The organism is Streptomyces dioscori, assembly GCF_003024195.1.
GTDB lineage: Bacteria > Actinomycetota > Actinomycetes > Streptomycetales > Streptomycetaceae > Streptomyces > Streptomyces dioscori.
The window spans coordinates 401769-514225 of sequence record NZ_KZ679039.1 but is presented as its reverse complement, the minus strand read 5'-3'; the positions used below and the strand labels follow the sequence as shown (position 1 = coordinate 514225).

At 69.7% G+C, this 112457-nt stretch carries 107 protein-coding genes, 1 tRNA gene and 3 pseudogenes (2 of these 111 cut by a window edge); 53 read left to right on the top strand and 58 right to left on the bottom strand.

The window, feature by feature from the left end; all coding sequences use genetic code 11:
* Positions 1 to 59, bottom strand: the start of a protein-coding gene (locus tag C6Y14_RS06960) for a VOC family protein (RefSeq protein WP_107015608.1). The gene continues 325 nt to the left of window position 1, outside the view; the window shows 59 of its 384 coding nt (coding positions 1-59); the start codon lies at positions 57 to 59; the stop codon falls past the left edge of the window.
* Positions 60 to 63: 4 nt separating this feature from the next.
* Positions 64 to 882, bottom strand: a complete 819-nt coding sequence (locus tag C6Y14_RS06955) for a trans-aconitate 2-methyltransferase (protein WP_107015607.1) — start codon at positions 880 to 882, stop codon at positions 64 to 66.
* Positions 883 to 1001: 119 nt separating this feature from the next.
* On the opposite strand from C6Y14_RS06955, the gene C6Y14_RS06950 reads away from it, so the two are divergent.
* Positions 1002 to 1499: a MarR family winged helix-turn-helix transcriptional regulator gene (locus C6Y14_RS06950; protein WP_107015606.1), complete on the top strand. Its 498-nt coding sequence runs from the start codon at positions 1002 to 1004 to the stop codon at positions 1497 to 1499.
* Here the strand turns inward: C6Y14_RS06950 and C6Y14_RS06945 are convergent.
* Complete coding sequence (locus tag C6Y14_RS06945; RefSeq protein ID WP_107015605.1) at positions 1458 to 2225, bottom strand: LuxR C-terminal-related transcriptional regulator; 768 nt, start codon at positions 2223 to 2225, stop codon at positions 1458 to 1460. The genes C6Y14_RS06950 and C6Y14_RS06945 overlap by 42 nt on opposite strands.
* 258 nt (positions 2226 to 2483) lie before the next feature.
* On the opposite strand from C6Y14_RS06945, the gene C6Y14_RS06940 reads away from it, so the two are divergent.
* Entirely contained in the window at positions 2484 to 2942 is a 459-nt protein-coding gene (locus C6Y14_RS06940) for a GNAT family N-acetyltransferase (protein ID WP_107015838.1), read from the top strand.
* A gap of 192 nt (positions 2943 to 3134) precedes the next feature.
* Here the strand turns inward: C6Y14_RS06940 and galK are convergent, their stop codons facing one another.
* Genes galK through galT form a run of 3 tightly spaced genes read right to left on the bottom strand, consistent with a single transcriptional unit; the run spans position 3135 to position 6357 of the window.
* A complete protein-coding gene (gene galK, locus C6Y14_RS06935) occupies positions 3135 to 4298 on the bottom strand; it encodes a galactokinase (protein WP_107015604.1) in 1164 nt (387 codons plus the stop codon).
* Positions 4298 to 5299: a UDP-glucose 4-epimerase GalE gene (gene galE, locus C6Y14_RS06930; protein ID WP_107015603.1), complete on the bottom strand. Its 1002-nt coding sequence runs from the start codon at positions 5297 to 5299 to the stop codon at positions 4298 to 4300. Before galE ends, galK begins: the two co-directional genes overlap by 1 nt.
* The gene (galT, locus tag C6Y14_RS06925; RefSeq protein ID WP_107015602.1) at positions 5296 to 6357 is read right to left on the bottom strand and encodes a galactose-1-phosphate uridylyltransferase; all 1062 of its coding nucleotides are present in this window, start codon (positions 6355 to 6357) and stop codon (positions 5296 to 5298) included. Before galT ends, galE begins: the two co-directional genes overlap by 4 nt.
* Positions 6358 to 6484: 127 nt before the next feature.
* Here galT and C6Y14_RS06920 point away from each other — a divergent pair.
* Positions 6485 to 8164: pseudogene (locus C6Y14_RS06920) on the top strand (sodium:solute symporter family protein).
* A 20-nt stretch (positions 8165 to 8184) separates the two neighbouring features.
* Entirely contained in the window at positions 8185 to 8502 is a 318-nt protein-coding gene (locus C6Y14_RS06915) for a hypothetical protein (RefSeq protein ID WP_107015601.1), read from the top strand.
* Between the two features lie 169 nt (positions 8503 to 8671).
* On the opposite strand, the gene C6Y14_RS06910 is transcribed toward C6Y14_RS06915, so the two are convergent.
* The 10 genes from C6Y14_RS06910 to rsmI all read right to left on the bottom strand — a co-directional run bounded on the left by C6Y14_RS06910 (position 8672) and on the right by rsmI (position 22795).
* Complete coding sequence (locus tag C6Y14_RS06910; protein ID WP_107015600.1) at positions 8672 to 9376, bottom strand: helix-turn-helix transcriptional regulator; 705 nt, start codon at positions 9374 to 9376, stop codon at positions 8672 to 8674.
* Positions 9377 to 9825: 449 nt separating this feature from the next.
* Positions 9826 to 11652 carry an outer membrane protein assembly factor BamB family protein gene (locus C6Y14_RS06905; RefSeq protein WP_107015599.1) on the bottom strand — a complete coding sequence of 609 codons (1827 nt, stop codon included), beginning with the start codon at positions 11650 to 11652 and terminating at the stop codon, positions 9826 to 9828.
* 196 nt (positions 11653 to 11848) lie between these two features.
* Positions 11849 to 13729, bottom strand: a complete 1881-nt coding sequence (locus tag C6Y14_RS06895; RefSeq protein WP_107015598.1) for an outer membrane protein assembly factor BamB family protein — start codon at positions 13727 to 13729, stop codon at positions 11849 to 11851.
* 212 nt (positions 13730 to 13941) lie between these two features.
* Positions 13942 to 15750: an ABC-F family ATP-binding cassette domain-containing protein gene (locus C6Y14_RS06890; RefSeq protein ID WP_107015597.1), complete on the bottom strand. Its 1809-nt coding sequence runs from the start codon at positions 15748 to 15750 to the stop codon at positions 13942 to 13944.
* Between the two features lie 255 nt (positions 15751 to 16005).
* Entirely contained in the window at positions 16006 to 16905 is a 900-nt protein-coding gene (locus C6Y14_RS06885; protein ID WP_107015837.1) for a 4-(cytidine 5'-diphospho)-2-C-methyl-D-erythritol kinase, read from the bottom strand.
* A gap of 14 nt (positions 16906 to 16919) precedes the next feature.
* A complete protein-coding gene (gene rsmA, locus C6Y14_RS06880; protein ID WP_107015596.1) occupies positions 16920 to 17780 on the bottom strand; it encodes a 16S rRNA (adenine(1518)-N(6)/adenine(1519)-N(6))-dimethyltransferase RsmA in 861 nt (286 codons plus the stop codon).
* Between the two features lie 525 nt (positions 17781 to 18305).
* Positions 18306 to 19799, bottom strand: a complete 1494-nt coding sequence (locus tag C6Y14_RS06875) for a resuscitation-promoting factor (RefSeq protein WP_107015595.1) — start codon at positions 19797 to 19799, stop codon at positions 18306 to 18308.
* A gap of 179 nt (positions 19800 to 19978) precedes the next feature.
* Positions 19979 to 20848, bottom strand: coding sequence for a TatD family hydrolase (locus C6Y14_RS06870; protein WP_107015594.1), 870 nt, complete (start codon positions 20846 to 20848; stop codon positions 19979 to 19981).
* A gap of 125 nt (positions 20849 to 20973) precedes the next feature.
* Positions 20974 to 21489, bottom strand: coding sequence for a hypothetical protein (locus tag C6Y14_RS06865; RefSeq protein WP_225890935.1), 516 nt, complete (start codon positions 21487 to 21489; stop codon positions 20974 to 20976).
* A gap of 430 nt (positions 21490 to 21919) precedes the next feature.
* Positions 21920 to 22795, bottom strand: a complete 876-nt coding sequence (gene rsmI / locus C6Y14_RS06860) for a 16S rRNA (cytidine(1402)-2'-O)-methyltransferase (protein ID WP_107015593.1) — start codon at positions 22793 to 22795, stop codon at positions 21920 to 21922.
* A 62-nt stretch (positions 22796 to 22857) separates the two neighbouring features.
* Here rsmI and C6Y14_RS06855 point away from each other — a divergent pair, with 62 nt between their 5' ends.
* The 5 genes from C6Y14_RS06855 to C6Y14_RS06840 all read left to right on the top strand — a co-directional run bounded on the left by C6Y14_RS06855 (position 22858) and on the right by C6Y14_RS06840 (position 30248).
* Positions 22858 to 24600, top strand: a complete 1743-nt coding sequence (locus C6Y14_RS06855) for a dolichyl-phosphate-mannose--protein mannosyltransferase (protein ID WP_107015592.1) — start codon at positions 22858 to 22860, stop codon at positions 24598 to 24600.
* 362 nt (positions 24601 to 24962) lie between these two features.
* On the top strand, positions 24963 to 25790 hold the full coding sequence (locus C6Y14_RS43970) for a hypothetical protein (RefSeq protein WP_159074187.1): 828 nt from the start codon (positions 24963 to 24965) through the stop codon (positions 25788 to 25790).
* A gap of 330 nt (positions 25791 to 26120) precedes the next feature.
* Positions 26121 to 26558, top strand: a complete 438-nt coding sequence (locus C6Y14_RS06850) for a nuclear transport factor 2 family protein (RefSeq protein ID WP_107015591.1) — start codon at positions 26121 to 26123, stop codon at positions 26556 to 26558.
* Positions 26559 to 26743: 185 nt separating this feature from the next.
* On the top strand, positions 26744 to 28375 hold the full coding sequence (locus C6Y14_RS06845) for a penicillin-binding transpeptidase domain-containing protein (protein ID WP_107015590.1): 1632 nt from the start codon (positions 26744 to 26746) through the stop codon (positions 28373 to 28375).
* A gap of 151 nt (positions 28376 to 28526) precedes the next feature.
* A complete protein-coding gene (locus C6Y14_RS06840; protein ID WP_107015589.1) occupies positions 28527 to 30248 on the top strand; it encodes a penicillin-binding transpeptidase domain-containing protein in 1722 nt (573 codons plus the stop codon).
* A gap of 112 nt (positions 30249 to 30360) precedes the next feature.
* Here C6Y14_RS06840 and C6Y14_RS06835 read toward each other — a convergent pair whose 3' ends face one another.
* A complete protein-coding gene (locus C6Y14_RS06835) occupies positions 30361 to 30705 on the bottom strand; it encodes an SsgA family sporulation/cell division regulator (RefSeq protein WP_107015588.1) in 345 nt (114 codons plus the stop codon).
* A gap of 105 nt (positions 30706 to 30810) precedes the next feature.
* Between C6Y14_RS06835 and C6Y14_RS06830 the strand changes: the two are divergent.
* The 4 genes and pseudogenes from C6Y14_RS06830 to C6Y14_RS06815 all read left to right on the top strand — a co-directional run bounded on the left by C6Y14_RS06830 (position 30811) and on the right by C6Y14_RS06815 (position 34700).
* Positions 30811 to 31951: pseudogene (locus C6Y14_RS06830) on the top strand (energy-coupling factor ABC transporter permease).
* 1 nt (position 31952) lies between these two features.
* Positions 31953 to 32714: a cobalt ECF transporter T component CbiQ gene (gene cbiQ / locus C6Y14_RS06825; RefSeq protein ID WP_107015586.1), complete on the top strand. Its 762-nt coding sequence runs from the start codon at positions 31953 to 31955 to the stop codon at positions 32712 to 32714.
* Entirely contained in the window at positions 32702 to 33499 is a 798-nt protein-coding gene (locus C6Y14_RS06820; RefSeq protein WP_107015585.1) for an energy-coupling factor ABC transporter ATP-binding protein, read from the top strand. Before cbiQ ends, C6Y14_RS06820 begins: the two co-directional genes overlap by 13 nt.
* Before the next feature lie 34 nt (positions 33500 to 33533).
* Positions 33534 to 34700: a serine hydrolase domain-containing protein gene (locus tag C6Y14_RS06815; protein WP_107015584.1), complete on the top strand. Its 1167-nt coding sequence runs from the start codon at positions 33534 to 33536 to the stop codon at positions 34698 to 34700.
* Here C6Y14_RS06815 and C6Y14_RS45815 read toward each other — a convergent pair.
* The 3 genes from C6Y14_RS45815 to C6Y14_RS06800 are packed head-to-tail and all read right to left on the bottom strand — an operon-like array spanning position 34610 to position 35961.
* On the bottom strand, positions 34610 to 34885 hold the full coding sequence (locus C6Y14_RS45815) for a DUF397 domain-containing protein (RefSeq protein WP_107015583.1): 276 nt from the start codon (positions 34883 to 34885) through the stop codon (positions 34610 to 34612). The genes C6Y14_RS06815 and C6Y14_RS45815 overlap by 91 nt on opposite strands.
* A 5-nt stretch (positions 34886 to 34890) precedes the next feature.
* Entirely contained in the window at positions 34891 to 35103 is a 213-nt protein-coding gene (locus C6Y14_RS06805; protein WP_107015582.1) for a DUF397 domain-containing protein, read from the bottom strand.
* A gap of 6 nt (positions 35104 to 35109) precedes the next feature.
* A complete protein-coding gene (locus C6Y14_RS06800) occupies positions 35110 to 35961 on the bottom strand; it encodes a helix-turn-helix domain-containing protein (protein ID WP_107015581.1) in 852 nt (283 codons plus the stop codon).
* 238 nt (positions 35962 to 36199) lie between these two features.
* Between C6Y14_RS06800 and C6Y14_RS06795 the strand changes: the two genes are divergently transcribed.
* A complete protein-coding gene (locus tag C6Y14_RS06795) occupies positions 36200 to 36640 on the top strand; it encodes an ATP-binding protein (protein ID WP_107015580.1) in 441 nt (146 codons plus the stop codon).
* Between the two features lie 192 nt (positions 36641 to 36832).
* Here the strand turns inward: C6Y14_RS06795 and C6Y14_RS06790 are convergent, their stop codons facing one another.
* Together C6Y14_RS06790 and C6Y14_RS06785 are read right to left on the bottom strand one after the other, a co-directional pair.
* On the bottom strand, positions 36833 to 37831 hold the full coding sequence (locus tag C6Y14_RS06790) for a helix-turn-helix domain-containing protein (protein ID WP_107015579.1): 999 nt from the start codon (positions 37829 to 37831) through the stop codon (positions 36833 to 36835).
* Positions 37832 to 37946: 115 nt separating this feature from the next.
* Positions 37947 to 38069 (bottom strand): annotated as a pseudogene (locus C6Y14_RS06785) (EamA family transporter); the annotation flags it as partial.
* 26 nt (positions 38070 to 38095) lie between these two features.
* Here C6Y14_RS06785 and C6Y14_RS06780 point away from each other — a divergent pair.
* A complete protein-coding gene (locus tag C6Y14_RS06780) occupies positions 38096 to 39547 on the top strand; it encodes a recombinase family protein (protein WP_107015578.1) in 1452 nt (483 codons plus the stop codon).
* Between the two features lie 73 nt (positions 39548 to 39620).
* Positions 39621 to 40163 carry a hypothetical protein gene (locus C6Y14_RS06775; protein WP_159074186.1) on the top strand — a complete coding sequence of 181 codons (543 nt, stop codon included), beginning with the start codon at positions 39621 to 39623 and terminating at the stop codon, positions 40161 to 40163.
* 159 nt (positions 40164 to 40322) lie between these two features.
* On the opposite strand, the gene C6Y14_RS44855 is transcribed toward C6Y14_RS06775, so the two are convergent.
* The 4 genes from C6Y14_RS44855 to C6Y14_RS06755 all read right to left on the bottom strand — a co-directional run bounded on the left by C6Y14_RS44855 (position 40323) and on the right by C6Y14_RS06755 (position 43813).
* A complete protein-coding gene (locus tag C6Y14_RS44855) occupies positions 40323 to 41675 on the bottom strand; it encodes a replication initiator (RefSeq protein WP_107015576.1) in 1353 nt (450 codons plus the stop codon).
* Positions 41676 to 41973: 298 nt separating this feature from the next.
* A complete protein-coding gene (locus tag C6Y14_RS06765) occupies positions 41974 to 42171 on the bottom strand; it encodes a hypothetical protein (RefSeq protein ID WP_107015575.1) in 198 nt (65 codons plus the stop codon).
* A complete protein-coding gene (locus C6Y14_RS06760; protein ID WP_107015574.1) occupies positions 42168 to 43472 on the bottom strand; it encodes an FtsK/SpoIIIE domain-containing protein in 1305 nt (434 codons plus the stop codon). Before C6Y14_RS06760 ends, C6Y14_RS06765 begins: the two co-directional genes overlap by 4 nt.
* Positions 43472 to 43813 (bottom strand): SCO3933 family regulatory protein, encoded by a 342-nt coding sequence (locus C6Y14_RS06755; RefSeq protein ID WP_107015573.1) that lies wholly within the window; start codon positions 43811 to 43813, stop codon positions 43472 to 43474. Before C6Y14_RS06755 ends, C6Y14_RS06760 begins: the two co-directional genes overlap by 1 nt.
* A 163-nt stretch (positions 43814 to 43976) precedes the next feature.
* Here C6Y14_RS06755 and C6Y14_RS06750 point away from each other — a divergent pair, with 163 nt between their 5' ends.
* Positions 43977 to 44756, top strand: a complete 780-nt coding sequence (locus C6Y14_RS06750; RefSeq protein ID WP_107015572.1) for a GntR family transcriptional regulator — start codon at positions 43977 to 43979, stop codon at positions 44754 to 44756.
* Positions 44757 to 45163: 407 nt separating this feature from the next.
* Here the strand turns inward: C6Y14_RS06750 and C6Y14_RS06745 are convergent, their stop codons facing one another.
* Both C6Y14_RS06745 and C6Y14_RS06740 read right to left on the bottom strand, forming a co-directional pair.
* A complete protein-coding gene (locus C6Y14_RS06745) occupies positions 45164 to 45460 on the bottom strand; it encodes a hypothetical protein (protein ID WP_107015835.1) in 297 nt (98 codons plus the stop codon).
* Positions 45461 to 45780: 320 nt separating this feature from the next.
* A complete protein-coding gene (locus C6Y14_RS06740) occupies positions 45781 to 46344 on the bottom strand; it encodes an ATP-binding protein (RefSeq protein WP_107015571.1) in 564 nt (187 codons plus the stop codon).
* Positions 46345 to 46556: 212 nt separating this feature from the next.
* Between C6Y14_RS06740 and C6Y14_RS06735 the strand changes: the two genes are divergently transcribed.
* On the top strand, positions 46557 to 47930 hold the full coding sequence (locus tag C6Y14_RS06735) for a sporulation protein (RefSeq protein ID WP_107015570.1): 1374 nt from the start codon (positions 46557 to 46559) through the stop codon (positions 47928 to 47930).
* Between the two features lie 3 nt (positions 47931 to 47933).
* Here C6Y14_RS06735 and C6Y14_RS06730 read toward each other — a convergent pair whose 3' ends face one another.
* Both C6Y14_RS06730 and C6Y14_RS06725 read right to left on the bottom strand, forming a co-directional pair.
* Positions 47934 to 48848, bottom strand: coding sequence for a phosphotransferase enzyme family protein (locus tag C6Y14_RS06730; RefSeq protein ID WP_107015569.1), 915 nt, complete (start codon positions 48846 to 48848; stop codon positions 47934 to 47936).
* 192 nt (positions 48849 to 49040) lie between these two features.
* Positions 49041 to 50459, bottom strand: a complete 1419-nt coding sequence (locus C6Y14_RS06725) for a TIR domain-containing protein (protein ID WP_107015568.1) — start codon at positions 50457 to 50459, stop codon at positions 49041 to 49043.
* A 128-nt stretch (positions 50460 to 50587) separates the two neighbouring features.
* Between C6Y14_RS06725 and C6Y14_RS06720 the strand changes: the two genes are divergently transcribed.
* Positions 50588 to 50908 carry a ribonuclease domain-containing protein gene (locus C6Y14_RS06720; RefSeq protein WP_107015567.1) on the top strand — a complete coding sequence of 107 codons (321 nt, stop codon included), beginning with the start codon at positions 50588 to 50590 and terminating at the stop codon, positions 50906 to 50908.
* A 78-nt stretch (positions 50909 to 50986) separates the two neighbouring features.
* On the opposite strand, the gene C6Y14_RS06715 is transcribed toward C6Y14_RS06720, so the two are convergent.
* The 4 genes from C6Y14_RS06715 to C6Y14_RS06700 all read right to left on the bottom strand — a co-directional run bounded on the left by C6Y14_RS06715 (position 50987) and on the right by C6Y14_RS06700 (position 55598).
* Positions 50987 to 51766 (bottom strand): EamA family transporter, encoded by a 780-nt coding sequence (locus C6Y14_RS06715; RefSeq protein WP_107015566.1) that lies wholly within the window; start codon positions 51764 to 51766, stop codon positions 50987 to 50989.
* Positions 51763 to 52269 (bottom strand): YbaK/EbsC family protein, encoded by a 507-nt coding sequence (locus C6Y14_RS06710; RefSeq protein WP_107015834.1) that lies wholly within the window; start codon positions 52267 to 52269, stop codon positions 51763 to 51765. Before C6Y14_RS06710 ends, C6Y14_RS06715 begins: the two co-directional genes overlap by 4 nt.
* Positions 52270 to 52487: 218 nt before the next feature.
* Complete coding sequence (locus tag C6Y14_RS06705; RefSeq protein ID WP_107015565.1) at positions 52488 to 54779, bottom strand: MMPL family transporter; 2292 nt, start codon at positions 54777 to 54779, stop codon at positions 52488 to 52490.
* A gap of 228 nt (positions 54780 to 55007) precedes the next feature.
* Positions 55008 to 55598, bottom strand: coding sequence for a TetR/AcrR family transcriptional regulator (locus C6Y14_RS06700; protein WP_107015564.1), 591 nt, complete (start codon positions 55596 to 55598; stop codon positions 55008 to 55010).
* Positions 55599 to 55982: 384 nt separating this feature from the next.
* Here C6Y14_RS06700 and C6Y14_RS06690 point away from each other — a divergent pair, with 384 nt between their 5' ends.
* A complete protein-coding gene (locus tag C6Y14_RS06690; RefSeq protein ID WP_107015833.1) occupies positions 55983 to 59378 on the top strand; it encodes a S41 family peptidase in 3396 nt (1131 codons plus the stop codon).
* A gap of 330 nt (positions 59379 to 59708) precedes the next feature.
* Here the strand turns inward: C6Y14_RS06690 and C6Y14_RS06685 are convergent, their stop codons facing one another.
* From C6Y14_RS06685 to C6Y14_RS06670, 4 genes are all read right to left on the bottom strand, one after another.
* On the bottom strand, positions 59709 to 59921 hold the full coding sequence (locus C6Y14_RS06685; protein ID WP_107015563.1) for a hypothetical protein: 213 nt from the start codon (positions 59919 to 59921) through the stop codon (positions 59709 to 59711).
* Positions 59922 to 60001: 80 nt separating this feature from the next.
* Entirely contained in the window at positions 60002 to 60892 is an 891-nt protein-coding gene (locus C6Y14_RS06680; RefSeq protein ID WP_107015562.1) for an SDR family oxidoreductase, read from the bottom strand.
* Positions 60889 to 61815 (bottom strand): alpha/beta fold hydrolase, encoded by a 927-nt coding sequence (locus C6Y14_RS06675; protein WP_107015561.1) that lies wholly within the window; start codon positions 61813 to 61815, stop codon positions 60889 to 60891. Before C6Y14_RS06675 ends, C6Y14_RS06680 begins: the two co-directional genes overlap by 4 nt.
* A complete protein-coding gene (locus C6Y14_RS06670; protein WP_107015560.1) occupies positions 61812 to 63392 on the bottom strand; it encodes a flavin-containing monooxygenase in 1581 nt (526 codons plus the stop codon). The genes C6Y14_RS06675 and C6Y14_RS06670 overlap by 4 nt, the downstream gene beginning before the upstream one ends.
* A gap of 178 nt (positions 63393 to 63570) precedes the next feature.
* Here C6Y14_RS06670 and C6Y14_RS06665 point away from each other — a divergent pair, with 178 nt between their 5' ends.
* Positions 63571 to 64194 (top strand): MerR family transcriptional regulator, encoded by a 624-nt coding sequence (locus tag C6Y14_RS06665; protein WP_107015832.1) that lies wholly within the window; start codon positions 63571 to 63573, stop codon positions 64192 to 64194.
* A 43-nt stretch (positions 64195 to 64237) separates the two neighbouring features.
* Here C6Y14_RS06665 and C6Y14_RS06660 read toward each other — a convergent pair whose 3' ends face one another.
* Entirely contained in the window at positions 64238 to 65083 is an 846-nt protein-coding gene (locus C6Y14_RS06660; protein ID WP_107015559.1) for an exodeoxyribonuclease III, read from the bottom strand.
* A 58-nt stretch (positions 65084 to 65141) separates the two neighbouring features.
* On the opposite strand from C6Y14_RS06660, the gene C6Y14_RS06655 reads away from it, so the two are divergent.
* From C6Y14_RS06655 to C6Y14_RS06635, 6 genes are all read left to right on the top strand, one after another.
* Positions 65142 to 65618, top strand: a complete 477-nt coding sequence (locus C6Y14_RS06655; protein ID WP_107015558.1) for a GNAT family N-acetyltransferase — start codon at positions 65142 to 65144, stop codon at positions 65616 to 65618.
* A gap of 8 nt (positions 65619 to 65626) precedes the next feature.
* On the top strand, positions 65627 to 65935 hold the full coding sequence (locus tag C6Y14_RS06650) for a hypothetical protein (protein WP_199854650.1): 309 nt from the start codon (positions 65627 to 65629) through the stop codon (positions 65933 to 65935).
* A gap of 382 nt (positions 65936 to 66317) precedes the next feature.
* A complete protein-coding gene (locus C6Y14_RS06645; protein WP_159074185.1) occupies positions 66318 to 66833 on the top strand; it encodes a DUF4760 domain-containing protein in 516 nt (171 codons plus the stop codon).
* Between the two features lie 212 nt (positions 66834 to 67045).
* On the top strand, positions 67046 to 67498 hold the full coding sequence (locus tag C6Y14_RS43965; protein ID WP_159074184.1) for a hypothetical protein: 453 nt from the start codon (positions 67046 to 67048) through the stop codon (positions 67496 to 67498).
* 737 nt (positions 67499 to 68235) lie between these two features.
* Entirely contained in the window at positions 68236 to 69156 is a 921-nt protein-coding gene (locus C6Y14_RS06640; protein WP_107015556.1) for a nuclease-related domain-containing protein, read from the top strand.
* Between the two features lie 84 nt (positions 69157 to 69240).
* Entirely contained in the window at positions 69241 to 69789 is a 549-nt protein-coding gene (locus tag C6Y14_RS06635) for an HDIG domain-containing metalloprotein (protein WP_107015555.1), read from the top strand.
* Here C6Y14_RS06635 and C6Y14_RS06630 read toward each other — a convergent pair whose 3' ends face one another.
* Complete coding sequence (locus tag C6Y14_RS06630; RefSeq protein WP_107015554.1) at positions 69790 to 70260, bottom strand: NUDIX hydrolase; 471 nt, start codon at positions 70258 to 70260, stop codon at positions 69790 to 69792. It abuts the gene before it with no gap.
* 41 nt (positions 70261 to 70301) lie between these two features.
* Positions 70302 to 71033 (bottom strand): XRE family transcriptional regulator, encoded by a 732-nt coding sequence (locus C6Y14_RS06625; protein WP_107015553.1) that lies wholly within the window; start codon positions 71031 to 71033, stop codon positions 70302 to 70304.
* Positions 71034 to 71194: 161 nt separating this feature from the next.
* Between C6Y14_RS06625 and C6Y14_RS06620 the strand changes: the two genes are divergently transcribed.
* The 12 genes from C6Y14_RS06620 (at position 71195) to C6Y14_RS06575 (ending at position 78353) form a co-directional block, all read left to right on the top strand.
* Entirely contained in the window at positions 71195 to 71551 is a 357-nt protein-coding gene (locus tag C6Y14_RS06620) for an SCO3933 family regulatory protein (protein WP_107015552.1), read from the top strand.
* 2 nt (positions 71552 to 71553) lie between these two features.
* A complete protein-coding gene (locus C6Y14_RS06615; protein WP_107015551.1) occupies positions 71554 to 72879 on the top strand; it encodes an FtsK/SpoIIIE domain-containing protein in 1326 nt (441 codons plus the stop codon).
* An 84-nt stretch (positions 72880 to 72963) separates the two neighbouring features.
* Positions 72964 to 73137, top strand: coding sequence for a hypothetical protein (locus C6Y14_RS44470; RefSeq protein WP_199854649.1), 174 nt, complete (start codon positions 72964 to 72966; stop codon positions 73135 to 73137).
* A gap of 76 nt (positions 73138 to 73213) precedes the next feature.
* Positions 73214 to 73882, top strand: a complete 669-nt coding sequence (locus C6Y14_RS06610) for a DUF2637 domain-containing protein (protein ID WP_107015550.1) — start codon at positions 73214 to 73216, stop codon at positions 73880 to 73882.
* Positions 73883 to 73900: 18 nt separating this feature from the next.
* Positions 73901 to 74092, top strand: a complete 192-nt coding sequence (locus C6Y14_RS06605) for a mobile element transfer protein (protein ID WP_107015549.1) — start codon at positions 73901 to 73903, stop codon at positions 74090 to 74092.
* A gap of 14 nt (positions 74093 to 74106) precedes the next feature.
* On the top strand, positions 74107 to 74262 hold the full coding sequence (locus C6Y14_RS44465; RefSeq protein ID WP_199854648.1) for a hypothetical protein: 156 nt from the start codon (positions 74107 to 74109) through the stop codon (positions 74260 to 74262).
* A 24-nt stretch (positions 74263 to 74286) separates the two neighbouring features.
* Positions 74287 to 74592, top strand: coding sequence for a hypothetical protein (locus C6Y14_RS06600; protein ID WP_199854647.1), 306 nt, complete (start codon positions 74287 to 74289; stop codon positions 74590 to 74592).
* Between the two features lie 93 nt (positions 74593 to 74685).
* Positions 74686 to 74880 (top strand): hypothetical protein, encoded by a 195-nt coding sequence (locus C6Y14_RS06595; protein ID WP_107015548.1) that lies wholly within the window; start codon positions 74686 to 74688, stop codon positions 74878 to 74880.
* Positions 74881 to 74885: 5 nt separating this feature from the next.
* On the top strand, positions 74886 to 75536 hold the full coding sequence (locus tag C6Y14_RS06590; RefSeq protein WP_107015547.1) for a DNA cytosine methyltransferase: 651 nt from the start codon (positions 74886 to 74888) through the stop codon (positions 75534 to 75536).
* A complete protein-coding gene (gene repSA / locus C6Y14_RS06585; RefSeq protein ID WP_107015546.1) occupies positions 75533 to 76924 on the top strand; it encodes a replication initiator protein RepSA in 1392 nt (463 codons plus the stop codon). Before C6Y14_RS06590 ends, repSA begins: the two co-directional genes overlap by 4 nt.
* Positions 76921 to 77133, top strand: coding sequence for a helix-turn-helix domain-containing protein (locus C6Y14_RS06580; protein ID WP_107015545.1), 213 nt, complete (start codon positions 76921 to 76923; stop codon positions 77131 to 77133). Before repSA ends, C6Y14_RS06580 begins: the two co-directional genes overlap by 4 nt.
* On the top strand, positions 77121 to 78353 hold the full coding sequence (locus C6Y14_RS06575) for a site-specific integrase (RefSeq protein ID WP_199854646.1): 1233 nt from the start codon (positions 77121 to 77123) through the stop codon (positions 78351 to 78353). Before C6Y14_RS06580 ends, C6Y14_RS06575 begins: the two co-directional genes overlap by 13 nt.
* A 73-nt stretch (positions 78354 to 78426) precedes the next feature.
* Here the strand turns inward: C6Y14_RS06575 and C6Y14_RS06570 are convergent.
* From C6Y14_RS06570 to galU, 7 genes are all read right to left on the bottom strand, one after another.
* Positions 78427 to 78500, bottom strand: a tRNA-Ala gene (locus C6Y14_RS06570).
* A 120-nt stretch (positions 78501 to 78620) separates the two neighbouring features.
* Positions 78621 to 80093, bottom strand: coding sequence for a divisome protein SepX/GlpR (gene sepX / locus C6Y14_RS06565; protein WP_107015544.1), 1473 nt, complete (start codon positions 80091 to 80093; stop codon positions 78621 to 78623).
* A gap of 177 nt (positions 80094 to 80270) precedes the next feature.
* Positions 80271 to 80900 (bottom strand): GNAT family N-acetyltransferase, encoded by a 630-nt coding sequence (locus C6Y14_RS06560; protein WP_225890934.1) that lies wholly within the window; start codon positions 80898 to 80900, stop codon positions 80271 to 80273.
* 26 nt (positions 80901 to 80926) lie between these two features.
* Entirely contained in the window at positions 80927 to 81487 is a 561-nt protein-coding gene (locus C6Y14_RS06555; protein ID WP_107015542.1) for a MogA/MoaB family molybdenum cofactor biosynthesis protein, read from the bottom strand.
* Complete coding sequence (moaC, locus tag C6Y14_RS06550) at positions 81484 to 81963, bottom strand: cyclic pyranopterin monophosphate synthase MoaC (protein WP_107015541.1); 480 nt, start codon at positions 81961 to 81963, stop codon at positions 81484 to 81486. Before moaC ends, C6Y14_RS06555 begins: the two co-directional genes overlap by 4 nt.
* Before the next feature lie 73 nt (positions 81964 to 82036).
* A complete protein-coding gene (glp, locus tag C6Y14_RS06545) occupies positions 82037 to 83359 on the bottom strand; it encodes a molybdotransferase-like divisome protein Glp (RefSeq protein WP_107015540.1) in 1323 nt (440 codons plus the stop codon).
* Between the two features lie 4 nt (positions 83360 to 83363).
* Positions 83364 to 84266, bottom strand: a complete 903-nt coding sequence (galU, locus tag C6Y14_RS06540; protein ID WP_107015829.1) for a UTP--glucose-1-phosphate uridylyltransferase GalU — start codon at positions 84264 to 84266, stop codon at positions 83364 to 83366.
* 94 nt (positions 84267 to 84360) lie between these two features.
* Here galU and C6Y14_RS06535 point away from each other — a divergent pair, with 94 nt between their 5' ends.
* Positions 84361 to 84975, top strand: a complete 615-nt coding sequence (locus C6Y14_RS06535; RefSeq protein ID WP_107015539.1) for a 5-formyltetrahydrofolate cyclo-ligase — start codon at positions 84361 to 84363, stop codon at positions 84973 to 84975.
* 86 nt (positions 84976 to 85061) lie between these two features.
* On the opposite strand, the gene C6Y14_RS06530 is transcribed toward C6Y14_RS06535, so the two are convergent.
* Positions 85062 to 87878 (bottom strand): penicillin acylase family protein, encoded by a 2817-nt coding sequence (locus C6Y14_RS06530; protein WP_107015538.1) that lies wholly within the window; start codon positions 87876 to 87878, stop codon positions 85062 to 85064.
* A 231-nt stretch (positions 87879 to 88109) separates the two neighbouring features.
* On the opposite strand from C6Y14_RS06530, the gene C6Y14_RS06525 reads away from it, so the two are divergent.
* The 6 genes from C6Y14_RS06525 to mscL all read left to right on the top strand — a co-directional run bounded on the left by C6Y14_RS06525 (position 88110) and on the right by mscL (position 94223).
* Positions 88110 to 89636, top strand: a complete 1527-nt coding sequence (locus tag C6Y14_RS06525) for a potassium/proton antiporter (protein ID WP_107015537.1) — start codon at positions 88110 to 88112, stop codon at positions 89634 to 89636.
* Between the two features lie 454 nt (positions 89637 to 90090).
* Positions 90091 to 91350 (top strand): MFS transporter, encoded by a 1260-nt coding sequence (locus C6Y14_RS06515; RefSeq protein WP_225890962.1) that lies wholly within the window; start codon positions 90091 to 90093, stop codon positions 91348 to 91350.
* A gap of 69 nt (positions 91351 to 91419) precedes the next feature.
* The gene (locus C6Y14_RS06510; RefSeq protein ID WP_107015535.1) at positions 91420 to 91767 is read left to right on the top strand and encodes an FmdB family zinc ribbon protein; all 348 of its coding nucleotides are present in this window, start codon (positions 91420 to 91422) and stop codon (positions 91765 to 91767) included.
* Between the two features lie 107 nt (positions 91768 to 91874).
* Positions 91875 to 92717 (top strand): S-methyl-5'-thioadenosine phosphorylase, encoded by an 843-nt coding sequence (locus tag C6Y14_RS06505; RefSeq protein WP_107015534.1) that lies wholly within the window; start codon positions 91875 to 91877, stop codon positions 92715 to 92717.
* 342 nt (positions 92718 to 93059) lie between these two features.
* Positions 93060 to 93599, top strand: coding sequence for a hypothetical protein (locus C6Y14_RS06500; RefSeq protein ID WP_404828721.1), 540 nt, complete (start codon positions 93060 to 93062; stop codon positions 93597 to 93599).
* A gap of 135 nt (positions 93600 to 93734) precedes the next feature.
* Entirely contained in the window at positions 93735 to 94223 is a 489-nt protein-coding gene (mscL, locus tag C6Y14_RS06495) for a large conductance mechanosensitive channel protein MscL (protein ID WP_107015532.1), read from the top strand.
* Positions 94224 to 94290: 67 nt separating this feature from the next.
* On the opposite strand, the gene C6Y14_RS06490 is transcribed toward mscL, so the two are convergent.
* Positions 94291 to 94473, bottom strand: coding sequence for a hypothetical protein (locus tag C6Y14_RS06490; RefSeq protein WP_107015531.1), 183 nt, complete (start codon positions 94471 to 94473; stop codon positions 94291 to 94293).
* An 86-nt stretch (positions 94474 to 94559) separates the two neighbouring features.
* Here C6Y14_RS06490 and C6Y14_RS06485 point away from each other — a divergent pair, with 86 nt between their 5' ends.
* From C6Y14_RS06485 to C6Y14_RS06475, 3 genes are all read left to right on the top strand, one after another.
* Positions 94560 to 95588, top strand: coding sequence for a P1 family peptidase (locus tag C6Y14_RS06485; RefSeq protein ID WP_107015530.1), 1029 nt, complete (start codon positions 94560 to 94562; stop codon positions 95586 to 95588).
* A gap of 211 nt (positions 95589 to 95799) precedes the next feature.
* Entirely contained in the window at positions 95800 to 97005 is a 1206-nt protein-coding gene (locus C6Y14_RS06480) for a L,D-transpeptidase (protein WP_107015529.1), read from the top strand.
* A 157-nt stretch (positions 97006 to 97162) separates the two neighbouring features.
* Complete coding sequence (locus tag C6Y14_RS06475; RefSeq protein ID WP_107015528.1) at positions 97163 to 97909, top strand: DUF6227 family protein; 747 nt, start codon at positions 97163 to 97165, stop codon at positions 97907 to 97909.
* 144 nt (positions 97910 to 98053) lie between these two features.
* Here the strand turns inward: C6Y14_RS06475 and C6Y14_RS06470 are convergent, their stop codons facing one another.
* From C6Y14_RS06470 to C6Y14_RS06455, 4 genes are all read right to left on the bottom strand, one after another.
* Positions 98054 to 100162, bottom strand: a complete 2109-nt coding sequence (locus C6Y14_RS06470; RefSeq protein WP_107015527.1) for a PTS fructose transporter subunit IIABC — start codon at positions 100160 to 100162, stop codon at positions 98054 to 98056.
* Between the two features lie 175 nt (positions 100163 to 100337).
* On the bottom strand, positions 100338 to 101285 hold the full coding sequence (gene pfkB, locus C6Y14_RS06465; protein ID WP_107015526.1) for a 1-phosphofructokinase: 948 nt from the start codon (positions 101283 to 101285) through the stop codon (positions 100338 to 100340).
* A 12-nt stretch (positions 101286 to 101297) separates the two neighbouring features.
* Positions 101298 to 102059, bottom strand: a complete 762-nt coding sequence (locus tag C6Y14_RS06460; protein ID WP_107015525.1) for a DeoR/GlpR family DNA-binding transcription regulator — start codon at positions 102057 to 102059, stop codon at positions 101298 to 101300.
* Between the two features lie 125 nt (positions 102060 to 102184).
* Entirely contained in the window at positions 102185 to 103759 is a 1575-nt protein-coding gene (locus C6Y14_RS06455) for an MFS transporter (protein WP_107015524.1), read from the bottom strand.
* 240 nt (positions 103760 to 103999) lie between these two features.
* Between C6Y14_RS06455 and C6Y14_RS06450 the strand changes: the two genes are divergently transcribed.
* Positions 104000 to 104965 (top strand): helix-turn-helix transcriptional regulator, encoded by a 966-nt coding sequence (locus C6Y14_RS06450; protein ID WP_107015523.1) that lies wholly within the window; start codon positions 104000 to 104002, stop codon positions 104963 to 104965.
* A 630-nt stretch (positions 104966 to 105595) separates the two neighbouring features.
* Here C6Y14_RS06450 and C6Y14_RS06445 read toward each other — a convergent pair.
* The gene (locus C6Y14_RS06445) at positions 105596 to 106594 is read right to left on the bottom strand and encodes a sigma-70 family RNA polymerase sigma factor (protein WP_107015522.1); all 999 of its coding nucleotides are present in this window, start codon (positions 106592 to 106594) and stop codon (positions 105596 to 105598) included.
* 181 nt (positions 106595 to 106775) lie between these two features.
* Here C6Y14_RS06445 and C6Y14_RS06440 point away from each other — a divergent pair, with 181 nt between their 5' ends.
* Positions 106776 to 107294 carry a GNAT family N-acetyltransferase gene (locus tag C6Y14_RS06440; RefSeq protein WP_107015521.1) on the top strand — a complete coding sequence of 173 codons (519 nt, stop codon included), beginning with the start codon at positions 106776 to 106778 and terminating at the stop codon, positions 107292 to 107294.
* 37 nt (positions 107295 to 107331) lie between these two features.
* Here the strand turns inward: C6Y14_RS06440 and C6Y14_RS06435 are convergent, their stop codons facing one another.
* Positions 107332 to 108132 (bottom strand): dioxygenase family protein, encoded by an 801-nt coding sequence (locus C6Y14_RS06435; protein ID WP_199854645.1) that lies wholly within the window; start codon positions 108130 to 108132, stop codon positions 107332 to 107334.
* 128 nt (positions 108133 to 108260) lie between these two features.
* On the opposite strand from C6Y14_RS06435, the gene C6Y14_RS06430 reads away from it, so the two are divergent.
* Positions 108261 to 108764 (top strand): MarR family winged helix-turn-helix transcriptional regulator, encoded by a 504-nt coding sequence (locus C6Y14_RS06430; RefSeq protein ID WP_107015520.1) that lies wholly within the window; start codon positions 108261 to 108263, stop codon positions 108762 to 108764.
* Positions 108765 to 109392: 628 nt separating this feature from the next.
* On the opposite strand, the gene C6Y14_RS06425 is transcribed toward C6Y14_RS06430, so the two are convergent.
* On the bottom strand, positions 109393 to 110931 hold the full coding sequence (locus C6Y14_RS06425; RefSeq protein WP_107015519.1) for an MFS transporter: 1539 nt from the start codon (positions 110929 to 110931) through the stop codon (positions 109393 to 109395).
* A 301-nt stretch (positions 110932 to 111232) separates the two neighbouring features.
* Positions 111233 to 111877, bottom strand: a complete 645-nt coding sequence (locus tag C6Y14_RS06420) for a TetR/AcrR family transcriptional regulator (RefSeq protein WP_107015518.1) — start codon at positions 111875 to 111877, stop codon at positions 111233 to 111235.
* Positions 111878 to 112189: 312 nt separating this feature from the next.
* Between C6Y14_RS06420 and C6Y14_RS06415 the strand changes: the two genes are divergently transcribed.
* Positions 112190 to 112457, top strand: partial view of a M6 family metalloprotease domain-containing protein gene (locus C6Y14_RS06415; protein WP_107015517.1) — the 5' end (the start) only. It continues 1022 nt past the right edge of the window; only the first 268 of its 1290 coding nucleotides appear in the window; the start codon lies at positions 112190 to 112192; its stop codon lies off the right edge, out of view.

Genomic DNA, 112457 nt, shown 5'->3' with positions numbered 1-112457 from the left:
AAGGCCAGCTCGGACCCCGGCGGCGCGGCGAGCTGGACGTGGTCCACGGCCGTCAGCATCGGCTCAGCTGCCCTTCCGCGCCACCACGAACAGCCGCCGGAACGGCAGGACCGTGCCGTACGGGGCCGTCGGGTAGGCCGTGCGCAACAGGTCCCGGTACTCGGCGGTGAAGGCGTCCCGGGCTTCCGGGTCGTCGGCGAGAGCCGTGAGCGCCGGCCTCATCCCCGTCCCCTTGGACCAGTCGAGGACGGCGTCCTCCCCCTCCAGGATCTGCAGGTACGTCGTCTCCCAGACATCCGCCCCGCACCCCAGCCGCGCCAGCCGGTCCAGGTAGACGAGCGGGTCGTGCACCGAGTCCGCGCGCCGGAGGACTCCGCCCAGCCGCCCCTTCCACCGCGGGGAGGAGGCGAGTTCACGCATCAGCGCGTGCAGCGGCGCATCGATATTGTTGGGCACCTGGAAAGCGAAGGTCCCGCCGGCGGCCACCGCGTCGAGCCAGGTCCCGAACGCCTCCAGATGCCCCGGCACCCACTGCAGCGCGGCGTTCGAGACGATCAGGTCGTACGTCTCCGTGGGCGCCCACTCCGTGAGGTCCGCGTGGGCGAAGTCCAGGCCGCCACCACCGCCGGTCGGCCCCGCGTGCCCCGCGGCCCGGGCCAGCATCTCCGGGGAGTTGTCGTAACCGGTGACGTACGCGCCCGGCCACCGCTCGCAGAGCTGGACCGTGACGTTGCCGGGCCCGCAGCCCAGGTCGGCGATGCGGGCCGGGTCGCCGGGCAGGCCGGGAACGCGGCCGAGGAGCTCGGCGAAGGGGCGGGCGCGGTGCTCCGCGTGGCGCAGGTACTGCCCCGGATCCCAGGTGGGAGTGGTGGTGGCGGACATCGGAAGCCTCCAAAGGAGTCAGGACGAGCCGACCTCCACCCTCACACCCCAACTCTCTCGCCGTCAAGATACTTCACATCAAGAGACTTCACATCGACACAACCACTACACTGATCGCCATGGAGGACGAGGTCGATCGGCTGGTCGCAGCATGGCGCCGGGAGCGCCCCGACCTCGACGTGGAACCACTCGAAGTGCTCAGCCGCGTGAGCAGGCTCGCGCGGCATCTGGACCGCGCCCGGCGCATCGCGTTCGCCGAGCACGCCCTGGAACCCTGGGAGTTCGACGTGCTGACCTCACTGAGGCGCGCGGGAGCCCCGTACCAGCTCTCCCCCGGACAGCTGCTCACCCAGACCCTCGTCACCTCGGGCACGATGACGAACCGTATCGACCGGCTCGCGAAGAAGAGCCTGGTCGAGCGACTCCCCGACCCCAGCGACCGCCGGGGCGTGCTCGTGCGGCTCACCGAGGAGGGCCGCGACCGCGCCGACCAGGCACTCGCCGGACTCCTCGACCAGGAGCGCGCGATCCTCGCGGAGCTCAGCCGGGCCCAGCGCGGTGAACTGGCCGGGCTGCTACGCCAGTTGACCGCCCCGTTCGACAACATCCCCGGCTAGGTCCACCGGGCCGACCCCGGCCCGGCGGGCGAGCGCCACGGCCGCGAGGGTCGAGTGGACGCCCAGCTTCCCCAGCACGTTCTGCATATGCGTGCGGACCGTGTGCGGGGAGAGGAACAGCCGCTCGGCGACGGCCTTGCGCCCCAGCCCCGCCACCATGCACCGCAGCACCTCGCGCTCGCGCGGAGTCAGCGACTCCACCAGGCGCTCGCTCTCGGTGCGGTGCTTGCGGGCGGCGGTCAGCTCACGCAGCACACCCGTGAGCAGCGCCGGCGGCAGATGCGTCTCGTCCCGCAGCACCCCGCGGATGACGGTCAGCAGCCGGGACAGCGAGCAGTCCTTGGCCACCCAGCCCGAGGCGCCCGCCTGCAGGGCGAGAGCCGCACGCCGCGGATCGTCCTTCTCGGCGAGTACGACGGTACGGACACCGGGCTGGCCCGAACGGACGCCCGCCACCAGCGAGATGCCGTCGACCAGGCCTTCCTCGTTGTTGTCGTGCACGGGCACGGCCGGGCGGACACCCGGCACGTTGCCGCCGAGGTCGGCGTCCACGAGCAGCACGTCGAACCTGCGGCCTTCCGCGACCGCCCGCTCCAGGCAGCGCAGCGCGGCCGGGCCACTGCCCGCCGCGGAGACGTCGACATCGGGCTCGGCGGCCAGGGCGGCGGCGAGCGACTCGGCGAAAATACGGTGGTCGTCGACGACCAGAACACGGATGCGAACCACAGAAACCCCCACTGGTCGGGGGACGGACCGGCGCAGGTACGGCGCCCGAGGTGTTCCCGAGCCTCCTGTCGGCTCAGGAAACGGGGTGCCGCAGTCGCACGGCCGCCGCCGTGCTGGAACTGCTACCCCCACTTCGGGCGTCGTACCCGACTGTCTCGCCCCCTGATCGGCACCGGCCCCCACCGGTGCTGCTCATCAGAGTAAGGCCGTGCGGCAGGAGCGGAAGGTGATTTGCAGAACTGATTGGCCGACGCGTTTATGGTGAGCCGTATGTTTCGTATTGAGACAGAAGTCGACAAAGAGCGTAGCCAATTCCTGCGGTCTCGGCTGCGGGAGGCCAATACGGCGGCGTCTCCGGTGCTGCGTTCGCTGAGCGGAACCCCTGGTGAACGGGAAGTTCCGCTCCATGTGTGGGCGTTGGAGCCGGGGGGCTCGGTCGTGGGCGGGCTGGTCGGGCACACCTGGGCGACGTGGCTGCATGTCGCCTATCTCTGGGTCGACGGGCGCCATCGGGGGGCCGGACTCGGGGCGCATCTTCTGTCCCGCGCGGAACGTCTGGCCGTCTCGTCGCGGGGGTGCCGTGCCTCCCGGCTGGAGACGTGGGACTTCCAGGCGCCGGACTTCTACCGGAAGCAGGGGTACGAGGTGGTGTGCGCGATCCCCGACTACCCGCCGGGGATCACGGAGTACACCCTGACGAAGCGCCTGCTGCCCTGACCGGACCTTTTCTCGCCCCCGCCGCCCCTACCCGTCCCGTCACTGTGTCCTCAAACGCCGGACGGGCTGAAAGAAGTCCGCCGGTCCGGGGCTGTCTCAGCCCGTCCGGCGTTTGAGGACAACGGGGGCGAGGGGGCGCAGCCCCCATGCAGTGACGGGACGGGTAGGGGCGGCGGGGGCGAAACAAGCCCGTCAGCCCACCCGGCGCGCCCCTTCCGACGGCACCGCCGGGAAGACCCTCGGCGCCGTGTACCCCGCCGCCGCGAACGCCTCCTCCACCGCCTTCGTGACCGTGTCCGCGTCCGCCGCCTCGACCAGCACGACCGCCGAGCCGCCGAAGCCGCCGCCCGTCATACGCGCCCCCAGCGCCCCGGCCTGGTTCGCCGTCGCGACGGCGAGGTCCAGTTCCGGGCAGGAGATGCGGAGGTCGTCGCGGAGAGAGGCGTGACCGGCCGTCAGGACCGGGCCGATGCCCCGGATGTCACCCGCGTCGAGGAGCGCGATGACCTCCTCCACCCGGTGGTCGTCCGAGACGACGTGACGCACGTACCGCCGCAGCCGCTCGTCCGAGAGCCGGGCGAGCGCCGCGTCGAGGTCCTCGTACGCGAGGTCCCGCAGGAAGGGGACACCCAGCTGCCGGGCGCCCTCCTCGCAGCCCTCCCGCCGCTCCGCGTACGCCCCGTCGCCCAGCGCGTGCTTGACGCGGCTGTCGACGACGAGGAGTTGGAGGCCCTGGGCCGGGAGGTCGAAGGGGACCTGCCGGATCGACAGGTCGCGGCAGTCGAGGTGGAGGGCGTTGCCCTCCGTGCAGCAGGCGGACGCCGTCTGGTCCATGATCCCGCAGGGCACGCCCACGAAGTCGTTCTCGGCGCGCTGGGCGACGCGGGCCAGCTCGGGCCCGGTGAGGCCGAGTTCGTACAGGTCGTTCAGGGCCAGGGCGGTGACCACCTCAAGCGCCGCCGAGGAGGACAGGCCGGCGCCCGTCGGGACCGTCGAGGCGAGGTGGATGTCGGCGCCGGTGACGGCGTGCCCGGCTTCGCGCAGGACCCACACGACCCCCGCGGGGTAGGCAGCCCAGCTGGTGTTCGTCAGCGGGGCCAGCGCGTCGACGTGCAGTTCGACGACCGGGCCCTCGATGTCGGCCGAGTGCAGCCGCAGCACTCCGTCGTCGCGGCGCGAGACCGCGGCCACCGCGGTGTGCGGCAGCGCGAGGGGCATGACGAAGCCCTCGTTGAAGTCGGTGTACTCGCCGATCAGGTTGACCCGGCCGGGCGCCGCCCAGATCCCCTCGGGAGGTGTCCCGTACAGCTTCTCGAAGCCGCCGCGGACCTGCTGAACCGCTTCCTGCGTCCCCACTAGTGCCCCTCCGCCTTCGCGATGTCCTGCGCGTCGCTGCGCTGTGCGATGTTCTGGGCGAACTCCCACGCGTCCGCGACGATTCCCGCGAGATCCGCGCGGGACGGGTTCCAGCCGAGCCGGTCGCGGGCCGTGGCGGCGGACGCGACGAGGACCGCCGGGTCGCCGGCCCGGCGCGGGGCCGCGACCTCGGGGATCGGGTGTCCGGTCACCTTGCGGACGGTCTCGATCACCTCGCGGACCGAGAAGCCGTTGCCGTTGCCGAGGTTGCAGATCAGGTGCTCACCGGGCTGCGCGGCGGCGACCGCCAGCAGGTGCGCCTCCGCGAGGTCGGCGACGTGGATGTAGTCGCGGACGCAGGTGCCGTCGGGCGTCGGGTAGTCGTCGCCGTAGACGGAGATGGCCTCGCGGCGGCCCTGTGCGACCTGGAGGACGAGCGGGATGAGGTGCGACTCGGGGTCGTGCCGCTCACCGCTGCTGCCGTACGCGCCCGCCACGTTGAAGTAGCGCAGCGAGACGGCGGCCAGCCCGTGCGCGGCGGCCTCTCCCGTGATCATGTGGTCGACGGCCAGCTTCGAGGCGCCGTAGGGGTTGGTGGGGAGCGTCGGCGCGGACTCGGTGATCGGGGTGGTCTCCGGCTCGCCGTACGTCGCCGCCGTGGAGGAGAAGACCAGCGTGCGCACACCCGCCTCGCGCATCGCGCCCAGCAGGGCCATCGTGCCGCCGACGTTGTTGTCCCAGTACTTCTCGGGCTTCACGACCGACTCGCCGACCTGCGAGAACGCGGCGAAGTGCAGCACGGCGTCGTACGAGGGATCCAGCCACTTGGCTGCGTCGCGGATGTCGCCCTCGACGAAGGCGGCTCCGGCCGGGACGCCCGCGCGGAAACCGGTGGAGAGGTTGTCGAGGACGGTCACCTCGTGGCCCGCCTCCAGCAGGTGCTGCGCGACCACACTTCCCACATAGCCCGCACCGCCGGTGACCAGGTACTTCCCACTCATGAACTCGCTACCTCTCGCAGTCGCTGGGCCGCGGTCTCCGGCGGCACGTCGTTGATGAACACGTTCATGCCGGACTCGGAACCCGCGAGGAACTTCAGCTTGCCGGAAGTGCGGCGGATGGTGAAAAGCTCAAGGTGGAGCGCGAAGTCCTCACGCACCACACCGTCGAACTCCTCCAGCGTGCCGAACGGCGCCTGGTGCCAGGCCGAGATGTACGGCGTCGGAGGCTCACCTTCGCCGAAGATCCGGTCGAAGCGCCTCAACAGTTCCAGATAGACCTTGGGGAACTCTGTGCGCGCGTCCTCGTCCAGGCCCAGCAGATCGGGCACGCGGCGGCGCGGATACAGGTGCACCTCGTAGGGCCAGTGCGCCGAGAACGGCACGAAGGCCACCCAGTGCTCGGTCTCCAGGACGACCCGCTCGTCGGCGAGCTCCCGCTCCAGCACGGCGTCGAAGAGGTTCTCCCCGCCCGTCGCCTCCTTGTGCGCCGCCAGCGAGCGGAGCATCAGGGCCGTGCGAGGGGTCGTGAAGGGGTAGGCGTAGATCTGCCCGTGCGGGTGGCCGAGCGTGACGCCGATCTCGGCGCCGCGGTTCTCGAAGCAGAACACCTGCTCCACGGCGGGCAGATGGGACAGCTCCGCCGTGCGGTCGGTCCACGCCTCCAGGACGAGGGCCGCCTGCTCCTCGGTCAGATCGGCGAAGGACGCGTCGTGGTTCGAGGTGAAGCAGACGACCTCGCACCGCCCGGAGTCCCCGGCCAGCGACGGGAAGCGGTTCTCGAACACCGCGACGTCGTACGACGAGTCCGGGATCTCGCTCAGCCGGTCGCCCTCGGACGGGCACAGCGGGCACTCGTCGGCCGGCGGGTGGTAGATGCGGCCCTGGCGGTGCGAAGCGATGGCCACCGCGTCACCGAGCAGCGGGTCGCGCCGTACCTCCGAAGTGGTGACCGTCCGGTCGAGCGGGCGCCGGTCCACCGCGTCGCGCACGGTGTCGTCGCGCGAGTCGTAGTAGATGAGCTCACGACCGTCGGCCAGCCGGGTCGAGGTCTTCTTCACGCCGGACTCCCCATCCCTAACCCGATCAAACCAATAAACAGAATCAAACACATCAAACCACAAACCCCCACGCAAGTCAGCACCACAACCGAACAAAGAACACCAAGCTGAAGTGAGAGCAAGCAGGATGCAGACCCCCACATACCTGGCCGCGGAGCTGCGGCTCCCGACCAACTGGCTCGACTACACGATCCTGGCGATCTACTTCGTCGTCGTGCTCGGCATCGGCTTCGCCGCCCGCCGCTCGGTGAGGACCAGCCTCGACTTCTTCCTCTCCGGGCGCTCACTGCCCGCCTGGGTGACCGGACTGGCCTTCGTCGCGGCCAACCTCGGCGCGACCGAGATCCTCGGCATGGCCGCCAACAGCGCCCAGTACGGCGTCTACACCGTGCACTGGTACTGGATCGGCGCCATCCCCGCCATGGTCTTCCTGGGCCTGGTGATGATGCCCTTCTACTAAGGCTCCAAGGTCAGGTCCGTCCCCGAGTTCCTGCTGCTGCGCTTCGACAAGGGCGCGCACCTGCTCAGCTCCGTGCTGTTCGCCTTCGCCGCGGTCCTCATCGCGGGCGTGAACCTCTACGCGCTCGCCATCGTCGTCGAGGCGCTGCTCGGCTGGCCGGAGTGGGTGTCGATCGTCGTCGCGGGCGCCTTCGTGCTCGCGTACATCACCCTCGGCGGTCTGTCGTCGGCGATCTACAACGAGGTGCTGCAGTTCTTCGTCATCCTCGCCGCGCTCATCCCGCTCACGGTGCTCGGCCTGAAGAAGGTCGGCGGCTGGGACGGTCTGACCGACTCCCTGACCGCGAGCCACGGCAGCGACTTCACCACCGCGTGGGGCGGCACCGGCATCGGCAGCGACAACCCGCTCGGCGCGAACTGGCTGACCATCGTGCTCGGCCTCGGCTTCGTGCTGTCCTTCGGCTACTGGACGACCAACTTCGCCGAGGTGCAGCGCGCCCTGTCCGCGAAGAACCTCTCCGCGGCCCAGCGCACCCCGCTCATCGCCGCGTTCCCGAAGATCTTCATCGTGTTCCTGGTGATGATCCCGGGGCTCGTCGCGGCCGTGCTCGTACCGAAGATCGGGACGTCCGGCTCGGACCTCCAGTACAACGACGCGATCCCGTACCTGATGGAGGACCTGCTCCCCAACGGCGTCCTCGGCATCGCGGTGACGGGTCTGCTGGCGGCGTTCATGGCGGGCATGGCGGCCAACATCTCGTCCTTCAACACCGTCTTCACCAACGACATCTGGGGCAAGTACGTGAAGCGGGACGAGGAGGACGCGTACTACGTGCGCTTCGGCCGGCTCATCACGGCGGTCGGTGTGCTGGCGTCGATCGGCACGGCGTTCCTCGCCTCGTCCTTCTCCAACATCATGAGCTACCTCCAGACGCTGTTCTCCTTCTTCAACGTGCCGATGTTCGTCGTCTTCATCGTCGGCATGTTCTGGAAGCGGGCGTCCATGAAGTCCGGCTTCTGGGGGCTGCTCGCGGGCACCACGGCCGCGATGGTCAACTACTTCGTCCTCTACAAGCAGGACATCATCGGCATCCCCTCCGACCAGGGCGCCAACTTCGTCTCCGCGATCGCCGGGTTCGTGGCCGGCGCGGTCGTCATGTTCGCGGTCTCCCTCTTCACCGCGCCGAAGCCGGCGGAGGAACTGCGGGGGCTGGTGTACGGGACCAGCTCCCCCGGCATGGAGGAACCGGCCGGCACGGGCGACGACGCCTGGTACCGCAGCCCCGCCCTGCTCGGCTGGGGTGCCATCGTCCTGGCCGCCGCCTGCTACATCCCGTTCTCGTTCTGACCACTGGAGGATCGACAGCCATGAGCGAGCACTCCGAGCGTGACCTCCAGCGCGAGGTCACCGAACTGCAGGGCAAGTCGGCCACCGCGGCCCGGCTCTTCGACATCCGCCGCATCATCGGCGGCCTCTTCGTGGTCTACGGGGTCATCGTGACGATCGCCGGGATCACCGCGTCCGACTCCGACATCGACAAGGCGGAGGGCGTCAACATCAACCTGTGGACGGGTCTGGGCATGCTGGCCCTCGGCCTGTTCTTCCTGGCCTGGCTGTGGTTGCGGCCGACGGTCGTGGCGGTGCCGGACGAGTCCTCTGCGGAGGAGCAGCCCCCGAGGGTGTGACGGGCGACGGGCCCGAGCCACCCCCCTCCGGGGGTTCGTTCTCCGCGGGCCGGTGGGGGCTGGTCGCGCAGTTCCCCGCGCCCCTAAGAAGCGCTCGCTGGCTGCGGGCCGGTGGGGGCTGGGCGCGCCGTTCCCCGCGCCCCTTGCGGGGCCCGGCCCCGCCTGGCCCTCAGAGTTCCGGGGTCTGGCCCGCCGGTGTGTGTTGTGTCAGTGGGCCCGCGCGGTCCAGCAGGCCCGTGCGGGCCGCCAGGGCGGCGGCCTCCAGGCGGGAGCCCACGCCGAGCTTCATCAGGACCCGCTGGACGTGTGTGCGGGCGGTGCTGGGCGCTATGCCCATACCGGCCGCGATGAGCCGGGTGTCCTCGCCGTCGGCGACCCGTACCAGCACCTCCACCTCGCGGGGCGTCAGCATCTGGAGCAGCCGCTGACCCTCGTCATCGGGCTGCGCGGCCGGGTTGAGCAGTTCGCTGAAGGCGCCCTGGAGGAGCTGCGGCGCCACCGCGGCCTCCCCCGCGCGTGCCTTCATGATGGCGCGCTCGACACCCTCTATGCGCTCGTCGTGCCGCACGTAACCGGAGGCGCCGGCGGCGAACGCGGCAGCGATGCCGCGCGGGTTGGGCACCGGTCCGAGGACCAGCACCGCGACCTGCGGCCGCTCCCGTTTGATCTTCACCACCGGGTCGAAGATGCCCGGTTCGGCAGGCGTGGCCGTGCCGATCAGGCACACCTCGGGCGCCCTGGTGATCACCAGCTCCGCCGCTCCCGCGGCGGGTGCGGCCGCGGCCAGCACGCGGTGCCCGCGCAGTTTCAAGGCCGAGGCGAGTGCCTCGGCGAGCAGTCGGTGGTCGTCGACCACCATGAGCCGCACTCCCATCGAGCCCAACCCCCCAGTCCCCCCAGGATCCCTACTGGTACCCCATGGATAGGAGCCCCCCGGCTCTCCATCCCCCGGAAGCTACACGCTTGTTCGACGTTGCGCTCCCCCCAGTGGAGAGAAGTGCCCCGTAATGTCAAGATTCATCTCATTCGTGGAACGGCACGCGGGAGACAACCTCCCCGCACCGGCACACGGGTATACACCCGGAAGTTTCCTTTGATCATGGGTCTCCGTCGAGTACGGAGGGGCAACTTGCCACACTCCGCAGCGAACAAGCCTGACCCGGACCACTCTTTGACCGCCCTGTATCGCCCTTGGACCATTTCCCGGCCGTCCCGCTGCCTTTCCTTTCCGACGGCACAGCTCCGACGGCACAGCGCGACGCCCCCGCCGCCCGGGAAGCGGGCGACAGGGGCGTTGCACGGGCCGCGGGAGCGCCGCGTGGGCTACTCGGCGCCGAACCCGATCGCCGTGTAGTCCTTCTCGTCCTTGCTGTACGGCGCGCTGACCAGGTCCTCGGCCATGAAGAGCCGACCGGCCGTGTACAGCATCTCCGACGACTTGGGCACCATCCCGCTGATCGCGCTGCGGACCTGGTCGGTGGCCGGGGTCTCCAGGAGCTTGGTCTCCTTGAAGGACGTGCCGTCGATGGAGACGACCTGGGAACCCTTGTCGTAGGGGCCGTTCTTGTACGCGATGATGTCGGTGCCGTCCATCCGGACCGGCCAGATCTCGTAGCCGTCGCCGGCGTCGGCCCGGTCACTCGTGGACTTGCCGGTGGCCAGCGAGAAGGACACGATCTCGTTGACCCTGCTGTACTTCTCGTCGCCCTCGTGCTGCTTGGTCGGCACGTACAGCTTGTCGTTGCCGACCGCGATCGCCTTGCAGTTGTGGACCTTGTTCACACCGCAGTCGTGCTCGTACTTGCCGTCCTCCAGCGTGATCTTCGTACGCAGCTTGCCGCTGTCGTCCAGCGAGAAGATGTCGGTCGCGCCGGACGCGGTGATCTCGCCGGAGTCCACGCCGAAGACGACCGGCTTGGTGGAGATGACCTTGGCGTTGTCGATGCCCGAGGGGAGCTTGTAGCTCCACTTGACGGTGCCCGTCTTCGGGTCGAGCTTCTGGACCTCGTACTTCTCGTTGCCGTAGTCGCCGCACTTGCGGACCGCGACCAGCTGCTCGCCGCCCGCGTAGCCGACGTCCTCGCACGTGCCGACCTTCGGCTGCCACAGGACTTTGCCGTCGGCGATGTCGAAGGCGGCGCCGCCGTCGAGGCCGGAGCCCACGGCGACCGTGGTGCCGGAGATGCTGGCCTCCTTGAACTTGGCCTTCTCACCGCCGCCCGGGGCCACGGACTTCGTCCACAGGGCCTTGCCGGTGTTCACGTCGAAGGCCGTCACCTCGGTGCACGAGGGGTACGGGTCGGCCTTGGTGCGCTTGGCGTCCTCCGCGACCACCACGGCGACACCGTCCTTGGTCACCTCGGGCGACCCGGCGCAGGTCAGGCCCGTCAGCGGCAGGGTCCAGGTCTCCTTGCCGGTGTCCGGGTCGTGGCCGACGACCTTGCGCACGCCCGCCTTGGCGTACACCTTGTCCGTCAGCCAGGAACCCTCGACGCTCCAGACCTCCTTCTTGGGGACCTCGGGCGCGGGCAGCTGGAAGAGGACCTTCGCACCGGTGCTGGACGGCACCTTCTCCGAGCCGCCGCCACCGCCCGTGCCGCCGCCACCGTCGTTGTCGCCGCCCTTGCCCTCGGTGCCGCCGGGGCCCGCGGAGGTGTCCTTGTCGTCCTTGCCGGACGAGCTCGCGTACCAGACACCGGCGCCGACGATCAGTCCGATCGCCACCACGGCCGCGACGATGATCGCCGCCTGGGCGCCGAACTTCTTGCCGCCCTTGGGGGCCTGCGGCTGCATCGGCATGGTGTGGGGCTGCGGATAGCCGTACTGGGGCTGCTGCCCCGGGTAGCCGTACCCCTGCGGCGGCTGCTGGCCCGGATAACCGTAACCGGGCACGGTCGGCGGCTGCGCGGGCCCCTGCGGGTAGCCGTACGGCTGCTGCGGCGGGCCCTGCGGCGCGGCGGCCGGGGGCGGCGTCTGCCCAGGCGCCTGGGGCGGCGGCGCCTGCGGGTACCCGTAGCCCGGCTGGGGCTGCTGCGGGGGCCCGGCGGGCGGCGTGGGCGGACCGAACCCGCCCGGGGGCGGGTCCTGCGGGGCGCCGAAACCGCCACCCTGGGGCGGCTGGTTCGGCGGCGGGGGCGGCGGCTGGCTCATGACGTGACCTCGGATACGAAGGGGACGGACGGGACGGAGGGGACCCGGAAGGCATGGAAAACGCGGGAGACGCGCGTGACGCCGGAGACGCGGGTGGGGCCGGAGACGCGGGTGGGGCCGGTGCGCCCGCTGCGGGCGCTGCGGGCGGGAAGAGCGCCGGAAACGGCGGGAGCGGCGGGAGCGGAGGCCGGCCCGGTCACTTGCCGTAGGCCAGCATCAGCTTCTCCTTCGACTCGTCGTTGCCGGTCAGCCGGGTGGTGGAGAGGTAGAAGCGCCCGTCCACCCAGTCGACGGCCTTCGAGAAGAAACCGTTCTCCACGTCCGCCGCGCCCTGCGGGTTCTGCAGCAGCGTCTTCGGGGTGTGCGCACCGCCGCCGGTCGGGATCGAGACGATCCGGCCACCCGCGTCGTACGAGGGACCCACGTACGCGACGAGGTCCGTGCCGTCGATCTTCAGGGGCACCATCGAATCGTCCACCGGGGACTTGACGCGCCACTTCTCCTTGCCGCTCTCCAGGCTGATCGCGACGATCTCGTTGGCGCCGCTCTTCGCCTCGGTCGGCAGATAGAGGGTGTTGGCGTCGGCCGCCACGCCCTCGCAGCCCTGGAGGTCACGCGAGAGGATCGCCCAGCCGCACTCCGGCGCGAACGATTCGTCGACGTCGACCTGCGAACGGGCCGTGCCGTCGTTCTTCAGCGTGGTGACGTTCCACTGCTTCTTGTCCGCGTTGGTGAGGTACAGAACCACGGGATCCACCGAGTACGCGCGCTCCACGCGCCAGCCCTTGGGGATCTTCTTGGTCCACTTGGCCTTGCCGGTCGCCGGGTCGAGCTCCTGCACCTCGTCGTGCTCGTCGTCGCCGCCCGCGCCGCAGGAGGCGACGGAGAGCAGCTTGGCGCCGCCCGCGAACGCCGTCGGGAAGCAGGCGTTGCTGTACCTCTTCTTGTCGAAGAGCTTGTCGCCGCTGTCCGTGTCGTAGCCGAGGCCGGACTGGGAGCGGCCGACCATCAGGGTGTCCCCGGAGATGTTCAGGCTCAGGGAGAGGGAGCTGTCGAACAGCTCACCCTTCGGGATCTCCTTCGTCCAGCCCTTCTTGCCGGTCGCGAGGTCGACCTGCACGAGCTGGTTGCACTCGGCACCGCTCTTGGTGCCCTCCTTGTACGCCACGAAGACCTTGTCGTCGGACGTCTTCTGCGCGGACGCGGCACAGATCGCCTGCGGGAACGTGATCGCGGGCCAGCTGACCTTGCCGTCGGCGACGTCGTAGGCGAAGAGCTGCTTGTACGCGGCCTTCACGGCGACCTCGTCCGTGATCCACATGCCGGGGGCGTCGGCGCCGGAACCGGGCGCGTCCGGGGCCTCCTTGTACCAGAGCACCTTGGACTCACCGGCCTGGCGGCCCTCGTTGAGGTCCTCGGAGCCGGCGTTGCCGTCGCCCTCGCCGTCACCGGGATTGATGGGCGCGTCGGACCCGGAGGGCTTGGTGTCCTGGCTCCTGTCGGCGACGGGCTTCTTCTTGCCGCCGCCGTCGTCGTCACCGCCGGCGACGACCAGCACGGTGCCTCCGATGACGAGCACCGCGGCCAGCGCGGCGCCGATGATCATCGCGGGCTTCCCCTTGAAGGGGCTCCGCGAGCCACCGCCGGGCGGGGTGCCGGGCCCGCCCGGGTACTGCGGCTGCGTCGGGTAGCCGTACCCGGGCTGCTGCTGGCCGTAGGGCCCCGGCTGCTGCGGCTGGCCGTAGGGACCGGGCTGCCCGTACGGGCCCGGCTGCTGCGGATAGCCGTACGGGCCCGGCTGCTGGGGCTGTCCGTACGGACCGGGCTGCTGCGGGTAGCCGTAACCGGGCGCGGGCGGCGGGGTGCCCGGCGCGCCCTGCGGGGGCGGGGGCGGCGGTGTCTGCGGGGGGCCCTGCTGAGCGCCCTGCGGGGGCGGCGGGGCCGCCGGTGGCTGGGCGGGCGGGGGCGGCGTGGCGCCCCGCGGGTCCTGCGGAGGTCCGAAGCCGCCCTGCGGCGGCGGGTCCTGCGGCGCTCCGAACCCGCCCTGCTGCGACGGCTTTTCAGGCGGCTGAGTCATCAGCGCGTTCCCCCTCTTCACTGATTTTTAGCCATGCCCTGCAGTACGCACCGCAGCGGGCGATGCACTCACAGTGGTTGTCATACGGCCTGAGAGTGTTCCCAGACGGCTCTTTCTATCACCCTGGAGCGCTCGAACACCGGGCCGGTTCTTCCCTGTTTCCAAGGGAGAACCGGCCCGTGATGCCCTCGTTACGCTTGTTCACGCGCTCTTCACGCGTCGTCGGCGAGCTCCAGCCAGCGCATTTCCAACTCCTCGCGCTCGGTGGCCAGTTCACGCAGCTCACTGTCCAGTTTGGCCACTTTGCCGAAGTCCGTGGCGTTATCGGCGATTTGCGTGTGCAGCTTGCTCTCCTTCTCGGAGATCTTGTCCAGCTGCCGCTCGATCTTCTGGAGTTCCTTCTTCGCGGCGCGGTCCTCCTTGGCCGATACCGCTGCGGGCGAAGCACCCTTCTCAGCTGCCGGAGCCGAGGCCGCGGCGGCCTCCTCCATCTTGTGGCGCCGCTCCAGGTACTCGTCGATACCGCGCGGCAGCATCCGCAGGGTCGCGTCGCCGAGGAGCGCGAACACCCGGTCGGTCGTGCGCTCGATGAAGAACCGGTCGTGGGAGATCACGATCAGGGAGCCCGGCCAGCCGTCGAGGAGGTCCTCCAGCTGGGTGAGGGTCTCGATGTCGAGGTCGTTCGTCGGCTCGTCGAGGAAGAGGACGTTCGGCTCGTCCATCAGCAGCCGCAGGATCTGCAGCCGGCGGCGCTCACCACCGCTGAGGTCGCCGACGGGCGTCCACTGCTTCTCCTTGTTGAACCCGAAGGTCTCGCAGAGCTGGCCCGCGGTCATCTCGCGGCCCTTGCCGAGGTCGACCCGGTCGCGGACCGCCTGGACGGCCTGCAGCACCCGCAGGTTCGGGTCGAGTTCGCCGACCTCCTGGGAGAGGTAGGCGAGTTTGACGGTCCGGCCGGTGACGACCCGGCCCGCGGCGGGCTGCGTCTCGCCGTCGGAACGGGCGGCCTCCGCCATGGCGCGCAGGAGGGAGGTCTTGCCGGCGCCGTTCACGCCGACCAGACCGATCCGGTCGCCCGGACCGAGCTGCCAGGTCAGATGCTTGAGGAGCACCTTGGGCCCCGCCTGCACGGTGACGTCCTTCAGCTCGAAGACCGTCTTGCCGAGCCGGGACGAGGCGAACTTCATCAGCTCGCTGCTGTCGCGGGGCGGCGGCACGTCCGCGATCAGCTCGTTGGCGGCCTCGACGCGGAAGCGCGGCTTGGACGTACGGGCCGGGGCGCCCCGCCGCAGCCAGGCCAGCTCCTTGCGGACCAGGTTCTGCCGCTTGACCTCCTCGGTGGCGGCGATGCGCTCGCGCTCGGCGCGCGCGAAGACGTAGTCGGTGTAACCGCCCTCGTAGTCGTAGACGTCGCCCTTCTGCACGTCCCACATACGGGTGCAGACCTGGTCCAGGAACCACCGGTCGTGGGTGACGCAGACGAGTGCGGACCGGCGCTCGCGCAAGTGCTGCGCCAGCCAGGCGATGCCTTCCACATCCAGATGGTTGGTGGGCTCGTCGAGGATGATCAGGTCCTGCTCGTCGATGAGTAGCTTGGCCAGCGCGATGCGCCGCCGCTCACCGCCGGAGAGCGGACCGATCACGGTGTCGAGACCCTGCGGGAAGCCGGGCAGGTCGAGCCCGCCGAACAGACCCGTCAGCACGTCCCTGATCTTCGCGTTGCCCGCCCACTCGTGGTCGGCCATGTCCCGGATCACCTCGTGCCGGACGGTGGCCGCGGGATCCAGGGAGTCGTGCTGGGTGAGCACGCCGACATGCAGCCCGCCCGAGTGCGTGACGCGCCCGGAGTCGGCCTCTTCCAGCTTCGCGAGCATCCGGATCAGCGTGGTCTTGCCATCACCATTACGGCCGACCACCCCGATCCGGTCCCCTTCGGACACGCCGAGGGAGACTCCGTCGAGCAGCGCACGGGTTCCGTACACCTTGCTGACTGCCTCGACATTGACCAGATTGACGGCCATCGCACTCCTGACAAGGGGGGATCGATCGACCTTCCAGGGTAGTCGCCCACAAGGATGATCCTTCCGGACGCCCAGAAAGGGTGGACGGGAACGCTCAGGGGGCGGGTCTTTCAGGGGCGCAGCCCCAGGGGCGCGGGGAACGGCGCAGTCTTTTGCCCTCAGGGGCGCGGGGAACCGCGCGACCAGCCCCCACCGGACCCGCACCCGCCCCACACTCGCCCCACCCGCCACGCACCCGCCCCACACCCGCGCAGGTCACACCGGAACAGCCCCGCTCACCGGCCCCACAGCCACACGCGCGGCGCGACAGACCCCCGCCGCCACCAGCGCGTCAACGACCTTCGCCCCAGCCTCCGCGTCGGCGACAAGAAACGCCGTCGTGGGCCCGGACCCCGACACGATCGCGGCCAACGCCCCACCCTCGACCCCGACAGCCAGCGCCGAGGCAAGCGACGGCCGCAACGACAGCGCGGCACTCTGCAGATCATTGGACACAGCCGCGGCCAGCGCCGGGACGTCCCCGGAGGCCAACGCTTCGAGCAACACCCCGGAGGCCACCGGCTCAGGCATCACGAGCCCCTCGTTCAGCCGGTCGAACTCCCCGTACACCGCCGGGGTCGACAACCCCCCGTCGGCCACGGCGAACACCCAGTGAAAACTCCCCCCGACCGGCAGGACCCGCAGCTTCTCCCCGCGCCCGGTCCCGAGCGCGGCCCCGCCGACCAGGCTGAACGGCACATCGCTGCCGAGCTCCGCGCAGATCTCCAGGAGCTCGTCGCGCGAGGCCCCCGTACCCCAGAGGGCGTCGCAGGCGACGAGCGCGCCCGCGCCGTCGGCGGAGCCGCCCGCCATGCCGCCGGCGACCGGGATGTCCTTCGCGATGTGGATGTTCACATCGGCCCGGCGCCCGTACCGCGCGGCCAGCTTCTCCGCCGCCCGCGCCGCAAGGTTCGTACGGTCCAGGGGCACCTGGGAGGCGTCGGGCCCCTCGCAGGTGATCCGCAGGGCGTCGGCGGGGGTCACCGTCACCTCGTCGTACAGCCCGACGGCGAGAAACACGTTGGCGAGGTCGTGGAACCCGTCGGCCCGCGCGCCGCCCACGGCCAGCTGGACATTGACCTTGGCGGGAACCCGTACCGTCACGCTCCCCGTCACGCCGTCCGCCCCACTCACTGCTTGTTCTCCGCGATCCGGGCGAACTCCTCCACCGTCAGGGACTCACCGCGTGCCTGCGGCGAGACCCCCGCGGCGACCAGCGCGGCCTCGGCGGCGGGCGCCGAACCGGCCCAGCCGGCCAGCGCGGCCCGCAGCGTCTTGCGGCGCTGGGCGAAGGCGGCGTCCACGACGGCGAAGACCTCGCGCTTCGTGGCGGTCGTCTTCACCGGCTCCGCGCGGCGGACCAGCGAGACGAGGCCGCTGTCCACGTTCGGGGCGGGCCAGAAGACGTTACGGCCGATCGATCCGGCGCGCTTGACGTCGGCGTGCCAGTTCGCCTTCACGGAGGGCACGCCGTAGACCTTCGAGCCGGGCGGCGCGGCGAGCCGGTCGGCGACCTCCGCCTGCACCATCACGAGCGTGCGCTCGATGGTGGGGAAGGTGTCGAGCATGTGCAGCAGCACGGGCACGGCGACGTTGTACGGGAGGTTCGCGACCAGGGCCGTCGGGGCGGGGCCCGGCAGCTCGGACACCTGCATGGCGTCCTCGTGGACGAGCGAGAACCGCTCGGCGCGCTCCGGCATACGGGCGGCGATCGTGGCGGGCAGCGCGCCCGCGAGGGCGTCGTCGATCTCGACGGCGACGACCCTCTCGGCCGCCTCCAGGAGGCCCAGGGTCAGGGACCCGAGGCCCGGTCCGACCTCGACGACCACGTCCTCGGGACGGACGCCGGCGGTCCGGACGATGCGCCGCACGGTGTTGGCGTCGATGACGAAGTTCTGACCGCGCTGCTTGGTGGGCCGTACGCCGAGGGCTGCCGCGAGTTCGCGGATGTCGGCGGGGCCCAGGAGGGCGTCGGAGGCGGGGCTGGTCACGCCCCAAGGGTAAGGGTGCCCACGGCCGGCCCCCGTCCGTGGGGCCTGCGCCCCCACACCCCCGCCACGCTGACGCGCTCGCCCTCAAACGCCGGACAGTCTGAATACATCCCCTGCGACGGCCGACCTCAAAGAAGAGCGGCGGCCGACCTCAAAGAAGAAAGGCGGGGCGCAGCCCCCGCCTTTCTTCAGGGGCGCGGGGAACGGCGCGACCAGCCCCCACCGGCCGGCGGACGAAACCCCCACGGGGCCCGAGGCGCAGCCCCGCCCCTCAGGGGCGCGGGGAACGGCGCGACCAGCCACGACGCACCGTCGGACGAAACCCACCCCGAGCACCGGGGCAAAGCCCCGCCTTCAGGGGCGCGAGGAACTGCGCGACCAGCCCCCACCGACCCGCAGACGAAACCCCCACGGGGCCCGGGGCGCAGCCCCGCCCCTCAGGGGCGCGGGGAACTGCGCGACCCGCCCCCACCGGCCCGCGGACGAATCCCGCGGGGCCCGGGGCGCAGCCCCGTGGGACGACCCCTACAGCCGCCCCCCACAGTGCGGCCAGGGACTCGCCCCCCGCCGCACATACAACTTCTTCGCCCGAAACGTCTGCTCCGCCGCGGAAGCGTCCTGCGGACGCCCCGCCCCACCCAACGCCTGCCAGGTCCGCGTATCGAACTGGTACAGCCCGCCGTACGTCCCGGACGGATCGACCGCCCCCGGCCGCCCCCCGGACTCACAGTGCGCGAGCCCCTGCCAGTTCAGCCGGTCGGCCCCCTGCACGGACGTGGGAAGCGGCTTCGTCCCCACCTTCACCACCTGCGCCCGCGGCTCCCGCACGACCTCGGCCCGCAGCCGCCGCGGCTTCTGTTCGACGCCGTTGACGGTCCGCAGCGCGTACGTGACGCGCCGCAGTCCGGGCCGCCCCGCCTGCTCCACGACCTCGGTGCCCCGGAACAGTCCGGGATCATCGGTCCGCCGTACCTCGAAGGGCAGCGACTCCTCACGGACCTCCTTCGTGCCGGTGATCCGCATGACCGTCACGGTCTGCCCGTCGCGCGGGAAGCTGTCGCCGGGCACGGACGTGGTGTCCTGGCCGTGGAGCGTGATCCCGGCCTCGGCCACGGTCTCGCCGACCGTCGCCGCGTTCGTACGGACCGTCCGCGCCTGTCCGTCCGCCATGACCGTCACGGTGCGTTCGGTACGGACGTCGAGCGCGAGCCCCGCCCGCCCGATCCGCCGGGTGAGTGGCACCGACACGTACGCGCCCTGCGCACGCACCCCGAGTTCCCGCAGTGCCTCGTCCACGGTGTGGGCGGTGGTCCACGCATGACTCGACCGCCCGTCCAGGGTGAGCCGCAGGGGCCGCCCGTACTCCACGGCGATCTCCGCGCCGCTGGTCAGGGCGGTCCCGGCGGCGGGGGCCACCACGTCGTGCGCGCCCACCTCGACCCCTTCGTCGGCGAGGAGTTCGCCCACGTCGTCCGCGAAGGTGTGCAGGGTGCGGGGCCGGCCGTCGACGGTCAGTTCGATCGCCTTGTCGTCGGCGACGAAGGCGGAGGTGCCGCCCGCGAGGAAGGCGACGACGAGCGCCTGCGGGAGCAGCTTCCGTACGTCGGGCCGGTCCGCGCTCCTGCGGCGCCGGGCGGCCCGCCGGGCTTCGGCACGGCCACCGGACCGGGCCGCCGGGCCGTTGAACAGTTCGTCGGCCAGTTCGGCGGTCAGTTCGGTGGTCAGTTCGGCGGTCGGGGCGAGAGGCACCGCCTGTCGCGGAAGCGTCGGCGCGTCCGGGAACCAGGCTTCACCGGGGTGCACGTGTCCATGCCCGTACTCGTGCCCGTACGCGGGCTCGTGCTCCAGCTCGTACGCGTACACGGGCCCGTGCCTGTTCCCGTACTCATATGCGTACTCGTACGCGTGCTCGTACGCGTGCTCGTACCCGTAGGCGGGCTCGTGCTCCTGCCCGTACGCGGGCCGGTACGTGTCCGGGTTCACGTTCGGGCCATACGTCTCGTACTGCGGACTGCTCACGACGACACGCTCCAGAAGACCGGTGGAGAGAGGTACGCCCGCGGGCTCCTTCGGGTTGAGGGGAGGCGGGTGGGCGGACAGAACCTAGCGGAGCGTTCGTCACTCTCCAAAGCAGCGCGACCACAGTGTGTGGCGGAGCGCCCCGGGCCGGACCCCGGGAGCCCGCTGTCCGTTATGGGTCAGTAATCGAACGCGCGGGCAGTGTTCGTCGAGAGCGCCGTCGCCAGCGCGTCCTCGTCGAGCCCCCGCACGGCGGCCATGGCACGGACCGTGACCGGAATGAGATAGGGGGCGTTGGGCCGTCCGCGGTACGGGACGGGGGTCAGGAAGGGCGCGTCGGTCTCGACGAGGACGAGTTCGAGCGGCGCCACGGCGAGGGCGTCGCGCAGCGGCTGCGCGTTCTTGAAGGTCATGTTCCCTGCGAACGACATGTAGTAGCCGGCGCGGGCGCAGACCGCCGCCATCTCCGCGTCCCCGGAGTAGCAGTGGAAGACGGTCCGCTCGGGCGCGCCCTCCTCCTTCAGGATGCGCAGCACGTCGGCGTGGGCGTCCCGGTCGTGGATGACGAGCGCCTTGCCGTGCCGCTTGGCGATCTCGATGTGCGCGCGGAAGGACCGCTCCTGGGCCTCGACGCCCTCGGGGCCGGTACGGAAGTGGTCGAGGCCGGTCTCGCCGACGCCCTTGACCTGGGGAAGCGCGGCCAGCCGGTCGATCTCGGCGAGCGCCTCGTCCAGCGCGCCCGCGCCACCGCCCTGCCGCGCACCCTGCCGGGACCAGCCCCCAGGATCCCCGTGCACGATCCGGGGCGCCTCGTTCGGGTGGAGGGCGACGGTCGCGTGGACGGCGTCGTACGCGGCGGCCGTCTCGGCGGCCCAGCGCGAGCCCTTCAGGTCGCAGCCCACCTGCACGACCGTCGTCACGCCGACCGACGCGGCCTTGGCGAGACCCTCCTCGACCGTGCCGGACTGCATGTCGAGATGGGTGTGCGAGTCGGCCACCGGTACCCGCAGGGGGTCCGGCAGGGGCGGGGCTTCGGCGTTGGAAGGCATACCCCGATCCTACGAAGGGGGTCTCACGGCAGCGGGACGCCGGGTCCCGCCTCGCGGGGAAGCGGTCCGTGAGGGGTGGACCCGGCGCCCGCGGGCGGGTGCCGGGAGGCCGGTACGCCCCGGAGTCACCCCGCCTTGCGGTGGTGGAACGGGCGGTGATGGAACGGGTGCAGCAGGTCGGACAGATGCCAGTGGTGGACGGCCTTGGGCTCCGTAGTCGTCGCCTCCGGCAGCTGCGCCCCCTCTGGCGACTGCGCCGCCTCCGCGGGCACCGGGGAGACCGCGGAGACCGTGGCGCGCTTCATAGGCGGTACCGACAGCGCGCGGCGCATCGAGTTCTGCGCCGAGGACACCTGGCCGGCCCGCATGATGCGCACGATGTGCCCGTCGCAGTTCACACAGCTCGGCCGGCTCAGCGGCGACGGCACGACCAGGCCGTCCGCCACGTACGTCACGAACTGGGCTCCCTCGGCGTCGAAGTGGTGCTCGATCTCGTACGACTGCTCCCAGCCGTGCCCGCAGCGCATGCAGGCGAACGAATACGACTCGTGGACGGTGTCGGTGGCCGTGACGGCGTCGACGCGGCGTGCGGGTGCGGGTGCGCCGGTGATCCGACCGGGCTGCCCTGCGATCTCGCTCATGCCGGCTCCTCTTGTCCGCTGGACGAGGACGGGTCTGTCCTTCCTCCAGTGGACGCCTGTGCCGACGTGAATGCACCGGACCTGTCGAGTGTTGGAGCCGTCTTGGCCGTTCCTTGTCGGAGGGCCCTCGATACCCGGTCGGGGCTTTGCTTTCGACGGCGCTCCTTTACGAGCGCATGGGCCGGTGCGCTCCCCTGTGAGATCGTGCGCTCCCCTGAGGGCCCGCGCGCTCCCTCAACGGGGCTGTTCCGCCTCTTTCCGGCAGGTCACGCGCTCGTTCGCGCCCAATGACGGGGGTCGCTCGGAGGGCCGTTCAGGGCCGCTCCGAAGGCCATCGAGGAGGTCGTCCCGGAGACCGTTCCGAAGGTCGTCCAGGAGGTCGTCCAGGAGGTGGTCCAGGAGGTGGTCCAGGGAGTCTTTTGAGGGCCTTTCAGGGGCCCGCGCGCTCGGCGTTCTTCGCCGCGACGACCGCGTCGAAGACCTCCCGCTTGGGCACGCCCGCGTCCGCGGCGACGGCGGCGATCGCCTCCTTGCGGCGCTCCCCCGCCTCCTCGCGCACCCGCACCCTGCGCACCAGTTCGTCGGGGCCGAGCACCTCGGTCCTCTCCGGGGCGCCTTCGACGACGACGGTGATCTCGCCGCGTACACCCTCCGCGGCCCAGACGGCGAGGTCCCCGAGCGGGCCCCGCTTGACCTCCTCGTACGTCTTGGTCAGCTCACGGCAGACGGCGGCCCGCCGCTCGGCGCCGAACACCTCGGCCATCGCGGCGAGGGTGTCGTCGAGCCGGTGCGGGGCCTCGAAGAAGACGAGCGTGCGCCGCTCGTCCTCGACCTCGCGCAGCCGCGAGAGCCGTTCGCCGGCCTTGCGCGGCAGGAATCCCTCGAAGCAGAACCGGTCGACGGGCAGCCCGGACAGCGCGAGCGCGGTGAGCACGGCGGACGGGCCGGGCACGGCGGTGACCTTGATGTCCTTCTCGACGGCGGCGGCCACGAGCCGGTAGCCGGGGTCCGACACGGACGGCATCCCGGCGTCGGTCACGAGCAGCACGCGCGCGCCGCCGACCAGCGCCTCGACCAGTTCGGGCGTACGCGCGGATTCGTTGCCCTCGAAGTAGGACACGACCCGTCCGGTCGGCTGGACGTCGAGGCCCTGGGTGAGCCGCCGCAGCCGCCGGGTGTCCTCGGCGGCGATGACGTCGGCGCCCGCCAGCTCCGCCGCGAGCCGGGGCGGTGCGTCCGCGATGTCCCCGATGGGCGTGCCTGCGAGTACGAGGATTCCTGCCGCGGTTCCACCGGTTCCTGTCACGGTTCCATCCTCGCAGGGGCGGCCCGCGGGACTCACACAGACCTGTTCCCTACGATGGCGCGGTGACAAGTACCGCGTCCTCCACGGACACCCGGCAGGGACAGGGCGTCGAAGAGCAGCGGCCGTCGTGGCAGCAGCGGCTGCGCAGGTTCGGCTACGCGGCCGGATCCAGAGACGACGTCCGCGACCGCCTCGTGCCCGCGTACACCGAGCCCGGCCCACGTCTGTGGGCGGCGATCGGGCTCCGCCAGGAGGCCGCCGCACGCATCGTCCGCTGGTCGGCGTGGGGCGGCCCGCTGCTCATCACGCTGCTGGCGGGCCTGATGCGGTTCTGGAACCTGGGCAGCCCGAAGGCGGTGATATTCGACGAGACGTACTACGCCAAGGACGCCTGGGCGCTCATCCACCGCGGATTCGAGGTCAACTGGGCCAAGGACGCCAACGACCTGATCCTGCAGAACGGCGGGAACGTCAGGATTCCGACGGACGCCGCCTACGTGGTCCACCCGCCGGTCGGCAAGTACGTCATCGGGCTCGGCGAGTGGATGTTCGGGTTCACGCCGTTCGGCTGGCGGTTCATGACGGCCCTGCTCGGCACACTGTCCGTGCTGATGCTGTGCCGGATCGGCCGCCGCCTGTTCCGCTCGACGTTCCTCGGGTGCCTGGCGGGCGCGCTGATGGCGGTGGACGGCCTGCACTTCGTGATGAGCCGCACCGCGCTGCTCGACCAGGTGCTGATGTTCTTCGTCCTCGCGGCCTTCGGCTGCCTGGTCGTCGACCGCGACAAGACCCGCGAACGCCTGGCCGCCGCACTCCCCCCGGACGCCGACGGAGTCGTACGCCCGGACTCCCACACCGCCACGACCACCCGCCTCGGCCGCCGCCCCTGGCGCCTTCTCGCGGGCCTGATGCTCGGCCTGGCCATCGGCACCAAGTGGAACGGCCTCTACATCCTCGTCGCGTTCGGCCTGATGACGGTCCTGTGGGACGTCGGCTCCCGCCGGGTGGCAGGCGCCCGCCGCCCCTACCGGGCGGTCCTCAAACACGACGTGGGCTGGGCATTCCTCTCCACGGTCCCGGTGGCGATCGCCACGTACCTCGCCTCCTGGACGGGCTGGTTCCTGTCCGCCACCGACGGCAAGGGCGGCTACTACCGCAACTGGGCCACCGCCGACGGCCGCACCAGCGACTGGTCGTGGCTGTTCCCCGACTGGTGGCGCAGCCTGTGGCACTACGAGACCCAGGTGTACGACTTCCATGTCGGCCTGCACTCCCCGCACACGTACCAGTCGAACCCATGGAGCTGGATCGTCACGGGCCGCCCGGTCTCGTACTTCTACGAGTCGCCGCTGCCCGGCAAGGACGGCTGCCCGACGGACGCGGGCGAGAAGTGCGCCCGCGAGGTCCTGGCCCTCGGCACCCCGCTCCTGTGGTGGGCCGCGGCCTTCGCGATCCTGTACATCCTGTGGCGCTGGATCTTCCGCCGCGACTGGCGGGCGGGCGCGATCGCCTGCGGCATCGCGGCGGGCTACGCCCCGTGGTTCCTCTACCAGGAACGCACGATCTTCTTCTTCTACGCGGTCGTCTTCCTCCCCTTCCTGTGCCTGGCGGTGGCGATGATGATCGGCGCGATGCTGGGCCCCCCGGGCGCCACGGAACGCCGCCGAGTGATCGGCGCGGCGGCATCAGGCGTCCTGATCCTCCTGATCGCCTGGAACTTCATCTACTTCTGGCCGATCTACACGGGCCAGGCAATCCCGATCGACAGCTGGCGGGCGCGGATGTGGCTGGACACCTGGGTCTAGCTGCACAGACGTGGCAAGGGGGCGCGGCTGGTTGCCGCGCCCCCTTGGTCGTTGTTGGTTGTTGACAGCCACCGATGGCCGCTCTCGCAGGCCCGAGGACGGCCCAGAGCGACCCTCTGGCTTCCCGAGACGCCCGCCCCTTGACCAGAGGTTGGCCACGGAGAGCCGCTTGGGCGCCGTCCCTGCTGGAGCTTGCGCTCAACTAAATGCCTTACAACCTCGCCCGTAGCAGGTGACGCAATACACGCTATCCGCACATTGATTTGCAGGCTGACGTGAATTGATCTACCCAAAAGTCGACGATCGGTAGATTCGAAGCCTTAGCCGCAGTACGGTTTCCCTCACTTGAAAGGAGCGGGGGAATGACCAATAGTGGAAGTGCGGGCTCCGGAGGAGATGACGAATCGCCTGTTGTGAAATGGTGGAAGAGGCCAACCGTAGTAGCTGCTGTGACCACAGTAGCCACAGGGGTGATTGCCGGCTGGCTGCAGCAGGGGGGACTCTCACTGATATCGAGCTTTTTCGAGGATGACAACCGGAGCAGCCCGACGGTTACAGTAAGCACGGAAAAAGAAGCCGCGTGCACCACATGGCGCCTGCACGACAAGGCTCCGGTCGTGGCTCGTGAACTCAGAGACAACCTGGGCGATCCGACCAGTGCGGGAAGTTCCGACAGACTGAGCAAGATTCTCGATGAAGTTCGCAAATCGACCGGATCGGAGTTGGCTACGGGCCAATGGGCCAAAGTGACGATCCAGGGCAAAAAGGGAGCTGCGGTCGTACTGACCGGCCTCGACGTAGCAATAAAGAAGAACCTAAAGGATCCGGGGACTCTGATGTTCGTTGGATCGGGTTGCGGGGGCGCTGTCACAGAGAGGATCTACGAGGCAGACCTGGATGCCCCTAGGCCAAAGTTCAAAATCGCAAAAATCAATGAGACGGGTGAGCAAATTCTGAAACCTGTGGACTTTCCATATAAGGTATCCTCTGTGGATCCTGAAGTTTTCATCTTGAATGGGATATCGCGTGGCTTTTCCGAGTGGACGGCAAAGCTCCACTGGGTGAGCGAGGGAAAGGAGGGAGTGACCGAAATAGACGATGACGGGAAACCATTTCTCTCCTTCCCCGAGGCCGAGAATCACTGGTTTGATACATATACGAACACTCTCAAAGCGCGTGGGACTCCCTAGGAGGCGAGCGGGGATGTCCCGTAGGGAATGAATGCAGCAGTGTCACGGCCCACAGACGGCTCCAACCCGTCCACTGACGCCCAGTTGTAGGCATAGTTCCTGTTCAGAGAGACGTTCGCGCAATCTTGAGGGACTTCGTCTATTTCTGGCTGATCTACAGGGGCCAGGCAATCCCGATGGACAGCTGGCGGACCCAGATATGGCTCGACACCCGAGCCCGGCCCGCCCATTACCCCCGGAGTAATCGACCGCTCCCCCCGCCCCCGGCAGGATCAGGCACCTCGGCGGCGATCGCCGCCGGGATCCGGTCGCGGTAGCGAGGAGAGCGTCATGTCCGTCGGTTCCAGCGCAACAACAGACGTCAGCGGCGCGGTCACCCGGGCCGTGGTGGAGGAGTTCATCGCCGCCCGGGTCGCCGGGGACACCGGGCGGCTCGTGGAGATCTTCGCCGAGCGCGTCGACTGGCAGCTCGCCGCGAATCCCACAGTGCCGTGGATCCGGCCGCGGTCCACCGGCGCCGAGTGTGCCGCCCAGTTCGTGGAACTGGCGGAGTACACCGTGCCCGAGGACGCGCGTGCCTCCGTCGATGTTCTTCTCGTCGACGGCACCGACGCCGTGCTGATGGGGCATCTGTCGGGGACCGTGCGGGCGACCGGGAAGTCCTTCGAGGGGCCGTTCGCGCTGCGTCTCACCGTGGAGGGTGGCCGGATCACCCGGCATCACCTCTACGAGGACGGCCTCGCGATCGCCGAGGCGTGCGCCACCTGAGAGACGAGGCCCGTGCCCGTCCGCCGGCCGGGGTCACGTGCCGTCCGCCGGTCGGGGTCCGCGCGTCTAACGATCGGGGAACAGCACCCCCATCCGTCACTCTCCCCGCATACAGTGCGACGCAGGGACACCGTTCTGAACGCGTTCAGAACGGTGCACGGGGCGGATCGGGGAGGGGACGCGAGATGCGGAGTGGGGTCAAGGTCGGCATTGTCGGCGGGGTGTTCGCGCTGATGGTGGGGGGCGCGGGGTACGGCGCGTACAACATCGTGACCGCCGTCAGCGGGGACGGGGGTTCCGCCGCCGCGGCCGAGAGGACCGGGCCGCCCTCCGGCGACGAGGTGCGGGAGACCTCCGAGAAGTTCTTCACCGCCTGGGAGCAGGGGGACGCCCCCACCGCCGCGGATCTGACCGACAACGCCCTGGCCGCCAAGGAGCTGCTCGTCGCCTACGGCGGCCAGGCGCACATCGGCAAGGTGAAGATCACGCCCGGTACGGCGACGGGCGCGACCGTGCCGTTCGAGGTGTCGGCCACCGTCTCGTACGAGGGGAAGAGCAAGCCGCTGGCCTACCGGAGCGAGCTGGCCGTCGTGCGGGGGAAGACCTCCGGGCGGGCGCTGGTCGACTGGCAGCCGGCCGTGCTGCATCCGGACCTCAAGAGGGGCGACACGCTGGTCACGGGCGAGGCGGCGAGCCCGCCCATCGAGGCGGTGGACCGTAACGGCGTCGTCCTGACGGAGAAGAAGTACCCGTCCCTCGGCCCGGTGCTCGACTCCCTGCGCGAGCGGTACGGCGACAAGGCGGGCGGCACACCCGGCGTCGAGCTCGCGATCCAGCACGAGAGCGAGACCGCCGGGGACAGCACGCTGGTGACGCTCGCCGAGGGCAAGGCGGGCAAGCTGCGTACGACGATCAGCGCGGGCGCGCAGGCCGCCGCGGAGAAGGCCGTCACGCGGTACGCGGAGTCGTCGGTGGTCGCCGTGAAGCCGAGCACCGGAGAGGTGCTGGCGGTCGCCAACCACCGCGAGGACGCCTTCAACGCGGCCTTCCAGGGCAAGGTCGCACCCGGCTCCACCATGAAGATCATCACGGCGGCGATGTTCATCGACAACGGTGTGACCGCGATGAACAGCCCGGCGCCCTGTCCGCCGACCGCGACCTGGCAGAGCCAGACCTTCAAGAATCTGACGGGCATGGAGCCCAATGAGAAGGCCACGCTCGCCAACAGCTTCATGCGCTCGTGCAACACGGCCTTCGTGAAGCTCATCGACGGCTCCGACGCGCGGCCGCTCACGGACGAGTCGCTCACCACCGAGGCGCAGGAGCGGTTCGGTCTGGGCAAGGACTGGAAGACGGGCATCGTCTCCTTCGACGGGAGCGTCCCCGCGTCCGGCGGCCCGAACCGCGCCGCCAACGCGATCGGCCAGGGCGAGGTCCAGATGAACCCGCTGAACATGGCGTCGGTCACCGCGACCGCGATCACGGGCACGTTCCACCAGCCGTACCTCGTGTCGCCGAAGCTCGACGACCGGGAGCTCGCCACCGCGCGCGGTCTGCCGTCCGGCACCGCCGCCCAGCTGAAGCAGATGATGCAGCTGACCGCGACCAGCGGTACCGGCGCGCAGGCGATGTCGGGGCTCGGCGGTGACATCGGCGCGAAGACCGGCTCCGCCGACGTCGATGGTCAGGAGAAGTCCGACAGCTGGTTCACCGGTTTCCGGGGCGACATCGCGGCCGCGGCCATGACGGAGGCGGGCGGTCACGGAGGGGACGCGGCGGGTCCGATTGTCGCAGCTGTGCTACGGACAGGTGGCTGAACTCACCCTCACAGGCCGGGACTCTAGGCTGGTGGCTCTCGTTCTAGGGGAGCCGGTGGGGATTCGAGGAACGCACGGGGACTCCTGGAGCCGGCGGAGACTCGTGGAGAGCCGTTGAGGGCGTCGGGGAAGCAACGAAGGAACGGAAGCCGTGGGGAACAGAAGGCGCGCACCTGAGCGCGGCAGGACGAAGACGAAGCCCGCCGTCATCGGCGGGATGATCGCCGTTGTCGTCGGCGGTGCGGGGTTCGGCGTCTACGCCCTGTACGGCGGCGGAGCGGTGGCCGACGCGGGCTCGTCCTCCGACGCGAAGTCCGTGAAGAGCGGCCCGCTGTCGGCGGCCGAGGTGAAGTCCACGGCCACCGCCTTCCTCACAGCCTGGCAGAGCGGTGACGTCGAGAAGGCCGCCGCGGCGACGAACGACGTCACGGCGGCGCGCACCCTGCTCACGGGCTACGGCAAGGAGGCGTACGTCGAGGATGTGACGCTCACCGCCAGGAAGCGCTCCGGGGACGCCGTGCCGTTCGCCGTCAAGGGCACGGTCGCGTACAAGACCCTGAGCAAGCCTCTCGCGTACGAGTCGGAGCTCACCGTCGTGCGTCGCGCCAAGGACGGGAAGCCGCTGGTCGACTGGCATGCGGCGGTCGTGCACCCGGAGCTGGAGGACGGCGACAAGCTGGTCACCGGTGAGGCCGGGACACCCCCGGTCAAGGCCCTGGACCGGGACGGCGGCGAGCTGACCACCGCCAAGTACCCCTCCCTCGGGACGGTCCTCGACGGTCTGCGGGAGAAGTACGGCAAGAAGGCCGGCGGCAAGGCGGGCGTCGAGCTGCGGGTGATCCGCGCCGGGTCGGAGGACGCCGAGGGTGGCAAGGACGGCAAGGACGCCGCCGACGCGAAGAAGACGGACGCCTCCGACAAGAACCCCGACAAGACGCTGCTGGAGCTGAGCGAGGGCACGCCGGGCACGGTCCGTACGACGCTCAGCCCGGCCCTGCAGGCGACCGCCGAGCAGGAGGTCGCCGCGAAGTCCAAGGCTTCGGCCGTCATGATCAGGCCGTCGACCGGCGAGATCCTGGCCGTCGCGAACTCGGGGCACGGTTTCAACACCGCGTTCCAGGGCTCGCTGGCCCCCGGCTCGACGATGAAGATCGTCACGGCTTCGCTGCTCATCGAGAAGGGGCTCGCGTCGACGAACAAGGAGCACCCCTGCCCCAAGTACTCGACGTACGGCGGCTGGAAGTTCCAGAACGACGACAAGTTCGAGATCAAGGACGGCACGTTCAAGGCGAGCTTCGCGCGCTCCTGCAACACGGCCTTCATCACGCAGGCCAAGAAGCTGAGCGACGACGCCCTGACCAAGCAGGCCCAGCAGGTGTTCGGCCTCGGTATGGACAACTGGGCGATCGGGGTGCCGACCTTCGACGGCTCGGTGCCGGTGCAGTCGCAGGCCCAGAAGGCGGCCTCGCTGATCGGGCAGGGCGGGGTGCGGATGAACCCGCTGAACATGGCGTCGGTCGTCGCCACGGCCAAGACGGGCACGTTCCGCCAGCCCTATCTGGTGTCTCCGACCGTCGACGACCGGACGCTCGCGAAGGGGTCCCGCTCGCTGTCGGCCGACACGCAGGCGCAGCTCAAGGAACTCCTGCAGTACACGGCCGCGGCCGGTACGGCGGCCGAGGCCATGGCCGGGCTCGGCCCGGACTTCGGGGCCAAGACCGGTTCGGCGGAGGTCGACAACCAGAAGAAGCCCAACGGCTGGTTCACGGCCTGGAAGGGTGATCTGGCCGCCGCGGGCGTGGTCCAGCAGGGCGGCCACGGCGGCGAGACGGCCGGCCCGATCGTGGCGGCACTGCTGAAGGCGGGCAGCTGACCGAAGCAGGGTCACTGCCGGCTGTGGCGAGGCCGTTGCCGACCGCCGTACGGTCGCTGTCGGCGGGGGTACGGCCCCTCCGGGGTGGCTGAACCGGTCGGGAGCGGCCGGTTCAGTTCGACGACACGGGGGTGGCCGTGTACGTCCGGCGCAGGAAGCGGATCAGCGTCTTCGCCTCGAACTGCACGACCGCCACTCCCGTCGCCGAGTGGAACTCCATGACGGCCTGGACCCGGCCGCAGGGCCAGATGCGTACGTCACCGGCGGCGGCCGGCGCCCGTAGCCCCTGTTCGAGCAGGTCGCGGGCGAAGACCCACTCGTGGTGGCCGGGCAGCATGATGTGCACCCGTCGGGGGTCGGTCTCCGGGTCGTATCGAAGGGCCACCGGCACGGCGGGCGGATCCTGCACCTCGTCCGTCACGATGTGGGCGCGCGCGTACTGCTCAACGGCGGACATCGATCGCTCCCTCTTTGAACTGATCCATATCTAATGTCGCATATTTTCCGATATGCGCTCCCAGCTGAGTCGTAGTCGTATTCGGGGTCACCTCGCTCTTGCAAGCTGTTCGCATTAAGCCACTATCATCGAACGGTTATAGCCAGTCGGCCTGCCCCCGGAAGCGGAGCCCTCCATGCACGTGCCCGACGGATTCATCAACGCGCCCGTCTCCGTCGCCGCCGGAGCCGTGGCCGCCGCGGCGGTCGCGGTGAGCCTGCGCGGCGCCCGCCGTGAGCTGGACGAGCGGACGGCCCCGCTCGCGGGACTGGTCGCCGCGTTCATCTTCGCCGTGCAGATGCTGAACTTCCCGGTCGCGGCCGGGACCAGCGGACATCTGCTCGGAGGCGCGCTCGCCGCGATACTCGTGGGCCCCTTCACCGGGGTCCTGTGCGTGTCGGTCGTGCTCCTCATGCAGGGCATCCTCTTCGCGGACGGCGGCCTCACGGCGCTGGGCGTGAACATCACGGTCATGGCGGTCGTCACCACGGTCGTGGCCTACGCCGTCTTCCGAGGCCTCGTAAAACTCCTGCCCAGGAAGCGTCGGTCCATTACCGTCTCGGCGTTCGTCGCCGCTGTGATCTCCGTCCCGGCCGCCGCCGTCGCCTTCACTCTGATCTACGCGATCGGCGGCACCACGGACGTCCCGATCGGCCAGGTCTTCACCGCCATGGTCGGCGTCCACGTCCTCATCGGCATCGGTGAGGCCGCGATCACCGCCCTCACGGTCGGCGCCGTCATCGCCGTACGACCGGACCTCGTGTACGGGGCCCGCGGCCTGACCGCGCCCCTGAAGCTGCGGGTCAACGGCGAGCTGGTCGACACCCCCGCCGCCGAGCCCGCCCCCGTCGCCGTGGCCGCCCGGTCCCACCGCAAGGTGTGGCTGGCGGGGCTCGCCACCTCCCTCGTCCTCGCCGGGTTCGTCAGCTTCTACGCCTCGGCGAACCCCGACGGCCTGGAGAAGGTCGCCTCCGACAAGGGCATCGACGCCAAGGTCGAGGACCACGCCGCCGCCGACTCGCCGCTCGCCGACTACGGCGTCGAGGGCCTCACCGACAGCCGGATCTCCGGCGGCCTCGCAGGCGTGATCGGCGTGGGCGTCACGATCGTCGCGGGCACGGGCGTCTTCTGGGCCGTCCGCAGGCGCCGTACGCCCGAGACCTCCCCGTCGGAGACGTCGTCCGCGCGGCTCGGCAAGTCCGTCTGACATGGGAGCAGGCCACGCGCACCGGCTCTACCGGCACGGGCACTCGCCCGTGCACGCTCTGCCGCCGCACACCAAGCTCGCCGCCGTCTTCGCCTTCGTCCTGGTCGTCGTCTCGACCCCGCGCGAGGCGATGTGGGCCTTCGGGCTGTACGCGCTGCTGCTGGCGGGCGTGGCGTACGCGGCCCGCGTCCCGGCCGGCTTCGTACTGAAGCGGCTGCTGATCGAGGTGCCGTTCGTGGCCTTCGCCGTGCTGATGCCGTTCGTGGCGCAGGGCGAGCGGGTCGACGTGCTCGGCCTGTCCCTGAGCGTGAACGGCCTGTGGGGCGCCTGGAACGTCCTCGCCAAGGGCACGCTCGGTGTCGCCGCGTCCGTGCTGCTCGCCTCGACGACCGAGCTGCGCGAACTCCTGCTGGGCCTCCAGCGGCTGAAGCTCCCACCCCTGCTCGTACAGATCGCGTCCTTCATGATCCGGTACGGGGACGTCATCGCGGACGAGATGCGGCGGATGCGGATCGCGCGGGAGTCGCGCGGCTTCGAGGCCCGTGGCGTGCGCTCCTGGGGCGTCCTCGCCAAGTCCGCGGGGGCCCTGTTCATCCGCTCCTACGAGCGCGGGGAGCGGGTGCACCTGGCCATGGTGAGCCGGGGCTACACCGGTTCGATGCCGGTCATCGACGAGGTGACCGCGTCGCGCGCGCAGTGGTCGTACGCCTTCGCCCTGCCGTGCGCCGCGCTCGTCGTATGTCTGCTGGGATGGACCCTGTGAACTCGCTCCCTCCGCTTCCCTCCCCCGTCCCCTCCCCCGTCCCCTCGCTCGACGTGGCCGGGCTGGCCTTCGCCTATCCGGACGGGCACCAGGCGCTCTTCGGCGTGGACTTCACGGTCGGCCGGGGCGAGCGCGTGGCCCTGCTCGGCCCGAACGGCGCCGGCAAGACGACCCTCGTACTCCACCTCAACGGCATCCTGACCGGCGGCGCCGGGACGGTGACGGTCGCCGGGCTGCCCGTCGGCAAGAAGCACATGGCGGAGATCCGGCGGAAGGCCGGCATCGTCTTCCAGGACCCGGACGACCAGCTCTTCATGCCGAGCGTGCGCGAGGACGTGGCGTTCGGGCCCGCGTCCGCCGGGCTCAAGGGGCCCGAGCTGGAGGCGAGGGTGCGCACGGCGCTCGAACAGGTCGGCATGGAGGACTTCGCCGACCGCCCTCCGCACCACCTCTCCTACGGCCAGCGGCGCCGGGTGGCGGTCGCGACCGTACTGGCGATGGAGCCGGAGATCCTCGTCCTCGACGAGCCGTCGTCCAACCTCGATCCCGCCTCGCGGCGCGAACTCGCCGACATCCTGCGCTCGTTGGACGTGACTGTACTCATGGTCACGCACGATCTCCCGTACGCCCTCGAACTGTGCCCCCGGGCCCTGATCCTCAGCGAAGGCGTGATCGCGGCGGACGGCAGGACCGGCGAACTGCTCTCGGACGACGAGCTGATGAGACAGCACCGCCTGGAGCTGCCGTTCGGCTTCGATCCGCGCTCGGTGACAATGGGCGCGTGACGCTCGCGCGGCGAAGGGTACGGGTACGGACGTGGTGGATGTGAACGGCTCAGTGGCCGAGGGCTTCGAGCCGGTCGAGGCGGCGTTCGTACGGAACTTCGAGACGCTCGGGGACCGGGGCGCGGCCGTGACCGTGTACCGGGACGGCCGGAAGGTCGTGGACCTGTGGGCGGGCACGAAGGACATCGACGGCGGCGCCCCCTGGCAGCGCGACACCGCACAGATCGTGCGCTCGGCGACCAAGGGCGTCGCGGCGGCGGCACTCCTCCTCCTCCGCCAGCGGGGGCTGCTCGACCTGGACGCGCCGGTGGGCGAGTACTGGCCCGGGTTCAAGGCGGCGGGCAAGGAGCGGGTGCTGGTCCGGCACGTGCTCTCGCACCGGGCCGGGCTGCCGGTCCTGGACCACCCGCTCACGCCCGAGGAGTCGCTGGACCCGTTGCGGGGCGCCGAGGCGGTCGCCCGCCAGGCCCCGGTGTGGGAGCCCGGCACGGACCACGGCTACCACGCGCTGACGTACGGCTGGCTGGTCGGTGAACTGCTGCGGCGCGTCACGGGCGAGGGCATCGGCGACTGGATCGCACGGGAGATCGCGGGGCCGGTGGGCGCGGACCTGTGGGTCGGACTGCCGGAGCGGGAGGCGGGCCGGGTCGGCAGGGTGGGCCGCGTCGAGACTCCCACGGCCGGGGACGGAACCCTTCGGGCACGCCCGAAACGATCGGTCACAGAGGCCTACGAGGACCCGGACTCCCTCACCCGACGCGCCTTCGCGGCGATCACCCCGTTCCCGGACCAGAACGACCCGGCGTACCGGGCGGCGGCGCTCCCCGCGACGAACGGCATCGCGACGGCGGACGGGCTGGCCCGCTTCTACGCGTCCCTGATCGGCGAAGTGGACGGCGCTGCGCGCCTGTTCACTCCGTCGACCCTGGCGGCGGCCCGCACGGAGGAGTCCGCGGGCCCGGACCGCGTCCTGGTGGTCAACACGAACTTCGGCCTCGGCTACATGCTCCACGGCTCGGCGTCCCCGTTCCTGGCCCCGGGCTCCTTCGGCCACCCGGGCCGAGGCGGCTCCCTGGGCTTCGCGGACCCCGACTCGGGCACGGCCTTCGCCTACGTGACGAACGGCTTCCGCAAGACGGTCACGGCGGATCCGCGGGCGCAGGGGTTGGTACGGGCGGTGCGGGCGGCGTTGGGGGCGTAGGCGGGGCCGTCGGCAGGCTTCAGGGCTTCGAGGAAGAGGGCGAAGACGCCGGTCGGGAGGCTGAGGGTGGCCTCCGTCGGCATCTTCGAGTCGCGGACGAGGATGCGCGTGGGCGTGGCCGCAACCTCGACGCAGTCGTTTCCCTCGCCGCCGCCTGAGTAGGACGACTTCCGCCACCTTGTCATGGGCCCTACGGTTCCATGCGGTGCTCGGGCGGGCCCGGGTTCTTCAAGGACTCGACGAAGGTGACGAACGCTCCGGCCGGAAAGGCGAGAGCGACTCCGGCCGGGGTCTTCGAGTCACGGACGGCTATGTGGGTCCTGCGGTGAGCCACCTCGACGCACGCGTCACCCTGACCACCGCCGGAAAAGGATGACTTCGTCCATATGTTGGGGATGAGCATGTGCCCTCAAAGCTCCTTCGCCAGCTTGCGGATGAAGTCACGCGAACCGCCATGGTCAAGCGAGGCCGCCTCCACTCTACGGAAAAGTGTTCTGTAGCGGCTCAGTTGCACCTCAGCGTCGACGAAAACGGGGCCGTTGGGGCTGTCACGTACAACCGTGTCCAACTTGGGCACGGGGCCGCCCGCGTACACCATGGCACTTCCGGCGCCGCCGAAGCCGTCCACCTCGAAAGGGATGACGCGAACGTCGACGTGATCGGCTTCGGAGAGTTCGAGCACACGGAGGAGTTGGGCTCGCGTCGTGACCCGATTTCCGACCCTGATACGCAGGGCCGCCTCGTGGATCACGGTCTCGTACGGGGTCGGGTCGGAGCGCTCGATGATGACCCTGCGCTTCATCCGGTGCTCCACCCAGCGTTCCACTTCGTCCGGCGGATACTCCGGGTTGACGTACGTAAAGAGCGCCCGCGCGTAGTCCGACGTCTGCAACAGGCCCGGGATGTGCAGGAAGTCCACATCCCACCGGTACTTGGCATGGTGCTCCAGTTCGGGCAGGTCCAGGAAAGGCGTCGGCAGGTGCCCCCGATACTCCTCCCACCAGCCGCGTGCACGGTCGGCCGCCATCGCCACCAGGGCGTCGACCAATGCACCGTCCGTACAGTCGTAGTTGAAAGCCAAGCGGCGCAACCGCTGTGCACTCACCCCGGAGATACCCGACTCGATCTGGCTCATCTGCACGGAATCGGCGCCGATCAGAGCTGCCGCTTCGCGCGCTTTGAGACCTGCGGCTTCGCGTAGTTTTCGCAGCTCAAGACCGAGGCGTGCCTGCCGGGCGGTCGGCTGCGGGCGACGCGGCATGTACTTCCTCCTCGCCCCCGATCACCGGGAGCTCGCGACTCGTTCGAGGGCAAGATTACGGCAGCGGCTTGCGGAGACCTAAATTTAGGTCCTACCGTCAGTGACGCGACGCACACCCTGCGGCACACCGGGACCCCGGAAGCGCACCACTCCGTCCTGCCGGGACGGCTGAGGCATGCCCACCGCCCGCGATCATCCGCAGCTCGCCTAGACCCCACCACCCACACGGAGTTGACGCATGCCCGAAACCGAGATCCACGCCCCCTGGGAGTACTCCCTCCACATCCCCAACGACCCCCGCGCCGTCACCGTAAGCCGCCGTACCCTCCGTCTGATCCTGACCGTCCACGGGCTCATCCGCCTCGTCGACGTCGCCGAACTGCTCGCGGCCGAGCTGGTCTCCAATGCCGTACGACACACGAAGGGACCCGCCGCGCTACGGGTGCTCTGGGCGGCGGGTGTGCTGCGGATCGGGGCCTGGGACGCGGACCCGGAGCCTCCCGGACCGCCGCAACTCCTCCGCCCCGTCGAGGACTTGCTCGACGACCTGCTTGAGGGAGGGAGAGGGCTGGCGCTGGTCAGGGCCTGTTCCGACGAGTGGGGCTGGCAGCCGCTCGCCGGCGACGGCGTGAGCGGGAGCGGTAAGTACGTGTGGTGCGAGCTGGCCGCCGCCGTCTGAGCTACGGCCAGTTCCTCGGCGTGCCTCGCGCCAGCCCGATGTCCGGCCTGCCGGAGGCGTACCAGGACACCCCCGCGATCCTGTTACGCCTCCGGCCCGGCCGTCCCGAAGCCCCCCTCGGGCCCGCTCGTTACGCGGTGATCACAAGGATGCTCGGCGGGCGTCCGTCTGTCGTTGGCCCTCGGTCCCCGTCTACTTGGCCGGGCGTCCACAGGTCTGTGTGTCCGCGAAACGCGCCTGCCTGCGGAACTCGCCCGGCGGGAGCCCGTACGCGGTGCGGAAGGCGCGCGTGAACTCCGGGGCGCGGGGAAAGCCCCAGCGGGCCGCGACGGCGTGGACCGGGGTCGTGCTCAGGGCCGGGTCGGCGAGGTCCCGGCGGGCGTTCGCCAGTCGGCGGTCGCGGACGTACGCGGCCACGGAGACGTCCTCGGTCTGGAAGAGGCGGTAGAGGTGACTGCGCGAGATGTGGTGCGCGGCGGCGATCCGGGCGGGGGTCAGGTCCGGGTCCGCCAGGTGCCGGTGGATGAACGCCCTGACGCGCAGGAACAGCGTCCGGTCGTGCGTCTCGGGCGGCAGCCGCAGGTCGTCGTCCACGGCGTGCGCGAAGACGGCGGTGACCAGGTCGGCGACGACCGTGCCGAGCCGGGGCGCGTCCGAGGGCCGGTACGGGTTGGTGTCCGCCGCCAGTTGCACGAGGAACTGGGCGAGCAGCGCGCCGGTCCCCTCACGGCCCGATATCCGGCGCCCGATCGCCCGGTCGGCCTGGCCCGCCGGCAGGGCCACCAGCGTCCGCGGTATCTCGACGCCGACGATGGTGACCGGGTCGGGTCCGGTGGTGATGTCGTACGACCGCGAGGAGCAGTTGACGTGGAAGTCGCGTATCCCGTACGCGGCCTGCTGTCTGCCCCAGACGGCCTCGCCCTCGCCCCGCAGCAGCAGGGAGAGGTGGAAGGCCTCGGGATCGGACCGGCGGACGAGCTTCGGTGTACGGCGGAAGACGAGGTGGTCGAAGGTCGCCGGCCACACCGTGACGTCCCCGAGCCCGATCACACGCTGGTGCCCGCGGTAGTCCGCCGCGCGGTCGCTGGCCAGTTCCATGGGCGCGTGCGTGCGGCCCAACTGCTGCGTCCACGCCTCGAACCGGTCGGCCACCGGCAGATCCAGGGTCCGCAGAAACGATTCTTGCAGCACGCACGTAGTGAACCACATGGTTCCGCTTACGGCGGGCCGTGTGTCGGCTGCCGGCCGGTGGGGGTCGGCCGCGCAGTTCCCCGCGCCCCTGGAGGGGCCGGACCCGGTACGACGTCTACCCGGAGTGCAACATCAGCCCTATCCCGATCACCAGCAGGCCCGCCGCCGCGATGCGCGGTGCTCCGAAGCGTTCCTTGAAGAAGATGGCTCCTATGGCCGCGCCCACGATGATCGATGTCATACCGGGCTCGTACCGTGTTTGGCATGAGCCGACCCAAGTTAGGCAAGGCCACCATCACACCGGGCGAGCCTGCCGCGATCTACTGCCGCATCTCTCATACCCGCGACGAGGACCAGACCGGAGTGGACCGCCAGGAGCGTATCTGCCGGGACATCGCCGAACGCCTGCAACTCCGCGTCGAGTCGACCCACGTCTACGTGGACAACAACCGCTCCGCATGGCAGCGCAACCGTAAGCGGCCGGGGTGGGAGGAGATGCTACGGGCGATGACGGCCGACGAGATCCGCCACGTCATCGTCTACCACCCCGACCGCCTCATGAGGCAGCCCAAGGATCTCGAAGAGCTACTTTCCATAGCCGACGACAAGCGCATCCTGCTGCACGGCGAGGCGAACCGACGCGATCTGTCGGACCCCGACGACCGGTTCATCCTCCGTATCGAGGTGGCCCACGCGTGCCGCTCCTCCGACGACTCATCACGCCGACTCAAGGACGCCTTGAAGGACAAGGCCCGCGAGGGCAACCCGCATGTGGGCAACCGTCCTTACGGCTACACCAGGGACGGTCGGGCGATCGTCGAGGAGGAAGCGGAGATCGTCCGAGAGGTCTACCGCAGGTACCTGGACGGCGAGTCACCGAACCACCTGGCCCAAGATCTCGTCGCACGCGCCATCCCCACGTCCAAGGGCAAGGCTTGGAACCCTGAGAACGTCCGCCATCTCCTGTCGTCCCACTTCGTGGCCGGTCTGCGATTCCACCTGGGTGAAGAAGTGGCCGTAGGGACGTGGCCCGCCATCATCGATCGGGGGCAGTGGGACGAGGTCCAGCGGCTCCGGGAGTATCGCGCCCAGGCGCATCAGGACACGAAGAAGCGTCCTGTTCGGAACTACCTCCTACGCGGAATCGCCACCTGCTCGTGCGGCGCACGCATGGGCGGCACGAACAGCGGTCGGTGCGCCTACTACCGGTGCACCCGTTCCGACAACACCGACCAGCAGAAGTGCAACCGTGCCGTTTCGGCTGGGCCTCTCGAAGAGTTCGTGCGAGACGTGGCGATCAAGGTTCTGACCAAGCTGGACACCTCTGGTTACGAGCCTGCCGCCACCACACGCCCCGAGGCCGATGTCGTCGCCGACGAGAAGGACCGGACGAAGCTGGAGGAGCTGAAGGAACTGTGGCTCCACGATGACGATTTCACGACGGCCGACTTCCAGTCGATGCGCGCACCCATCCTCAAGCGGCTCAAGGAACGACAGCGGAGGACCGTCAAACGGCCGGTCGCGGTCCTGGAAGGAATCGCCGGCCCGGACGCCGAAGCGAGTTGGGAACGCCTGGAGTCAACGAAGGACTACGCGCGCATGAACGCGATCTATCGGTTCCTGTTCGCCGCCGTGATCATTGGCCCGCCGAGGCGCAAGGGTGGCCCGGGGTTCGACACCGGCCGGGTGGAGATCGAGCCGAATCCGCTGGACTAGGGCCCTCTCTCGTCTCCTCGCCGCACTGCCCACAAGCCTTCCGCAATGAGTCGGCCGTCGTCATGATCTAGCTATGACTGGTGACAGCTCATCCGCATATCAGGAGCGCTACGGCTGGGACCGCAAGACCACGGGCCTAGTGGCGGTCTCCGCCGTATTCACCGCTGCCCTGCTGCTCCCGGACATTCCACTGTTCGCACGGATACTGGGCCTGCCCCTGTTCGGTGCAGGCGGGCTGCTCTTGGCGTATACGGCGCTGAGCCGCAAGGTCGCGTTGCGAGTGGACGAGACGGGTGTACTCCTCGGCGGAAGCCCGGTCCGTTACAAGGCCACCACTGCCCACGTTCCGTGGGGAGACATCGAAAGCTTCGTACTGTGGCGGCAGGCCACGGGCAGCGCTTCCTTGCCCTACGTCGGAGTCAGCCGGCGGGAGGGTTCTCCGGCCCTGCCCGGAGACGGCCCGAAAGCCCGCGCGATCGTGAAGCATCTTGTTCCGGTCCCCGCCGATACGGTCATGTCCTCGCGCGTAGTGACCGGATGGCGCCTGGACAAGGATCGACTGATCGCCGCAGTCGGCCACTTCGCACCCGGCATCCCTGTGCAGGACGGCTTTTAAGGCGAAGCACGCGTTGGCCCTCACGCCCACGTCAGGAGTCTCTTGATCCAGTGCCGAGGAGCCGCGCAAGTCGTACAGCGCTCTTCGGCCCGATCCGCGCGGGGAACTTGGCCGCTTGCCGCTCCACTGCGCGAGTCCACTGCTCGCTGCGGCGCTTGGTCATCGGGGCGCCTCGATCTCGTCTCGGGCGCTCTCACGGTTCGAGGCGATGTCTTCCGCAACTCCAGCGGCCAAGAGAGCGCCACCGGGGGTGTGGCCGGAGCCGACGTAGCGCCAACTCCGCTCTGTGATCGTGGCGGGGATGTATGCGTGGCCTACGTGGCGGGCTCGTTCGGCACGGAGGGCCGCGTATGTCGTGGAGTAGGCGCGGGACTTGGTCAGGATGTGGCCGCGGTAGCCGAGAGTGTGCGCCCAGAGACGAAGATGCAGAGGCTCGTACTCAGGCAGACCACCGAGGCGCCAGCAGACGCGCATGAGGCTGCGAACGTGGTCGGAGACCGGAGCCGTATCGATATCAGCCCAGTTGGTCAGCTTGTGGTCCGTGCCGGCGCCGGTCTCGTTCGCTCCCTTGGTCACGTACTTGGCGACGTACGCGGCCACGGCGTCGTCATCCGGTCCGAGACCGTCGGCGCGGAGTGGTCGCGTGTCGACCTGAGTCCCCCAACGCAGAGCGAGTTCCCCAACTGCTGGGCTGTGGAGAGTGCGGACGACGACCCGACTCGCAGAGGCGCGCACCGCGTCGGTCAGTCGGGCGACCGTGCCCCAAGCCGGAGGTTCGTCGGTCGGTCCGTCCGGGCCGTCGAGGCGGACGACGGCATGAACGTGGACGGCACCGCGCCTCTGATACTCGGCGACGCGGGCGAAGGACAGCCGGGCGCGCTCGGCGAAACGGGACTGTACGAGACCTGCGGAGGAGGCGAGGTGTCGGCGGACGCCGATGACGAAGCGGTCCCACAGCATGCCCGCGTGCGCGTGCCAGAGCGCGTGAGCTGTGTAGTCGTAGCAGTCGGGGCAGAGGGGCTGGCCGACGAGGGATCCGTCTGTGTCATGGACCGCGCCGCAGCCGAAGGGACGGCCGTGTTCGCAGTTGGTCCGATCCCGTCGGGGTTGGCAGCGGTCGTCTCCGGCACGGTGGACCGGACCGAAGGACGGCGCGGTCAGCGTGACGAAGAGTCGGGGCCGATGACGGACCGCGTCGGGGACGTTCTTGCCACCGATCAGGCCAGCGCGGACGAGGTGGAAGGTGTCGCCTGCGTGGAGGCGTGAGCATGGGGCGCAGACGGTGGCCCGTCTGTTGCGGCAGCGGACGGAGAGCCGCTCCCCCGGTTCGTCGCGAGTGTCGTAGTGGCGCAGGATTTCGCCGGTCGTCGCGTCCAGGGTGGTCGTCGAGCCGGACAGGTGCACAGGGTGAGCGCATCCGCCCGTGGCCATGAGTTGTCCGAGCCAGCGTGTGAACTGGGGATCTTGGGCGATGCGGATTGCGTCGCGGTCTGCTTCGGGAAGCTGACGCAGGCGCGCCGCGCGGTCGAGTGTGGCGCGCCTGTCAGCCGAGGTGTTCTCGGGTGTGATGGTGGTGACCTTCCGGGGTGGGCCGCCGTAGCGGCACGGGTGGTGGTGGGTGGCGCGCAGTCGGTCATGTGGATCACTCCTGTGGCTGGTCGGGGGTGGTTCGTGGGTTCAGCGGATGGTTCCGGCGCCCCGGCAGACGCGGCAGCGGCGCAGTCGTCCGGTCCAGGTCCTGCGGGCCCCGTCGCCCTTGCAGTAGGGGCACCTCACGCGAGGCATAGGCATGGCGTCGTGTCCTTTCTGATCAGGTGTGGGAGAACCCGGTGACGAACCAGGTGACGAGTCCGTGGACGGTGAAGATCACGGGGGTCTGGCCGAGGTAGATGCCGAAGAGGCCGACGCAGACCGCTTCCCAGGCGCGTACGTCGCGGGAGCGGACGAGGAGGACGGTGATGATCCCGAAGATCACCGCGAACGTGAACGCTGTTCCTTCGCTGATCACTTGTCGTCTCCTTCCAGGGCCGCGAGGGCGCGGCGGATGGCGGACATTTCCGGGGCCAGGGCGGAGTGCCGCTGTGCCGCCGCGATGGCCTCTTCGGTGGTGGTCAGGTGCGAGCGGGCACGGCTCCAGCCGCCGTCCGGCCCGGTGCACACGGCCACGCCCCGCTCTGTCGCGGTGATCGACTGGGCGACGGCCACGGCGTCCTTGTTGAGGTCGCCCAGGGTCATCTCTGCTGTACCGGGGTCGTTCACGCGGTGGCAGATCCGGCCGCCGAGCTGGGCGCGCAGTGCGGTGACGCCGGGGCCGAGGTCGGAGCCGACGCGTTGGCCGGCGACGACCAGGTGCAGGCCGAGCGCGGCACCGAGCTGCGCCAGCCGCAGGAGGAGGACGGAGCACTGTTCGGCTTCCGCCTTGCTCTCCCGTCTGCCGTCGGACAGATACAGCTCCGCGATCTCGTCGACGATCACGACGACCGGCACTGGCCGCAGGCTGTCGGGGAGCTCCCAGATGGAGCGCGCTCCGGCCGAGCGGCACGCGTTCATCCGGTCCTGCATGTCGACCACCAGCGCGCCCAGGATCGCGACAGCTTCCCGTCGGCAGGTCGCGAGCACGCTCAAGCGGCTGGTGAACAGGCCGAGTTCCATGCCGCCCTTGCAGTCGATGCCGATCAGGGCGACGGGTTGCGGGGCGAGCTGGGTGATGAGCCGGGCCAGCAGGGTGGACTTGCCGGAGCGGGTGGCGCCCGCGATAAGCCAGTGCGGGATGAGCCGCAGATCCATTACCCACGCGCCGCCGCTCTCCAGGACGCCAACGAGCGCGGACAGCAGCGCGGCGGGAGCCGTCGCGAGCCCCGGCCGCAGGAGCGGATCGGTGGCGGTCGCCGTCAGCAGGACGAGTCCGCGTTCCGGCGAGGTGACCCGTACCGCGTGCACTTTCCACGCGTGCACGAAGGCGTCAGCCGCCTTCAGGTACGTGGCCGGGGTCTGGCCCGCGTGCAGGCGCACCATCACGGTCAGGCCCAGGCGGGTGGCGCGCGGGAAGGAGATCCGCGGAGCCACCGGCCGCAGCGGGTCGCCCTTGACCACCAGGTCCCCGAGCAGCCCGCGGGGCGGGCGCCGGGAGACGGAGAGGTCGTTGAGCAGGGCGACCTTGCGCCAGGTAAACAGCACCCGGCAGGTGGTGGCCGGGTATCCGGTGAGGTACCAGTGCCAGGCCGGACGATGCCGCCGCAGCAGGTCACCGACAACAAACACCCACGCCAGTACGGCGAGGACGAGGGCGAGCGCGATCGAACCGTTCATCACGCACCACCGGCCTTTAAGACGGTGCCGTGCACGGGCGTGATGGCGTCCGCGCGGAAGCTGATTCCGTGCCGGTCGCCCATCGCCCAGGCGAACGCCACCAGTCCAGTGACCTTGAGGGTCTGTCCTTCCTCGATGCCTTTCGGTTCACCGCTCACCGCGATCTCGATCACGGAGATACGCCGCCGGTCCTGGCGCACCGTGACGGCCACGGTGTAGACGGTCTGGCCGTCGCGGTCCTTCTTCACCTCCTGTGTCTCGGAGTTGCTGATCTTCGCTTCGGGCGCGATGGCGCACCGCAGTACGCCGAGCCGCGCCGTGTCCACGGGAATGGACTGCATTGCATGGCCTCCTTGGCCAGTCAGGACGCCCGACATATTCAGACGTCACTTGTCCTTACGAGTTACGACTATGGAGTTCTGTACGGCGAGGGTGCAACTACTTATGCTGACGAGTGATGTCGCGCGTGCGACGTGCCTACGACACCGACCCGAAGGTGCTCAGATGACGGAGATCCAACGCCCCGGAGCCCTCTATCAGCAGGTCGCCGCCGCCATCCGGGGGGCGATCCTGTCGGGCGAGTTCACCCCGGACTCCCTGTTGCCGTCCGAGGCTCAGCTCATGGCCCGCTACCAGGTCTCACGTCCCACGGTCCGCAATGCCGTTGCTGCCTTGCGAGCGGAAGGCTTGATCGATGTCCGCCACGGCAAGGGCAGCTTCGTACGCTCCGGCAGCCAACCCGCGCTCACCATCGAGCGCCGCATCAGCCGCACGTCCGACGGGCAGTTCGTCATGCCCAACGGCGACGTCTGGACCGAAGCCGAGCAGCCGAGCACCTACCGCACGCGCACGACCAAGACCACGGGCCACTTCCTCGCCCTGAACGAGGAGGAAGCGCTGTTCGGATGCGACCGCCTGCTCACCGACCCCGAGACCGGCACCCGTGCGATGCACCGCACGCTGATCCCCTTCGAGGTCACCGAGGGCGCCCCTGCGCTCGCGGAGGAGCCGGGCAAGACACCGGCCGAGGTCTACCGGACACTCACCCAGGCCGGACACAAGCTGTGGTGGTCGGAGACCGTCCGCGCCCACATGCCGATGCCAGACGAGCGCACCACACTCCAGCTCCCTGACGCGACCCCGATCCTGCACCTGTCCCGAGTCACGCACGGCGCCAACGACCGCCCGCTGATTCTCGAAGAGTTCCGCGTCGGTGCGGACCGCGCCGAACTCGCCTACCGGATCACCGCCGACAAGCAGACCACCCGACGCCGCCCGGCATGATCGGCAACGGCCATCGGTCGAAACCGTCTTCACTTCCTCAAGGGCGCGCCTGCGGCGCGCCGGGCAGCCCGGCCGCCCCGGCCGGGCGTGCGGCGTGACCGCCGATCCCGTCCGGTCGCCCGACTGCCCGCACCGCAGCACGCCAGAGGCTGTAAGACGTCGACTCACCGAGCCGGGCCGGGGCCCGCGTGGCTGGGGGTCGACGGCCTCCGAGACTTTAGGCAGCTCCCATGGGGCGAGCCTCGAAGACCAGGGGGCCGATCGGGCTATTGCGGGCAGCTCCAAGGACTGCCCGATCCGCTGGCGAGCGTAAGGCCCCCTGGTCACTCGCCCCATGGCAGCTACCGCCCAAAGTCTCTGCGGCCGGCGACGTGCCCACGCGCGCCACTCACCAGGAAGGACGCCGCTCACACCGCACCACCGTCACCATCGGCGAGCGTCTCCAGGAAACCAGCGAGTCTCTCCACCACGTCCGGCCAACCCGCGACCCGTACGACCCCGCGACCGTCCCCGTCCGTTGAGGCCACAGCGCGGACGTCCGACAGTTCGAACCCGGAGCGTAAGAGCGCCCGATTCAACCTGTCAGCGGTCACCCGTGCCTCACGCCAGCCCGCCACGTAGTCGACGCCCGGCACCCACAGACCGCAGTCCTCGCCCGCGACATCGAGTCCGTCCCTCAGCCGGCCCTCATCCGCGCCAGTCACCCTGCCCACCTCTGCCTTGGCCTAGGTAACGGATCGTCAACTTCCTTTGGCCCAGGGCAGAACGCAGAGCAACGGCCCCGGTACCATCTGGCACCGGGGACCGCTGTCCCCTTCCGGACCACCCCAGTTGCTGTCCAGGCGCGGGGGTGGTCCGGTCTCGGTATGAAGTTGTGAAGCGCGGCCCCCCGTTCGGGAGGGGAGCCCCCCGAAGTACGAGGGACCGCGCCCCTTTGGCCGGAGGAGTCACACCCCGGCCGGTTTCCGAGCCGCCGCCCACTCCCGATCGCGGGGGAGTAAACAGACAGGTGACGGCCCGGAGATCATGAGCCCGGTCTGTCCATGGCTTCGTGGTGGTCGAGGTCGAAGCGGCACCAGACGGTCTTGCCGCCCCGGTCTTCCGGTGTCCACCACACCGCCACCGCGAGACGCTGGACGATCAGGAGCCCGCGGCCCCTGTCGGGCAACACCGCTTCGGAGAGGTCCCCCATCAGACCGGGAGAGAACGCCTCGCCCACGGGGAGCACGGGAGGTGTCGAGTCCTCATCGGCCACCCCGACGAACAGCCACTTCGGCCACAGCTTGAACGTCACATCGATGCGTCGCGCACTCCCGGGCTCCGTCAGATGACGGTCCGGGACCGCATGGTTCACCACGTTCCCGACCAGCTCCGAGACAGCCAGCCGAACGTCATCCACGACATCGCTCACACCGGCACCACGCAGGAACGCAGCCGTCATGTCACGCGCCACACGCACGGTGTCGGGAAACTCGGCAAAGAGCGTCAGCGCCAGGAAGCGACCAGTGGAGGACGGATCCGGCACCACGTACCAGTGAGCGAACGCGTCCACCTCGCTCATCAAGCGCTCAGATCTTTTGGCGTCCATCCGGTCCCCTTCCGAAGGCCTCAACGGTCCTACGGCACCGCTTGCTGTTGGCAAGCCAGTACACGACGCAAAGGGCGAAGCCGGGAGCGTCCACCAGGGGGTCCACGTGAACGCCGGTAAAGACAATGGGGGTTCACCGATGAACCCCCTCAGAACGAGACTGCTGTGACAGGATGGATACTCGCTGTCATTCTCGGGCTGGGCAGGGGAGCATGAACCGAGAGCCGAACGCGCAGTTAGCCGCCGTCATGGACGAGGCGAAGGTCTCGAACAAGGGCCTCGCACGGCGGATGCGGGACGCCGCCACGCAACGCGGCACAGGGCTTGGAACAACGCACGTTTCCGTCCAGCGATGGCGGAACGGCGGGGGCATCCAACCGCAAACAGTGGCGATCATGGCGGACGTACTCGGCACCAAACTGGGCCGCCGTATCACTCCGGGCGATCTCGGGTTCTTCGACCACGCCCAGCCAACAGCCCCGCAGCCGATCGGCTATCCCGGTACCGTCCCCGACGTACTCACCCTGCTGGACGGACTCGCCGAGGAACGCGTGGAACCCACGTCCCCCGATCAACTGACCATCGCAGAGGCCGACCTCAACTCCGCTGTCCTGTCATGGATGATCGCCCGTCCAGATGGCGTCCAGGCCGACAGGCCCGCGCATCAACGCGTGGGTATGCGCGACGTACGCGCGATCCGGGACGCAGGCAGCATGTTCATGCAGCTCGACTTCAAGTACGGCGGAGGCCACGGCCACAAGGCACTGCGCCACTACTTCCGCCACGAGGTCCTGCCGCTCCTGGACGCCAGCTACAGCGAGAAAGTGGGCAACGCGCTCTTCGGTGCCGCAGCCGAGGTCTCGCAGCTACTCGCCTGGACGGCGTACGACACTGGAAATCACCGACTCGCCCACCGCTACCTGACGTCCACGTTGCGGCTGTCGCAGGTCATCGACGATCGGATGTTCGGCGCCCGCATCCTCGGCAACCTCAGCCACCAGGCGAACTACCTCGGCAACCACGCCCAAGCCATCCAGCTCTCGCGCGCCGCCGTCGAGGGCGCGAAGGGCCGAGCCACACCACGCGCCATGGCCTTGAACTCAGCCATGGAAGCCCGCGCACTCTCCAACGCGGGCGACCCGATCGCGGCCGGCCGGGCCATGAACGAAGCAGAACGCCACTTCGAGCACGCCGACGCGGGCGAAGATCCAGGCTGGCTCAGCTACTTCGACTCCGCGGAACTCACGGGCGAGATCTGCCACTGCTTCCGCGATCTCAAGATGCGCCGTGAGTCGGTCGAGGCCGCACAGCGCGCGGTCGACGAAACCGACCCGAAGTACGCCCGCACACTGGGTTTCTGCCGCATGGTGCTCGCCCAAAGCCATCTCCTGAACGGCGAGCTGGAGGCCGCCGTGACCACCGCCAGCTTGGCCGTGGACGGTGGCGACAGCCTCCAGTCCTCCCGCTTCCTCCGCTACGTGACCGACTTCCAGGCCGAGGTGAGCACCCACGCGACGAACCCGACCGTGGCCGCCTTCAACGACCAGGTGCACGACGCTCTCGCCCGACTGGAAGACGACGAGTAGGGACTACCAGGGCCGCCAGTCCCGCGGTCCATCGTCGTTACGCAGCCCAGCGATACGCCGGCGGTACTCAGCCGCCGTCTTCTCGTCTTCCTGCACGTTCTGCATCAGCCACGTCGTCATGCCGAACTCTTGGAGACCACGCAGCGTCTCGTACCCGGGCCAGTCGTACAGATCCCGCCCGTACGCGGCCACGAAGTCGCCGTACTGCTCATCGGTCTGCCACCCGAGGCTGTGATGCTCCACGGCCGTAACCATCAGGTCCCACTCCGGGTGATCGAAGCAGAAGTTCTCGAAGTCGATCAGGATGACCTGCCCCTGATCGTCGACCATGAGGTTCTGCACGTGGGCATCACCGTGCACGGGCCCCTTGGGCGTCTCGAACCGCAGCTCCGCGTACTTGCCTTGGAGCTCCCGCCACCGCTTCCGCAGGAAGGCCTTGTCATCCTCCGGAATCACGGCGAGGTTCATCCGCAGCTCTTGCTTGTCGAAGGGCTCGAACGCGGGCAACTCCAGCCCAGCCGGCACGGTCAAGGAGTGCAGGTCACGCAGGACGCCACCCAACTCCCCATAGGTCGCCTTCCGATCACCCTCAACGATCAGATGCCAGAACGTCACCGGGTGACCGTCGATGAGAAGCGGCTGCTCAAGATCCTCAACGATGCGAGCGGCGGGAAACCCTTCCCCCGCCAGCCACCGCGAGACGGCCACTTCAACGCGCGCCTTCGGTATCCACTCTTCCCCCCGGGCCACGCGCACGATCACCGGCGCCGAGGCCAGCCGGAACAGCGCGTTCTCCCCGAGCCGGATCAACTCCGCGCCTCTGTCGTTAAGGCCCGCAGCCCGGCACGCGGCAACCATCACCCGCGTAGCCCCCGCCGACGTGAACCCCTGTTCCGCCCGAGCAGCATCAACCGCCATGCCCGTACCAGCTCCCCTAGTCGCGCGCGATCTACCGGCTCACATCAACGGGTGACCAACCCGACGTGTACCGGACACAGCAACGACCGTACCGACAGAAGCATCTTCGAACGAGGGGTGAGCGCCCCAGCCGCCCCATCTCACTCCATATCCTCCACAGCAACCCACTCACCCGAGCCAGCATTGAGTAACTCATTTATAACTGGAACCCACTCCATCCTTCCTAAATTCTTCAATTAGCCGATCCCACTCATCGATAATTGTTTGACCATCCACAACTTTCTGCAGCGCGGCGTCGATATCGTTCATCAAAGGGCGGATATGGCGACTCCCTCTGGCCAATTGTCGCGCACCCTCCGAGAAATTTTTCAGCTGGGGTGTCACCTCTTGAGTAACTCTAACAAGTTCCTTGAGATGATGGATGAACTCCTTTACCGCCTCCTCATCCTCTTCGTCAAGCACACCTTCGGAAGCTTGCCTGATGAGTGAGATAATCCCCGGGTCGATCTCAAGGAGTTCAGTCGAGTATTTGGCGCCGAGTAGCGAAATGATCCTAACCGGATCCGTTAGACGCTTGGCCAATTCCTGAGTAACTCGCACCCTGCCCGCAAACCCTCCCCCTCTCGCGTCCGAAGCATTCATCTCATGAGTGGCCCACCCAATCTCCGCAGTAATTGATTGGGTGACCTCTGCGAACTCCTCAACGGTCGCCTGCCACTTAGGAAGGGCCGCTTCCGCTGCTGCCATGACCTCAATGAAACCTGGCTCATCGACATCCCCGTCCACGGGCGTTAGCACAGGCGGAGGTGGGACCGAAGCTTCTTCGAGGATCTCACTGATCCTTAGAGCGAGCTTATGGATCGCTTGGCGATATCTGGGCGACTTTTCATCATCTAGACGAAGTTCGCGCCAGTCTTCCATCTGTCGCCGCGCAATAAGCGCTGCCACTTCATCCTCAGATTCCCCATCTGTGAGTTGCGGCACATTTACATAGTGAATCGGCAATAGCAACTCTTCCAGGCCAAAGCTAGTCGCATGGCCAGCAAAAGTGATTACCTCTTTTCGACATTCTTGACTTTTAAGAAATCGCGGAGTCACGATAGGGATCAAGAACGTAACACTCGACAATGCCATATCAATCCGGGCACGCCAGGATTCACCCCACGAGATCGACGTGTCATCCAGGAATACCTTTAGCTCTTCACCTGTGATGATTTCGAACTCATAAGCAATGGATTGAGCAAGGCGGGTAATCCTTCCGCCATCCAATTCGTCATCTCGACGGCTGTAGCACCAGAAGCCAATGGGTTCGCCGCCCGTCACGTGGGGAGAGGTAGCCCTAGCCCGCTGCCCGCTCGCGTCCTCAATGGTCGACTGCCAGAGTCGCCTGAACTTTTCCTCGTCGCCGTCTAGTTCGCGAACAATCGCATTGACGGTTGCCCATGAGGCTTGCCGCTTACCCCGGAGGGCGTCGGCCACTGTCGTGTGGCTGACCGTTCCGATGCGCTCAGCCAGAGCACGCAGGGTGGGCTTACCTGCCTGCCGGTGGAGATCTTGAAGCGCAGCCGCTAGCACGTCACGCGACTCGGCCGCCGGGTTGTTGATCGACATCGGATCCTCTACTTCCGCCTGGAGGGCAAGCCGAACCCTCTCTGTAAGGTGTAATCTTACAGAGTCTTACGGCGATCTGTCGTTGGGCGGTCAAGCCTGCATGGACTCACGATATCGAGGAGGCACCCATGGCCTCGGCTTCAGCGAAGCTGGCGGCGAGCTGGGCGCAAGGTATGTGCACCGTCCAGGAGGCTCGGCTGCCCACCGAGACCCTCCGAGCGCTCGCCCTCGTGGACAAGGGTGGCCCCTTCTCGTACGCGCAGGACGGTGCCGCTTTCTCGAACTTCGAGCACCGACTGCCACACCGACCGCGGGGCTACTACCGCGAGTACACCGTGGAGACCCCGGGGGCACGAGACCGCGGGGCTCGGCGCATCGTGGCCGGGCAGGGTGGCGAGATCTACTACACCGATGATCATTACAAGACCTTCCAGGCGGTCATCCGGTAGCGGAACGGATGTCGAGCAGGCTGATAGATCGCATAGAGGCTTCACGGCACAGGAGGAGACCGGGGTATACGAATGGCCTCATTCAGGCTTCTGGCCAGCGAAATTATTACCGCATGAGCCAGACTTGACTGACGATTCACGCAGGGCCGCCACCGGAGCCAGTTCCGCTTGAGTCTGGGCCCACAGGACCAGGCCGTACGCGGCGACGGACAGGGCCGCGCCGAGGAGGCCTACCCCCGCGTACGGGCGTAGTACGGCGAGGAGTTCGCCGCGCCAGCGGTACAGCGCGTACGCCGGGACCGCCACGCCCTCCACCGCCATCAGCCAGGCGATGTAGGCGAGGGAGGAGCCCGAGGCGCGTACGCCCAGGCCGTCCACGACCGTGTAGGCCGCGATGGTCAGGCCGGTCGCGAGCGCCGCGACGATCGCCGCCCAGTTCGGGCGGCTTCCGCGCAGGCCCCACAGGGCGACCCCGGTCAGTCCCGTGCACGACACGGCGATGCCCGCGGCCGCCCAGCCGTCGGGCACCTCGTGGGCGAAGAGGGCCGCCAGCAGGGTGACCACCAGGGGCGCGGTGCCGCGCGCGATGGGGTACGCCTGGCCGAAGTCGCCCAGCCGGAAGGAGCGCATGAGGAGGACGTAGTACGCGACGTGGATGACCGCCGAGGCGATCAGGTACGGCCAGGCCTCCGCGGCGGGGAACGGGACGAACGGCACCAGGGCCAGGCCGATGAGCGCTCCCCCGCCCGCTATCAGCGTGAACCCGACCAGCTTGTCGGTGATGCGGTGGGCTATCGCGTTCCAGCCGGCGTGGGTGACCGCCGCGACCAGGACGGCCGCGGTGACCAGCGGGGTCACGCCGACTGCTCGCGGACGTCCACGAGGGTGCCGCCGGCGTGGTCGATGAGGGTCCTCGGGGCCATCGGGAACACGGAGTACGGGGTGCCCGCGGCGGCCCACACGATGTCGTGGTCCAGCAGTGAACGGTCCGCCAGGACACGGGTCTTGCTGCGGTGTCCGAAGGGGGGTACGCCACCGATCGCGTACCCGGTCGTCTCGCGTACGAGGTCGGCCCTGGCCCGGGTCACCTTCTCGGCGCCCAGTGCGTGCTGGACGAGGTCGAGGTCCACGCGGGAGGAACCGTCCATGAGGACGAGGACCGGGACACCGTCCGCGGCGAAGATCAACGACTTGCAGATCTCGCTGAGTTCGCAGCCGAGTGCGGTGGCGGCCTCGGCGGCGGTGCGGGTCGCCTCCGGGAAGCGGCGGATCCGCGGGAGCAGGTCGTCGAGACCCAACTTCCGTACGGCCTCGGCGAAACGGGGGTGGGCTGCGGTCTCTTCTTCTTCGGCGGCGGTCATGAAGAGCACGCTAGTCGGTGGGCGGACGGGGCTGTGCCCCCGGAAGGGACGCGGGCAGGCGGGGCTGGGCCCCGGAAGGGGCGCGGGGAACTGCGCGGGCGACCCCCACCGGGCCGCAGGCGGAAGACGCACCGCGCGCGGTGGCCCGGCCGCAGGCCGCCCGTGGCCGGCCGCGCCGTTCCTCGCGCCCCTTCCGGGGCGCCTGCCCGGCCGCCGTGTCAGGCGCGGACCAGTTCCCGGTCCTCGTCCGGAGAAGCCGTCGGGCGTGCGGTGTCGAGTGCCCGCAGGCCCTCGCCCTCGACGTCCACGTTCGGCAGGGCGCGGTCCAGCCACTTCGGGAGCCACCAGGCCTTCTTGCCGAGCAGGGCCAGGACCGCGGGGACGATCGCCATGCGGACCACGAACGCGTCGAAGAAGACGGCGATCGCGAGGCCGAAGCCGATCATCTTGATCATCGAGTCGCTCGCGCCGATGAAGCCGCCGAAGACCGCCATCATGATGATCGCCGCCGCGACCACGACGCGGGCGCTGTGCCGGAAGCCGGTGACGACCGCCTGGCTCGGGGACTCCCCGTGCACGTACGCCTCCCGCATACGGGTCACGAGGAACACCTCGTAGTCCATCGCCAGGCCGAAGACCACGCCCACCATGAAGATCGGCATCATCGACATGATCGGGCCGGTCTCCTCGACGCCGATCAGTCCGGCCAGCCAGCCCCACTGGAAGACCGCGACCACCGCGCCGAGCGCGGCGAGCACGCTCAGCAGGAAGCCGAGCGCCGCCTTGAGGGGGACCAGGATCGAGCGGAAGACCACGATCAGGAGGAGGAAGGCCAGGCCCACCACCAGGGCGAGGTACGGGACCAGGGCGTCGTTGAGCTTCTGCGAGAAGTCGATGTTCATCGCCGTGGTGCCGGTGACCAGCACCTCCGCGTCCGTGTCCGCCTTGATGTCGGCGCTCTGGGCGCGGATGGCGTGGACCAGGTCCTCGGTCTGTGTCGAGGACGGCTTGGAGTCGGGGATCACCGTGATCGTCGCGGTGTCGCCCGCCTTGTTGGGCGTCGCCGGGGTGACCGTCACGACGTCCTTGAGGCCCTTGATGCCGTCCGTCACGGACGTGAAGGCGGCCGTCGGGTCGGCGCTCTTCTTGGCGTCGACCACGATCATCAGGGGACCGTTGAAGCCGGGGCCGAAGCCCTCCGACAGCAGGTCGTACGCCCGGCGCTGCGTCGTGGACGTCGGCTGCGAGCCGTCGTCGGGCAGGCCCAGTTCCAGCTGGGTGGCCGGTACGGCGATCACGCCGAGGCCGACCACGCCGAGCAGCAGTACGGCCGCCGGGCGACGGATGACGAAGCTCGCCCAGCGGGTGCCCATGTTGGGCCTGGACGGCTGCCCCGCCGAGGCACCGGTGACCTTGGCCCTGTCCTTGGCCTCTCCCTCGACCCTGCCCTGGGCCTCTCCCTTGGCCCTGTCCTCGCGCTTGTCCTCGCGCTTCTCGTTCGCCGGGCGGATCTTGCCGCCCGCATAGCCGAGCATCGCGGGGATCATGGTCAGCGCGATGAGGACGGCTACCACGACCGTGCCCGCCGCGGCGAGGCCCATCTTGGTGAGCATCGGGACGTTGACGACCGCGAGGCCCGCCAGGGCGATGACCACCGTGAGTCCGGCGAAGACGACCGCCGAGCCGGCGGTGCCGGTGGCGCGGCCCGCCGCCTCCTCGCGGTCGCGGCCCTCGGCCAGTTCCGCCCGGTAGCGGGAGACGATGAACAGCGCGTAGTCGATACCGACCGCGAGGCCGATCATCAGCGCGAGCGTCGAGGTGGTGTCGCCGAGGTCGAGCGCGTTGGCGAGCGCGGTGATGGTGGAGACACCGATGCCGACGCCGATGATCGCCGTCAGCAGCGGCAGTCCGGCCGCGACCAGCGAACCAAGGGTGACGACGAGGACGACCGCGGCGAGGGCGAGGCCGATGATCTCGCCGGTCGCGCCCATCTCCGCCCCGGCCTCCAGCGCGTCGCCGCCGACGTCGACGGTCAGGCCGGTGTCCCGGGCCGACTCGCCGGCCGACTCAAGGGCGTCCCTGGTCGAGTCCGCGAGTTCCATCCCGGGCACGTCGTAGCGCACCGACGTGTAGGCGACGGTGCCGTCCTTGCTCACGGCGTTCGTCGTGTACGGGTCGGTGACGGAGACGACCTCGGAGCCGTCGCCCAGTGCCTTGACGGTCTTCGCGACGGTCGCCTTGTTGTCGGCGTCCGTCATCTTCTGTCCCTCGGGCGCCTTGAAGACGATGCGCCCGGTCGCTCCGTCGGCGCTGGCGCCGGGGAAACGCTGCTCCAGCAGGTCGAAGGCCTTCTGCGCCTCGGTGCCCGGGATGGAGAAGGAGGTCGTGCCCGCGGCGGGCGCGGAGGCCGCTCCGACGCCCGCGAGCGTCAGCAGCGCCACCCATATCAGGACGGCGAAGTGCCGTCGCCTGAAGGCGAGCCGGCCGAGTTTGTAGAGGAACGTTGCCACGAGGGCGTACTCCCGATCAGGTCGGTGATGCAGGTCGGTGATGCGGCTCGGTGATGCGCCGGTGGCGCACAGGGCGATGCGATGGCTGGCATCGGCGCCGGCATCAGGGCAGGGATCATCGGCCCGACGACGTGAGCGGTCGCGTCAGGTGCGTGAGCGAAGGGTGGGCCAGGGGAAGGGCCGGAGAGGGGCGGGGCTGGTTCTCGAAGTGGGGTGCGGGGGGTGGGGTCAGGCGACGAGGGCGGGGATGACCACTGCGTCGATGTACGAGGAGAGGAACGCCTGCGTCGGCGGCTCGTTGTCGATCATCGTCCGGGCCACGAAGGCTCCGATGATCATGTGCAGCACGTAGTCGATCGCGCGGTTGTCCGCTCGGACCTCGCCGCGGTCGATGGCACGCTGAACCACCTGGCGCATCTCTTCCAGTTCCGGTTCGACCAGCCATTCCCGCAGGGCGGCCAGCAGATCGGGGTTCGAGTGGACCGCTGTCCCCAGGGCGCGCATGAGGGAGGAGTTCTGCTCCATCTCGCAGTCGTCCTGGCGGGTCGTCATCGCGTGGAGGTCGCCCCGCAGGGAACCGGTGTCCACGACGGAGATGCCGACCGGTTTGTGGTGCCGGACCGACCTGGCCACCAGTTCGGCCTTGCCGCCCCACTGGCGGTAGAGCGTGGCCTTGCTGGACCGGGTGCGGGCCGCCACGGCGTCCATGGTCAGGGAGTCGTAACCGACCTCCCGGAGCAGGTCGAGCACGGCCTCGTACAACTCGGCCTCGCGCTCGGGCGTGAGCCGGCTGCGACGCGTCGTTGCTGTCTCAGCCATCCCATTCACCGCTTCCGCTCGAACGAAACTGTCTCGTACTCCTCTGAAGATACCCTGCGCGTCAACGAAACGAAACTGTTTCGTACGTGTGGTGGGTCACGCGTCCGCCCGGAACCACGAGTTGCCGGGCCCCGCCCACCGGAAAAGCATGGGTGGGTGAGCGACGAGAGCGGGAGTGAGAGCGGGACCGGGTACGGGAACGGACACCGCGGGAGCGGACACGGCGACGGGTACGGGGACGCTGCCGGGAGCGCGGCCGGGGCCGGGGCGGGCGCGGCCGGGGCGGGCGCGGGCGGGGCCGGGGCGGGCGCGGGCGGGGGCGCGGGCGGCGGCTCCGCCTCCTACCTTCGGTTTCCGCATCTCAGCGGGGACCGGCTCTGCTTCGTGGCCGAGGACGACCTCTGGGTGGCGCCCCTCGACGGGCCCGGCCGCGCCTGGCGGGTGACCGTCGACCGGACCAAGGTGAGCCACCCGCGCTTCTCCCCCGACGGGCGGCACCTCGCGTACACGACGTGGCGCAGTCTCGTGCCGGAGATCCAGCTGGCCCCGGTCGACGGCGGCCCGGCCCGGCGGCTCACCTACTGGGGCAACGCCGACACCCAGGTCTGCGGCTGGTCGCCCCCCGACGCGGAGGGCGCCTGCGAGATCCTCGCCGTCGCCTCGCACGGCGAGCCCTTCTCCTACTTCACCTGGGCCTACAGCGTGCCGGTGGACGGCGGCCCCGGCCGCAAGCTGCCGTGGGGCCCGGTCTCCGACATCGCGGTCGCGGACGTCGACGGCGAGCGCAGGACGCTGCTCCTCACCGGTACGCCCCCGCACGAGCCCGCCGCCTGGAAGCGTTATCGCGGTGGCGCCACCGGGCGGCTCTGGCTGCACGGGCAGCGCCTCCTCGCCGACCTCGACGGGCATCTGGACTCGCCGATGTTCGTCGGCGACCGGATCGCCTTCCTCTCCGACCACGAGGGTGTCGGCAATCTGTACTCGTGCCTGCACGACGGCTCCGGCCTGCGGCGCCACACCGACCACGACGCCTTCTACGCCCGGCACGCGTCCAGCGACGGCAGCCGGGTCGTGTACCAGTGCGCGGGCGAGGTGTGGATCGTCGACGACCTGGCGGCGGACGCCCGGCCGCGCCGCCTCGACGTACGGCTCGGCGGGCCCCGCACGGGCCGCCGTCCCTACCAGGTGCCGGCCGCCCAGCACGTCGACGGGATCTCCGTGGACGAGACGGGCCGGGCCGGTGCGGTCGTCGTCCGCGGCAGTCTGTACTGGCTCACGCACCGCGACGGGCCGGCCCGCACCATCGCCGACACCCCGGGTGTCCGCGTCCGGCTGCCGGAGATGCTCGGTTCCGGCGGGCAGGTGGCGTACGTGACCGACGCGGAGGGTGAGGACGCCGTCGAGATCGCGTATCTGCCCCGGGCGACGGGCGCACGCGAGCCCCGCCGGCTGGCCGCCGGGAAACTGGGCCGCGTCCTGGAACTCGTCTCCGACCCGAAGGGCGAGCGGCTGGCGATCGCCTCGCACGACGGCCGGCTGCTGTTGCTCACCGTGGACGAGGGGGGCGGTACGGAGGAGATGCGCGAGGCCGGCTCTTCCACCGGGGCGGCCGGGACCGCTGCGGACGCGACCGACGCGGACGGGACCGGTGTGGACGGGACCGGCGTGGACGAGGCCGGCGTGGACGAGGCCGCTGTGGACGAAGCCGGTGTCGTCACGGAGCTCGTCCGGTCCGTCAACGGGCCCGTGCGCGACCTCGCCTTCTCCCCCGACGGGACCTGGCTGACCTGGTCGCATCCGGGCATCGGCCGCACGCTCCGCCAGATCAAGCTGGCGCGGATCGACGGGCCCGGCGCCCGCACGGTCGTCGACGTCACCAACGGCCGCTTCGAGGACGAGAACCCGGTCTTCACCCGCGACGGCCGCTTCCTCGCCTTTCTCTCCTGGCGCGGCTTCGACCCGGTGTACGACGTCCACACCGGCGACCTCTCCTTCCCGCTGGGCTGCCGCCCGTACCTCGTACCGCTGTCTTCGGCGACCCCGTCCCCCTTCGCGCTGACCCCCGAGGGCCGTCCGGCGGCCGGCGGCCTGGACGAGGATGGAGGCGGAGGGGGAGGCGGGGACGGGGGTGCGGGGAGCGGCACGGTGACCGTCGAGACCGAGGGGCTGGAGAGCCGGGTGACGCCGTTCCCGGTCACGGCCTCCAAGTACTCGGCGCTGTATCCGGTCGCGGGCGGCGGACTCGTCTGGCTGCGCTGGCCGATCTCGGGGGCGCTCGGTGAGACGTTCGCGAACCCGGACGACACCAGCGGCCGGCCGACCCTGGAGCACTTCAACCTCGCCAAGGCGAAGAAGTCCGAACTCGTCGACCACCTCGACTGGTTCGCGCCCAGCGGCGACGGCAGCCGGCTCGTCGTGGTCGACGAGGGAGAGCTGCGGGCCGTCCCGTCCACCGAGCCGGGCGACGGCGACTCGACCGTCTGGATCGACCTGCGCCGCATCCTGCACGAGGCAGACCCGGCCGCGGAGTGGCGCCAGGCGTACGCGGAGGCTGGCCGCCTCATCCGGTCGTACTTCTGGGAACCCGGCATGTGCGGCATCGACTGGCAGGGCGTGCTGGACCAGTACCGTCCGCTGGTCGAACGGGTCGCGTCCCCCGACGAGTTCGCGGACCTGCTCCGCGAGGTGCTGGGCGAACTGGGCACCTCGCACGCGTACGTGGTCGCCGCGCGGCGCAACGAGGGACCGCCGCACTATCAGCGGCCCCAAGGTCTGCTGGGCGCCAACTTCGCCTGCCGGGAGGGCAACTGGGTGCTGAAACGCGTCCTGCCCGGTGACTCCTCCGACTCCAAGGCGCGTTCACCGCTGGCCGGTACGGGCATCCGCGAGGGCGCGCGGCTGACGCATGTGGACGGGCGTCCGGTGGACCCCGTCACCGGCCCGTTCCCGCTGCTCGCGGGGGCGGGCGGTACGACGGTGGAGCTGACGTTCACCCCGGCGGAGGGCTCGGGGGGTGCGGGAGGCGCGGGAGGCGCGGGGCGTGCGGGGTGTTCGCGCCGGGTGGCGGTGGTCCCCCTCGTCGACGAGCGCCCGCTGCGCTACCAGGACTGGGTGGCCAAACGCCGGGAGGTCGTACGGGAGTTGAGCGGCGGCCGGTGCGGCTATCTGCACATCCCCGACATGGGCGGCTCGGGCTGGGCCCAGTTCAACCGCGATCTGCGCATGGAGGTGTCGCGGCCCGCGCTCATCGTCGACGTACGCGGCAACGCGGGCGGCCACATCAGCGAACTGGTCATCGAGAAACTCACCCGTACGATCATGGGCTGGGACCTGACCCGTGACGCGCAGCCGGTGTCGTACACGTCCAACGCCCCGCGCGGGCCCGTGGTCGCCCTGGCCGACGAGATGACCTCCTCGGACGGGGACATGATCACGGCGGCCTTCAAACTGCTGAAACTGGGGCCGGTGGTGGGGCAGCGCACGTGGGGCGGGGTGGTCGGGATGACCGGACGCCATGAGCTGGGGGACGGGTCGGTCATCACGGTGCCGATGAACGCGGCGTGGTTCGACGCGTACGGGTGGTCCGTGGAGAACCACGGGGTCTGTCCTGATCTGGAAGTCCTCCGCACGCCGCTGGACTGGGCGGAGGGCCGTCACGCGCAGCTGGACGACGCGGTCCGGTTGGCGCTGGACCTCCTGGCCCTGCACCCGGCGTCCACACCGCCCCCGTACACGGCCCTCCCCGACAGGTCCCGGCCCCGGCTGCCGCCCCGGCCCTGACCCCCGGCGGGGGCGCTGACCGATCCGCTGCAACCTGCGGCCCGGTGGGGGCTGATCGCGCCGTTCCCCGCGCCCCTCGGGAGGGGCTGCGCCCCATCAGGGGCGCGGGGAACGGCGCAATCCTTTGTCTTTTGGGGGCGCGGGGAACTGCGCAATCTTTTCGTCTTTGGGGGGCGGAGCCCCTTAGGGGCGCGGGGAACTGCGCGGCCAGCCCCCACCGGGCCGCAGACGGCAAAAAACGTGGGACGCCCCAGAGAAGAGGGCGCCCCACGTCAATTCCGGCCAAGGCCGAAGGTCGAACAGAGCGTCAGCTCAGTCGAGTCGGACGTCTCAGACGTCGAACTCGTCCCGCCGCTCCCGCGTACCTTCAGGCGCACGCCGCTCCGGCCGCTCACGATCCGGCCGCTCACGCTCGGCGGGCCGCTCACGCTCGGGCATCTGCTGCCCACGCTCGCCCGCCTGGTCACGACGCTCACCGAGCTTCTGCTTGGCGTTGCGCTGAAGCTCTTCGGTCTTGTCCTGGAACTGGTCCTTCATGGCCATGAGGTTCACTCCCGTTTTGGGTGAGGGGGTTGGGCCTCGACCAGAGTTACACGCACGGACATTGCGCGCATTTCGATCAGTCACGGTCGGTGACGCACCGTGTCCCGCCCGGCCTGATCAGCCTCCCCACCTGCACCGACGAGCCCCGTCGCGATGCTCCCCAGCCGCGGTGCGAACCGCCGCATCTCCCGCTGCCCGACCGTTCCGATGAGCGCCGGAAGATAGCCCCGTACCCCCTGCATCCCACGCAGCCACCACTGCCCGTACACGTGGCTGGACCTCCGCTCGATGCCGGCCACGATCCGGTCGACGGCCGGCCCCAGCGGGTACGTCTTGTTGGCGGGCCACGGCAGCCGCTGGCGCAACTCCCGCATGACGTCGTCCTGGTCGGCCCCGCGCACCATGTCGGTGTCGGTCCAGGAGAGGTACCCGACCCCGACGCGTACGCCCTGGTAGCCGACCTCGGCCCGCAGGCTGTGCGCGAACGCCTCGACGCCGGACTTGGACGCCGTGTACGCGGTCATCATCGGCGCGGGCGTGATCGCGGCGAGCGAGGCGATCTGGAGCAGATAGCCGCGGCTCTCCCGGAGGACGGGCAGGAAGGCGCGGGCGGTGACGGCCGACCCGATGAGGTTCACCTCGATGACGCGCCGCCAGGCGACCGGGTCGGAGTCGACGAACGGCCCGCCGTTGGCTACCCCGGCGTTGGCGACGACGATGTCGACCTTCCCGAACCGCGCCTTCACCTCGCGCGCGACCTCGGCCATGGCCTCGTGGTCGGTGACGTCGGCGTGCCAGTACCCGCTCTCGCCGTGCAGCCGCTCGGAGACGCCCTTCAGTTCCTCGGGCTCCAGGCCGACGAGCGCGACGGTGGCGCCGCGGGCGGAGAGCTTGCGGGCGAGGAGTTCCCCGACGCCCCGCGCGGCCCCCGTGACGACGGCGACCTGTCCTTGAAGACCGACCCTGCTCATGCGCCCTCCTTGATCACTGCGTATGTGGCGACGAGGGCCCGGATCCGGGTGGTGACCAGGTCGGGTGCCTCGATGGGGGTCATGTGCCCGATACCGGGCAGCTCGGTGGAGCCGACGCAGTGGGGCAGCGCGGCGACCAGCGAGCGGGCGTGCACGGCGGGCGTCAGCCGGTCCGCCGTACCCACCACGACCTCGGTGGGGACGCGCAACTCCCGTACCGCGTGGTCGAGGTCGAGCAGGTCGAGCACCTTCGACCAGGAGTGGCGCACCTGCCGGGGACACGCGTGCACGATCCGCGCGCACGCCTCGACCATGGCCGGCGCCGAACCGGGCCCCATGGTTCCGTACTTGAGGATCCGCCGGGCGAGCGGCGTGACCGGTCCGAGCGGCGCCCGCGATCCGAGGATCTGCTTGGTCAGCCAGGTACGCGCCCGGCCGGCCCGCATCGGGAGTACGAGCGACTCGGCGACGAGCCGTGAACTGCCCGTGCTGCACAGGAGTACGGCGGCGGCGTGCTCCCGGAACCCGGCCCGCTCGGACGCGGCGATGAGCGTCATCCCACCCATGGAGTGCCCGACGAGAACGGCCTTCTCGCCGGGCGCGAGGGTGGCCGCGAGCACGGCCTCCAGGTCGTCGGCGAGCCCGTCCGTGCTGCACGCGGGGCTGGCGGGGCTGCGCCCGTGCCCGCGCTGGTCGTAGACGATCACCCGGTGATCGGTGGCGAGTTCCTGCATCTGCGCCGCCCAGAAGGCGGTCGAGCAGGTCCAGCCGTGCGCGAGCACCACCGCGGGGGCGGCCGGGTCGTCGACGGCTCCGTGCACCTCGACGTGCAGCCGCGCCCCGTCGGCGGAGACCGCCGTCAGCTCGCGCGCGGGGACGGGCGGCGCGTAGGGGCCGGAGGCCTCGCGCGTCAGTCGGCTCATGCTTCTGCCTCGGCCTTCTTCTTGGTAAGGGCGGCCGGTGTCGCGGGCTGCGCGGCCGATGCCGGTACGAGTTCGGATGCGGGTTCGCTTGCGGGCGTGGGCGCCGGTGGGCGGATCAGGTCGTACTCCGCCAGGTCCACGTGCCGTGTCGCGCCGCGGAACTCCGTGGTCGTACCCGGCCAGACGGTCGTGTTGACGCCGTTCTCGTCGAGGTACCAGCTGTTGCAGCCGCCGGTGGACCAGACCGTACGCTCCATGCGTTTCTGGACGCGGTCGTTCCAGGCGTCGACCGCGCCGGGGCGTGCGTCGAGTGCGGCCCGGCCGCCGAGCACGTCCAACTGCCTTACGTAGTCCGCCATGTAGTTCAGCTGGGACTCGATCATCAGGATCATGCTGGAGTTCCCGAGGCCCGTGTTGGGTCCGATGATCGTCATCCAGTTGGGGAATCCGGCGGCGGTCGCGCCCCGCAGGGACCTCATGCCGGACGCCGACCACGCCTCGGCGAGCGTCTTCCCCTCGGCGCCGACGACCCGGTCGGCGATGGGCATGTCGGTGACGTGGAACCCCGTACCGAAGACGATCGCGTCGACCTCGGCCTCGCTGCCGTCGGCGGCGACGACGGTGGAGCCGCGGACCTCGCGCAGTCCGCTCGCGACGACGTCCACATTGGGCTTCGCGAGGGCCGGGTAGTACGTGCTGGACAGCAGGATGCGCTTGCAGCCGATGCGGTAGGACGGGGTGAGCTTGGCCCGCAGTCCCGGGTCCTTGATGGCCCGGAACATGTTCCGCTTGGCGATCTCCTCGACCAGCCCCAGTTCGCCCGGACGCTTGGTGAACGCCTGGACCTGCAACTCCCTGATGCCCCACAGGAGTCCGCGCCGCAGCCGGGCCGTGACGGGCAGCGTCCGGTGCAGCAGCCGTTCGGCGCCGCTGACGGCCCGGTCCATGCGGGGCATCACCCAGGGCGGGGTGCGCTGGAAGAGGGTCAGCTGCGCGACCTCGGGCTGTATCGCCGGCACGATCTGGATGGCGGAGGCTCCGGTGCCGATCATCGCGACCCGCTTGCCGCGCAGGTCGTAGTCGTGGTCCCAGCGGGCCGAGTGGAACACCTTGCCGGGGAAGGTGTCGAGGCCGGGGACGTCCGGCACCTTGGGGTCGGAGAGCGGCCCGGTCGCCGACACGACGAGGTCGGCGGTGAGGGTGCCGCTGCTGGTCTCGATCACCCAGTGCAACCGCTCGCCGTCCCAGGTCATGAGCTTGACCTCGGAGTTCAGGCGCAGATGGGGCCGCAGCCCGAAGACGTCGGTGACGTGCTCCAGATAGGCGCGGATGTGCTCCTGCCCGGAGAAGGTGCGCGGCCAGTCGGGGTTGGGCGCGAAGGAGAACGAGTAGAGGTGGGACGGCACGTCGCAGGCGCAGCCGGGGTAGCTGTTGTCGCGCCAGGTCCCGCCCACGCTGCCGGCCCGTTCCAGGACGACGAAGTCGGTGACGCCCTCGCGGCGCAACCGTACGGCGGCTCCCAGCCCGCCGAAACCGGAGCCGATCACCGCCACTCGTACATGTTCGTGCTCGGTCATCCCGATGCCTCCATGCCGCGTCCATGCCACGTATGACGCCACGTGCGACCGCGCCAGTGAACACTGGCGCAATGGGGAGACTAGAGCAGCTCCGTACTCATGGGTAGGGGTCGCGCGCAGGAAAGTTACCGACGGTACGACATAGGGTGCCGATGTGGCGGACAAGCGGGAGTACCGAATGGAGGAGCTGGCCCAGCAGGCCGGCATCACCGTGCGCACGCTGCGCTTCTACCGCGAGCGGAAGCTGATCCCGCCACCGCGCCGCGAGGGCCGCATCGCCTGGTACGACGAGGACCACCTCGCCCGGCTGCGCACGATCGCCGCCCTCCTGGAGCGCGGCCACACCCTCAACGGCATCGCCGAGCTGGCGGAGGCCTTCGACCACGGCCGCGACGTCGGCGAACTCCTCGGCCTGGGCGCCCCCACCGAGGAGACCCCGGTGCGCCTCTCCCCCGAGGAACTGGCCGACGTCTTCGCGGGCCAGGCCACCTCGGAGAACCTGGCCGCGTCCCTGGACCTCGGCTACCTCGCCACCGACGGCACGGACATCGTCCACATCAGCCGCCGGCTCCTGGACACCTCGGCGGCCCTGGTCCGCGAGGGCATCCCGCTCGCGGACATCCTCGCGGCCGCCCGCCGCGTACGCGAACACGCGGACGCCCTGGCGGAGTTGTTCACCGACGTGGTCCTCACCGAGGACCGCACCCCGGAGGACCTCCAGCGCCTGCGCCCCCTGGCGAAGAGCGTGGTGGAGGCGGAACTGTCGATGGCGCTGGACCGACGGCTGCAGAAACGGCCGTGAACCCCGGCAACCGGTCCGCCCGGCGGCCGACCGCGCACGAGGGTCAGCGGTCGTAGACCACGGTCACCGGCGCGTGGTCGGACCAGCGGTCCCCGTGGGTGGCGGCCCGCTCCACGAAGGCCTTGACGGCCCGGGCCGCGAGTCCGGGCGTGGCGACCTGGTAGTCGATCCGCCACCCCGAGTCGTTGTCGAAGGCTCGCCCGCGGTAGGACCACCACGAGTACGGCCCGTCGACGTCCGGGTGCAGCGCGCGTACGACATCCACGTACCCGAGCCCGTCGGCATCGCCGTCACCCGCCTCCGTACCGAAGACCTTGCCCAGCCACTCCCGCTCCTCCGGCAGAAAGCCGGAGCTCTTCTGGTTGGCCCGCCAGTTCTTGAGGTCGGCCGGCTGGTGGGCGATGTTCCAGTCGCCGCACACGACGACCTCGCGCCCTTCGGCGGCGGCCCGCACGCGCAGCGCCTTCAGATAGGTGCGGAACTCGTCCATGAACCGGATCTTCTCGTCCTGCCGCTCGGTCCCGACCTCACCGGAGGGCAGGTACAGGCTGGCGACGGTGACGCCGGGCAGGTCGGCCTCGACATAGCGCCCGCTGCCGTCGAACTCGGCCGACCCGAAGCCGACCTGGACGCGGTCGGGCTCGCGGCGCGTGTAGAGGGAGACACCGGCCCGCCCCTTCGCGGCGGCGGGCGCGTGCACGACATGCCAGCCCTCGGGCTGCCGTACGCCCTCCGGGAGCTGCTCGGGCTCGGCCCGTACCTCCTGGAGGCACAGCACATCGGCGGACGTGTCCGCCAGCCACTCCACGAAGCCCTTCTTGGCGGCGGCCCGGAGCCCGTTCACATTCACAGAGGTCACAGTGAGCACCCGGGCACGATACCGGCACACTGGACGAGCACAGAGCACCTGCCCACCCCTCCCACTGCATAGAAGTACGATACTCAGCATGGATATACGCCGGGTCGCCTTCGACCACCCCGACGCCGTCGAACTCAACGACGAGGTGCAGGCCGAATACGCCGTGCGCTACGGGGACGACGGCGATGTCACCCCGCTCGACCCGTCGATGTTCGAGCCGCCGCTCGGCCTCTACCTGATCGCGTACGACGCCGAGGACCGGCCCGTGGCCACCGGCGGCTGGCGCACCCAGGACGAGAACGACGAGGGCTACTCGGACGGCGACGCCGAGCTGAAGCGCATGTTCGTGATCGGGCAGGCCCGCGGCAACGGCCTCGCACGCCGCATCCTCGGCGCCCTGGAGGCCGACGCACGAGCGGCGGGCCGCACCCGCATGGTCCTGGAGACCGGCAACAAGCAGCCCGAGGCCATCGCCCTGTACGCGTCCAGCGGCTACGAGCCCTGCGTCAAGTTCGGCCACTACCGCTTCCACGAGGACAGCCGCTGCTTCGCGAAACCTCTGTGAGGAGCCGTATGTCGTACGAGACGGGTGAGCACACGGCCGACCCGTGCCCCCGATGCTCCGTGGAGGCGGTCCACCAGGGCCGCCCCACGTCCGTCGGGGGCCAGGAGGTGGTCGGCTACACCTGCGGCCACTGCGCGCACACGTGGTCCCGGCCGGTGGAGACCGACGTGGACGTCTACGACACCGTCAGAGTGGATCTCCCGGACTCCACGCTCTACGGCACCGTCTGGCAGGTCCGGACGGACCGCATCCAGGTACGCGGCGCGGGCGGCGCGTGGCTGCGCTGGGTGGAGCGCTGGAGGGTCATCATCTACTGAGCCCCCTCCCCCACCGCCGCGAACCACGCCCCCGGGCTGCCACGCGATCCGGGTACCGCCGTGCGATCCGGGTTGCCACGCGATCCGGGTGCCACCACGCACACCAAAGAACCCCCGCCGGATCTCCCCGGCGGGGGTTCTGAGCTGCGGTGGACCTGTGGGGATTTGAACCCCAGACCCCCTCGATGCGAACTACGGGCGGGGAGGTCGCTGAAGTTTGCTGAGCTGATCAGCGATGCACTTCCGGCCGGTGACAGTCGCTGCGGGATACGGGGGTTGCTGTACTCCCCTGCTGTACCGCAGCCACATCGGGCAGCCTTCCACTGGAGCCAGTTCCTCGATCGCGCGTACAGCTGCGCAAAGCAGCGGGCAGAGTGGTCGCATGGATGGGTCACTGGTGCTGAATCTACTTGCCCTGACGGTGTCGGGAGGCGCGTTTCTGACTTCTGCACTGGCTGCCCGCCGTCAGCTCAAGCTAGCTAACGACTCAAACGTCTTGCCGGTCATCATCGATGCCTTCAAGGAGACGCGAACTCCGGAGTTCTTTCGGTCAATGGAGTACATCCGAGATGAGCTCAGAGATAACCATCCCACCGAAGAGGGGTACCGGAATCTCCCGGAAGAAATCAAAGATCACATCCGGCGAGTCGGCCTGTTCTACGACGATATCGGGAAGCTTGTTGCCCACAACGTGGTGGACGAGGAGTTGGTCCTTGGGGCGTACGGCAGGGCCATCCTCAGAACATGGGACAAGCTGGCCCCCTTCGTTTATTCCGAACGGGAGAGACATCGCAACTTGACCATGTTCTACTTCGAGGACCTGGCGTGGCGGGCGAAGAACACTACGATGCAGGACGTTCACCGCACGGTTGGCCTTCGTCGCTTACCTCCCGCGTGAGTTCCGGCTGATCGCTGAGCGAAGACCCGCTTTATGAGCGAGGTGAGGCGATCACACTAGTGACCTGGCAGTTCTTTGGCTTGCGTGCTCGCTGCAGCCTGGAAAACCCCGATTCCCCGCGTGCCCCCGCCCGCCCTGGCACAAGAACGGCACAGCCGGGAGACAGTGCCATTGGTCAGCTTTCTCCCAACTGGGTCGGTAGCCTGTCGCACATGAAAGGGTCAGAAATCACAACGCTCGTAGTTGGCGTTCTAGCGCTAGCTGGGGTGCTCTGGCAAGGACGGCGGCCACGCTACGACAGTCGAGACCGCCTGAAGAAGGATCTTGAACTGCTCACGGCCATGCCGGATGACCTTGAGGTCAAGGGAGAGTACAAACAGCACATCTCGGATGCCTTTCGGGCACTACTGCAGGATGAGGATCAGCGCTCGCGGGACTGGACTGGCGTAGGGCTTGGAATTGGTTTCATGCTGGTTGGAGGCACGTTCGCTTGGTTCAGCTTTGATCGCGGGGGCGTATGGCATATCGGGACAGCATTCTTTGCACTGTTGTTCGTGATCGGCATGCTCGGAATTTTCACGGACTTTCCGAAGCGCCTACGTGATGAGAGTGGAAATCGCCTCTCGCAATCGCGCGCCCGAGAGCCTGGAAGTGATCAATCCTAGGGCGGCGGAGCGACTTTGGCCGGGAGCTGCTTTGGGGCGAGTGATCATGGCCCCGTAAGCTGATGGCGAGTCGGGCAGTCTGTGGACCTGCCCGGTAAAGCACGACGTTGGGGCCATGATCTTCGAGGCTCGCCCCAAAGTGGCTGGCTAAAGTCGTGGAGCCGACCGCCCCAGCCACGGGGCAACGGCCACGGTAGCGAGGTGGCCCGCGGGGAACCGCCGCCGCGATCCGACCTATTCGGTAACACAAAGCGTCTGTGACCTGCTGTGCGGCAATCCCCTTTACCTCATGGCCCGGTGCTTGGTTCTTGGCCGCTGAGTGGTGGCGCCGGGCGGGCGACGGTGCGCGGCCGGTGACGGAGGCATGGAGGCGGCGCGGCGGCGACCGGCCGGCGCCGCCGCGCGTGCGCGGCCCTCGGAACGATCTCTACTCGTTGGGCAACTCGGGTCTGGTGGTCTCGTTGGGGTGCTTCGTGTTCGTGCGCCTTGCGGTCCTACGGGTGCTGATGGGTTCTCCCTCCCAGGTCGGATCGCGGCGGCGGTTCCCCGCGGGCTGCCTTGCGTCTCCCAAGCAAAAGCCCAGCTGGTAAGGCGGTTGGCGCTCGCGATCGAGCAGTCGGCCGCGAGCGAAGCGAGCCTTGATGATGTAGGGAAAGTCTGACCGCAAGGCGCTCTTGCCGGGGGCCGGGCCGACTGCTGCCATGTAGATGGGGACAAACGCAGGCGGGGGCGGACCAATGACTGATCTGACGGTGAACCCGTGGAAGCGCCACGGCAAAGATCGGCTCTACGTGAACCTCCCGGATGGCACTGCTGTCGCCTGGGCCGACCGACCGACGAAGGTCATTACGGTCAAGGTGCAGAGGTACCGCCGCGAAGCGGTGGCTCTCTTGCGCCAGCATCTCGGCGACTCGGCGAGCGTTCGGCCGCTGCCGGCGCAGGCCCCCGAGACACCTCGAACGGAGCCTGCCGAGCCCTTTCGCCAATCAGGGCAGGTCACTTCGCGTCGGCGTGATCAGCCGACGGTCTTACCCCCTTTGACCGTCGCCGAGGATCTGGCGGAGAACCGTCCGGGTGCGGCCCTACTTGAAGCCATCGCGGCTCGTGGACCGTCGCCACTCCGACGACTCTGGGCGAAGATGCTGCGCCGTCATTCGGAGTGGGACAGCTGGTACGTCGGCCTCGAAGGCGAGCAGCGCGTGGGCAGGGAGCTGCAACGTCTCTCCTCCCGCGGTTGGAAGGTTCTTCATGGCGTGCCGAAGGGCAACGGCGGGGACATCGACCACCTGTTGATCGGCCCGGGCGGCGTCTTCAGCATCAACACCAAGCATCATCAGGGCGCTTCGGTCTGGGTCGGCGACGAAATGGCCAAGGTCAACCACGGTCGGCCCGTCCCCTACGCGGCGGCCAGTAAGGCTGAAGCTGACTTCGTGCGCAAGATCTTGGAACGATACTGCGGCTTCGCCATCCCTGTGGAGCCTGTCTTGGTCTTCGCAGGCGTCGTCTCCCTGCACCGTGCCGTCACGCAGTACACCGTGCGGATCTATCAGGAGCGCGAGGTGTCGGCCCTCGCGCCCCTCTCTGGAAAGCTCTCCTCGGACCAGGTCGAACAGATCTATGCCGTTGCTCGACACAAGCGCGTCTGGCTCCACTCCTGATCTGTCAAGATCGCTCGCGCCACGGTCCGGAGCGGCTGATGCCGGGCTGTCCGCGGGTCTGTCCGGTCGGCTACCGTGCGTTGCATGGCATCTGCACTGGACACGCCCCAGGGAGCGGCCGAACTGGCCGAGTCCCTGTTGCCCCCGCTCGGGAACCGCTGGCTGCACACACAGGCCGTGGCGGCCCGTGCGTCCGAGGTTTCCGCGGCTGTGTCCGCAGAGGATCGGGATCTCCTCGTCGCCGCCGCGTGGCTGCACGACATCGGCTACGCGCCGGAGCTCCGGGACACCGGCTTCCACCCGCTCGATGGTGCGCGCCACCTGGAGACGCTCCGGGCGCCGACACGCCTCGTACGGCTGGTCGCCCACCATTCCGGAGCCGTGTACGAGGCCGAACAGCGTGGGCTCTCTGCCGAGTTGGCCGTGTACGAGCGCGAGGACTCCGCGGTCCTGGACGCGCTGATCTACGCGGACATGACGACCGGTCCCGCCGGGCAGTCCTTCGACTTCGACCGCCGCATCGACGAGATCTTGGACCGGTACGAGGTGGGCAGCGAAGTGCACACCGCGATCAGCAAGGCGCGGCCCTACCTCGGAGCTGCTGTCGAGCGGACGCTCACCCGTCTTGGTTGATCAGCCGAGGTAGGGCTTAGGCAGGTTGGCCAAGCCGTGATCGATCCGCATCCGCATGGACGGGTGGATCTTCAGTTCGTCCAGCCTGCTCGGGTCGACGAACGCCACTTCCTTGCTCTCGCTACTCGTCCGCAACTCGCCGCCGACGATGCGCGCCGTGAAGCAGATCGAGAACTGCTGGCGTACCTCACCGTCGTCGTACGCCATGACGTGCGCCGGGTTGGTGTAGGTGCCGACCAGGCCCGTCACCTCGACGTCGAAACCGGTCTCTTCCTTCGTCTCCCGTACGGCGGCATCCGGTGCGGACTCGCCGACATCGACTCCCCCTCCGGGCAGTGCCCACAAGTTGTTGTCCGTCTTGTGGATCAACAGGATCTCCCCGGCGGTGTTGCGCGTCACGACGGTGACTGACGGGACGATGCTGTTCGCCTCGGGGGCTTCCGGATCATTGAAGTAGTCGACGCGGGCCATGCCTCCAGCGTCGCACGCCCGGCCGGGATCGAACCGGCTGCCTACGCGGGTCGGCCGCGCTCCCAGGCGTAGTCGAAGCTCTTCATGTAGTGCCGGAAGGTCCGAGCGCCTGGGAGGTACCGGAAGTGCAGGACCGGGTTCTGTCCGGCCGGCGCCCCGAGTACGTGCGGGTTCACCAACACGTCGTCGTCGAACCGGTAGATCGAGTTGTACAGGATCGTGTCGTGCAACCTGATCTCGACGCCAGGTGTCGTCATCGCCGGTTCGAGGTAGCGCCGTGTGATCCGGGCGCGTGCGGCCAGATCGTCACCGATGCCTTCCTCTTCGCCGCGCTGGTGGATCATCTCGGAATCCGGGTCGCCGAGCAGTATGCGGACCTGGGCCCCCACCTGCGCCTTCTCGATCATCTGGTCCGGGAGGTCCGGGTTGCCGTCGAAGAGGAACAGCCCTGCGTACACGAGGATGTCGACCTGATCCTTCGCCTTCTCGATCAGCGATGACCACAGCGCTGCCGGGACCGCGCCCCTGTGCGGGTAGTACGTGATCAGCTCTGAGCTGCTCGCCGTCTCGGCCTGCTTCTCGACGATGGGCCAGAGGTAGACCTCATCGACGCCGAGGAAGGTCGCCGCCTTCCAACGGTGGCCCCGGTGCGGAGTGCGGTTGGTCGTGATCCAACGTTCCACGCTCTTGGGGTCGATCCCGACGTGTTGAGCCACGGACTGGATCGTCTCGCCCTGTGCCGAAATCGCCGCGCGCAGACGCTCGTTCGCCATGACGTGCCTTCCTCCGGGACGTCGTTGGGACGTTTTGACGATAGCTCAGACGTCCCCAAACGTCCATACGGACCGTGATACGTCCACCACGGTTCGCGGTCTCCTGATCTCACCGCCGAAACGGCGGCGCGTGATCCCTCGCCAGATCAGGAGAGACGACGATGCGTCAGATTCCCGTCGACACCAATGGCGCGACCCTGATGGTCGCTCAGCCCCCGCAGACGAAGCTGCGTGACAAGCAGAACGGCGTGATCGCCACCGACCGGGTCTCCGGCCACACGTTGATGACCGTGGACGTGCTGTTCGTGATGAACGGCAACGCCGAGGTCGTCTCGGTGACCGTCGCGGAGCCGGACATCTCCGGCGAGCTGGCCATGGGCACCCCGGTCGCGCTGACCGGCCTGGTCGCCACGCCGTGGGAGAACGAGTTCAACGGCCAGAAGCGGCACGGCATCTCCTTCCGCGCGGTCGCCGTCACCTCGCTCGCCGCCGGCGCCTCGAAGCCCAAGGCGGCCTGACGATGAGCTGGTTACTGATCGCCGTCGCGATCGTGGTCGGGTCGGCGCTGCTGCTGAAGTGGCGCCGCCCCGCCTGGTACTGGCTGACCTTCGGCATCCTGCTCTGCGCGCTGCGCATCCGCTTCCGCTACGCGGCCGTGATGGACGCCTGCCACCTCACCGTGCCCGCCTCGCGCCTCCGGCTGGCGCTCGCCCGCTGGTCCAAGAAGCCGGCTCCGCAGCAACGCGTCCCCCGGCTGCTGTGGCTGAGGCCGACCCGGACCGGCGTCCGGCTGCGGATCAAGATGCGCCCCGGGCAGGACGCGTTCGAGTTCTCCGCCGCCGCCGACCGGCTGCGCCACTCCTTCGGCGTCCACCAGGTCACTTCCCGCGAAGCGAAGCCCGGCGTCGTCGAAATCGCCCTGACCGGCTACGACGTGCTCAAGCACGTACAGATGCCCGTCAAGACCGACCGTGGTCTGTTGAAGATCCCGGTGGCCCTGGTGGAGGACGGATCAGTTCACTACCGGGACTACCGGGAGGTGCCGCACTCGGTGACGGTCGGCGCCACGCAGTCCGGCAAGTCCGTCTTCCAGCGCACCGTGATCAAGGAACTCGCCCCGCAGCCGGTCGCCCTGGTCGGCATCGACTGCAAGAAGATCGAGCTGAGCCCGTTCGCCCGCCGCTTCTCAGCTCTCGCCGACAACGCCGACGACGCGGCCGATCTCCTCGAAGCGCTGATGGTCCGGATGGAAGGCATCTACGACGTGATCCGCCTCGAACAGCGGATCAGTGCGGACACCCCGGACGCGGAGATCGCCGCGAACATCTGGGACCTGCCTGAAGCACTGCGCCCGGTACCCATCATGGTCACCATCGACGAGATCGCCGAACTCGCCATGAGCAGCAAGCGGCACGACCCGCGCCGGGACCGGATCATCACAGCGTTGATCCGTCTCGCCCAGCTCGGCCGCGCCGCCGGCATCTTCCTCGACATCTACGGGCAGCGCTTCGGCTCCGAACTCGGCGACGGCATCACCATGCTGCGCGCCCAGTTGACCGGCCGGACCGTGCACCGCGTCAACGACGAATCGACCGCCAAGATGGCCTTCGGCGACATCTCCCCGTACGCCGTGTTCGCCGCCACGCAGATCCCCAACACACGCCGGGGCATGGCCGTGGTCGGCTACTCCACCGGGGAGTGGACCCGCATCCGCACCCCTCACACCTCGATGCGGCAAGCCGTGGCGGCCTGCAATCGGTACGCCGACCTGACCCCGGACCTGCCGGAACTGGCCCGCTTCAGGCCCGTACTCGGCCTTGCGCCGGCGGTGGCCGAAGCCGCCTGATCTCGCCCCGCTCGACGGTCGGCGCGACCCTCTCGCGCCATGTCCCTACCCGCTCCTTGCCTGACGCCGGAAGGAGATCACGTCATGGCGACACGCAAACGCCCCGTCCGGAAGGTTCCGGAGCTGCCGAAGTGCGGGCCTTGCAACGGCACCGGAGAGGTCCCCCGCGCGGTCCGCGTCGGCCGCAAGCACCGGCTCGTCGGCCAGCAGAGCGGCATCTGCCTCTCCTGCCTCGGCACCGGCGAAGCCACCGACTGAACACCCGCCCGGGGCCGGGCGGCCGGACCTGATCCCCGCCCCGCCCTGGCTCAATCCCTGCGAAGGAGGTGAAGACATGACCCGCCCGATCCGCCCGGACGCCGTCCTCGTACAAGCCGTGATCGCCGGAGCCCTGTCCTTCGCCCACCTGCACGACCTCGCCGCCGCTGCCGGACAGGACGGCTGGAAGGCATGGGCCTACCCGATCAGCGTTGACCTGCTCCTGGTCGCCGCGTGGCGCCGGCTCCGCTCCGACGGTCCCTCCCGGCTGTCCTGGTGCTGGTTCCTGATCGCCTTGGTCGCCTCGCTCGGCGCCAACGTCGCCACCGCCGGCTTCCTCGACCTTCAGCACCCTCCGGCCTGGCTGCGGTTCGGCGTCGCCGGATGGCCCGCGCTGGCCTTCCTCGGCGGCACCCTCCTCGCTCACTCGCCCAACCGGCCCGCGGACCGCACGCAGACTCCGCCGGCGGTCCCCGTTTCACCCGGGCCCGACATCGAGCGCGTACCGGCGCCTGCTGCGGGGAGGGAAAGCGCTCCGCTCGCCGTCGTCGACGAGCCCGCGGCACTGCCCGCCGCCGATCCCGGTCCGGCTCCACAGGTTCCGGCCGCGCTGGTCGCGCACGCCCGGAAGGTCGCCGATGACCACCGTGCCCGGACGGGCGCCCGGATCGACACCGACACCCTGCGCTCCCGTCTCGGGGTCCCTGCCCCGATGGCGGATGCGATCGCTGCCCAACTCACCTGATCCGAAAGGAGCACCACCATGGGCCTCTACCAGATCTGGCGTGAACTGCACCGCGTCGGACGGGTCTCTGTCGGCACCGCTCACGGACGCCGTGGAGAGATCAAGTACGTCGCCGCCTGCGCGGTCGAGGACTGCGGCTGGTCCGTCGAGTACGACGACGTGAGCCCCGCCATGGTCGCCGCCCAGGGCCACCGCTGCCCGGTCCGCTGAAGGGAGGTCCGGTCATGTCCGTGCCGCTGTGGTTCTTCATCGCCTGCGTCGGTCTGGTCGGCGTCAAGCTCGTCCGCCCGCCGCTGTGGCTCGTGGTCGTCCTGCTGATCGGTGGCTACCTGCTCGCCGGCAGCGTCCTCGCCCCCGTCATCGACACCGCCACCAAGTAGCTCACCCCGGAAGGGAGAACCACCGTGATCCGCCCTGATGACCAGCTCCGCGCCGGACACATCCCGGCAGACCTGCTTCCGCCGGGCAGCGACCCGCGGTCGGTCGTCATCGTCCACACCGCGCCCCGCTCCTGGACGGGTCCGGTGGTCGTGATCCTCGCTGCGACGGTCGGCATCTGCGGCGTCGTGTACCTGACCACCGTTGCCGTGCTGTCGCTGATCGAGGTGGCTGCCGCGACGGCCGTAGCGGTCAAGGCCGCGATTCCCACCCTGATCGGCGGCGGCGGACTCGTCACCCTCGCCGTAAAGGCACCAAAGTCCCACAAGTGACCGGCCCCCGGAGCGGCCTCAACCGCCAAGTCTCGTCCGCTCCGGGCGCCTGACCCCATTCAGATCCAACGGACCCGGAAGGGCTCACTCATCATGCCTCAGCCGAACTCCGTCCCGACGCGTCCCTGCCCGGACTGCAAGGGCTTCTCCGTCGCCACGATCACGACCGGCGACCGGTCCGCGGACGGCACCCGCGAGACCGTTACCGTCTGCTGCTCGGCCTGCCAGGGGCGCGGGTTCGCTCCCGCCTGGGTGACCGCTCCGATCTCCGCTCGTGCCGGGAAGTGACCGCCATGATGCGACTTCGAGTCCTAGATCTCTTCTGCTGCCAGGGCGGTGCTGCCAAGGGCTACGCGGACGCCGGATGCGACGTAACGGGCGTCGACCTCGCTCCGCAGCCCCGCTACCCCTACCGCTTCGTCCAGGGCGACGCGCTCGCCTTCGTCCGCGAGCACGGCGCGGACTTCGACTTCATCCACGCCTCGCCGCCCTGCCAGGGCGACAGCGACTGCCAGCGCCTCCAGGGCAACGACCACCCCGACCTGATTGGCCCGACCCGCACCGCGCTCGAAGCGACCGGGCGGCCCTTCGTAATCGAGAACGTCCGCGGTGCGCTGCCCAAGCTCCGCACCCCGGTGCTCCTGTGCGGGCCCATGTTCGGCCTGGACACCTACCGCCACCGCTACTTCGAGCCCGGCGGCGGCTTCCGCCTCGTCCAGCCCCGCCACCTGCGCCACACCGTCCCGCAGGCCAAGATGGGCCGCCCCGTCCCGCCCGGCCACTACGGCCAGTTCGTCGGCAACTTCTCCGGCGTCGCCCTCGCCAAGCAGGTCATGGGCGTGCCGTGGATGAACCGCGACGGCATCCGCGAATGCATCCCCCCGGCCTACACCCAACACCTCGGCCGCACCTTCCTCGCCTCCCGCCTGGAGGTCGCCGCATGAGCGGCACATCCACCGCACTGGGCCTGGCCCCGGACACCCTCGCCGACATGCTGAGGGTCGCCGGGGCTCCGGGCTTCGACCGTTGGCAAGAGCAGATCAAACGCACCGGTGGCTGTGCCGACCCGATCCACCTGACCGGCTGGACGCTCACCAAGGACAGGATTACCGGCGAGACACTGCACCGCTACAGCACCGACACCGAGCCGGGCGGCCGGCTGCGTATCGCGTGCGGCAACCGTCGTGCCTCGCGGTGCCCGGCCTGCGCCTGGATGTACGCCGGGGACACCTACCACCTGATCCGAGCCGGACTCGCCGGCGACGACCGTTACGACATTCCCGCCGCCGTCCGCGAGCACCCTCGCGTCTTTGCCACCTTCACCGCACCCTCGTTCGGCCCGGTCCACAACCGGCCGTCCCGCGGTCGCTGCCGCTGCGGTGCCCGCCATGCGGAGGATGCCCCCGTGCTTGGCACGGCGCTCGATCCGGCAACGTACGACTACGCCGGGACCGTGCTGTTCAACAACCATGCGGGCCAGCTGTGGCACCGCTTCGTCAAGCGGCTGCGTCGGGAGATCGCCGCCCGTGCCGGGCTCACCCAACGCGAGCTCGCCGACGCCTGCCGCCTCTCGTACGGCAAGGTCGCCGAGTTCCAAAAGCGCGGCGCCGTCCACTTCCATGCCGTGATCCGCCTCGACGGACCCGACGGGCCCGAGGACCCGCCGCCGTCCTGGGCGAGCGTCGGTCTCCTCGACGACGCGATCCGCGCCGCCGCCGTGCACCGCTACGCCACGGTGTCCGTGCCCGCCGCCGGTGACGAGCTGGCCCGCTCCTTCCAGTGGGGCAGACAGCTCGACGTCCGCCCGGTCAAGGCGTTCGCCGACGGTTCGGACATCACAGAGCAGGCGGTCGCCTCCTACGTCGCCAAGTACGCCACCAAAGCGGCCGAGACGACCGGCACCCTTGATCGGCCCATCGGCAACCTCGAAGCGCCCGTCCTGCTCGGCGTGCCCGACCATGCCCGCCGGCTCATCGCCGCCTGCTTCGACCTCGACCCCCTCTACCCGGACCGGCGCCTACGGGCCTGGGCTCACATGCTCGGCTTCCGCGGGCACTTCTCGTCCAAGTCCCGCCGCTACTCCACCACCCTCGGGGAGCTCCGCCAGACCCGCGCCGACTACCGCGCAGCCCAGGAACGCGACGCCCGCGGTCTCGACGACATCGAGCCGGACACCGTGCTCGTCCTTGCCTCCTGGCAGTACGCCGGCCACGGCCATACCCCCGGGGAATCCGCCCTCGCCGCGTCCATCGCCCGTGACCTTCAACAGAACCGCGAGACAGCACGCGAAGCCCTGCACGACCAACTCGAACGGGAGGCAACCGCAGCATGACCACCGCCACTGTGATCGAACGGAAGTGGTACACCACGCAAGAGGTCGCCGAGATGCTCGGCTACGGCCTCTCGAAGACGAAGATGCTCGTCCTGACCGGTGAGATCCACTCCATAAAGGACGGCCGCAACCGCCGCATCCTGCCCCGGTACGTGGACGAGTACGTCGAACGCCGTGCCCGGGAAGCTGAAGCGGAGTGGTCGGCATGAGCGGCAAGCGGGGCAACGGGGAAGGCTCGATCTACCCGTACAGGAACAGCTTCGCCGCGTACGTCTGGGTGGACACTCCGGAAGGCAAGCGCAAGCGGAAGTACGTGTACGGCAAGACCCGTGACGCGGTCCACGAGAAGTGGATCAAACTTCACGCTGAAGCCCAGAAGGGCCCTGTAGCGACGTCTACGCCGACCCTGGCGCAGTACCTGAGCCGGTGGCTCAAGGAGGTCGTAGAGCCCGACCTGAAGCCCAAGACGGCAGAGACCTACGCCATGCACGTGCGGCTGTACATCGTGCCGGGGCTCGGCTCGAAGCGCCTCGACAAGCTCACCGTGCGGGACGTCCGGAGCTGGGTCAACGCGTTGTTGGATCAGTGCCAGTGCTGTGCTCAGGGACTGGACGCGAAGCGGGACACTCCGCGCTGCTGCGCCGCCGGCGACTGCTGCGAGCGCATCCCGTCGCGTCGCACCGTGCAGGATGCTCGGGCCGTGCTGCGGTCGGCACTGACCAACGCGATGACGGAAGAGTTGATCTCGAAGAACGTCGCGGGCCTGGTCAAGGTGCGGTCCGCGCGCAAGACGAAGCGGCACCCGTGGTCAGTGGAAGAGGCTCGACAGTTCCTCGAAGCAGCCTCAGCGGCTCGTGACTCCCTGTACGCGGCGTACGTGCTGATCCTGGTGCTCGGCTTCCGGCGGGGCGAGGTGCTGGGCCTCACGTGGGAGAGCGTGAACCTGGACGCCGGGGAGATCACGGTGCAGATGCAGCTCCAGCGGATCAACCGGCGCCTTGTCCACGACGTGACGAAGACGGAGGCGTCCACGGCCACGCTCCCCATGCCGCAGATCTGCGTGACCGCTCTCCAGCTCCGCAGAAAGGAGCAGGAGGCTTCCAGGCAGGCGGCCAGCGAGCTGTGGTCGGAGTCCGACTTCGTGTTCACCACCCGCTACGGCACGCCGTTCGAGCCGCGCAACTTCAACCGCCAGTTCGCCGGCCGGTCGGCCAGTGCGGGCGTTCGCCGCATCCGACTGCATGACACCCGGCACACCTGCGGCTCCCTGCTCGCCGCCCTCGACGTACATCCGCGGGTCGCCATGCAGATCCTCCGGCACAGCAAGATCGCGGTGACGATGGAGGTCTACACGCACGTTCCGTCGGAGTCGACCCGGCGGGCACTGCGCAAGCTGGGCAAGCACCTCGGCAAGCAAGATCGGAAGTAGTTGCTGTACTTCGCTGCTGTACGACACCAAAGAACCCCCGCCGGATCTCCCCGGCGGGGGTTCTGAGCTGCGGTGGACCTGTGGGGATTTGAACCCCAGACCCCCTCGATGCGAACGAGGTGCGCTACCAGACTGCGCCACAGGCCCTTGCAACGAGTGAAACTCTAGCATCCCGATCCGGGTGCTTGGAAATCCGTTCCCGGGGGCTCTCCCGCTGGTCAGGGGCAGGGCCTCCGGTGGGGTTCTGAGGTGGCGTCACCGGTGACGTCACTCGTTGGCGGCGCGCGGCCGGTCGCCGTCCTCGTACTGGTCGAAGAGAGGCGTGCGGCCCCGTTCGCGGGCCCGGCGGGCCGAGGCAGCGCGGCGGGCGTCCGCGGCGCTGTCCGAGTTGTCGTCCCCGTCGTCCCCGCCGTCGCCGTCGGGCTCGCCCAGCTCCTCCTGCGCCTTGGCCGCTTCGGCCGCTTCGGCGGCCTCCGCCGCCTCGGCCGCCGTACGGTCCGCGTTCGGCTCGGCCGTGCTGGACCGGGCCGAGCTCCACGCGTCGGGCGCGCCCAGGTCGACCTCGGACGTCGCACGCGGGGCGACCGGCGCCGTCACGTACGTCGGCAGGGGCACCGGGACGGGGTCCCAGCTCTCGCCGCGGGCGGGTCCGTTGCGGCGCTCGCGCTGCTGGTCGACCCACTCCGCGTGGTCGGTCTGCTCGACGAGGGCGCGGCGGTCCGCCGCGAGCGCCGACATACCGGGATCCGTGTCGGACTCGGGTCCGTCCTCCGGCTCGTCGGCGGCGCCCGGGTCGGCCGGGGGCCGCCGGCGCGGCTGCCGCTCACGCAGCCGCTGCGCCGCGGCCTCGGCCTGCCTGCGGTCCATCACGTAGGTGAAGCGCCGACGTTCCTGGGAGCGCAGGTACGCGATGTAGATGCTCAGCATCACGGCGGGCACCCCGGGCGCCCACAGGAACGCGAGCCCGCCGACTGCCGCGACGACCGCACCGAGCGTGAAGGCGAAGAAGAGCATGACGGTCGTACGCCGTCGGCGCGCGAGTACCTTCGAGCGCCGGGCGCGGGCCGCGGCCTCCGCAGCGGCCGCCCGTCGCGCGGGGGACGACGCGGTCGTTCCGTTCGCCGTCTTCGAAGCCCTGGACGTCTTCGAGGCCCTGGACGTCTTGGAGGCCCTGGATGTTTTCGAGGGCTGGGCGCCCTGCTGGGGCACGGGGCGGGCGCCGGACTTGGGGGCCGTCGCGGCCGCCTGCCGTGCCGCCTGCCTCGCCTCTTGTTCCGACGCCTGCTGCAGCGCCTGCTGCTGCGCGGCCTGCCTCGACGCCTGCGCCTGTCTGGACGCGTGCTGCGCCTGGGCCTGTGCGTGCTGGGCCTGCGCCTGGGCGTGCTGCGCCTCGGAGCGCGCGTCACGCGCATCCCGTGCGTCACGCGCGTCCCGCGCCTCGTCGACGTTCGCCCGTACTTCACGGCGCGTCGGAGGCATGGCGAAGGCCCGGACGTCCACCGAGTCGGTGACGCCGTCCGGGTCGGCGCGCTGCTCCCCCTCTTCGGCGGAGCGCGCCTGCAGGTCCTTGGCGTATCGGCGCTCCATGCCCGCCCGTCCGGACAGAAGCCGGATGGCGGTGCTGAAGCGTTCCGTCGGACGGGCCTCATTCAGCTCGTCCTGCCTACGGAGCCACATCGGCACCAAGTAGGCGGCCCAGGCCCCGACAATGACTGCGTAGATGAGGCCGCTGCTGCTCACGCCTCACACGGTAGAGGGGTTTGCATGAGGCCATCTGCCAATTGAGCCGGTGTGTCGCACGATCTGGCTGATATTTCGAGCTTTTTTTGTGACCGATGCGATCAGCAGGCTGCCGAGAGCACGAAATTAATGCCCGAGGATGGTCGATCACCGATCATTTTCGAACACCTATTTCATTTACGCGGTGTTCCGTGGTGTGTCCCGTGGTGAGTTTTCGGACGCGTTCCGTGTGCGTGTCCGGCGCCAGCGGGTCAGCAGTCCTTCCGGGATCTCCTCGGCGGTGAGGGCGAAGACGAGGTGGTCGCGCCAGGCTCCGTCGATGTGGAGATAACGCGGACGGAGACCTTCGTCACGGAATCCGAGTTTCTCGACGACCCGTCGGCTGGGCCCGTTCTCGGGCCGAATGCAGACCTCGATGCGGTGCAGACCAACGGTTCGGAAGCAGTGGTCGGACACAAGCGCCACGGCCGTCGGCATCACTCCGCGTCCGGCGACCGCCTCGTCCACCCAGTAGCCGATATGGCCCGAACACATGGAGCCCCAGGTGATTCCCGCGACCGTCAGCTGTCCGACGAGCCGCCCCTGGTACTCGATGACGAACGGCAGCATCCGCCCCGCGTTCGCCTCGGCGCGCAGATGCCGGACCATCTGCCGGTACGTCGGCCGGTGGGCGATCGGCCCGCTGGGTGTGGGCGGCGGAATGGTCGCCTCCCAGGGGCGCAGCCAGTCCCGGTTGCGCCGGTTGACGTCGCGCCAGGCTCGCTGGTCGCGCAGCTTTATGGGCCGGAGGACCACATCGCCGTGCACCAGCTCGACCGGCCAGGATGGGCTGTTCAGCTCGCACCCCCACTGCCACTGGGTCTGGGGTGGTCGCCGCCGCGGAGCTGGTCGACGGCGTGGATCAGGAGGGGTTCGAGGATGGCCAGGCCGTCCTTGACCCCGCCGGTGGAACCCGGCAGGTTCACGATCAGCGTCCCCTCGGCGACCCCGGCGAGGCCCCGGGAGAGCGCCGCCGTGGGCACCTTCTCCCGTCCGAACGCCCTGATGGCCTCGCCGATGCCCGGCACCTCGTAATCGATCACCTTCCGCGTGGCCTCCGGTGTGCGATCGGTGGGTGAGATGCCGGTGCCGCCGGTGGTCACGATGACGTCGTAACCGGCCCGGACGCCCACCCGCAGCGCGTTCTCGACGGGGTCCCCGTCGGGGACCGCCCAGGGGCCGTCGACGGCGAAGCCGAACTTCGCGAGTCCCTCCGCGATCAGGGGGCCGCCCCTGTCCTCGTAGACACCCGCCGCGGCGCGGTTCGAGGCCGTCACGACGAGCGCGCTGTAGGGAGCCGTCAGCGCGTCCCCGCTCGGCTGCCCGGCCGGTGCGGCCGGCTGCGAGGCCGTCATGGCCGGCTCCAGTCGCCCGACTTGCCGCCCGTCTTCTCCTCCACGCGCACGTCCGTGATGACCGCCCCCTTGTCGACCGCCTTGACCATGTCGATCACGGTGAGAGCCGCGACGGTGACCGCGGTGAGGGCCTCCATCTCGACGCCCGTGCGGTCGGTGGTCTTGACGGTGGCCAGGATCTCGACGGCGTCGTCCGCGACCGACAGGTCAAGCTTGACACCCGACACCGACAACGGGTGGCACAGCGGGATCAGATCCGGTGTGCGCTTGGCGCCCATGATGCCCGCGATGCGCGCGGTGGCGAGGGCGTCGCCCTTGGGCACCCCCTCGCCGCGCAGCAGCTCGATCACGCGGGGCGAGACGAGGACGCGGCCGCTCGCGCGGGCGGTGCGGGCCGTCACGTCCTTCGCGGACACGTCGACCATGCGGGCGGCACCCGCCTCGTCGATGTGGGTCAGTCTGTCCTGCGTACTCATGCCGTACTCATGCTGTGGCGGCGCTCCCGGTCGTGCCTGTCGTGCGCGACACGCTACCCCCAACCCGGAGCTGTCAGCCCAGGAGGACCACGTCGACCTCGGTGCCGCTCTCCACGGACTCGACGCTCTCCGGGACGACGATCAGCGCGTTCGCGTGCGCGAGGGCCGCGATCAGATGGGATCCGGCGCCGCCGACGGGCGTCACTTCCCCGTCCGCGTAACGGCCGCGCAGGAATTGACGGCGGCCGCCGGGCGAGGTGAGCGACTTGTCCGTACGGAGCGTCGCCCGGGTGGTCGGCCGGTGGACGTCGTCCAGGCCGGCCAGGGTGCGGATCGCGGGGCGCACGAACAGCTCGAAGGACACGTACGAGGAGACGGGGTTGCCCGGGAGGGCGAGCAGCGGGGTGTGGTCGGGGCCGATGGTGCCGAAGCCCTGGGGCTTGCCCGGCTGCATGGCGAGCTTGCGGAACTCGATGCCGCCGCCCGCCTCGTCCTCGTCGCCGACCGAGGAGAGCGCCTCCTTGACGACGTCGTACGCGCCGACGCTGACGCCGCCCGTGGTGACCACGAGGTCGGCGCGGATGAGCTGGTCCTCGATGGTGGCGCGCAGTGTCTCGGCGTCGTCGGCGACGGCGCCCACCCGGTAGGCGATCGCTCCGGCGTCGCGGGCCGCGGCGCACAGCGCGAAGCTGTTGGAGTCGTAGATCTGGCCGTTCTCCAACTCGCCGTCGGGCTGGACCAGTTCGCTGCCGGTGGACATGACCACCACGCGCGGGCGGGGGCGGACGCGGACGGTGCCCCGGCCGATCGCGGCGAGCAGGCCGATCTGGGGCGGGCCGAGGACGGTGCCCGCGGACAGGGCACGGTCGCCGGCGTTCACATCGCTGCCCTTCGCGCGCACATGCGCGCGTGCTCCCGCCGGGCGGTGGACGTGCACCTGTCCCGAGGCGCCCTCGGGGGACGTGCTGCGGGCGCGCATCCCGGAGACGGGGCCCTCGCCGAGGCCGCCGTCGGTCCACTCCACGGGGACGACCGCCTCGGCGCCGGGCGGCAGCGGGGCGCCCGTCATGATGCGGGCGGTCTGGCCGGGGCCCACGTGCAGCAGTTCGGACTGGCCCGCCGCGACGTCGCCGACGACCGTGAGGACCGCCGGATACTCCTCGCTGGCGCCCGCGACATCGGCGACCCTGACCGCGTACCCGTCCATCGAGCTGTTGTCGAAGGGCGGCAGGGACACCGGCACCATCACGTCCTCGACCAGGACACAGCCCTGGGCGTCGAGGATCTGCAGCTGGATGGGGTCCAGGGGCCGCACGGTCGCGAGGATGTCCTCCAGGTGCTCGGTCACCGACCAGAGGTGGTCCTGGCCGGTGGCACGGGTCGCGGCGGTGCTCAAATTGCTACATCTCCTCGGTGACGTAACTGCGAAGCCAGGCCCGGAAGTCCGGGCCCAGGTCTTCACGTTCGCACGCGAGTCGGACAATGGCACGCAGGTAGTCGCCGCGGTCACCGGTGTCATAGCGGCGGCCCTTGAAGACGACGCCGTGCACGGGGCCGCCGATCTTCTCGTCGTCCGCGAGCTGCTGGAGGGCGTCGGTGAGCTGGATCTCGCCGCCGCGGCCGGGCTCGGTCGTGCGGAGTATGTCGAAGACGTGCGGGTCCAGGACGTACCGGCCGATGACCGCGTAGTTGCTGGGGGCGTCCGCCGGGTCGGGCTTCTCGACGAGGCCGGTCACCTTGACGACGTCGCCGTCCTCGGTGGCCTCGACGGCCGCGCAGCCGTAGAGGTGGATCTGCTCGGGTTCGACCTCCATGAGCGCGATGACGCTGCCGCCGTACTGCGCGTGGACGTCGACCATGCGCTTGAGCAGCGGGTCGCGCGGGTCGATCAGGTCGTCGCCGAGGAGTACGGCGAAGGGTTCGTCGCCGACGTGCGGGGCGGCGCACAGCACGGCGTGACCGAGGCCCTTGGGGTCGCCCTGGCGGACGTAGTGCATGGTGGCGAGGTCGCTTGACTCCTGCACCTTGGCGAGCCGGCCGGCGTCACCCTTCTTCTGAAGGGCCGACTCCAGCTCGTAGTTGCGGTCGAAGTGGTCCTCCAGCGGGCGCTTGTTGCGGCCCGTGATCATGAGGACGTCATCGAGGCCGGCGGATGCGGCCTCCTCGACCACGTACTGGATCGCGGGCTTGTCCACGACCGGCAGCATCTCCTTGGGAGTGGCCTTGGTGGCCGGCAGGAACCGGGTACCGAGACCTGCTGCGGGGATGACAGCCTTGCTGATCCTTGGGTGCGACTGAGTCATGCCCGACACCATATCCGGTGCCTTTGTAGTGAATCTGTGGCTCCGGTTAATTCGCTCTCATATGAGCGCATTATGAAGGGTACGGAACAAGCCTATGAGCCACCTGAGACCTGAAGAGGACTCTGCCAAGCGTTCGTTGCGGCGGGGGATCCTCACGGTGAGGGCCAGGTTGACGGCCGATGACGCGCGGGAGACGGAGGCCTCTCTCGCGGCCCGCGCGCTGGAGCTGCCCGAACTGGCGCGTGCGCGCACGGTGGCGGCGTACGTCTCCATGGGGAGCGAACCGGGCACCCGTGCGCTCCTCGACGCGCTCCACGCGCGCGGTGTACGTGTCCTGCTCCCCGTGCTCCTCGCGGACAACGACCTCGACTGGGGCACCTACGACGGCCCGGACTCGCTCGCGCCCGTCCGGCTCGGGGGCCGGATGACCCTCCTGGAGCCCGCGGGCACCCGCCTGGGCCCGGAGGCCGTGCTCGGCGCCGACGCCGTACTGCTGCCGGGGCTGGCCGTGGACGGGCGCGGGATGCGGCTCGGCCGCGGCGGCGGATCGTACGACCGGGTGCTCGCGCGGCTGGAGCGGGCGGGCGCTGATCCAGCCCTGGTGGTGCTGCTGCACGACTCCGAAGTGGTGGGCCACGTACCCGAGGAGCCGCACGACCGGCCGGTGCACGCGGCGGTGACCCCGTCGGGAGTCCACCGGTTCCGCTGACCACCGGCCGGAGCGCCCGGGTACGGGAAAGGGCCCTCCACGCGCGCGTGGAGGGCCCTTTCAGCGCTGCCTGGCAGCGGTGCCTGTCAGGGTTTCAGCACCAGGGTGTCCGACGTGGCCTTGTCGACGGCCGGGTCCGAGGAGACCCACGGGAGCAGTTCGCCCTTGACCCACTTGCTCGTCTGGTCGATGTAGTGGGCGCTGTACGCGTGCCCGGAGGCCCCGGTCAGGTTGATCCACCTGGACTTGTCGAAGTTGTCGAGGTTGACCACCATGCGCATCGACGGCACCCAGACGACCGAGTAACCGCCCGCCGCGTTCCAGCCGGTGGCGTTCACCGCGGCCTCTCCGCCGCCCATGTTGTACGGGCCGCGGTTGAGCATGTACTGCAGGAAGCCGGGGCCTTCGGTACCGAGGGTCTGGTTCTTCAGGTACAGCCGGTGCAGGCGGCCCCAGCTCCAGGTGTCGAGGTCCTTGCCGAGCTTGGCGGTCAGCTCCCAGCGGGCGTCCGCGAGGGCCCGCCCGAAGAGTTCGTCACGGCTGTCGACGGCCTTGTCGTTACGCGTCTTGGGCGCCGACCACCAGTCGTTGTCCTCGTCGTCGAGGATCTTGCGCACCACCTCGAACCAGCGGTCGCCGCCGTCCGGCTGGGCGCTGTCGGCGTCGCGCTGGCCGCACTCGCGCACCTTGTCGTCCTCGTCGTCGACCGGGCCGGTGGAGTCGGCCGGTTCGACGTACAGGCACTGGCCCTTGACCCGCAGCTCCTTGGGGAGCTTGTTGCCGAAGGCGAGCTTGAGGATGTTGCGCCAGGTCGCGTTGAAGTACGCGGCGGCGGCCGAGTCGGCGTCCTGGGTGTAGTTCCAGCCCTCCAGGAGCTTCTGCGCCTCACGGACGTCCTTGTCGGGCACGTCGATCTTGAGCAGCTTGGGCACCAGCAGCTTGGCGATCTCGCTGCTGTTGTCGAGCTGCATCTGGCGCATGTCGTCCGTGGAGACCTTGCCGCCGTTCTTGATCTTCGACGCGATGAGGTCGGAGATCCGCTGGCTGCGGGTGCCGTAACCCCAGTCCGTGGTGAGCGTGTACGGGTACTTGTCCTTGTCGACCACGGCCTGGTTGGCGGTCACGATGTAACCGCGCTCCGGGTTGTACTCGTTGGGGAGTTCGTCCTGGTCGATGTAGCCGGTCCAGCGGTACTTGGAGTCCCAGCCCGGTGACGGGAGCGAACCGTCGCCCTCGCCGCGCTTCGGGATCCGGCCGGGCAGCTGGTAGCCGATGTTGTCCTCGCGGTCCGCGTAGACGAGGTTCTGCGAGGGGACGTCGAAGAGGGTGGCCGCCTTGCGGAAGGCCGTCCAGTCGGTGGCCTTGTTGATCGCGAAGACGGCGTCCATCGAGGTGCCCGGGTCCAGCGCGGTCCACCGCAGGGCGATGCCGTAGCCGTCGCCGCGGTCGGGGGCGGCGCTGTCGACACCGGCCTTCTTGCCGACTTTCACCAGCTCGTCGTCACGGTCGGACAGCAGCGGTCCGTTGTTGGTCTCCCGGACGGTGATGGTCTTGCTCGCACCGCCCGCGACGTCGATCTTCTCCTTGCGGGTGGTGAAGGGCAGCACCTTGTCGTCGTACTCGTAGCCCTCCCCGGTGAGCTTCTCCAGGTAGAGGTCGGTGACGTCGGCGCCGGAGTTCGTCATGCCCCAGGCGATCTCCTTGTTGTGGCCGATGACCACACCGGGCATGCCCGCGAAGGTGTATCCGGAGACGTCGTACTGGCACTTCTCGGAGAGGCTGTTGCAGTGCAGGCCCATCTGGTACCAGACCGACGGCAGCGAGGGCGACAGGTGCGGGTCGTTGGCCAGCAGGGGCTTGCCGCTGATGGTGTGGGAGCCGCCGACGACCCAGGAGTTGGAGCCGATGCCGTTGCCGTTCACTCCGACGGCCTCGGGAACGTCGTCCAGCACGCCGTAGAGGCCCGACAGCTGGCTCTCCAGCCCCGCGGGCGCCTCGGTGCCGTTCGTGAGCCCACTGCCCGCCACGGACTGCGTACCGCCGGTTCCTGTGCCCGTGCCCGTGCCCGTGCCCGTGCCGGCGCCGGTACCCGTACCCGTGCCGGAGTCGGTGCTGTCCTGCGAGTACTGCCCGGTGACGGTGTCGTACTGGCCCTCCTGCACGATCGGCTTGTTCCGGTCGTACGGGTACTCCGGGTACAGGTCGGCGATCTGCTTCGGGCCGAGCCTGCTGGTCATCAGGGAGCGGTCGATCTCGTCCTGCATGTTGCCGCGCAGGTCCCAGGCCATCGCCTTGAGCCAGGCCACGGAGTCGACCGGGGTCCACTCCTCGGGCTTGTAGTCGTTGGTGAAGCCGAGGGCCGCGTACTCCAGGGAGATGTCCGCGCCGTCCTTGCCCTTCAGGTAGGCGTTGACCCCCTTGGCGTACGCCTGGAGATACTTCTTGGTCTCCGCCGACAGCTTGCTCTTGTACTCCTTCTCCGCCACCCGTTCCCAGCCGAGCGTGCGCAGGAACTCGTCGTTGTCGACCTGGCTCTTGCCGAACATCTCGGAGAGCCTGCCGGCGGTCATGTGGCGGCGGACGTCCATCTCGTAGAACCGGTCCTGCGCCTGGACGTAGCCCTGCGCCATGAACAGGTCCTCGTCGGTCGAGGCGTAGACCTGCGGGATGCCGTAGCCGTCCCGTTTCACGTCCACAGGCCCCGACAGACCGTCGAGGGTGATGGAACCCTTGGTCTGCGGGAAGGAGGCGCGGACGGTGCTGATGCTCCAGAAGGCCCCGTAGGCGACACCGCCGACCATGGCCAGAACCAGGATGATCAGGATCAGACGGGCTCTGCGCCCCTTCTTCCTGCCGGACTTGCCGGGCTTCTGACCGGAAGATGCGGTGGTGTTGGGGGGCATCGCTGTCCTTGCTGTCCTCACGCGAGCGGCAGACGGGCTTGTCCAGTTGACTGAACGCTGGAGCAACCATAGGCGCAGGGGCAACCCCGGCTTGACGCGGTGTCGGGAACCCGGGCGGACGAAAGTTCGATCTTGCCCTGGCAAGTGTCAAGAAAGCGTCAAGAGTTAGGTAAGGTAACGAAGTAGTTGCGCTGATAAAACCGATCAAACCGAGCCACTCGGAACACCAGGATCGGAAGTAGGAGAAGGGAACAGCCGCTGACTGTCCACCACCTCAACCAGCTCTTGCTCGTCTGCTCGCTCGTTCTGCTCGTCGCGGTGGCAGCGGTTCGGATCTCCTCGCGCAGCGGGCTCCCCAGCCTGCTCGTCTACCTGGGCATCGGCGTCGCCATGGGCCAGGACGGCATCGGCGACGTCCACTTCGACAGCGCCGAACTGACCCAGGTCATCGGGTACGCGGCCCTGGTCGTGATCCTCGCCGAAGGCGGTCTGGGCACGAAGTGGAAGGAGATCAAGCCGGGACTCCCGGCCGCCTCCTCACTGGCGATCGTCGGTGTCTCGGTGAGCGTCGGCGTCACGGCGACGGCTGCCCACTACCTGATCGGGCTGGAGTGGCGGCAGGCGCTCATCATCGGCGCGGTGGTGTCCTCCACGGACGCGGCGGCTGTTTTCTCGGTACTCCGGAAGGTGCCCCTCCCCTCGCGTGTGACGGGCATCCTGGAGGCCGAGTCGGGGTTCAACGACGCCCCGGTCGTCATCCTCGTCGTGGCGTTCTCCACGGCCGGTCCGGTGGACCACTGGTACCACCTGATCGGCGAGATAGCGCTGGAGCTGGCCATCGGGGCGGCCATCGGGCTCGCGGTGGGCTTCATGGGGGCGTACGGACTGCGGCATGTGGCGCTGCCCGCCTCCGGTCTCTATCCGATCGCCGTCATGGCGATCGCGGTCACCGCGTACGCGGCCGGGGCGCTGGCCCACGGCAGCGGCTTCCTCGCGGTGTATCTGGCGTCGATGGTGCTCGGCAACGCGAAGCTGCCGCACTGGCCCGCCACCCGCGGCTTCGCCGACGGGCTCGGCTGGATCGCGCAGATCGGCATGTTCGTGCTGCTCGGCCTGCTCGTCACCCCGCACGAGATGGGTGACGACATCTGGCCGGCGCTCGTCATCGGTCTGGTGCTGACCATGGTGGCGCGACCACTGAGTGTCGTGGTGGCCCTGCTGCCGTTCCGTATGCGCTGGCAGGAACAGGCCCTGATGTCCTGGGCCGGACTGCGCGGCGCCGTGCCCATCATCCTGGCGACGATCCCGATGGTGAGCGGCATCGAGGAAAGCCGTCGCATCTTCAACATCGTGTTCGTCCTTGTCGTCGTCTACACCCTCGTGCAGGGGCCGACGCTCCCCTGGCTCGCCCGGAAACTGGGGCTGTCCAAATCCGACTCGGAGACCGCCGACCTGGGGATCGAGTCGGCGCCCCTGGAGCGGCTGCGCGGGCATCTGCTGTCCGTCGCCATCCCGGACGGGTCGAAGATGCACGGCGTCGAGATCAACGAGCTGCGGCTGCCCGCGGGGGCCGCGGTCACGCTGGTCGTACGCGGAGGAGAATCGTTCGTTCCGCTTCCCACGACCGTGCTGCGGCGCGGCGACGAACTGCTCGTCGTGGCGACGGATCCCGTCCGGGACGCGGCCGAACGACGACTGCGGGCGGTCGGACAGGGCGGAAAGCTGGCGGACTGGCTGGGGACCGGTGGGGATCGCTGAGTGTGGGGTGGGGGCCTACGGAGGCTGGGCTTGGTGGGGGCCTGGCGAAGTCCGGCACGGCGCGTTGTGAAAGCCAGGCGGCGACTTCAAAGGTGCTGGTTTTCACAGGTCCGGCCTCCGTGGAGCCTGTATCATCAAGGCACACTTGATCGAACCAACTCTGCCTGACGCAGTGCTGGCGCGACCGTATGGCGACCGCGGTGCCCCTCTCGATGGGCGGCCCGGTATCTACCGCAGTTCCGCGCAAGAGGACAGCTCTCGGCGCCCCGCGCCCCGCCTTAGGGGCCGCGCTACCAGGCGGCAGAAAGGCACGGCCGTGGCATCCACGGTCACCCAGGGGACCGGCGGGACGCCGGATTCCACCGGAGGTCCGGCCTCCACAGGAACATCGGCCACCACCGGGACTTCGGTCCCCACCGGAACGTCGGTTTCCAAGCGCCCGGGGTACGGGCAGCTGCTGCGTACCCGTGGCGCCTGGACGTTCCTGCTTCCCGGCTTCGCCGCGCGCCAGCCGTTCGCGATGCTGACCATCTCCATCGTGCTGCTCGTGCAGCACACCACCGGCTCGTACGGGACCGCCGGCGCCGTCGCCGCCGTGACCGGTGTCGCCATGGCCCTGTTCGCACCCTTCACCGGCCGTCTCGCCGACCGGCACGGCCAGCGGGCCGTGCTGCTCCCCGGTGTCGTCGTCCACGCGCTGGCGGGCCTCTCCCTGACCGCGCTGGCCCTCGCGGACGCTCCCCTATGGGCCCTGTTCGCCGCCGCCGTGCCGACCGGCGCCTCGGTGCCGCAGGTCGGGCCCATGGTGCGGGCCCGCTGGGGCGCCAAGCTCCAGGGCTCGCCCCTCATGACGACCGCGGCGGCGTTCGAGTCCGTCACGGACGAGCTGACCTTCGTCTTCGGACCGCTCCTGGCGACCGCGCTGTGCACCGCCGTGGATCCGGCCGCGGGGCTGCTCACGGAAGCCGCGCTGACCTTGGTGGGCGGCCTTCTGTTCGCCGCCCAGCGGGGCTCCCAGCCGCCTGTCGGTGTCGAGACCGGCAGTGCCGGGGGCTCGGGGACCGGTGACGGCGGGCACGCGCGCGTGAAGCCCGTTTCCGCCCTGGGCGTCCCCGGTGTACGGGTGCTGATCGTGGCCTTCCTCGGCATCGGTGCCGTCTTCGGCGGCATGCAGGTCTCGCTGGCCGCGTTCAGCGAGTCGATCGGCGAGCCCGGCCTGAACGGCGTCCTGTACGGCACGTTCGCCGCGGGCAACATGCTCTCCGGCATCGTCTGCGGCGCGATCGCCTGGAAGGTGGCACCGCGGCGCCGCCTCCTCATCGGGTACGCGGCCCTGGCGCTGACCGCCTCCGGGCTGTGGGCGGCCCAGTCCGTGATCGTCCTCGCCGGGACCGGTCTCGTCGTCGGCATGTGCATCGCGCCCGCCCTGATCACCGGCTACACCCTGGTCGAGGGGCTGGTGCCGGTGGGCGCCCGAACGGAGGCCTTCACCTGGCTGACCGGCGCGGTCGCACTCGGCCAGGCGGCCGCGGTCATGATCGCCGGACAGCTGGAGGACCGCCTCTGGGACGGAGCCGGTTTCCTGGTCCCGATGGGCGGCACACTGCTCGCTCTGGCCACCCTGGTGGCCCTGCGTTCGCGGCTCGCTCCGCCGACCGTGAGCCGTACCGTCGCACGTGGCGTGGGTCACCGCGTGCCGGTGTCAGTGGACTGATCCCGAGGAATAGGTCAGTATGGACCGTCGTTAGCACTCACTGAGTGAGAGTGCCAGGAGGAAGACACAGTGCCGACCTACCAGTACCAGTGCACCGAGTGCGGCGAAGGCCTTGAGGCGGTGCAGAAGTTCACCGATGACGCCCTGACCGTGTGCCCCAACTGCAGTGGCCGCCTGAAGAAGGTGTATTCCGCAGTAGGCATCGTCTTCAAGGGCTCCGGTTTCTACCGCAACGACAGCCGCGGCTCGTCGTCGAGCAGCAGCCCTGCTTCGGCGTCGAAGTCCTCGGGGTCGTCGTCCGACTCGAAGCCGTCCGGTTCGTCGGACTCCAAGTCTTCGTCGTCGTCCTCGGATTCGAAGTCGTCGTCGTCGAAGTCGTCGTCCACGAGTTCGTCCTCCGGCAGCAACGCCGCCTGACGCGTTCTCGCGCCTTTTCTTACGAAGACCCTGTCGTCGCGCTTCACGCGCACGGCGGGGTCTTCGGCGTTTTCCGGCTCCCTCAGGGCCCGGTTAGGGTGCCGGTCATGGCGAACACGGAGAACGTCGAGATCGGCGTCATCGGCGGGTCGGGTTTCTATTCGTTCCTCGACGACGTGACCGAGATACAGGTGGACACCCCCTACGGGCCGCCCAGCGACTCCCTCTTCCTCGGCGAGATCGCCGGACGACGGGTCGCCTTCCTCCCCCGCCACGGGCGTGGGCATCATCTGCCGCCGCATCGCATCAACTACCGGGCCAATCTGTGGGCGCTGCGTTCCGTCGGCGCGCGGCAGGTGCTCGGGCCGTGTGCCGTGGGCGGGCTGCGGCCCGAGTACGGGCCCGGGACGCTGCTCGTGCCGGACCAGTTCGTGGACCGTACGCAGTCCCGGGCGCAGTCGTTCTTCGACGGGGTGCCGTTGCACGACGGCGGCACGCCGAACGTGGTGCATGTGTCGCTGGCCGACCCCTACTGCCCTGCCGGGCGCGAGGTCGCGCTCGCGGCGGCGCGGGGGCGGGAGTGGGAGGCGGTGGACGGCGGGACGCTCGTCGTGATCGAGGGGCCGCGGTTCTCGACCCGGGCGGAGTCTCTCTGGTACCGGGCGCAGGGGTGGTCCGTGGTGGGTATGACCGGGCATCCGGAGGCGGCGCTCGCTCGTGAACTGGAGCTCTGCTACACGTCGATGACGCTGGTCACCGACCTCGATGCGGGGGCCGCGGCGGGAGAAGGTGTCTCGCACGACGAGGTGCTGAAGGTGTTCGCCGCGAATGTGGGGCGGTTGCGGGGGGTTCTGTTCGACGCGGTTGCGGGGTTGCCCGACGGGGGTGCGCGGGATTGTCTGTGTGCTTCCGCGTTGGGTGGGATGGATCCGGGGATTGCATTGCCGTAGGCGCGTTGGGGCTGCTCGGGTGCGTTGCTGGGGATGCGCTGGGGTGGGAGCGGGCCGTGCCGGTACGTCGAGTCCGCCGCCCCCGTGCATACGGCTCCGGCTTGGAACGTCCGACTTTTTTGCGGGAGCCCTACGCGGCGGACTTTCGACGTACCGGCACGGCCCGCTCCCGGGCGCCATCGTCGGGTGCGGGTCACGGCGGCCTTCGCCGCGGCCGTCGGGGGTGGAAGGTCTCCTTCGGGTGGTGGGGTTTTCCACAAGTGGGGGATTGTCCACGGAGGTCGGCAGGATTTTCGGTGAGGCCGCAGTCTGGGGGCGAAAGCGATCTCCGACCCGCAGGCGGTGGTACTCGTGGCCCAGTTGTCCTCCTTTCCGCGTCCGTTGGACACGGACGTTCCCGGTACGTGTCAGGTGCCGCACTTCGCTCCTGTACGGGTGCGGGGTGGGCGGTATCAGCTTCTGCGGCTGGTTCGGTGCCGGAGACGGGCTCTGGCCGCGGGGCTGGTCCTGACCGCGGCGGCCCTTGTCGCGGCCGGGCCGCGGGAGGTGGTGGCGCGGGGTGCGGGGCCGCCCCGGCCGGTCGTCGATTCCGTGCCGGAGCGGCGGCCGGTCGAGATGGTGACGGCACCCGTGCGGATCGCCGACGGGGCGACCGTGCGGCTGCTCAGGCCCGGTGACCGGGTGGACGTGGTCGCGGCCGAGCAGGCGGGGGCGGGTGACGCTCGGGTGGTGGCCCGTGGGGTGCGGGTGACGAAGGTCCCGGAGTCCCTGGACAGTGTGGCCGAGGGTGGGGCGCTGGTCGTGCTGTCCGTGCCCAGAAGGACTGCCGCACGGCTGGCCGGGGCAGGCGTGACCTCGCGACTGGCGGTGACCTTGTGCTGAGCATGATCAGGCGAGTGGTGGTCTGGCTGTCAAGTCGCTCGTTGGAGGTATGGAATTGGACAGGGGCGCCGCACCCTGACGTAGGTTGCGGAGCTGTTCGTTCCACAATCTGTGCAACTGAGAAGGGTCCCCCTGGTGAGCGAGAAGAAGAAGGACCCGAGCATCCTGGACGGCTTCAAGGCTTTCCTGATGCGCGGGAACGTCGTCGACCTGGCTGTCGCGGTGGTCATCGGCGCCGCCTTCACCAACATCGTCAACTCCGTGGTGAAGGGCGTGATCAACCCGCTGGTCGGCGCCTTCGGCACCAAGGATCTGGACAAGTACAGCTCGTGCCTGAAGTCCCCCTGCGACTTCGACGAGGCGACGGGGACCGCGACCAGCGGTATCCCCATCATGTGGGGCACCGTCCTCAGCGCGACGCTGACCTTCGTGATCACCGCCGCCGTCGTGTACTTCCTGATGGTGCTGCCGATGTCGAAGTACCTGGCCCGGCAGGCGGCCCGCCAGAAGGCGCGGGAGAACACGCAGGAGGTGATCGAGGTCACCGAGCTGGCTGTTCTGAAGGAGATCCGCGACGCTCTGGTGGCCCAGCGCGGCTCCGGGCACAGCGACAGCGAGCGGTAGGGGCGGGAGAGGGCAGCACCGGCAGGGTTTGCGGGGCGGACCTCCGGCGACCGGGCCGCGGGTGGGGTCAGATGTGGTGGGGCGGCTTCTCGTCCAGGAAGCGGGCCAGGTCCGCGGCGCTGTCACCGGACGGCCTCTCGCCCCACCCGCGGTCCGTGTCGTCCTCGGACGGCCGGCTCAGCGGGTCGTCGAAGACCAGCGCGGCCTTGGGCTCACGCGGTTCCGGGGTGGGCGTTGCGGCTTCGCTCATACCTTCAGGGTACGCGCAGGCGAGCGTACGGCCGGGCGTCCGCCGAGGTCTCCACCGCGGGCGGGGTCGGGGCCGACACTGGGCCCATGACTGTTGACGCTCTGACCGATGTGACCGGGCTGCGTGTGGGGCATGCCACGCGGGTCGGCGATGGCTGGCTCACCGGGACGACGGTCGTCCTGGCCCCGGAGGGTGGCGCGGTCGCCGCCGTGGACGTGCGCGGCGGCGGGCCCGGTACCAAGGAGACCGACGCGCTCGACCCGCGCAACGTGGTGCGCACGGTCGAGGCGGTCGTGCTCACCGGCGGCAGCGCGTTCGGGCTGGACTCCGCGACGGGTGTGATGGCCTGGCTGGAGGAGCGGGGGCGCGGGGTGCGGGTCGGCCCCGCTCCGCACCATGTCGTGCCGGTCGTGCCGGCGGCCTGCGTCTTCGACCTGGGCCGGGGCGGCGACTTCCGGGCCCGGCCGGACGCGGCGACGGGCCGCGAGGCGGTGGAGGCCGCGGCGGCGAGCGAGCCGGGCGCGCCCGTACGGGAGGGGTGTGTGGGCGCCGGGACCGGGGCGGCCGTCGGAATGATGAAGGGCGGGGTCGGCACGGCGAGTGCCGTTCTCGAATCGGGGATCACGGTGGCGGCGCTCGTCGTGGCCAACGCGGCGGGCTCGGTGCTGGAGCCGGAGAAGGGGGCGCTGTACGGGGAGTTGGTGCAGGGGCAGCTGGACTGTCCGGCCGCGGAGGTCCACCGGGCGGCGGGGATGCGGCTGGCGGCGGCCGCGGCGAAGAACTCGGTTCCTCCGCTGAACACCACGCTGGCGGTGGTCGCCACCGACGCCGACCTGTCGAAGGCACAGGCCCAGAAGATGGCGGGCACGGCACACGACGGCATCGCGCGAGCCGTCCGGCCGGTGCACCTGCTGAACGACGGGGACACGGTGTTCGCCCTGGCCACGGGCGCACACCCACTCGCCGCCGAGGACCCCCTCGCCCTGAACGACATCCTCGCCGCGGGCGCGGACCTGGTGACACGCGCGATCGTGAGGGCGGTACGAGCCGCCGAGTCGGTGGAGGGCCCGGGCGGAGTGTGGCTGTCGCATGGGGAGTTGTACGGGAGGGGGTAGGGGAGGGGGTGCCCCCCGGGGGGGGCGGGACAATTCCCGGAGGGGCAAGTGGGGTTGTCGGGGACGGGATTGTCCCGGGTCTGTCACGTGCTGGTGTCAGGGGCGAAGGGTGGGAACCCGGGCGGTCGGAGTTGCGCTCCTTGTTCATGGATCTTCTGTCCATGGACCGGATCGACCGACCGTCCCGCACCACGAGAACCTGGAGCAGCCCGTGACAACGCCCGACTCGACAGCGAGGCGCACGCTGGTGGCCTGTGCCGCCCTGATGGTCGGCGCCCTGACTCTCACCTCTTGCAGTGGCGACGCCAAGGCCGACAACAAGCCCGGTGGGTCCAAGTCCTCCGGGGCGCGGATAACCATCTCCGCGAAGGACGGTTCGGCCGGGGCGTCGATCAACTCGACCGGTGTGAAGGTCAGCGACGGGAAGCTGACCGAGGTGAGGATGACCGAGTCGGCGACCGGAGCCGACGTACCGGGGTCGGTCGCGGGGGACGGGAAGAGCTGGAAGCCCGGGAAGCGGCTGGAGCGGGGGACGAAGTACCGGATATCGGCCACCGCCGAGGGTGAGAACGGGAAGACCGCGGCGGCCGATTCGACTTTCACCACCGTCTCCCCTGACAACAGCTTCATCGGGACGTACACGCCCGACGGCGGGGCGAAGGTCGGGGTCGGGATGCCGGTGTCCTTCACCTTCGACAAGGCGATCACCGACAAGAAGGACGTCGAGTCGCACATCAAGGTCACGTCCAGCAGCGGGCAGAAGGTGGTCGGGCACTGGTTCGGGGCGCAGCGGCTGGACTTCCGGCCCAAGGACTACTGGAAGGCCGGTTCCAAGGTCACGACCAAGGTGGACCTGGACGGGGTCGAGGGCGCGAACGGCGTCCACGGGGTGCAGGACAAGACGTTCAGCTTCACGGTGGGGCGTTCGCAGGTGTCCACCGTCGACGCCGACACGCAGACCATGAAGGTCGTGCGGGACGGCCGGACCCTGAGGACGGTCCCGATCTCGGCGGGCAGCCCGGACAACAGCACGTACAACGGGCAGATGGTGATCGCCGAGAAGTTCCGGCAGACGCGGATGAACGGCTCCACGGTCGGCTACGGCGGTGAGTACGACATCGCGGACGTGCCGAACGCGATGCGGCTGACCACGTCGGGGACCTTCATCCACGGCAACTACTGGTACGACAAGGGCAACCCGCCGTTCGGGAAGCAGGGCACCAGCCACGGCTGCGTCGGCCTCGCGGATGCGCAGGGCGCCGGGAGCGACACGAACGGCAAGTGGTTCTTCGACAACTCGCTCGTCGGGGACGTCGTGACCGTCAAGAACTCCCCCGACAAGACGGTCGCGCCGGAGAACGGCCTCAACGGCTGGAACATGGCATGGAGTGCATGGACCGCCGGAAGTGCCCTCTGACCTAAGGGTTTTGTGATTTTCGCGGGCCGCGCGGGAACTTCTCCCGCGGCCCCGGCGTTTTTCGTGTGTACGTTTTCTCGGTTCCCGGACATGATGTCCGACCGAGGGGCTACGGTATGCACCCACAAGGTGACATGCAGCAACGCCGGGAGAAGCCTTGAGCGTTCCGTACGAGACGGCAGCGTACGAGCCACCCGAGTCGCCCGAGTCTCCGGAGGAGCATCTCGCGCGACTCCTCGGTCGCGCCCTGAACTCCTTCGAGTTGCCGGACGACACGATAGGGCGGCTCGACCGGGCGCTGGCGCACGACAGTTCACTGCACTCCGCGCACCACAGCGCGGGACTGCACCGCGAGACGTATCGGCACACGTGGCTGCTGGCCGATGGGAGCGCGCTCACGCTCTGGGAGCTGGTCCACAACACCGCGCCGGGCCGCGACACGCAGCACGAGGTCTACGAGGACGCGGAAGAGCTGCGCACCGCGACCGCGCGTCTGCCGCTGCCCGTGGACACGCCCGACTTCGAACTGCCCCTGCTGGTGAGGCTGTCGGCCATTCCGGCACCGCTACACGCCTACGTCCCGGACGACTCGGCGGACCACGGCCGGCGGCTGCTGCGGCGCGCCGAGAACGCGGACCGGCCGGGCGAGGACATGGCCGAGCTGCTGCGCAGGGCGTTCGCGCACCAGATCACCCAGGCGTTCGGGCGGCCGGTCCGCACCGGCCGCAGGGGGCTGTGCTTCTCGCTGTACGAGCACGCGTTCCTGCTCCGGGACGGCCGTGAGCTGTCCCTGTGGGAGGTCGAGCACACGGCGACGCCCGACGGCCGGCACATGTGCGAGGTGTACGCGTCGGAGGAGGACGCCCGGGAGGCCATGGAGCGCCGGGCCGCCAACCTTCGCTGACGGAGAACCGAGAGAGCCGGCAGGCAGCCGACGGACAGTCGGCGGACAGTCGGCGGACAGTCGGCGGACATATGTGCAGCACATGGCCGTGGCCCGGGAGTTCGCCCCGGGCCACGGCCGTGTGCTGGTTCTGCGGCCGGGTGTCTACGCCGCCACCGGCTCCTTCTGCTGCGGCGCCGTGGTGGCCTCGGCGGACGCCTTCTTACCGCCGTCGGGGGCCTGCTTGCGCATGCCCTTCAGGGCGATGACCAGGCCGGCCGTGACCGCCGTGCCGGCGGCGATGGCCAGCAGGTAGAGGAACGGGCTGCCGATCAGGAAGGTGACCCAGATGCCGCCGTGCGGGGCGCGCAGGGTCGAGCCGAACGCCATGGTCAGGGCGCCGGTGACCGCGCCGCCCGCCATCGAGGCCGGGATGACCCGCAGCGGGTCGGCGGCCGCGAACGGGATGGCGCCCTCGGAGATGAAGGACGCGCCCAGGACCCAGGCGGCCTTGCCGTTCTCCTGCTCGGCCGGGGTGAAGAGCCTCTTGCGGATCGTGGTCGCCAGCGCCATGCCGAGCGGCGGGACCATGCCCGCCGCCATCACGGCCGCCATGATCTTCATCGCGGAGTCGCTGGGGTCCTGCACGGCGATCCCGGCCGTGGCGAAGGCGTACGCGACCTTGTTGACCGGGCCGCCCAGGTCGAAGCACATCATCAGGCCGAGCAGGACGCCGAGCAGCACCGCGTTCGTGCCGGAGAGGCCGCCGAGCCAGTCCGTCATCGCTTTCTGTGCCTCGGCGATGGGCTTGCCGATCACGATCAGCATCAGGAAGCCGACGACGATGGACGAGATCAGCGGGATCACGACCACCGGCATGATGCCGCGCAGCACCGGGGGGATCTTGATCCGCTGGATGGCGAGGACCACCGCGCCGGCCAGCAGACCGGCGGCCAGACCGCCGAGGAAACCGGCGTTGATGTTGGCCGAGATCATGCCGCCGACGAAGCCCGGCACGAGGCCCGGCCGGTCGGCCATTCCGTAGGCGATGTAGCCGGCGAGGACGGGGATCAGGAAGCCGAAGGCGACGCCGCCGATCTGGAACAGCAGCGCGCCCCAGCTGTCGATCTGGCCCCAGTGAAAGACCTCGGTGACGGGCTTGGCCTCGTTGATCTGGTAGCCGCCGATCGCGAATCCGAGCGCGATCAGCAGACCGCCCGCGGCGACGAAGGGGACCATGTAACTGACGCCGGTCATGAGCCACTTGCGGAGCTTGGTGCCATAGCCGTCGCCGGGGTCGCCCGCGCGGTCCACCGGGGTGCCGCCGGGTCGGGCGGCCGAGGTGGACTCGCCGCGCTCGGCCCTGCCGCGTACGTCGGCGATCAGCTCGGCGGGCTTGTTGATGCCCGCCTTCACTCCGACGTCCACGGTGGGCTTCCCGGCGAACCGGTCCTTCTCCCGTACGGGCACGTCGTGGGCGAAGATCACGCCGTCCGCGGCGGCGATGACTGCGGGGTCGAGCCGGGTGAAGCCGGCCGATCCCTGCGTCTCGACGACGATCTCGACGTCACCGGCCTCGCGGCCCGCCTTCTCCAGCGACTCGGCCGCCATGTAGGTGTGCGCGATGCCGGTGGGGCAGGAGGTGACGGCGACGATCCGGAACGGCTGCCGGGCGCGGCCCTCGGCCGCGGGTTCGGCCCCGGCCGGAGTCGCCGCGGCCGACGGGACCGACGTGTCCGATGGGTCCGATGGGTCCGACGCCGGTTCGGCCGGAGCGTCGGCGGCGGGCTCCGCGGCTGCCGCGGGTTCGGGCTCGGTGCCCGCCTCGGCGGGCTCGTCCCCGCGGATGAGCGCCGCCGCCGACTCCGCGTCGTCCGCCGACCGCAGCGCGGTCGTGAACTCGGCGTTCATCAACTGGCGGGCCAGCGACGACAGGATCGTGAGGTGGGCGTCGTCCGCACCGGCCGGAGCGGCGATCAGGAAGATCAGGTCGGCGGGGCCGTCCGGTGCGCCGAAGTCGACCCCGGCCGCGCTGCGTCCGAAGGCCAGGGTGGGCTCGGTGACGTGCTCGCTGCGGCAGTGCGGGATGCCGATGCCGCCGTCGAGGCCGGTCGGCATCTGGGCCTCGCGGGCGGCGACGTCGGCGAGGAATCCGTCCAGGTCGGTCACCCGCCCCAGAGAGACCATGCGCTCGGCGAGGGCACGCGCCGCCGCTTCCTTCGTATCGGCGGACAGGTCGAGATCGACCAGTTCCGCGGTGATCATCTCGCTCATCGCGGGCTCCTTCGCTCGCGTATCGCCCGGGGAGAGTGGTGGGCGCGGGTGGGGATGGGGACGGGGGTTGCTTCAGTTGCCTCAGCCACTGCGGCTGTTGCGACTGTTGCGGGGTGGGCTGCACGGGATCCGTGGGCCACGTGGGCCGCGTGGGCCGCCCGGACGACGTGGGTGGTCATGACGCCGGCTCCGTCAGTACGCGGTCGACCGGGATCTGAGCGGTGACCGTCACCGCGCCCGGGTCGAGGTTCGCGGGGCTCGGCATCACGCTGCCCGGCAGCTGCACGGCCGCCGCTCCGTGCGCGACTGCGGAGGCGAGCGCGCCGGGCCCGCTGCCGCCGGCGATGAGGAAACCGGCGAGGGAGGAGTCGCCGGCGCCCACATTGCTGCGTACGACGTCGACGCGGGCGCTCGCGAACCACGCGCCCTCCTCGCTGACGAGCAGTTGCCCGTCGGCGCCGAGGGAGGCGAGTACGGCCCGCGCGCCCAGTTCGCGCAGTTCTTCGGCGGCCTTGACGGCGTCGCCGACCGTGGCGAGCGGGCGGCCGACCGCCTCGGCGAGTTCCTCGACGTTCGGCTTGACGACGTCGGGCCCCTCGCGCAGGGCCGCGAGCAGTGCCGGTCCCGAGGTGTCCAGGGCGATGCGGACGCCCGCCCGGTGGGCTCGGGCGACCAGTTCCGCGTACCAGGAGGGTGCGAGGCCGCGGGGCAGGCTGCCGCAGCAGGCGATCCAGTCGGCGTCGCGGGACTGCTCGCGTACTGCCTCCAGGAGCGACTCCTGCTCGGCGGAGGTGAGTTCGGGTCCGGGTGCGTTGATCTTCGTGAGGACGCCGTCCGCCTCGGCGAGCGCGATGTTCGACCGGGTCGCCCCGGCGACGGGGACCGGTGCGACCTCGATGCCCTGGGCGTCGAGCAGGTCGGCGACGAGTGCGCCGGGGGCGCCGCCGAGCGGCAGGACCGCGACGGTACGGCGGCCGGCCGCGGCGACGGCCCGCGAGACGTTGACGCCCTTGCCGCCCGGGTCCATGCGCTCGCCGCTGGCCCGGATGACCTCACCGCGGTCGAGCGAGGGCACCTCGTACGTGCGGTCCAGGGACGGGTTCGGGGTGACGGTGAGGATCATGCGCACTCGTTTCTAGACACAGAGCACTTCCGTGCCGCCGCGCTCGATGGCGGTGGCGTCTTCGGGGCTCAGCCCGCTGTCGGTGATCAGGAGGTCCACCTCGTCGAGGCCGCCGAAGCGCGCGAAGTGTTCCTGGCCGTGCTTGGCGGAGTCGGCGAGCAGCACCACGCGGCGGGCCGCGGCGAGGGCGGCGCGTTTCACGGCGGCTTCGGCGAGGTCGGGGGTGGTCAGGCCGTGTTCGGCGGAGAAGCCGTTCGCGGCGAGGAAGACCACGTCCGCGCGGATCTCGCCGTAGGCCCGCAGCGCCCAAGCGTCGACCGCCGCGCGCGTACGGTGCCGGACGCGGCCGCCGATGAGATGGAGCTGGACGCCGGGGTGGTCGGCGAGGCGGGCCGCGATGGGGAGGCTGTGCGTCACGACGGTGAGCGAGGCCTCCAGCGGGAGGGCGCCGGCGAGGCGGGCGACGGTCGTGCCCGCGTCGAGGATCATCGTGCCCTCTTCGGGCAGTTCGGCGAGGGCCGCCTTGGCGATGCGGTCCTTCTCGTCCGCGGCGGTGGTCTCGCGCTCGGCGAGGTCGGGCTCGAAGTCGAGCCGCCCGGCCGGTATGGCACCGCCGTGCACGCGGCGCAGGAGTCCCGCCCGGTCGAGTGCCTTCAGGTCCCGCCGGATGGTCTCGGCGGTGACCTGGAACTCCTCGGCCAGCGATACGACGTCCACGCGTCCACCGTCACGTGCGAGCCGGAGGATCTCCTGCTGCCGCTCAGGTGCGTACATGCCCGTTCGCCTCCACTCTCTGCCCGAACCTGTGGTTTCACTCGCAGGCTACGCCCGCGTTTCGGGAAAGTAAACAGGTTCGGGCATCGATGTGGGCATGAACGGGCATACATGGGCGTCTGTGCTCAGCCGACGAGTTCGGGCTCCTGGTCGTCGGCGCGGGTGGGCGCACTCGGTGCCGCGGGCGCGTCCTCCGCCACCTCCGCTCCCTCCACGTGCTGGGCCGGGCGCTTCGGGAGGGCGAACATCAGCAGGAAGATGACCGTCATCACGGCGGCGACCCAGACCAGCGCGTGCTGGAAGGCGTCGACGAACGCGGGGCCGACCTCCGGCGGGGCCAGGCGGTCGGACATCGTGCCGAAGAAGACGACGGAGACCAGGGCGAGGCCGAGGGCATTGCCCATCTGCTGGACCGTGTTGATCAGGCCGGACGCCGAACCGGCGTGCTCCCGCGGCACCTCGGAGAGCACCGCGTCGGTGAGCGGGGCGACGATCAGGCCCATGCCGAGGCCCATCACGACCAGCGGGAGGGCCATCTGCCAGGAGGCGATGGACAGGCCGTACCGCTCGGACTCCCAGATGTAGAGCAGCACACCGGCGGCCATGGTGAGCGCGCCCGCCTGCAGCACCTTCCGGCCGAACCGCGGCACCAGCTTCTGTACCGACAGACCCGCCGCGAGCGACACCGCGATCGAGAACGGTACGCCCGTCAGGCCCGCCCGCAGCGGGCTCCAGCCGAGGCCGGTCTGCATGTAGAGCGTCCAGATCAGGAAGAAGATGCCGAGGCCGATCCCGAAGACGGTCTGGACGGCGATGCCCGCGGCGAAGCTCTTCACCTTGAACAGGGAGAGTTCGACGAGCGGCGAACCGTCACGCGCCGTCTTGCGCTTCTCGTACGCCACCAGCGCGCCGAAGACGACGAGGGAGCCGCCCATCGACACGTACCCCCAGGTCGGCCAGTCCAGCTCGCGGCCGCGGATCAGCGGGTAGAGCAGCATCAGCAGACCGAGGGTGACCAGGGCGACGCCGACGAGGTCGAGCTTCAGGGCGCGCGGAGCCTTGGACTCGGTGATGAACTTCTGACCCAGGATCAGGCCGGCGACGCCCACGGGGAGGTTGATGAGGAAGATCGGCCGCCACTCCAGGCCGAACAGGTTCCACTCCGTGAGCAGCGCGCCGAAGAGGGGGCCGGAGACCGCGCCCAGGCCCACGATCGCGCCGAACAGGCCGAAGACCTTGCCGCGTTCGTGCGCCGGGAAGGTGGCGTGCACGATCGACAGGACCTGCGGGACCATCAGCGCGGCCATCGCGCCCTGGAGGATCCGGGAGGCGACGAGCATGTCCGGGTTCACGGCGAAGCCGCAGAGCGCGGACGCGAGGGTGAAGCCGCCGATGCCGATGAGGAAGAGGCGCTTGCGGCCGTGGATGTCGCCCAGGCGTCCGCCGGTGATCAGGCCCGCGGCGAAGGCGAGCGCGTAGCCGGCGGTGATCCATTGGATCTGGCTGAACGTGGCGCCCGCGTCCCGCTGGATCGAGGGGATCGCGATGTTGACGATCGTCACGTCGACCAGGTCCATGAAGGCGGCCGTCATGACGATGGCCAGGGCGTACCAGCGGCGGCGGTCTGCGGTGGCCTTGACCGGCGTCGACGGGGTGGCCTCCCGGCCGGGGGGTGCGGGGGTACTGCTTGGCGAGGTCATGGTTGAAAGGTAGTGAGGATGTAGGTCAGGTCTTGTCCTAGTTGTGGGGCATGCTCGGGGTTGTTCGGTGGGGGTTCGTAGTGAGGGTGCGGGTGCGGGTGCGGGTGCGCTGTGGCTGGTCGCGCAGTTCCCCGCGCCCCTCGGAGGCGGGGCTGCGCCCCTTAGGAGCCAGAAAGATTGCGCCGTTCCCCGCGCCCCTGAGGGCCCGCACCCCTGAGTAGTTGACTAGAAGGAGGCCCCATGAGTACGGATACTCCGGCGCGGCTGTTGCAGTTGTTGTCGCTTCTTCAGACTCCTCGGGAGTGGCCGGGTGGGGAGCTGTCGGAGCGGCTCGGGGTGTCCCGGCGGACCGTGCGGCGGGATGTCGACCGGCTGCGGGAGCTGGGCTATCCGGTACAGGCGACCAAGGGCGCGGACGGCGGCTACCGGCTGGTCGCCGGGAAGGCCATGCCTCCGCTGGTGCTCGACGACGAGGAGGCGGTGGCGATCGCGGTGGGCCTGCGGGCGGGCGCGGGGCACGCAGTCGAGGGCGTCGACGAGGCGTCCGTACGGGCGCTGGCCAAGCTCGAACAGGTCCTGCCGAGCCGGCTGCGCCACCGCGTCTCCACCCTGCAGGCCGCCACCACTCCCCTGACGACGGGCGACGGCGCCAGCATCGCGCCCGAGACGCTGACCACGATGGCCTCGGCGATCGCGGGACGGGAGCAGCTGCGGTTCGCGTACCGCGCGGGGGACGGGGCGGAGAGCCGGCGCCGGACGGAGCCCTACCGGCTGGTGTCGACCGGCCGTCGCTGGTATCTCGTCGCGTACGACCTCGGCCGGGAGGACTGGCGTACGTTCCGGGTCGACCGGGTGTCGGAGCCCTTCGCGACCGGGGCCCGTTTCGCGCAGCGCGAGCTGCCCACGGGGGACGCGGCCGAGTATCTGCGGCAGTCGATGTACCGGCGGCAGGAGACGTACGAGTTCGACGTGACGTTCGTGGCGCCGGCTGACTTCGTCACGGCGCGGCTGCCCGCGTGGCTGGGTGCGCCCGAGCCGATCGACGACGGGCGGTGCCGGTTGCGTGCCTCGACGGGGGACGCGGTGGAGTGGATGGCCGTGCGGCTCGCGATGGTGGACTGCGAGTTCACCGTGCACGCCCCGGCGGAACTCGTCGCGTGCGTACGGGACTTGGGGGGACGGCTCAGCCGGGCCGTCGGGGGCTAGGTGGCCGCGCGGGTGGTGGCGGGCGCCTGTTCTCGCGAACGGTGCGTCGGTCGGCCTGGTTTGCCTCCGTGACACAATGTGCCGCCTGGGTCACCCCGGGGTTCAGGTTCGGGGTGGCCCAGTCGTCGTGTCCGCACGTTGCCCGACTTCGTGGATCGGCCGCTCGACCCCGCAGGACGACCGCATGGCCTCACACCCGCAGGACGGTCGTATGGCCCCGCAAGATGGAGTCGAGCCCCGGCGCCAGGGGGGGGAGGCGCCGGAGCTCGGCTCTGGAAGAGTCCCGGCACCGGGGGGAGTGCGTCGGGACTCGGCTATGGGGGTCCTGGAGTTTGTGCCCCGGGACCGATGTGTTGAAGCGGCTGTAAACGGACTTCTGTGCGAGCCGGTGAACGGCTCCGACCAGCCATGCGGCGGAGCATGGCCGACACGGATCTGCTCGTCCGTCCCGCGGTAGGCTCGCATGCCCCCGAATCAGGGACCCAATCCCCTCGACGAGGACGAGTTTTCCTCATCCCGGACCGAGCCCCGAACCGGGCTCCGGTCCGGGGCCTGAACCGCTGCCCGGACCGGGGCGCCGCCGGAGCTCGGAGGCGGTTCTACGCTGCGGTTCTACGCCGCCGCGTGGTTCTACGCCGCCGCGTCGAACCCCGTGGAACGGGCCAGCTTCTTCAGTTCCATCAGCGCGTGCTTCTCGATCTGGCGGATGCGCTCGCGGGTGAGGCCGTGCTCCTTGCCGACCTCGGTCAGCGTGCGCTCGCGGCCGTCGTCGATCCCGTACCGCATCTTGATGATCGAGGCGGTGCGCTGGTCGAGGCGGCCTATGAGGTCGTCCAGCTCCTCGCTGCGCAGCAGCGTCAGCACGGACTGCTCGGGCGACACGGCCGAGGTGTCCTCCAGCAGGTCTCCGAACTGGGTGTCGCCCTCGTCGTCCACCGCCATGTTCAGCGAGACCGGGTCGCGGGCCCAGTCCAGGACGTCGATGACGCGCTCCGGCTTGGAGTCCAGCTCCGCGGCTATCTCCGTGGGCTCCGGATCGCGGCCGTGCTCGCGGTTGAACTCGCGCTGCACACGGCGGATCCTGCCCAGCTCCTCCACCAGATGGACGGGGAGCCGGATGGTGCGGGACTGGTCGGCGATGGACCGGGTGATGGCCTGACGGATCCACCAGGTCGCGTACGTCGAGAACTTGAAGCCCTTGCGGTAGTCGAACTTCTCGACCGCGCGCACCAGGCCCGCGTTCCCCTCCTGGATCAGGTCCAGCAGCGGGAGGCCGCTGCGGGGGTAGCGGCGGGCCACCGCGACGACCAGGCGGAGATTCGACTTGATGAAGACCTCCTTGGCCCGCTCGGCCTCGGCGACCAGCGCTTCGAGCTCCTCGCGGGACGCCTTCACCTTGGTGTCGGTGGTCTCGCCGTCGAGAAGCTGCCGCGCGAAGACGCCGGCTTCGATGGTCTGGGACAGCTCGACCTCCTTGGCGGCGTCGAGCAGCGGTGTACGCGCTATCTCGTCGAGATACATGCCGACCAGGTCGCGGTCGGCGATCTCGCCGCCTACGACGCGAACACTGCGTGCCGCGTCGGTCTCGCCGGAGGCGGACTTACGACGGGCGACGGCACGGGTTGCCATGCGTGCTCCCTTGCGATGGTGGGCTTGCGGGTCCTGGTGGTGTCTTCGGTGGTGGCTCGGACACCCTCCCGAGTGCCCTGCTTCCGATGGAAACAACGACTGGAATCCGGACAGAATTCCCAACCCGGCCCTCGATTTTTCTGATCTTGCAGTACCCTGTGCCGCCATAAAAGGAGGCGCGGTGTCGTCGGAACGCACAGAGGTCCAGGTCAGGCCAGGAGTCGAAGCCGACCTCGGCGCCCTCACGGACATCTACAACCACTACGTCCGTGAGACGCCGGTCACCTTCGACACGGCGGTCTTCACCCCGGAGGAGCGACGTCCTTGGCTGCTCTCCCACCCTGAAGACGGCCCGCATCGGCTGATGGTTGCCGTGGACGCGGACTCACAGCGGATTCTGGGGTACGCCACATCGAGCGAGTTCCGGCCGAGGCCCGCGTACGCGACGTCCGTGGCGATGACGGTCTACGTCGCCCCCGGCGCGGGCGGGCGGGGCATCGGCACGCGGCTCTACACAGCCCTCTTCGACGCGCTCGCGGGTGAGGACCTCCACCGGGCGTACGCGGGGATCGCGCAGCCCAACGAGGCGTCCGTGCGGCTGCACGAGCGGTTCGGCTTCCGGTACCTCGGTACGTACCGGGAGGCGGGCCGGAAGTTCGGCCGGTACTGGGACGTGGCGCGGTACGAGAAAGACCTCTGAACGAGAAAGACCTCTGAGACCCGGCCGGCCCCCGCTGTCAGCCGAACTGGACCGAGCGTTTGGCCAGGCCCAGCCAGAAGCCGTCGATCACGGACCGCTGGGACGCCAGGTCGCCGACGGCGTCCGCCGCGCCCATGGTCACGAAGAGCGGGGCGAAGTGCTCCGTGCGCGGGTGGGCCAGCTGTCCGGCCGGGGACTTGTGGAGGAAGTCGAGGAGCCCGTCCACGTCCCCGGAGTCGAGCGCCTGGTGGCCCCAGGCGTCGAACTCGGCCGACCAGCCGGGGATGCCGCCCTGGCGGAGAGCGGCGAGGTTGTGGGTGAAGAAGCCGGAGCCGACGATCAGGACGCCCTCGTCGCGCAAGGGGGCCAGCTTGCGGCCGATCTCCATCAGGCGGACGGGGTCCAGCGTGGGCATGGAGACCTGCAGTACCGGAATGTCGGCCTCGGGGAACATCTCGACGAGCGGGACGTATGCGCCGTGGTCCAGGCCGCGGTCCGCGATGTCCTGCACCGGTGTGCCGGGGGCGCGCAGCAGCTTGCGGACGGACTCGGCGAGGGCGGGGGCGCCCGGGGCGTCGTACCGCACCTTGTAGTAGTGCTCGGGGAAGCCCCAGAAGTCGTAGACCAGCGGGACGGGCGCGGTGGCTCCGAGGGCGAGCGGGGCCTCCTCCCAGTGCGCCGAGACCATCAGGATCGCCTTGGGGCGCGGCAGGTCCGCGGACCAGGCGGCGAGCTGGCCGGGCCAGATGGGGTCGTCGGCGAGGGGCGGGGCGCCGTGCGAGAGATAGAGGGCGGGCATGCGCTCCACGGCGGGACGTTCCTCAGTGGCTGCGGACATGACTACGGCTCCCTCTCGTGCTGCTCGAAGCGATCGCCTGAAGCTGATGCTTGAAGTATCAAGCTTTCCTGGGCGGAGCCTACTCCCTACTTGTTTAAGATTCAAGAAGGGGCTCGTACAGTAGGTGTATGAACACGGCATCCGCTGACGAGCCGCGCTGGCTCAGTGACGAGGAACAGCGCACCTGGCGTGCGTTCATGCACGCGACCACGCTTCTTGAGGACCATCTCGACCGCCAGCTGCAGCGTGACGCGGGCATGCCGCACATCTACTACGGGCTGCTCGTGCAGCTGGTCGAGGCGCCGCGGCGGCGACTGCGGATGACCGAGCTGGCGATGAAGGCGAAGATCACGCGGTCTCGTCTCTCGCATGCGATCGCCCGGCTGGAGAAGAACGGGTGGGTGCGGCGGGAGGACTGTCCGTCCGACAAGCGGGGGCAGTTCGCCGTCCTGACGGACGAGGGGTACGCCGTTCTTGAACGGGTCGCTCCCGGACATGTGGCCGCGGTGCGGCAGGCGTTGTTCGACCGGCTCACGCCCGAGCAGCAGAAGGCGCTCGGGGAGGCGATGCAGGTCATCGCGGAGGGGCTTCAGCCGGAGGGGGCGGGGGCGGACCTGCCGTGGCTGCGGTAGCCGACTCCGCGGCTCGGCCCGCCTGAGCCCTGCCACGCCTTGCGGGCCGGTGGGGGCTGGTCGCGCAGTTCCCCGCGCCCCCTGCGGGGCGGGCCCTTGCGGGGCGGGGGTCGTTGCCCGGGTGCGGGCCGGTGGGGGTTGAGCGCGCAGTTCCCCGCGCCCCTTGCGGGCGGGGGTCGTTACCCGGGCGCGGGCCGGTGGGGGTTGAGCGCGCAGTTCCCCGCGCCCCTTGCGGGCGGGGGTCGTTGCCCGGGTGCGGGTGCGTGGGGGCTGAGCGCGCCGTTCCCCGCGCCCCTCAAAAGCGGGGCTACGCCCCTGCTTTTGCCCCTTGAGGGGCGCGGGGAACTGCGCGGCCAACCCCCACCGGCCCGCAGGTCCAAAACGGCCGCCGCCCCCACCCCGTAAGGGGCGCGGGGAACTGCGCGGCCAGCCCACGCCGACCCGCAGGTCCAAGACACCCGCCTCCCCCGCCCAGCCGCGGAGCGCAGCGCATGGATCTGCCCCGGCTCCGAGAATTACGGAGCCGGGGCAGATCGGGGTTCGTGCGTACGAAGGCGTCCCCACCCCTGCGTACGCACGAGGTCAGTGGGTGACCCAGTCGATCCCGGGCCCGCTCACCGCGCAGCGGCTAATGGGCGATGACCGGCACCTTCAGGTCGTCCTCGGCACCGTCGACGGACTCGGAGGCCGCGTTCATGTCGACACTGCCCGCGTTGACGAAGGTGAAGACGATCGCCGCGGCAGCGACGAGGATGCCGACCGCGAACCAGATCGCGTTCGTGTACCCGTGCACCTGCGCCTGCAGCTGCACGAGCTGCTGCTGCGACTGCGTGGTCGCGCCGCCAATGTGGTCCTTGACGTACGCGGTCGTGGCCGAGGCCGCGATCGTGTTCAGCAGGGCCGTACCGATCGCGCCACCCACCTGCTGGGAGGTGTTGACCATCGCGGAGGCGACACCGGAGTCACGCGGCTCGACACCCAGCGTGGCCAGCGACATGGCCGGCATGAACGCCGTACCCATACCGAGGCCGAGCAGGAGCATGCCGGGCAGGAGCACGCCGGTGTACGAGGAGCCGATCTCCAGCCGGGTCAGGAGCAGCATGCCGAGCGCCGCGACCAGGAAGCCGGGGCCCATCAGCAGCCGCGCCGGAAGGCGGTTCATCAGCCGGGCGCCGATCTGCGTGGAGCCCGTGATCATGCCCGCGATCATCGGCAGGAAGGCGAAGCCGGTCTTGACCGGCGTGTAGCCCTTCACGATCTGCAGGTAGTACGTCAGGAAGAGGAACAGACCGAACATCGCGATGATCGCGAGGCCGAGCGAGAGGTAGATACCGCCACGGTTGCGCTCGGTGATGACGCGCAGGGGCAGCAGCGGGGCCTTGACCTTGGACTCGACGACGACGAAGGCGGCCAGGAGCAGCGCCGACGCGATGAACAGGCCGATCGTGGTGGAGTCGCTCCAGCCCTCGGACTCGGCACGCGTGAAGCCGTAGACGAGGGAGACCAGACCGAGGGTGGACAGGACGACACCCGGGATGTCGAGCGGCGAGCGGTTGCGGCTGCCGACCGGCTCACGGATGACGAAGTACGCGCCGGCCGCGGCGATGATCGCGAACGGGATGTTGACGAAGAAGGTCCAGCGCCAGTTCAGGTACTCGGTGAGGAAACCGCCGAGGATCAGGCCGACGGCGCCACCGCCACCGGCGATCGCCCCGTAGATGCCGAACGCCTTGGCGCGTTCCTTGGAGTCGGTGAACATCACCGCGAGCAGCGAGAGCGCGGCGGGCGCGAGCAGCGCGCCGAAGGCACCCTGCAGGGCGCGGGAGCCGAGCAGCAGCGCCTCGTTGGTGGCGGCGCCACCGAGCGCGGACGCGCCGGCGAAGCCGATCAGACCGGCGACGAAGGTGCGCTTGCGGCCCCACAGGTCGGCTATGCGGCCGCCGAACAGGAGCAGTCCGCCGAAGGCCAGCGCGTAGGCCGTGATGACCCACTGCCGGTTGCCGTCGGAGATCCCGAGGTCCTGCTGGGCCGAGGGAAGGGCGATGTTCACGATGGTCGCGTCGAGCACGACCATGAGCTGGGCGAGCGCGATGAAAACCAGCGCTTTCCAGCGGTTGGAATCGGGAGCCGGCGCCTTGGCGGCGTTGGCCTGGACTGTTTCAGACATGGGAGTACCCACTTCAGGACTTCGTGGCGAAAAAAACGTGACGGAAGGGACGGCTCGTCACCGGTGACGTCTTCGTCGACTTCGTTGTCGACGCCCTCCTCGACGTCCTTGTCGATGACGACCGGTGGCTTGTGGTGTGAGTGGTGACTTTCGAAACGCGCGAATCTGATCGGTCAGCCGGGCAGTCGGTCCATGAGCCGGATGGCCCGCGAGCCTGTTGGTCAATGAGCCGGATGGGCAGTGAGCCTGCTGGCCCGTGAGCCTGTTGGTCAGTGAGCCGGTCAGGCGGTCGCTCGATCGGTCAGGCTCGTCGCAGGTCCTCCATGGTCGCGGCCGCACCGGGCAGTTCGGAGCGGGCGGGCGCCCGTAGCCCGTCCAGGAACAGCTGCAGGTGGCGGTGTACGAAGCGGTCCATGTTCGGGCACGCGGTACCGGGCAGTGGCCGGGTGAGCTGACTGATGGCGATCATGAGGTCCCCGACTGCGACGTCGGGACGCAGCTGGCCCGCGGTCCGGGCCCGCCCCATGAGTGTCTCGATCAGCTCCTCGACCCGTTCGCGCGAGGCGACCAGATCCGGGTGGTTCTCGTCGAAGGCTTCCGAGAGCATCGGGCACAGGGCGCCGATCCGCTCGTCGGCCGAGGCGTGCACGAAGCGCGAAAGTGCCTCGAAGGCGTCACCGGTCTCGGCGAGCATCTGCTCGACCTGTTCCGAGACGCGGTCCATGACCGAGCAGACGACCTCGCGCTGAAGGGCCGCCCGGTCCGGGAAGTTGCGGTACAGCGTGGCGTTGCCGATACCCGCCCGGCGGGCGATCTCGTCGAGCGGCACCTCGGCACCGAACTCGACGAACATCTCTCGTCCGGCGGCGACGATCCGCTCCCGGTTGCGCAGAGCATCGGCCCTCGGGCGGGGCACCTTGCGCTGGGCGACGGTTGCGGTCTCCACGGCGTACTCCTTCGAAGTCTTCTCGGTCGGTCCAGCCGGTCCAGTCGGTCTCGGCTGTTCGCGCCGCCCGTCCGATCCGGGGAACGTGTCCCCGGTTCGTGCGGACACAGGTCTAAACGGGGAAACGATCCCCGGTTATTTCCCGATCCCGAGAGATTTGATGTGACCTGGGTCACAGATCATCTCCAGGGGGTTTGCCGCCCGCCTCCCACGATCGGTCTCCTCCAGCGCGCGCCCCCGCATCCGGCGGCACAGGGTGATCGGACAGGGTGCAGCCAGAAACGGCCGGCTGCCTGGAGCGAAGGGCTTCGCATGCAGCCGACCAGCCGCCGGATACGCCCGCGCCGCCGCACCGCAGCCCTCGTCTCGGTCACCGCCCTCACCCTGGCGGTCAGCACCTCCGCCGGGACCGGACATCCGACGGCAGGGTCGACCTCGGCGGCGGGCCCCGTGGCACCGGCGGCCGGGACCTCCCCGCTCGGTCCCTGCATGATCAGCGGCTCGACGGGCGTGCAGATGTCGGAGGGCATCCCCACCCCTGCGGGTTACGCCCGCTCCACCGGCACCGTCCGCGCGCTGA

Coding starts and splice junctions, on each gene's coding strand:
- C6Y14_RS06490 (WP_107015531.1), bottom strand. CDS start 94,473: ATGAGCGAAGCCGCAACGCCCACCCCGGAACCGCGTGAGCCCAAGGCC.
- C6Y14_RS06890 (WP_107015597.1), bottom strand. CDS start 15,750: ATGGCCGTCAATCTGGTCAATGTCGAGGCAGTCAGCAAGGTGTACGGA.
- C6Y14_RS06915 (WP_107015601.1), top strand. CDS start 8,185: ATGAGCGAGCACTCCGAGCGTGACCTCCAGCGCGAGGTCACCGAACTG.
- C6Y14_RS06730 (WP_107015569.1), bottom strand. CDS start 48,848: ATGGCGGTTGATGCTGCTCGGGCGGAACAGGGGTTCACGTCGGCGGGG.
- C6Y14_RS06615 (WP_107015551.1), top strand. CDS start 71,554: ATGAGCTGGTTACTGATCGCCGTCGCGATCGTGGTCGGGTCGGCGCTG.
- C6Y14_RS06680 (WP_107015562.1), bottom strand. CDS start 60,892: ATGAGCAGGGTCGGTCTTCAAGGACAGGTCGCCGTCGTCACGGGGGCC.
- C6Y14_RS06795 (WP_107015580.1), top strand. CDS start 36,200: ATGCCCGAAACCGAGATCCACGCCCCCTGGGAGTACTCCCTCCACATC.
- C6Y14_RS06775 (WP_159074186.1), top strand. CDS start 39,621: ATGACTGGTGACAGCTCATCCGCATATCAGGAGCGCTACGGCTGGGAC.
- C6Y14_RS06460 (WP_107015525.1), bottom strand. CDS start 102,059: ATGTACGCACCTGAGCGGCAGCAGGAGATCCTCCGGCTCGCACGTGAC.
- C6Y14_RS06755 (WP_107015573.1), bottom strand. CDS start 43,813: ATGCAGTCCATTCCCGTGGACACGGCGCGGCTCGGCGTACTGCGGTGC.
- C6Y14_RS06870 (WP_107015594.1), bottom strand. CDS start 20,848: ATGCCTTCCAACGCCGAAGCCCCGCCCCTGCCGGACCCCCTGCGGGTA.
- C6Y14_RS06820 (WP_107015585.1), top strand. CDS start 32,702: ATGGACCCTGTGAACTCGCTCCCTCCGCTTCCCTCCCCCGTCCCCTCC.
- C6Y14_RS06750 (WP_107015572.1), top strand. CDS start 43,977: ATGACGGAGATCCAACGCCCCGGAGCCCTCTATCAGCAGGTCGCCGCC.
- C6Y14_RS44465 (WP_199854648.1), top strand. CDS start 74,107: ATGTCCGTGCCGCTGTGGTTCTTCATCGCCTGCGTCGGTCTGGTCGGC.
- galU (WP_107015829.1), bottom strand. CDS start 84,266: ATGACTCAGTCGCACCCAAGGATCAGCAAGGCTGTCATCCCCGCAGCA.
- C6Y14_RS06625 (WP_107015553.1), bottom strand. CDS start 71,033: ATGGCGAACGAGCGTCTGCGCGCGGCGATTTCGGCACAGGGCGAGACG.
- C6Y14_RS45815 (WP_107015583.1), bottom strand. CDS start 34,885: ATGACAAGGTGGCGGAAGTCGTCCTACTCAGGCGGCGGCGAGGGAAAC.
- C6Y14_RS06910 (WP_107015600.1), bottom strand. CDS start 9,376: ATGGGAGTGCGGCTCATGGTGGTCGACGACCACCGACTGCTCGCCGAG.
- C6Y14_RS06780 (WP_107015578.1), top strand. CDS start 38,096: ATGAGCCGACCCAAGTTAGGCAAGGCCACCATCACACCGGGCGAGCCT.
- C6Y14_RS06445 (WP_107015522.1), bottom strand. CDS start 106,594: ATGGCAACCCGTGCCGTCGCCCGTCGTAAGTCCGCCTCCGGCGAGACC.
- C6Y14_RS06740 (WP_107015571.1), bottom strand. CDS start 46,344: ATGGACGCCAAAAGATCTGAGCGCTTGATGAGCGAGGTGGACGCGTTC.
- C6Y14_RS06635 (WP_107015555.1), top strand. CDS start 69,241: ATGGCATCTGCACTGGACACGCCCCAGGGAGCGGCCGAACTGGCCGAG.
- C6Y14_RS06455 (WP_107015524.1), bottom strand. CDS start 103,759: ATGACCTCGCCAAGCAGTACCCCCGCACCCCCCGGCCGGGAGGCCACC.
- cbiQ (WP_107015586.1), top strand. CDS start 31,953: ATGGGAGCAGGCCACGCGCACCGGCTCTACCGGCACGGGCACTCGCCC.
- C6Y14_RS06895 (WP_107015598.1), bottom strand. CDS start 13,729: ATGACTCAGCCGCCTGAAAAGCCGTCGCAGCAGGGCGGGTTCGGAGCG.
- C6Y14_RS06595 (WP_107015548.1), top strand. CDS start 74,686: ATGCCTCAGCCGAACTCCGTCCCGACGCGTCCCTGCCCGGACTGCAAG.
- C6Y14_RS06655 (WP_107015558.1), top strand. CDS start 65,142: ATGGATATACGCCGGGTCGCCTTCGACCACCCCGACGCCGTCGAACTC.
- C6Y14_RS43970 (WP_159074187.1), top strand. CDS start 24,963: ATGACCAATAGTGGAAGTGCGGGCTCCGGAGGAGATGACGAATCGCCT.
- C6Y14_RS06835 (WP_107015588.1), bottom strand. CDS start 30,705: ATGTCCGCCGTTGAGCAGTACGCGCGCGCCCACATCGTGACGGACGAG.
- C6Y14_RS06425 (WP_107015519.1), bottom strand. CDS start 110,931: ATGTCTGAAACAGTCCAGGCCAACGCCGCCAAGGCGCCGGCTCCCGAT.
- C6Y14_RS06435 (WP_199854645.1), bottom strand. CDS start 108,132: ATGTCCGCAGCCACTGAGGAACGTCCCGCCGTGGAGCGCATGCCCGCC.
- C6Y14_RS06905 (WP_107015599.1), bottom strand. CDS start 11,652: ATGAGCCAGCCGCCGCCCCCGCCGCCGAACCAGCCGCCCCAGGGTGGC.
- C6Y14_RS06580 (WP_107015545.1), top strand. CDS start 76,921: ATGACCACCGCCACTGTGATCGAACGGAAGTGGTACACCACGCAAGAG.
- C6Y14_RS06670 (WP_107015560.1), bottom strand. CDS start 63,392: ATGACCGAGCACGAACATGTACGAGTGGCGGTGATCGGCTCCGGTTTC.
- C6Y14_RS06485 (WP_107015530.1), top strand. CDS start 94,560: ATGACTGTTGACGCTCTGACCGATGTGACCGGGCTGCGTGTGGGGCAT.
- C6Y14_RS06760 (WP_107015574.1), bottom strand. CDS start 43,472: ATGAACGGTTCGATCGCGCTCGCCCTCGTCCTCGCCGTACTGGCGTGG.
- C6Y14_RS06610 (WP_107015550.1), top strand. CDS start 73,214: ATGACCCGCCCGATCCGCCCGGACGCCGTCCTCGTACAAGCCGTGATC.
- C6Y14_RS43965 (WP_159074184.1), top strand. CDS start 67,046: ATGAAAGGGTCAGAAATCACAACGCTCGTAGTTGGCGTTCTAGCGCTA.
- C6Y14_RS06700 (WP_107015564.1), bottom strand. CDS start 55,598: ATGGCTGAGACAGCAACGACGCGTCGCAGCCGGCTCACGCCCGAGCGC.
- C6Y14_RS06720 (WP_107015567.1), top strand. CDS start 50,588: ATGGCCTCGGCTTCAGCGAAGCTGGCGGCGAGCTGGGCGCAAGGTATG.
- C6Y14_RS06685 (WP_107015563.1), bottom strand. CDS start 59,921: ATGGCCATGAAGGACCAGTTCCAGGACAAGACCGAAGAGCTTCAGCGC.
- C6Y14_RS06955 (WP_107015607.1), bottom strand. CDS start 882: ATGTCCGCCACCACCACTCCCACCTGGGATCCGGGGCAGTACCTGCGC.
- C6Y14_RS06640 (WP_107015556.1), top strand. CDS start 68,236: ATGACTGATCTGACGGTGAACCCGTGGAAGCGCCACGGCAAAGATCGG.
- C6Y14_RS06865 (WP_225890935.1), bottom strand. CDS start 21,489: ATGAGCGAGATCGCAGGGCAGCCCGGTCGGATCACCGGCGCACCCGCA.
- C6Y14_RS06710 (WP_107015834.1), bottom strand. CDS start 52,269: ATGACCGCCGCCGAAGAAGAAGAGACCGCAGCCCACCCCCGTTTCGCC.
- C6Y14_RS44470 (WP_199854649.1), top strand. CDS start 72,964: ATGGCGACACGCAAACGCCCCGTCCGGAAGGTTCCGGAGCTGCCGAAG.
- C6Y14_RS06430 (WP_107015520.1), top strand. CDS start 108,261: ATGAACACGGCATCCGCTGACGAGCCGCGCTGGCTCAGTGACGAGGAA.
- C6Y14_RS06555 (WP_107015542.1), bottom strand. CDS start 81,487: ATGACGGCCTCGCAGCCGGCCGCACCGGCCGGGCAGCCGAGCGGGGAC.
- galE (WP_107015603.1), bottom strand. CDS start 5,299: ATGAGTGGGAAGTACCTGGTCACCGGCGGTGCGGGCTATGTGGGAAGT.
- C6Y14_RS06850 (WP_107015591.1), top strand. CDS start 26,121: ATGTCCGTCGGTTCCAGCGCAACAACAGACGTCAGCGGCGCGGTCACC.
- C6Y14_RS06620 (WP_107015552.1), top strand. CDS start 71,195: ATGCGTCAGATTCCCGTCGACACCAATGGCGCGACCCTGATGGTCGCT.
- C6Y14_RS06845 (WP_107015590.1), top strand. CDS start 26,744: ATGCGGAGTGGGGTCAAGGTCGGCATTGTCGGCGGGGTGTTCGCGCTG.
- C6Y14_RS06605 (WP_107015549.1), top strand. CDS start 73,901: ATGGGCCTCTACCAGATCTGGCGTGAACTGCACCGCGTCGGACGGGTC.
- C6Y14_RS06590 (WP_107015547.1), top strand. CDS start 74,886: ATGATGCGACTTCGAGTCCTAGATCTCTTCTGCTGCCAGGGCGGTGCT.
- C6Y14_RS06800 (WP_107015581.1), bottom strand. CDS start 35,961: ATGCCGCGTCGCCCGCAGCCGACCGCCCGGCAGGCACGCCTCGGTCTT.
- C6Y14_RS06470 (WP_107015527.1), bottom strand. CDS start 100,162: ATGAGCGAGATGATCACCGCGGAACTGGTCGATCTCGACCTGTCCGCC.
- C6Y14_RS06675 (WP_107015561.1), bottom strand. CDS start 61,815: ATGAGCCGACTGACGCGCGAGGCCTCCGGCCCCTACGCGCCGCCCGTC.
- moaC (WP_107015541.1), bottom strand. CDS start 81,963: ATGAGTACGCAGGACAGACTGACCCACATCGACGAGGCGGGTGCCGCC.
- C6Y14_RS06450 (WP_107015523.1), top strand. CDS start 104,000: ATGAGTACGGATACTCCGGCGCGGCTGTTGCAGTTGTTGTCGCTTCTT.
- C6Y14_RS06505 (WP_107015534.1), top strand. CDS start 91,875: ATGGCGAACACGGAGAACGTCGAGATCGGCGTCATCGGCGGGTCGGGT.
- C6Y14_RS06645 (WP_159074185.1), top strand. CDS start 66,318: ATGGATGGGTCACTGGTGCTGAATCTACTTGCCCTGACGGTGTCGGGA.
- C6Y14_RS06950 (WP_107015606.1), top strand. CDS start 1,002: ATGGAGGACGAGGTCGATCGGCTGGTCGCAGCATGGCGCCGGGAGCGC.
- C6Y14_RS06665 (WP_107015832.1), top strand. CDS start 63,571: ATGGAGGAGCTGGCCCAGCAGGCCGGCATCACCGTGCGCACGCTGCGC.
- C6Y14_RS06805 (WP_107015582.1), bottom strand. CDS start 35,103: ATGCTCATCCCCAACATATGGACGAAGTCATCCTTTTCCGGCGGTGGT.
- C6Y14_RS06940 (WP_107015838.1), top strand. CDS start 2,484: ATGGTGAGCCGTATGTTTCGTATTGAGACAGAAGTCGACAAAGAGCGT.
- repSA (WP_107015546.1), top strand. CDS start 75,533: ATGAGCGGCACATCCACCGCACTGGGCCTGGCCCCGGACACCCTCGCC.
- C6Y14_RS06725 (WP_107015568.1), bottom strand. CDS start 50,459: ATGTCGATCAACAACCCGGCGGCCGAGTCGCGTGACGTGCTAGCGGCT.
- C6Y14_RS06530 (WP_107015538.1), bottom strand. CDS start 87,878: ATGCCCCCCAACACCACCGCATCTTCCGGTCAGAAGCCCGGCAAGTCC.
- C6Y14_RS06630 (WP_107015554.1), bottom strand. CDS start 70,260: ATGGCCCGCGTCGACTACTTCAATGATCCGGAAGCCCCCGAGGCGAAC.
- C6Y14_RS06535 (WP_107015539.1), top strand. CDS start 84,361: ATGAGCCACCTGAGACCTGAAGAGGACTCTGCCAAGCGTTCGTTGCGG.
- C6Y14_RS06650 (WP_199854650.1), top strand. CDS start 65,627: ATGTCGTACGAGACGGGTGAGCACACGGCCGACCCGTGCCCCCGATGC.
- pfkB (WP_107015526.1), bottom strand. CDS start 101,285: ATGATCCTCACCGTCACCCCGAACCCGTCCCTGGACCGCACGTACGAG.
- C6Y14_RS06735 (WP_107015570.1), top strand. CDS start 46,557: ATGAACCGAGAGCCGAACGCGCAGTTAGCCGCCGTCATGGACGAGGCG.